113 protein-coding genes, 4 tRNA genes, 1 CRISPR repeat array and 1 riboswitch (2 of these 119 cut by a window edge) are annotated in these 115343 nt (G+C 55.0%); of the genes, 38 read left to right on the top strand and 79 right to left on the bottom strand.

The genetic code is table 11. The features are described from left to right. A protein-coding gene (phnE, locus tag ACUVOF_RS15965; RefSeq protein ID WP_447045279.1) for a phosphonate ABC transporter, permease protein PhnE crosses the window boundary here: on the top strand, positions 1–722 show its 3' portion. Its footprint begins 76 nt before the window's first position; 722 of the gene's 798 nt are visible here — the last part of the coding sequence; its start codon lies off the left edge, out of view; its stop codon occupies positions 720–722. A gap of 142 nt (positions 723–864) precedes the next feature. Here phnE and ACUVOF_RS15960 read toward each other — a convergent pair whose 3' ends face one another. The 3 genes from ACUVOF_RS15960 to fdhD all read right to left on the bottom strand — a co-directional run bounded on the left by ACUVOF_RS15960 (position 865) and on the right by fdhD (position 3766). Further along, complete coding sequence (locus tag ACUVOF_RS15960) at positions 865–1869, bottom strand: porin (RefSeq protein WP_447045278.1); 1005 nt, start codon at positions 1867–1869, stop codon at positions 865–867. A 238-nt stretch (positions 1870–2107) separates the two neighbouring features. Beyond that, positions 2108–2773 carry an SDR family oxidoreductase gene (locus ACUVOF_RS15955; RefSeq protein WP_447045277.1) on the bottom strand — a complete coding sequence of 222 codons (666 nt, stop codon included), beginning with the start codon at positions 2771–2773 and terminating at the stop codon, positions 2108–2110. Positions 2774–2899: 126 nt separating this feature from the next. Next, the gene (fdhD, locus tag ACUVOF_RS15950) at positions 2900–3766 is read right to left on the bottom strand and encodes a formate dehydrogenase accessory sulfurtransferase FdhD (RefSeq protein WP_447045276.1); all 867 of its coding nucleotides are present in this window, start codon (positions 3764–3766) and stop codon (positions 2900–2902) included. A gap of 280 nt (positions 3767–4046) precedes the next feature. Here fdhD and ACUVOF_RS15945 point away from each other — a divergent pair, with 280 nt between their 5' ends. From ACUVOF_RS15945 to ACUVOF_RS15915, 7 genes are all read left to right on the top strand, one after another. After that, entirely contained in the window at positions 4047–5210 is a 1164-nt protein-coding gene (locus ACUVOF_RS15945; protein ID WP_447045275.1) for a glycosyltransferase family 4 protein, read from the top strand. After that, complete coding sequence (locus tag ACUVOF_RS15940) at positions 5173–5712, top strand: phosphatase PAP2 family protein (protein WP_447045274.1); 540 nt, start codon at positions 5173–5175, stop codon at positions 5710–5712. The genes ACUVOF_RS15945 and ACUVOF_RS15940 overlap by 38 nt, the downstream gene beginning before the upstream one ends. A 112-nt stretch (positions 5713–5824) precedes the next feature. After that, positions 5825–7276 carry a sodium/glutamate symporter gene (locus tag ACUVOF_RS15935; protein WP_447045437.1) on the top strand — a complete coding sequence of 484 codons (1452 nt, stop codon included), beginning with the start codon at positions 5825–5827 and terminating at the stop codon, positions 7274–7276. A gap of 967 nt (positions 7277–8243) precedes the next feature. Then, on the top strand, positions 8244–8375 hold the full coding sequence (locus ACUVOF_RS15930) for an entericidin A/B family lipoprotein (protein ID WP_113269809.1): 132 nt from the start codon (positions 8244–8246) through the stop codon (positions 8373–8375). A gap of 4 nt (positions 8376–8379) precedes the next feature. After that, positions 8380–8919, top strand: a complete 540-nt coding sequence (locus ACUVOF_RS15925) for a YqiA/YcfP family alpha/beta fold hydrolase (RefSeq protein ID WP_447045273.1) — start codon at positions 8380–8382, stop codon at positions 8917–8919. 76 nt (positions 8920–8995) lie between these two features. Then, on the top strand, positions 8996–9169 hold the full coding sequence (locus ACUVOF_RS15920; RefSeq protein ID WP_447045272.1) for a DUF6435 family protein: 174 nt from the start codon (positions 8996–8998) through the stop codon (positions 9167–9169). A gap of 73 nt (positions 9170–9242) precedes the next feature. Next, positions 9243–10031: a ChaN family lipoprotein gene (locus tag ACUVOF_RS15915; RefSeq protein WP_447045271.1), complete on the top strand. Its 789-nt coding sequence runs from the start codon at positions 9243–9245 to the stop codon at positions 10029–10031. Between the two features lie 3 nt (positions 10032–10034). Here ACUVOF_RS15915 and ntrC read toward each other — a convergent pair whose 3' ends face one another. The 4 genes from ntrC to glnA all read right to left on the bottom strand — a co-directional run bounded on the left by ntrC (position 10035) and on the right by glnA (position 14870). Next, complete coding sequence (ntrC, locus tag ACUVOF_RS15910; protein ID WP_447045270.1) at positions 10035–11462, bottom strand: nitrogen regulation protein NR(I); 1428 nt, start codon at positions 11460–11462, stop codon at positions 10035–10037. Then, complete coding sequence (glnL, locus tag ACUVOF_RS15905; RefSeq protein WP_447045269.1) at positions 11459–12517, bottom strand: nitrogen regulation protein NR(II); 1059 nt, start codon at positions 12515–12517, stop codon at positions 11459–11461. The genes ntrC and glnL overlap by 4 nt, the downstream gene beginning before the upstream one ends. A 220-nt stretch (positions 12518–12737) precedes the next feature. Further along, entirely contained in the window at positions 12738–13286 is a 549-nt protein-coding gene (locus ACUVOF_RS15900) for a DUF4124 domain-containing protein (protein ID WP_447045268.1), read from the bottom strand. Between the two features lie 177 nt (positions 13287–13463). Beyond that, a complete protein-coding gene (glnA, locus tag ACUVOF_RS15895; protein ID WP_113269815.1) occupies positions 13464–14870 on the bottom strand; it encodes a glutamate--ammonia ligase in 1407 nt (468 codons plus the stop codon). Positions 14871–15406: 536 nt separating this feature from the next. Between glnA and ACUVOF_RS15890 the strand changes: the two genes are divergently transcribed. Further along, positions 15407–16030, top strand: a complete 624-nt coding sequence (locus ACUVOF_RS15890) for a hypothetical protein (RefSeq protein ID WP_447045267.1) — start codon at positions 15407–15409, stop codon at positions 16028–16030. 76 nt (positions 16031–16106) lie between these two features. Here the strand turns inward: ACUVOF_RS15890 and ACUVOF_RS15885 are convergent, their stop codons facing one another. After that, positions 16107–17147 (bottom strand): acyltransferase family protein, encoded by a 1041-nt coding sequence (locus tag ACUVOF_RS15885; protein ID WP_447045266.1) that lies wholly within the window; start codon positions 17145–17147, stop codon positions 16107–16109. Positions 17148–17300: 153 nt separating this feature from the next. Between ACUVOF_RS15885 and ACUVOF_RS15880 the strand changes: the two genes are divergently transcribed. Both ACUVOF_RS15880 and ACUVOF_RS15875 read left to right on the top strand, forming a co-directional pair. Next, complete coding sequence (locus ACUVOF_RS15880) at positions 17301–18305, top strand: alpha/beta hydrolase (RefSeq protein WP_447045265.1); 1005 nt, start codon at positions 17301–17303, stop codon at positions 18303–18305. A gap of 71 nt (positions 18306–18376) precedes the next feature. Beyond that, positions 18377–18682, top strand: a complete 306-nt coding sequence (locus tag ACUVOF_RS15875; protein ID WP_447045264.1) for a hypothetical protein — start codon at positions 18377–18379, stop codon at positions 18680–18682. Positions 18683–18824: 142 nt separating this feature from the next. Continuing rightward, a CRISPR array of direct repeats spans positions 18825–24221; the repeat unit is 29 nt; unit sequence CGGTTCATCCCCGCTCGTGCGGGGATCGG. Positions 24222–24331: 110 nt separating this feature from the next. On the opposite strand, the gene cas2e is transcribed toward ACUVOF_RS15875, so the two are convergent. The 8 genes from cas2e to cas3 form a co-directional block, all read right to left on the bottom strand. After that, entirely contained in the window at positions 24332–24625 is a 294-nt protein-coding gene (gene cas2e, locus ACUVOF_RS15870; RefSeq protein WP_447045263.1) for a type I-E CRISPR-associated endoribonuclease Cas2e, read from the bottom strand. Then, entirely contained in the window at positions 24626–25546 is a 921-nt protein-coding gene (gene cas1e / locus ACUVOF_RS15865) for a type I-E CRISPR-associated endonuclease Cas1e (protein ID WP_447045262.1), read from the bottom strand. It abuts the gene before it with no gap. A gap of 9 nt (positions 25547–25555) precedes the next feature. Further along, positions 25556–26245 (bottom strand): type I-E CRISPR-associated protein Cas6/Cse3/CasE, encoded by a 690-nt coding sequence (gene cas6e / locus ACUVOF_RS15860; protein WP_447045261.1) that lies wholly within the window; start codon positions 26243–26245, stop codon positions 25556–25558. Then, positions 26245–26997: a type I-E CRISPR-associated protein Cas5/CasD gene (gene cas5e / locus ACUVOF_RS15855; protein WP_447045260.1), complete on the bottom strand. Its 753-nt coding sequence runs from the start codon at positions 26995–26997 to the stop codon at positions 26245–26247. Before cas5e ends, cas6e begins: the two co-directional genes overlap by 1 nt. Before the next feature lie 9 nt (positions 26998–27006). Beyond that, positions 27007–28098, bottom strand: a complete 1092-nt coding sequence (gene cas7e, locus ACUVOF_RS15850; protein ID WP_447045259.1) for a type I-E CRISPR-associated protein Cas7/Cse4/CasC — start codon at positions 28096–28098, stop codon at positions 27007–27009. A 60-nt stretch (positions 28099–28158) separates the two neighbouring features. Further along, entirely contained in the window at positions 28159–28824 is a 666-nt protein-coding gene (casB, locus tag ACUVOF_RS15845) for a type I-E CRISPR-associated protein Cse2/CasB (RefSeq protein WP_447045258.1), read from the bottom strand. Then, complete coding sequence (gene casA / locus ACUVOF_RS15840) at positions 28824–30524, bottom strand: type I-E CRISPR-associated protein Cse1/CasA (RefSeq protein ID WP_447045257.1); 1701 nt, start codon at positions 30522–30524, stop codon at positions 28824–28826. Before casA ends, casB begins: the two co-directional genes overlap by 1 nt. 83 nt (positions 30525–30607) lie before the next feature. Then, positions 30608–33274 (bottom strand): CRISPR-associated helicase Cas3', encoded by a 2667-nt coding sequence (cas3, locus tag ACUVOF_RS15835; protein WP_447045256.1) that lies wholly within the window; start codon positions 33272–33274, stop codon positions 30608–30610. Positions 33275–33433: 159 nt separating this feature from the next. Here cas3 and ACUVOF_RS15830 point away from each other — a divergent pair, with 159 nt between their 5' ends. From ACUVOF_RS15830 to ACUVOF_RS15810, 5 genes are all read left to right on the top strand, one after another. Then, complete coding sequence (locus tag ACUVOF_RS15830; protein WP_447045255.1) at positions 33434–34105, top strand: hypothetical protein; 672 nt, start codon at positions 33434–33436, stop codon at positions 34103–34105. Between the two features lie 155 nt (positions 34106–34260). After that, positions 34261–34410, top strand: coding sequence for a hypothetical protein (locus ACUVOF_RS15825; RefSeq protein ID WP_447045254.1), 150 nt, complete (start codon positions 34261–34263; stop codon positions 34408–34410). After that, on the top strand, positions 34407–35132 hold the full coding sequence (locus ACUVOF_RS15820) for a metal ABC transporter ATP-binding protein (RefSeq protein ID WP_447045253.1): 726 nt from the start codon (positions 34407–34409) through the stop codon (positions 35130–35132). Before ACUVOF_RS15825 ends, ACUVOF_RS15820 begins: the two co-directional genes overlap by 4 nt. After that, entirely contained in the window at positions 35125–36015 is an 891-nt protein-coding gene (locus ACUVOF_RS15815; RefSeq protein ID WP_447045252.1) for a metal ABC transporter permease, read from the top strand. The genes ACUVOF_RS15820 and ACUVOF_RS15815 overlap by 8 nt, the downstream gene beginning before the upstream one ends. Before the next feature lie 34 nt (positions 36016–36049). Next, positions 36050–37180, top strand: a complete 1131-nt coding sequence (locus ACUVOF_RS15810; RefSeq protein ID WP_447045251.1) for a metal ABC transporter solute-binding protein, Zn/Mn family — start codon at positions 36050–36052, stop codon at positions 37178–37180. Between the two features lie 22 nt (positions 37181–37202). Here the strand turns inward: ACUVOF_RS15810 and ACUVOF_RS15805 are convergent, their stop codons facing one another. Further along, complete coding sequence (locus ACUVOF_RS15805) at positions 37203–38075, bottom strand: LysR family transcriptional regulator (RefSeq protein WP_447045250.1); 873 nt, start codon at positions 38073–38075, stop codon at positions 37203–37205. Positions 38076–38225: 150 nt separating this feature from the next. Between ACUVOF_RS15805 and ampC the strand changes: the two genes are divergently transcribed. Both ampC and ACUVOF_RS15795 read left to right on the top strand, forming a co-directional pair. Further along, entirely contained in the window at positions 38226–39398 is a 1173-nt protein-coding gene (gene ampC / locus ACUVOF_RS15800; RefSeq protein ID WP_447045249.1) for a class C beta-lactamase, read from the top strand. A gap of 154 nt (positions 39399–39552) precedes the next feature. Next, entirely contained in the window at positions 39553–40218 is a 666-nt protein-coding gene (locus ACUVOF_RS15795; protein ID WP_447045248.1) for a cupin domain-containing protein, read from the top strand. On the opposite strand, the gene ACUVOF_RS15790 is transcribed toward ACUVOF_RS15795, so the two are convergent. Together ACUVOF_RS15790 and gloA are read right to left on the bottom strand one after the other, a co-directional pair. Beyond that, positions 40215–40583 (bottom strand): DUF6164 family protein, encoded by a 369-nt coding sequence (locus ACUVOF_RS15790; protein WP_447045247.1) that lies wholly within the window; start codon positions 40581–40583, stop codon positions 40215–40217. The genes ACUVOF_RS15795 and ACUVOF_RS15790 overlap by 4 nt on opposite strands. Before the next feature lie 9 nt (positions 40584–40592). Continuing rightward, complete coding sequence (gene gloA / locus ACUVOF_RS15785) at positions 40593–41129, bottom strand: lactoylglutathione lyase (RefSeq protein WP_447045246.1); 537 nt, start codon at positions 41127–41129, stop codon at positions 40593–40595. Between the two features lie 127 nt (positions 41130–41256). Continuing rightward, positions 41257–41355: riboswitch (TPP riboswitch) on the top strand. A gap of 23 nt (positions 41356–41378) precedes the next feature. Here gloA and thiM point away from each other — a divergent pair. The 5 genes from thiM to ACUVOF_RS15760 all read left to right on the top strand — a co-directional run bounded on the left by thiM (position 41379) and on the right by ACUVOF_RS15760 (position 45015). Continuing rightward, the gene (gene thiM / locus ACUVOF_RS15780; protein ID WP_447045245.1) at positions 41379–42188 is read left to right on the top strand and encodes a hydroxyethylthiazole kinase; all 810 of its coding nucleotides are present in this window, start codon (positions 41379–41381) and stop codon (positions 42186–42188) included. Next, positions 42178–42801 carry a thiamine phosphate synthase gene (gene thiE / locus ACUVOF_RS15775; RefSeq protein WP_447045244.1) on the top strand — a complete coding sequence of 208 codons (624 nt, stop codon included), beginning with the start codon at positions 42178–42180 and terminating at the stop codon, positions 42799–42801. The genes thiM and thiE overlap by 11 nt, the downstream gene beginning before the upstream one ends. After that, positions 42798–43718: a LysR substrate-binding domain-containing protein gene (locus ACUVOF_RS15770; protein WP_447045243.1), complete on the top strand. Its 921-nt coding sequence runs from the start codon at positions 42798–42800 to the stop codon at positions 43716–43718. The genes thiE and ACUVOF_RS15770 overlap by 4 nt, the downstream gene beginning before the upstream one ends. Positions 43719–43796: 78 nt before the next feature. Then, positions 43797–44222, top strand: coding sequence for a DoxX family protein (locus tag ACUVOF_RS15765; RefSeq protein WP_447045242.1), 426 nt, complete (start codon positions 43797–43799; stop codon positions 44220–44222). Between the two features lie 55 nt (positions 44223–44277). Further along, complete coding sequence (locus tag ACUVOF_RS15760) at positions 44278–45015, top strand: DODA-type extradiol aromatic ring-opening family dioxygenase (protein WP_447045241.1); 738 nt, start codon at positions 44278–44280, stop codon at positions 45013–45015. Here ACUVOF_RS15760 and trhP read toward each other — a convergent pair. From trhP to ACUVOF_RS15515, 49 genes are all read right to left on the bottom strand, one after another. After that, entirely contained in the window at positions 45008–46399 is a 1392-nt protein-coding gene (gene trhP / locus ACUVOF_RS15755; RefSeq protein WP_447045240.1) for a prephenate-dependent tRNA uridine(34) hydroxylase TrhP, read from the bottom strand. The two genes, ACUVOF_RS15760 and trhP, sit on opposite strands and share 8 nt — an antisense overlap. Before the next feature lie 138 nt (positions 46400–46537). Continuing rightward, complete coding sequence (locus ACUVOF_RS15750) at positions 46538–47413, bottom strand: DMT family transporter (protein ID WP_447045239.1); 876 nt, start codon at positions 47411–47413, stop codon at positions 46538–46540. A gap of 89 nt (positions 47414–47502) precedes the next feature. Beyond that, entirely contained in the window at positions 47503–48834 is a 1332-nt protein-coding gene (locus tag ACUVOF_RS15745) for a D-alanyl-D-alanine carboxypeptidase family protein (RefSeq protein ID WP_447045238.1), read from the bottom strand. A 319-nt stretch (positions 48835–49153) separates the two neighbouring features. Further along, positions 49154–49540, bottom strand: coding sequence for a 50S ribosomal protein L17 (gene rplQ / locus ACUVOF_RS15740; RefSeq protein ID WP_008959150.1), 387 nt, complete (start codon positions 49538–49540; stop codon positions 49154–49156). Positions 49541–49579: 39 nt separating this feature from the next. Further along, positions 49580–50575 carry a DNA-directed RNA polymerase subunit alpha gene (locus ACUVOF_RS15735; RefSeq protein ID WP_113269833.1) on the bottom strand — a complete coding sequence of 332 codons (996 nt, stop codon included), beginning with the start codon at positions 50573–50575 and terminating at the stop codon, positions 49580–49582. A gap of 98 nt (positions 50576–50673) precedes the next feature. Next, a complete protein-coding gene (rpsD, locus tag ACUVOF_RS15730) occupies positions 50674–51294 on the bottom strand; it encodes a 30S ribosomal protein S4 (protein WP_113269834.1) in 621 nt (206 codons plus the stop codon). A 12-nt stretch (positions 51295–51306) separates the two neighbouring features. Beyond that, positions 51307–51693 (bottom strand): 30S ribosomal protein S11, encoded by a 387-nt coding sequence (gene rpsK / locus ACUVOF_RS15725; protein ID WP_007111985.1) that lies wholly within the window; start codon positions 51691–51693, stop codon positions 51307–51309. Positions 51694–51732: 39 nt separating this feature from the next. Then, the gene (gene rpsM / locus ACUVOF_RS15720; RefSeq protein WP_022520863.1) at positions 51733–52089 is read right to left on the bottom strand and encodes a 30S ribosomal protein S13; all 357 of its coding nucleotides are present in this window, start codon (positions 52087–52089) and stop codon (positions 51733–51735) included. A gap of 124 nt (positions 52090–52213) precedes the next feature. Beyond that, complete coding sequence (gene rpmJ, locus ACUVOF_RS15715; RefSeq protein ID WP_008959154.1) at positions 52214–52327, bottom strand: 50S ribosomal protein L36; 114 nt, start codon at positions 52325–52327, stop codon at positions 52214–52216. Between the two features lie 63 nt (positions 52328–52390). Continuing rightward, on the bottom strand, positions 52391–53722 hold the full coding sequence (gene secY / locus ACUVOF_RS15710) for a preprotein translocase subunit SecY (RefSeq protein ID WP_101147110.1): 1332 nt from the start codon (positions 53720–53722) through the stop codon (positions 52391–52393). Beyond that, positions 53723–54157: a 50S ribosomal protein L15 gene (rplO, locus tag ACUVOF_RS15705; RefSeq protein WP_447045237.1), complete on the bottom strand. Its 435-nt coding sequence runs from the start codon at positions 54155–54157 to the stop codon at positions 53723–53725. A gap of 3 nt (positions 54158–54160) precedes the next feature. Further along, positions 54161–54343 carry a 50S ribosomal protein L30 gene (gene rpmD, locus ACUVOF_RS15700; RefSeq protein WP_022520864.1) on the bottom strand — a complete coding sequence of 61 codons (183 nt, stop codon included), beginning with the start codon at positions 54341–54343 and terminating at the stop codon, positions 54161–54163. A gap of 6 nt (positions 54344–54349) precedes the next feature. Next, the gene (gene rpsE, locus ACUVOF_RS15695) at positions 54350–54850 is read right to left on the bottom strand and encodes a 30S ribosomal protein S5 (protein WP_007111990.1); all 501 of its coding nucleotides are present in this window, start codon (positions 54848–54850) and stop codon (positions 54350–54352) included. Positions 54851–54861: 11 nt separating this feature from the next. Further along, positions 54862–55212 carry a 50S ribosomal protein L18 gene (rplR, locus tag ACUVOF_RS15690; protein WP_008959159.1) on the bottom strand — a complete coding sequence of 117 codons (351 nt, stop codon included), beginning with the start codon at positions 55210–55212 and terminating at the stop codon, positions 54862–54864. A gap of 9 nt (positions 55213–55221) precedes the next feature. Then, on the bottom strand, positions 55222–55752 hold the full coding sequence (rplF, locus tag ACUVOF_RS15685) for a 50S ribosomal protein L6 (protein WP_113269835.1): 531 nt from the start codon (positions 55750–55752) through the stop codon (positions 55222–55224). Between the two features lie 9 nt (positions 55753–55761). Continuing rightward, positions 55762–56154, bottom strand: coding sequence for a 30S ribosomal protein S8 (gene rpsH, locus ACUVOF_RS15680; protein ID WP_113269836.1), 393 nt, complete (start codon positions 56152–56154; stop codon positions 55762–55764). Positions 56155–56186: 32 nt separating this feature from the next. Continuing rightward, complete coding sequence (gene rpsN, locus ACUVOF_RS15675; RefSeq protein WP_113269837.1) at positions 56187–56492, bottom strand: 30S ribosomal protein S14; 306 nt, start codon at positions 56490–56492, stop codon at positions 56187–56189. Positions 56493–56502: 10 nt separating this feature from the next. Further along, the gene (gene rplE, locus ACUVOF_RS15670) at positions 56503–57042 is read right to left on the bottom strand and encodes a 50S ribosomal protein L5 (protein WP_007111995.1); all 540 of its coding nucleotides are present in this window, start codon (positions 57040–57042) and stop codon (positions 56503–56505) included. An 18-nt stretch (positions 57043–57060) separates the two neighbouring features. Continuing rightward, entirely contained in the window at positions 57061–57375 is a 315-nt protein-coding gene (rplX, locus tag ACUVOF_RS15665) for a 50S ribosomal protein L24 (RefSeq protein ID WP_007111996.1), read from the bottom strand. 14 nt (positions 57376–57389) lie between these two features. Next, a complete protein-coding gene (rplN, locus tag ACUVOF_RS15660; RefSeq protein ID WP_008959163.1) occupies positions 57390–57761 on the bottom strand; it encodes a 50S ribosomal protein L14 in 372 nt (123 codons plus the stop codon). A 50-nt stretch (positions 57762–57811) separates the two neighbouring features. Beyond that, the gene (gene rpsQ / locus ACUVOF_RS15655) at positions 57812–58072 is read right to left on the bottom strand and encodes a 30S ribosomal protein S17 (RefSeq protein WP_096276515.1); all 261 of its coding nucleotides are present in this window, start codon (positions 58070–58072) and stop codon (positions 57812–57814) included. A 1-nt stretch (position 58073) separates the two neighbouring features. Continuing rightward, positions 58074–58265 (bottom strand): 50S ribosomal protein L29, encoded by a 192-nt coding sequence (gene rpmC, locus ACUVOF_RS15650; RefSeq protein WP_007111999.1) that lies wholly within the window; start codon positions 58263–58265, stop codon positions 58074–58076. Continuing rightward, positions 58265–58678 (bottom strand): 50S ribosomal protein L16, encoded by a 414-nt coding sequence (gene rplP / locus ACUVOF_RS15645; RefSeq protein ID WP_007112000.1) that lies wholly within the window; start codon positions 58676–58678, stop codon positions 58265–58267. The genes rpmC and rplP overlap by 1 nt, the downstream gene beginning before the upstream one ends. Positions 58679–58693: 15 nt before the next feature. Beyond that, complete coding sequence (rpsC, locus tag ACUVOF_RS15640; protein ID WP_088702074.1) at positions 58694–59398, bottom strand: 30S ribosomal protein S3; 705 nt, start codon at positions 59396–59398, stop codon at positions 58694–58696. A 10-nt stretch (positions 59399–59408) separates the two neighbouring features. Further along, on the bottom strand, positions 59409–59741 hold the full coding sequence (gene rplV / locus ACUVOF_RS15635; protein WP_007112002.1) for a 50S ribosomal protein L22: 333 nt from the start codon (positions 59739–59741) through the stop codon (positions 59409–59411). 18 nt (positions 59742–59759) lie between these two features. After that, complete coding sequence (gene rpsS, locus ACUVOF_RS15630; RefSeq protein ID WP_009098993.1) at positions 59760–60035, bottom strand: 30S ribosomal protein S19; 276 nt, start codon at positions 60033–60035, stop codon at positions 59760–59762. A 33-nt stretch (positions 60036–60068) separates the two neighbouring features. After that, complete coding sequence (gene rplB / locus ACUVOF_RS15625; protein WP_447045235.1) at positions 60069–60899, bottom strand: 50S ribosomal protein L2; 831 nt, start codon at positions 60897–60899, stop codon at positions 60069–60071. Positions 60900–60916: 17 nt separating this feature from the next. Then, the gene (gene rplW, locus ACUVOF_RS15620) at positions 60917–61213 is read right to left on the bottom strand and encodes a 50S ribosomal protein L23 (RefSeq protein ID WP_008959167.1); all 297 of its coding nucleotides are present in this window, start codon (positions 61211–61213) and stop codon (positions 60917–60919) included. Next, positions 61210–61815, bottom strand: a complete 606-nt coding sequence (gene rplD / locus ACUVOF_RS15615) for a 50S ribosomal protein L4 (protein ID WP_008959168.1) — start codon at positions 61813–61815, stop codon at positions 61210–61212. Before rplD ends, rplW begins: the two co-directional genes overlap by 4 nt. 15 nt (positions 61816–61830) lie before the next feature. After that, complete coding sequence (gene rplC / locus ACUVOF_RS15610; RefSeq protein ID WP_009288142.1) at positions 61831–62469, bottom strand: 50S ribosomal protein L3; 639 nt, start codon at positions 62467–62469, stop codon at positions 61831–61833. 150 nt (positions 62470–62619) lie between these two features. Further along, on the bottom strand, positions 62620–62931 hold the full coding sequence (gene rpsJ, locus ACUVOF_RS15605; RefSeq protein ID WP_007112007.1) for a 30S ribosomal protein S10: 312 nt from the start codon (positions 62929–62931) through the stop codon (positions 62620–62622). Positions 62932–63090: 159 nt separating this feature from the next. Further along, entirely contained in the window at positions 63091–64284 is a 1194-nt protein-coding gene (gene tuf / locus ACUVOF_RS15600; RefSeq protein WP_101147113.1) for an elongation factor Tu, read from the bottom strand. 29 nt (positions 64285–64313) lie between these two features. Beyond that, complete coding sequence (gene fusA, locus ACUVOF_RS15595) at positions 64314–66437, bottom strand: elongation factor G (protein ID WP_447045234.1); 2124 nt, start codon at positions 66435–66437, stop codon at positions 64314–64316. A gap of 214 nt (positions 66438–66651) precedes the next feature. After that, positions 66652–67122 (bottom strand): 30S ribosomal protein S7, encoded by a 471-nt coding sequence (rpsG, locus tag ACUVOF_RS15590; protein WP_009288145.1) that lies wholly within the window; start codon positions 67120–67122, stop codon positions 66652–66654. Positions 67123–67284: 162 nt separating this feature from the next. Then, a complete protein-coding gene (gene rpsL, locus ACUVOF_RS15585; RefSeq protein WP_008959173.1) occupies positions 67285–67659 on the bottom strand; it encodes a 30S ribosomal protein S12 in 375 nt (124 codons plus the stop codon). 209 nt (positions 67660–67868) lie between these two features. Further along, positions 67869–72083, bottom strand: coding sequence for a DNA-directed RNA polymerase subunit beta' (gene rpoC, locus ACUVOF_RS15580; protein ID WP_447045233.1), 4215 nt, complete (start codon positions 72081–72083; stop codon positions 67869–67871). 10 nt (positions 72084–72093) lie between these two features. After that, entirely contained in the window at positions 72094–76170 is a 4077-nt protein-coding gene (gene rpoB / locus ACUVOF_RS15575) for a DNA-directed RNA polymerase subunit beta (RefSeq protein ID WP_447045232.1), read from the bottom strand. A gap of 329 nt (positions 76171–76499) precedes the next feature. Further along, the gene (rplL, locus tag ACUVOF_RS15570) at positions 76500–76868 is read right to left on the bottom strand and encodes a 50S ribosomal protein L7/L12 (RefSeq protein ID WP_447045231.1); all 369 of its coding nucleotides are present in this window, start codon (positions 76866–76868) and stop codon (positions 76500–76502) included. Between the two features lie 112 nt (positions 76869–76980). After that, positions 76981–77487, bottom strand: a complete 507-nt coding sequence (gene rplJ / locus ACUVOF_RS15565) for a 50S ribosomal protein L10 (protein ID WP_113269841.1) — start codon at positions 77485–77487, stop codon at positions 76981–76983. A 310-nt stretch (positions 77488–77797) separates the two neighbouring features. After that, on the bottom strand, positions 77798–78490 hold the full coding sequence (rplA, locus tag ACUVOF_RS15560) for a 50S ribosomal protein L1 (protein WP_447045230.1): 693 nt from the start codon (positions 78488–78490) through the stop codon (positions 77798–77800). 2 nt (positions 78491–78492) lie between these two features. Beyond that, positions 78493–78924 (bottom strand): 50S ribosomal protein L11, encoded by a 432-nt coding sequence (rplK, locus tag ACUVOF_RS15555; RefSeq protein ID WP_007112017.1) that lies wholly within the window; start codon positions 78922–78924, stop codon positions 78493–78495. 132 nt (positions 78925–79056) lie between these two features. Next, entirely contained in the window at positions 79057–79590 is a 534-nt protein-coding gene (gene nusG, locus ACUVOF_RS15550; RefSeq protein WP_113269843.1) for a transcription termination/antitermination protein NusG, read from the bottom strand. Positions 79591–79598: 8 nt separating this feature from the next. Then, positions 79599–79982, bottom strand: coding sequence for a preprotein translocase subunit SecE (secE, locus tag ACUVOF_RS15545; protein ID WP_447045229.1), 384 nt, complete (start codon positions 79980–79982; stop codon positions 79599–79601). Between the two features lie 74 nt (positions 79983–80056). After that, positions 80057–80132 (bottom strand) — tRNA-Trp (locus ACUVOF_RS15540). 227 nt (positions 80133–80359) lie between these two features. Continuing rightward, positions 80360–80434, bottom strand: a tRNA-Thr gene (locus ACUVOF_RS15535). Positions 80435–80447: 13 nt separating this feature from the next. After that, a tRNA-Gly gene (locus ACUVOF_RS15530) sits at positions 80448–80521 on the bottom strand. Positions 80522–80660: 139 nt separating this feature from the next. Further along, a tRNA-Tyr gene (locus ACUVOF_RS15525) sits at positions 80661–80744 on the bottom strand. Between the two features lie 119 nt (positions 80745–80863). Next, entirely contained in the window at positions 80864–81703 is an 840-nt protein-coding gene (locus tag ACUVOF_RS15520) for a type III pantothenate kinase (protein ID WP_447045228.1), read from the bottom strand. Next, positions 81700–82695, bottom strand: coding sequence for a biotin--[acetyl-CoA-carboxylase] ligase (locus ACUVOF_RS15515; protein WP_447045227.1), 996 nt, complete (start codon positions 82693–82695; stop codon positions 81700–81702). The genes ACUVOF_RS15520 and ACUVOF_RS15515 overlap by 4 nt, the downstream gene beginning before the upstream one ends. A gap of 235 nt (positions 82696–82930) precedes the next feature. Here ACUVOF_RS15515 and typA point away from each other — a divergent pair, with 235 nt between their 5' ends. From typA to ACUVOF_RS15485, 6 genes are all read left to right on the top strand, one after another. Further along, positions 82931–84781 carry a translational GTPase TypA gene (gene typA / locus ACUVOF_RS15510; RefSeq protein ID WP_447045226.1) on the top strand — a complete coding sequence of 617 codons (1851 nt, stop codon included), beginning with the start codon at positions 82931–82933 and terminating at the stop codon, positions 84779–84781. Between the two features lie 278 nt (positions 84782–85059). Next, entirely contained in the window at positions 85060–86505 is a 1446-nt protein-coding gene (locus ACUVOF_RS15505; RefSeq protein ID WP_447045225.1) for a sodium-dependent transporter, read from the top strand. A 49-nt stretch (positions 86506–86554) separates the two neighbouring features. Then, positions 86555–87325 carry an ABC transporter ATP-binding protein gene (locus tag ACUVOF_RS15500; RefSeq protein ID WP_447045224.1) on the top strand — a complete coding sequence of 257 codons (771 nt, stop codon included), beginning with the start codon at positions 86555–86557 and terminating at the stop codon, positions 87323–87325. A gap of 72 nt (positions 87326–87397) precedes the next feature. Beyond that, on the top strand, positions 87398–88102 hold the full coding sequence (locus ACUVOF_RS15495; RefSeq protein ID WP_447045223.1) for an ABC transporter ATP-binding protein: 705 nt from the start codon (positions 87398–87400) through the stop codon (positions 88100–88102). Between the two features lie 17 nt (positions 88103–88119). Beyond that, positions 88120–89124 (top strand): branched-chain amino acid ABC transporter permease, encoded by a 1005-nt coding sequence (locus ACUVOF_RS15490; protein ID WP_447045222.1) that lies wholly within the window; start codon positions 88120–88122, stop codon positions 89122–89124. Next, positions 89124–90449 carry a branched-chain amino acid ABC transporter permease gene (locus tag ACUVOF_RS15485; protein ID WP_447045221.1) on the top strand — a complete coding sequence of 442 codons (1326 nt, stop codon included), beginning with the start codon at positions 89124–89126 and terminating at the stop codon, positions 90447–90449. Before ACUVOF_RS15490 ends, ACUVOF_RS15485 begins: the two co-directional genes overlap by 1 nt. An 81-nt stretch (positions 90450–90530) precedes the next feature. On the opposite strand, the gene ACUVOF_RS15480 is transcribed toward ACUVOF_RS15485, so the two are convergent. The 3 genes from ACUVOF_RS15480 to ACUVOF_RS15470 form a co-directional block, all read right to left on the bottom strand. Next, positions 90531–91739, bottom strand: a complete 1209-nt coding sequence (locus ACUVOF_RS15480) for an ABC transporter substrate-binding protein (protein ID WP_447045220.1) — start codon at positions 91737–91739, stop codon at positions 90531–90533. A 143-nt stretch (positions 91740–91882) separates the two neighbouring features. Then, entirely contained in the window at positions 91883–93424 is a 1542-nt protein-coding gene (locus ACUVOF_RS15475) for a phospholipase D-like domain-containing protein (RefSeq protein ID WP_447045219.1), read from the bottom strand. Beyond that, on the bottom strand, positions 93417–93671 hold the full coding sequence (locus tag ACUVOF_RS15470) for a hypothetical protein (protein ID WP_447045218.1): 255 nt from the start codon (positions 93669–93671) through the stop codon (positions 93417–93419). The genes ACUVOF_RS15475 and ACUVOF_RS15470 overlap by 8 nt, the downstream gene beginning before the upstream one ends. 65 nt (positions 93672–93736) lie before the next feature. Between ACUVOF_RS15470 and ACUVOF_RS15465 the strand changes: the two genes are divergently transcribed. Both ACUVOF_RS15465 and rapA read left to right on the top strand, forming a co-directional pair. After that, entirely contained in the window at positions 93737–94540 is an 804-nt protein-coding gene (locus ACUVOF_RS15465; protein ID WP_447045217.1) for a redoxin family protein, read from the top strand. Positions 94541–94653: 113 nt separating this feature from the next. Further along, entirely contained in the window at positions 94654–97599 is a 2946-nt protein-coding gene (gene rapA / locus ACUVOF_RS15460) for an RNA polymerase-associated protein RapA (RefSeq protein ID WP_447045216.1), read from the top strand. On the opposite strand, the gene ACUVOF_RS15455 is transcribed toward rapA, so the two are convergent. Further along, positions 97596–98504, bottom strand: a complete 909-nt coding sequence (locus ACUVOF_RS15455) for a TIGR01777 family oxidoreductase (protein WP_447045215.1) — start codon at positions 98502–98504, stop codon at positions 97596–97598. The genes rapA and ACUVOF_RS15455 overlap by 4 nt on opposite strands. Positions 98505–98664: 160 nt before the next feature. Here ACUVOF_RS15455 and ACUVOF_RS15450 point away from each other — a divergent pair, with 160 nt between their 5' ends. The 3 genes from ACUVOF_RS15450 (at position 98665) to phrB (ending at position 102376) form a co-directional block, all read left to right on the top strand. Further along, complete coding sequence (locus ACUVOF_RS15450) at positions 98665–99717, top strand: NAD(P)/FAD-dependent oxidoreductase (protein ID WP_447045214.1); 1053 nt, start codon at positions 98665–98667, stop codon at positions 99715–99717. Positions 99718–99955: 238 nt separating this feature from the next. After that, positions 99956–100876, top strand: coding sequence for a MerR family transcriptional regulator (locus ACUVOF_RS15445; RefSeq protein WP_447045213.1), 921 nt, complete (start codon positions 99956–99958; stop codon positions 100874–100876). An 87-nt stretch (positions 100877–100963) separates the two neighbouring features. Next, positions 100964–102376 carry a deoxyribodipyrimidine photo-lyase gene (gene phrB, locus ACUVOF_RS15440; RefSeq protein WP_447045212.1) on the top strand — a complete coding sequence of 471 codons (1413 nt, stop codon included), beginning with the start codon at positions 100964–100966 and terminating at the stop codon, positions 102374–102376. A gap of 122 nt (positions 102377–102498) precedes the next feature. Here phrB and ACUVOF_RS15435 read toward each other — a convergent pair whose 3' ends face one another. Beyond that, entirely contained in the window at positions 102499–104340 is a 1842-nt protein-coding gene (locus ACUVOF_RS15435) for a putative bifunctional diguanylate cyclase/phosphodiesterase (RefSeq protein WP_447045211.1), read from the bottom strand. 283 nt (positions 104341–104623) lie between these two features. On the opposite strand from ACUVOF_RS15435, the gene fabA reads away from it, so the two are divergent. Then, positions 104624–105139, top strand: coding sequence for a 3-hydroxyacyl-[acyl-carrier-protein] dehydratase FabA (fabA, locus tag ACUVOF_RS15430; RefSeq protein WP_113269863.1), 516 nt, complete (start codon positions 104624–104626; stop codon positions 105137–105139). A gap of 13 nt (positions 105140–105152) precedes the next feature. Then, complete coding sequence (gene fabB / locus ACUVOF_RS15425; protein ID WP_447045210.1) at positions 105153–106370, top strand: beta-ketoacyl-ACP synthase I; 1218 nt, start codon at positions 105153–105155, stop codon at positions 106368–106370. Between the two features lie 100 nt (positions 106371–106470). Here fabB and ACUVOF_RS15420 read toward each other — a convergent pair whose 3' ends face one another. From ACUVOF_RS15420 to ACUVOF_RS15405, 4 genes are all read right to left on the bottom strand, one after another. Beyond that, positions 106471–107205 (bottom strand): lysophospholipid acyltransferase family protein, encoded by a 735-nt coding sequence (locus tag ACUVOF_RS15420; protein ID WP_447045209.1) that lies wholly within the window; start codon positions 107203–107205, stop codon positions 106471–106473. Continuing rightward, positions 107202–108092, bottom strand: a complete 891-nt coding sequence (locus ACUVOF_RS15415; protein ID WP_447045208.1) for a sugar nucleotide-binding protein — start codon at positions 108090–108092, stop codon at positions 107202–107204. The genes ACUVOF_RS15420 and ACUVOF_RS15415 overlap by 4 nt, the downstream gene beginning before the upstream one ends. 52 nt (positions 108093–108144) lie before the next feature. After that, complete coding sequence (gene ssb, locus ACUVOF_RS15410) at positions 108145–108762, bottom strand: single-stranded DNA-binding protein (RefSeq protein ID WP_447045207.1); 618 nt, start codon at positions 108760–108762, stop codon at positions 108145–108147. An 86-nt stretch (positions 108763–108848) separates the two neighbouring features. Then, the gene (locus ACUVOF_RS15405; protein ID WP_447045206.1) at positions 108849–110228 is read right to left on the bottom strand and encodes an MFS transporter; all 1380 of its coding nucleotides are present in this window, start codon (positions 110226–110228) and stop codon (positions 108849–108851) included. A gap of 203 nt (positions 110229–110431) precedes the next feature. Here ACUVOF_RS15405 and uvrA point away from each other — a divergent pair, with 203 nt between their 5' ends. Further along, on the top strand, positions 110432–113278 hold the full coding sequence (gene uvrA / locus ACUVOF_RS15400; RefSeq protein WP_447045205.1) for an excinuclease ABC subunit UvrA: 2847 nt from the start codon (positions 110432–110434) through the stop codon (positions 113276–113278). 198 nt (positions 113279–113476) lie between these two features. Continuing rightward, a complete protein-coding gene (locus ACUVOF_RS15395) occupies positions 113477–114220 on the top strand; it encodes a Crp/Fnr family transcriptional regulator (RefSeq protein WP_447045204.1) in 744 nt (247 codons plus the stop codon). 93 nt (positions 114221–114313) lie between these two features. Here the strand turns inward: ACUVOF_RS15395 and ACUVOF_RS15390 are convergent, their stop codons facing one another. Then, positions 114314–115105: a ribonucleoside-diphosphate reductase gene (locus ACUVOF_RS15390; protein WP_447045203.1), complete on the bottom strand. Its 792-nt coding sequence runs from the start codon at positions 115103–115105 to the stop codon at positions 114314–114316. A gap of 60 nt (positions 115106–115165) precedes the next feature. Next, positions 115166–115343, bottom strand: partial view of an adenosylcobalamin-dependent ribonucleoside-diphosphate reductase gene (locus ACUVOF_RS15385; RefSeq protein ID WP_447045202.1) — the end only. 1934 nt of this gene lie beyond the right edge of the window; only the last 178 of its 2112 coding nucleotides appear in the window; its start codon lies off the right edge, out of view; it ends in the stop codon at positions 115166–115168.

The raw sequence follows: 115343 nt of genomic DNA, 5'->3' as shown, positions 1-115343 counted from the left end.
TTTTTTTAGCGCTGTTTATTCAAGGCATCATGGCCACCAACTTAACCCTGGAACGCTTGCTCCGTGGCGGCGTCAATTTAGTGCACTTTATAGGGCGCGCGTTTCCACCCGACCTAGCCGATCTCGATGTGCTGGCGAGGTCGATGTTTGAAACCCTCAACATTGCCATTGTCGGTGTCACCTTTGGTATTATTTTAAGCCTGCCGTTTGCACTACTGGCCGCTCGCAACACCTCACCCACCCCGTGGATTCGCTCCACCACGCGCTTGGTGATTGCCACCATGCGCACCATCCCAGACCTTATTTGGGCGCTTATCTTCGTAGTAGCGGTTGGCTTAGGGCCGATTGCGGGAGTACTTGCGATTGTGATGGACACCATCGGCTTTGCGGCCCGTTTCTTTTCGGAACGCATTGAAGAGGTTCACCCAGGCCCTTCCGAAGCACTCAGCGCCACAGGCGCAGGTAGGCTGTCGGTGATCGGTGGTGCCATTTTGCCGGAAACGTTGGCATCAATGACGGCAACAAGCCTCTATAGCGTTGAGAAAGCGCTGCGCTCGGCGGTGACGCTTGGCCTAGTGGGGGCTGGGGGCATCGGGGTTGAACTAGCCGCTGCCATGCGCCTGTTTAACTATGACCGCGCGTTCACCATTATTCTGGTGATTCTGATTGTGGTCATTGGCTTTGAGCAGCTCTCCTCGCAAATTCGAAAGCGTGTAATTTAATATAATCAGGCTGATTATTTAAACGCTAAAAACCGGTGTGGAATTACCCACACCGGTAAAGATCGAAACATGCGAGCTAACTAAAAGCTAAAGAACTAATTCAAAAATTAATGCAACACTACCGCTAACATCACTCTATTAATTAGAAGTGATAGCGAGCGCCTAATGCGTAGTACATATCTTCTTCGAAGTCATTAACCGCATCCAGGTTACGATCGTTCAATTCGAGGAACATATCGAAATTGCTAGACAACTTGTACATTGAGCCTAATGCCCAAGCGTTACGCTTATCGCTCGCGCCATCTACGTCGATGTTGTAATAATCGGCAAAGAACTTCCAGGAATCGATAGTGTAAGTAGCACCAACACCGATTTTATCGAAACCACCACCGTGAACATCGTCATCCCCGCGGGTTTCATAACCTACGCGCGCAGAGAAAGCATCCGTAATAGCAAACTCGCCCGTAGTGCCATAACGCACTTCACCGTTACCGCCACCGCGTACCGTATCTTCTACATAACCAAGCGCTAAACGAGCAGGGCCTGTTTCGTAGACAACACCACCTTGGGTGGCAATAACGGATCCTTCGGAAGTCTGCTCGGCTTCAGTCAAACCACGCTCAGAGAAGTGCTTAGCAGAAATAACCGCCTGAAAGCCACTCATTTTAGGCGTTTTATAGCCAATAGAGTCGCCGCGTGCCTGGGTACCACCACCCGCAAACTCGTAGCCGCGTTCAACGTAAACATCGAACGGCGTCATCACGTAGTTATCATAGAAGCTGTTGTAATTACCGGCCATGAAAGTACCGTACTGCTGGCTTTCCAGACCTAGGTAGCTGTTGCGCACTTCATCGAAACCAGAGTCCTGGTTACGCTCGTCGCCGGTAAAACGCCACTCTACACGGGCGAAGGCACGCAGGTCAGAGGAAATCTGGTGGCCAGCAGTAATCCGTAAACGCGAGCCGAAATTACGGAACTCTTCGCCGTTATCAACACCGTTGTCAATACCACCGCCTTCAAACCCCATAGCGATGCGGCCATAGATTTCGAGATCGGTACCGTCTTGGTCATAAACGGTAGCTGCTTGTGCTGCAGTGGCTCCTAACAAACCGCTAACGGCCAGGGCCAGTGTCGTTTTTTTAAACATGTTCGTTCCCATTGAAGTAGTAAATACTTGCGCTTTGCGAAGGCACAATGAAGGACGAATAACGCCTCAACGCAGGGAACCTTAAATCAGTTATATTTCATTAATCTTAAAGTTTTAATTTTTTATAAATTATTTTTTTAAATAATATTTTAAATAAAACCGCCACCAAACCTTCATATTTACATGTTATTTAAGCTAACAGTTGATGAAGGCTAATTTCATAATGTTATATATGTCATCACCACGGAAGTGCTTCGCCATTGCTATGCCAAAATCCACCACTGTTATCCAACGTCAGTGCTTCAATACGCGCAGCAATACCTAAAGCCGCTTCTTGTGGACTAATCAAACCGCCAAAATTAACCATGCGTGTTTGCACATAGCCAGGGTGGAGCTGAGCCACCGCTATACCTTTGGGCTTTAAATCCATTGCCAGCGATTTACCAAACGCGTTAAGCGCCGCTTTAGAAGCACGGTAACCATAACGCCCACCTGAGTCGTTATCGGCGATAGAGCCCATTCGGCTGGTAATATTGGCGATTTTGCTGCCTTTTTCGAGATTGGGTAGCAAAGCTTGAGCGACCCGCAACGGTGCATAAGCGTTGATTTCCATCTGCTCGCGAATACTGTCGAAATCAATATCACCCAGCGACTCATCACGAAGCAGTCCGGCATTGTTAATTAATAGAGCGATTGCTTGCCCATTGAGCGCTTTGACTAGCCGGTCGATATCATCAGGCTGAGTAACATCAATGCCCTCAATCACCTGATGAGCCACACGCGCTAGTTCTTCAGATGTCTGCCGACAAACGCCGACTACCTGCCAGCCGGCATCAAAGTAGTGCGCTGCCAGCGCCAAACCGACGCCGCGGTTGGCTCCAGTAATAATAACTGTCGATTTCATGTTGGTTGTCCTATTGCCATTACTTGTGCCCCTTGCCATGCTTAAATGATAACCGTGCGGCGATGACATGAGCGTGAAGTGAAACGTCCTTTCAGACTATGCGGGACGTGACTATGTGGGAAGTGGCTAAGCGGGACGTTTGTTGTCTGCACCATTAGCCAACGCATAAGAGGTACCCAGGATGCGCTCCGCGCCTGAGTAAATATTAAAGCGTCCCTCACGCAGGAAGCCCACCAACGTTATGCCGAACTCTCTCGCTAGACGCACCGCGTAACTACTAGGGGCGGAGATAGCACAGACAACCGACACCCGCGCCATGATGCATTTCTGAATGAGTTCAAAACTGGCGCGCCCACTTAACAGGATAATGCGGTCGTCAAGGGGTAGTTGGCCATTCAATAATGCCCATCCATTTAACTTATCCACCGCATTGTGGCGCCCAACATCCTCTCTTAATGCCAGTAGCTGTCCACTGGCATCAAACAATGCAGCGGCATGTAACCCGCCGGTTTGCTCGAACAGCTTTTGATGCTTGTATAATTCTGCTGGTAAAGACAATAACAATTGGCGATGTAGTGGCGTCGAAAATGTCAGGGGTTTCAGCCCCTGCATTATCTCCAAGTTCAGCTTTTTTTTGCCGCACACGCCACAAGCACTGTTAGAGAGCGATGACCGCTCCAGTTGCTCGGCCTTGGTGGCACTAAAGCGTTTTAGCACTACTTGTACAACATTGGGCTGCCCGACGAGATGGTCGATAACCTCAAAATCATCTTTTGTTCGCGCCAGCCCCTCACTCAGCATCAGCCCAGCCGTCAGTTCCCGGTCGTGGCCTGGCGTTCGCATCGTGATAACTGGCTCGGCCCCCGCCAAACGGATTTCTAACGCCTCTTCGATGGCCAACGCGTCTTCTCTTACAGTGATACCTTGGGTATCCAAGGTGAGGATATCCAAATGCATATCACCGTACTCATGCATGTTCATTGCTACATCCATTGTAAACCCCTTGCCTTAGCCTCTTCCTGAGTCGCTCCCCTTTTTCAACCGATCACCGCTCTGCTCTCTTTGAGGCTAGTTCAGCTTTTACGCTCTGCCAATAAGAGGCGTGCGTAAGCGTTCACATGCCGTCACCTACCGCTGAGCAAACCGCCACTCATGCCTGAATGCCGATGGGGTCTACTCACTAGGATGTCATCGCTTATTCATTTGCTTGACTCTGCATTGTCATTCTCTGCACCCACACTCCCTTTAAACGTGATAAAGGGATGAATCGCTCATGCGACTGTGCATCGTTAGTGAAACATGGTCTCCGGATATCAATGGCGTCGCCCATACGCTGAGCCGGTTAAGCTATGAACTCAACCGGCAAGGAGTGCCGGTTGACGTTATTCGACCACGCCCCCAAATCGACGCTAGCGCCACTGGGGTTAACCGCGAGCTGCAGGTTCAGCGCTTAGCCTTGCCCGGTTACTCCGATGTACAAGTGGGATTGGTGACACCTGCCACCCTGCGCCGCTTTTGGCAGAAACATCGTCCTGCCGTTATCTACCTAGCGACACAAGGCCCACTTGGGTGGGCGGCTCGCCAAGCGGCCCGGCAGCTCAATATCCCCTTGGTGGCTGGCTGGCATACCAACTTTGACCATTATTGCGAAGATTATGGCGTTACGTGGCTAGCTTCAACGGCTCGACGTTACCTGCGCTACTTCCATAACGGCTGCGCACTGACGTTGGTACCTACCCATCTGCAAGCTAAATCGCTTAAGCAACAAGGCATCCGAGGTGTCCATGTCCTGTCACGTGGGCTGGATGGCGAACGCTTCTCTCCTGCCTATCGCGATACTCAACTGCGCCAGCGATGGGGGGTTAATGAGCATCAGCCGGTCGCCCTGTACGTTGGTCGATTAGCAGCGGAAAAAAACCTCACGTTGCTGCACGAGAGCTTCCAAGCGATGCGCGAGGTGCGTCCCGATATCGCTCAGGTGATCGTAGGTGATGGCCCCGGGCGGGCACAGTTAGAGAAGGCGCTGCCCGACGCGCATTTCACCGGTTTCGTGGGGCAAGAGGCGCTTGCTCGCCACTATGCCAGCGCGGACCTATTCATTTTCCCCTCGCTTTCAGAGACCTGGGGGAATGTGGTCGCAGAAGCTATGGCCAGCGGCTTGGCCGTGGTGGCTTACGACCACGCGGCTAGCGCCGAGCTCATTAACAGTGGACACAACGGGATCACTGTACCCGCTGGCAATAGTGCTGCTTTTCAACAGGCAGCGGTAGACCTGTGCCAACATCCGGCTGACTACGCTCGCTTGGGTCGAGTAGCACGTTTACGTGCACTGGAGCAGAGCTGGATGGGTATTGCCGAGCAGTTTTTGCATTACTTACACCAAGCCCTGGAGTCTCATCATGCGCCCGCGTCCGCTTGTCGTATTCGACCGTCTTGACCTGCTGGAGTGGCAGTTCTGCCAACGTATATCACGGCTAACGCTCTATCGCCCCTGGCGTATCACCTTGCAGGCCGCTAGCCGTTTAGGCGATTGGCCTGTTTGGGTGTTGCTTATTCTTGCCCAGCCTTGGCTCCAGCCGAATGGTGCTTGGCGATTGATGCAGTACAGTGTCATCGCGTTGTTTGCTGTGGCCGTTTATCGGCTTGTGAAAACGCGTTTATGCCGTGAGCGGCCCTTTATCACCTATAAATCGGGCATCCAGTGCTGCGAACCAGCACGCGATCGTTACAGCTTCCCCAGCGGCCATACCATGCACGCAGTAATGTTCAGTGTGTTAGTGGCCACCCACACTCCCTGGTTACTCCCTATAATTCTGCCGTTAACCCTGCTGATTGCGATCTCCCGAGTCGGCCTGGGGTTGCACTATGTCAGTGATGTACTGGCAGGTGCGGCGATGGGCTATGTCTTTGCCCTGCTCAGCCTTTATTGGATGGGGTAAACACCGTCTTCGCGAAATGAGTCACCAAGCGCTATGGTTAATCCAACCTTGTCTCTTTTAAACGCTCCCGCTTAGCATTATTAGCGGTGCATCGGCATCAAGGAGCGGCATGATGACCATGACGGTTGGTGAATTGTTTATAGCGCTAGTCACCATTGCGTTAGTTCTTTTAGCCAGCAATGCGCTGCGGCTATGGCTTCCTTGGTTAAGGCGACTCTTCCTACCTAGCTCGGTCATTGGTGGCTTATTGCTTTTGCTGATGGGCCCCGATGTGATAGGTCGTGTCCTGCCTACCTTTTTTGCAGAGAGCCCAGGACTGTTTCCTGCCTATGTGCAGGAGAGCTGGGCGGCGCTGCCGGGACTTCTGATTAATGTGGTTTTCGCGGCACTGTTTATTGGCAAAGTGATCCCTGGCTTACGCACTATTTGGTTACGCGCAGGGCCGCAAGTAGTGGTCGGACAAACCATGGCATGGGGCCAGTATGTTGTCGGTTTGAGCTTGGCGCTGCTGGTGTTGGTGCCGGTTTTTAATATGAACCCGATGGTGGGGGCGTTAATCGAAATTGGTTTTGAGGGTGGCCATGGCACAGCGGCTGGCATGGCGGGGACCTTTGAAGATTTAGGTTTTGAAGAAGGCGCTGACCTTGCCTTGGGACTAGCAACGGTGGGTATTGTCGCAGGCGTCTTGATCGGTACCGTGCTGATCAATATTGCCGCTCGTCGTGGGATTATAAAACTCAGCGATGGGAGCAATCATCCTGACGCTCCAGATGACGTAATGCGCGCAGATGAGCGCCCTTCCATTGAAGAGTTTAGCGAGTTCAAAAAGGACTTGGTTCAAGAAGCGGGTACGACTGACCCTCTCAGTTTACATATTGGTTTAGTGGGTATTGCCATTGTCATTGGCTGGCTGATTCTTTCGGGCTTACAGTGGATTGAACAAGCCACCTGGGCACGTGATGGCGGTTTAGAAATTCTTGCTCATGTACCGCTGTTCCCTATCGCCATGATCGGTGGGGTAATTGTTCAATTGGTGGTGATGCGATTTGGGTTAGAGCACCATGTGTCTAGCCGAACCATGTCACGCATTGCCGGTACAGCGCTTGATTTTACTATTGTGGCAGCACTCGCCACCCTGTCGCTTACCACCTTGGGCGAATACTTTCTTCCCTTTCTGCTACTCTCTGTTGCGGGTATTGCCTGGGGCCTGTTCGTGCTGATTGTTATTGCGCCGCGAGTGATTCCTGAAAACTGGTTTGAACGCGGGGTAGGCGATTTTGGCCAATCAATGGGCGTCACGGTTACCGGTTTACTGTTAATGCGCATGGCAGACCCTAAAAATGAATCGGGTGCGTTTGAAAGCTTTGGCTATAAACAGCTGATGTTTGAACCGATTGTCGGTGGTGGGCTTTTTACGGCCGCCGCCTTACCACTGATTGCCGAATTTGGCGCCCTGGCCGTGCTTATTTTTTCCGCCTTATTGACGGTAGGCTGGCTCGCATTTGGCTTGTTGTATTTCGGACGCATGGTGCCTGATCGTGGCAAAGGCCGCTGGAAGAGTTAGTTAGAACCCCCTAACTCTAACGAATTAGCGCCCGCTTATGCGGGCGCTAATGCTTCTTTTTCGATACATTTATATTTTAAACCAGTCACCTACATGTCGGGCGGCAGGTCATCACGTTCCTCAAGGCGTGCCATAGATGATGCCTTAAACATCATATACACCCCCACACCCGAAAACCCTAAGAACAAAACAAACATGCATAACATCAATGCCATCGCCATAATTTTGTCCCTGATCGTGTGCGGCCGTTACGTTGACGTTTTCTAACCGCTGCATTTTGGATTAATTATAGGGATAGTAGTCCAAAACACCGCTTTTATCTGTACGTGAACCATCAGCACAACAGCAAAGCAAACAGAGAATTTTAAAAGCAGTTTCAAAACAGGCAGTTAAAAAAGTTCACGCACGCAAAAAAACCACCTCATTTTTACGAGATGGTCGTTTTGCATCGGTCCACTCCCTTAGGTTGATGAACAGCGCCTCCTTGCGCTGCAACCAGTGAGTGGGCGGAGTGTCCATTTACGTCCTGTTTAACTTTTGGCTTTTTGGCTTCCTGCCTTCCCTTTTACCTATCAGCCCACTCACTCAGTTTCTTCTGACACATGCCTCTATAGTGACTTAAACAACTGGCTAACTAATCCATTAAGTTTCTATGTTGCTAAACAGAACTTGCAGATGCTGAGCCAAGTCGTGCCAGTAAAAACAAAAAAACTTAAATAACAAAGGGTTAAAACAAAAATTGTTACTTCAAAGAGTACAGTTTGGAGGTGCCTTTTATGTATAAAACTGGCACATGCGACATAAGCACGCGATATAAGGGCATATTTCTCTGACCATGGCCTACAAAACCGTAGCGTTATGTCTCGACAGCGATTATTTTTATTTTCTGGCCGCTACTTTTCGCGCCAATCCAAGATATCGTAAATATTGTGATCAGCCGTTCTACCCAAAATCTGAGGAGAGCATTATGAAACGCGCTATTGCCCTTGGCATACTCTTAATCACCACGCTTTTGGTGGTCAGCGGTTGTAATACCATTCGTGGGGCTGGTGAAGACATCGAACAGGGTGGAGAAGCTATCCAACGCTCAGCGAGCTAACACCATGATGATTGTTTATCTATCTCATGGCCTAGAGAGCGGGCCAGGTGCACTTAAAACCCAGGCCATGAAAGGTATTGCCGAAAAGCTGGATGACTGTGAGCCGGTCGTCATGGACTATCGTGGCATGGCACAACCCCAGCAGCGGCTTCAGCATTTACTAAGTGTATTAGCTGAACGCAATGATGACCCCGCCTGTTGTGTGTTGGCAGGCTCGAGCTTGGGAGGCTGGTTGAGCGCGGCAATAAGCGCTCAGCAGCCGGTACTGGGCTGTTTTTTGCTGGCCCCTGCGCTCGGTTTAGCTGACTACCCGGAAACATCACCTATCATCCAGGCACAACACACGCATATTATTCACGGTTGGCGGGATGATGTAGTTGCCCCTGAACCGGTGATCGAACGCGCTCGTCTTCAGCGTCTATCGCTGCGAATGGTCGACGATGACCACCGCCTGCACGCGAGCCTAGAGACGATTCTTTGTGATTTTGAGCGCTTTTTACGCCAATGCGCCGCGCCTAATCACTACGATTACAAAGGCAGCTAAAACAAACATTCGACATGAGCACTATAAACCTATACAAATACTGTACAAACGAACCTTGATAGCGAGGAGATTGCTCATGTTAGGCATGTTTAAGCGCGACCCCAAAAAAAAGCTTCAGCAAGAGTATGAGCGCAAACTTCAAGCCGCGATGGAAGCTTCACGCAACGGTGATATGCGCGCCAATGCCACTCTTACTGAAGAAGCAGAAGCACTGCTGGCTGAGATTAAACGCCTTGAATCAGCGCAGTAGCTTTCTGCAAAGGGCATGGCGCATTAGCGCATTAATGGTTTGCTTAGCGATGGGCCTACAACCCGGTGTGACAATGGCAGCCTGCCCAACCCCGGGTCAGTGGTGGCAGGAAGGGCAGCCGCTAACGACACGCCAGGCGCTATCCACCGCGGCCCAGCAGCAAGTTGTGTTGCTAGGCGAACAGCACGATGAAGTATCCCATCACCGCTGGCAACTGCACACACTGGCGGGCTTGCATGCGCTTAATGATGAATTGGTGATTGGCTTGGAAATGTTACCGCGTAGCGCTCAGCCCGCCCTTGATACCTGGGTCGCCGGTGAATCAGATGCCGCGACGCTATTATCCCAAACCCGATGGGATGAGGTATGGGGCTTCGATGCGGCGCTCTATATGCCCATTTTGGAATTTGCCCGCATGGCGCAAATTCCGCTAATCGCGCTCAATATAGAACCCTCCCTGCGCCATCGACTCCTCAATGATGGCTGGGAGAACGTGTCTACTGAGGAACGCTATGCCATCCCACCGCCGCAACCTGCCAGCGCCCCCTATCGCGCACGGCTGACGGAGGTCTTTAATCAGCATGCCATGGATGACACGCCTGCAGCACTTGAGCGTTTTATTCAGGCACAGCTGACCTGGGATATCGCCATGGCCCAGCGTTTGGCCGAGGCCGCAGAGAGCGGCGCCCTGGTCGTCGGCTTAATGGGGTTGGGCCATGTTACGTATAACGAAGGCGTCGCCTATCAACTAAACGCCTTGGGCATTAACGACACGCTAAGCCTGCTGCCCTGGCAAACGAACCAATGCGAGCTTCCCGAAGCCACCTATGCCGACGCGGTCTATATCCTCGCCAATGAGTAGTCTTTATTCGTCAGCCAACGCTGGCAGCAGGGTTTTTAGTTTTCGGGTGAGCGTATTGCGTCCCCAGCCTAGCAGTTCAGCGGCTTCGCCCTTGCGCCCGCCGGTATGTTTAAGCGCTGTCTCAATCAAAATCCGCTCGAAATCAGGGACCGCCTCCTCCAGCAGATGCGTATGGCCTTCGGCCAAGGCATGATCCGCCCAGTCACGAAACGCCGTACGCCAGTTTCCATGGGTGCTGCTTTCTGAGGCGCTCGGTGAACGCAGTTCCGGTGGCAGGTCCTCAACGAGAATTTCTCGCCCCGACGCCATTACCGTGAGCCAGCGGCAGATGTTTTCCAACTGCCGAACGTTGCCGGGCCATGGTAAACGCGTTAGGTGGGCCTCCGCTTCGCTGGTTAACACCTTAATATCGGTGGCGAGCTCTTTCGCCGCTTCGGCTAAAAAATGTCGCGTTAAGCGGGGAATGTCTTCGCGCCGCTCAGCAAGCTTGGGCAAATGAATACGAATCACATTCAGGCGATGGAATAAATCCTCCCGAAACCGGCCGTCTTCTACCAACACCTCTAGGTTTTGGTGTGTGGCAGCGATGATACGCACGTCTACTTTGACCGGCGTATGCCCGCCGACGCGATAAAATTCACCGTCAGCCAGCACTCGCAGCAGACGAGTTTGAGTCTCCGACGGCATGTCACCTATTTCATCTAAAAACAGCGTGCCGCCATTGGCTTGTTCAAACCTTCCTTGACGCTGCTGCGCCGCCCCGGTGAAGGCGCCCTTCTCATGGCCAAACAGCTCCGATTCGATCAAATCGCGAGGGATTGCCGCCATGTTCAAGGCAATAAACGGCTTACCCGCACGCGGGCTATGTTGATGAAGCGCCTGGGCAACGCGCTCCTTCCCCGTGCCCGACTCCCCATTAATCAATACGGTGATATGCGAGTGGGAAAGACGTCCAATCGCACGAAACACCTCCTGCATTGCAGGCGCTTCACCAATAATCTCGGCGTTCAAACCTTCGGGTACGGTGACCGGTCGTTGGCGTTCACGGGCATGTGCTACGGCACGACGCACCAGTGCCAGCGCTTCGTCAACATCGAACGGCTTGGGCAGGTATTCAAACGCCCCGCCCTGATAAGAAGCGACGGCGCTATCTAGATCAGAGTGCGCGGTCATTACAATCACCGGCAGGTCGGGGTGTGCTTCCCGCACTCGCGCCATTAAATCCAGACCGTCGATACCGGGCATGCGTATATCGGTCACCAGCACGTCCGGCGGGCTTTCCAATAAGCGTGTCAGTGCCACGTCGGCGCGCTCAATACACTCAACGTCAAGATCGGGTTGCGCCAATGCGCGTTCCAGCACCCAGCGGATAGCGCGGTCATCATCGACAATGACCACCCGCGCAACATCATTACGTGCAGCCTCAGTCATGACGCTTCTCCGGTGAAGTTAATAATCATTGGAATCAGTAAACGAAATTCGGTGTGTCCCGCTCGTGAGTCGCATTCAATCAACCCTTGATGTTGGTGCAAAATCGACTGGGCGATAGAAAGCCCAAGGCCACTGCCTTCTGCTCGCCCTGACACCATGGGATAAAACAACGTTTCCTGCAGCGCATCTGGAATGCCTGGGCCGTTATCAATGACCGCCACTTCGCTGACTAAACGATGCCGTTCAGCGCCGAGGGTAAATTGACGACGAGCGCGGGTACGCAGTATTAGGGTAGGCGTCGGCGTTTGCCCATCGCTCATGGCCTGCACGGCGTTGCGCGCGACATTAAGCACCGCTTGAATCATTTGCGATTCATCGCCGGAAAGGTCGGGCAAACTCGGATCATAATCACGACTGATTTCAACGCTGGGATGCTCGGCAATCAGCAGTGCCCGTACCCGCTCAAGCACTTTGTGAATATTGACCGGCTCGTGTTTGAGTATTCGATTAGGGCCGAGCATGGAGTCGACCAGATCGCGCAGACGATCCACCTCTTCTACAATAATATGGGTATATTCGCGCAGCGTCGGGTTGTCTAAATCCCGCTCTAACAGTTGCGCAGCACCGCGAATGCCGCCAAGAGGGTTTTTGACTTCATGGGCAAGCCCGCGGGCCAACACTTTTATTGTCTCTTGGCGGGTAGTGAGCGCTTCTTCTCGGGAGATTTGCATTAGCCGGTCCCGCGGCTCAACTTCTAACAGCAGTTCATCGTCAGATAATGGCGTCACCGTATAGTCGACGGTGAGTGGTTCACTATTAAGGGGCGTAATACGTGCTTCGCGCTGAGTATAAGGGTGAAAAGCATCCCGTGCTTTGGCTAACACATCATCAATACTTTCATCGCCGCCGAGTAGCGTATCCAAACTGATCCCTTGAACTCGGCTAAGGCTGACCGCCAATAGAGCTTCAGCGGCAGGGTTCATCCAGCGCACACGCAGATCGCCGTCTAACAGCAATACCGCCGTGGTGAGATGTTCAAGCAAACGCTGATGCATGGTGGTGTCCTGAAAAATTGTGTCTTCCATCGCGGTGACAGACCTACAGGTGGATGATCAATGTGGGAACTGCAAAAAGCGCGCCAATTATTCTTTTATGCCTAGCTGCACGGCTTGCGGGCAAAGCGGCGGGGATAGATGAATCGTTTTAGCGCAATCGTGACGTTAAATGCGCCCACGGTTGCACTATTTTAGTGCACTAAGACTTTTAATGGTCCTTTTAAGGAACCGTAATCAACACCGCGGGGGTGCGATGCTGTAACCGCTGGCTGCTATCCAGTAACTCTGCTTGAAGTTCGTGCTGACCCGCAGGTAGCCCCGTTAACCAGAAAACATCACTGTGCAGCGCGGTTTGGCTAATTTCTCCATTCACTAACAGCCGCACTTGATGATCCTCACGTAGCGGTGGCGCAATCGCCACTTCCACCGCGGTGCTCCGCTCCGTCAGGTGTGCGCCTTGCTGGGGCAGCGCAATAGAAAAGTGGTCATAGGGCATAAAGGGCTGCCCTGGTTTGCCACGTGGGCGCGTAGCAGCAGGCGTGGTTTCACGGGCAGAGGACATCGCTGACTTTAATGCTGGCGGTAGGCTAGGCAGTGGCATCAGTTCTAATGCCTCGCCGCCACGGCCAGGGTTATCGGTAAACGTAACGTTGCCATGCTCATCGGTGACCCGGTAAACCGTTTGCCCGAACACCGTGCCACCCATTCCCCCCACGCCTAAAAAAGTGATCAGCACACCGCTCACCACGACTGCATTGACCTTGCTCATAGCCTCCCCTTGCAACACTTCTCAGCCCCCAGTAACAAAAAAACCCCGCCGTAGCGGGGTCGCCGTAGCGGGGTTTTATTAGCCATCATTGTTACCTCCACTTAGCTGATAGTAACAGCCAGTGGCGAGTAACGCTGATTAGCAGCTGTACTTAACAGCTGTACTTAGCAGCTGTACTTAGCAGCTATAGTACATATCAAACTCGATGGGGTGCGTGGTCATACGAATACGCTCCACTTCTTCCATCTTGAGGTCGATGTAGGCATCGATCATTTCGTCGGTGAACACGCCACCCTCGGTCAGGAATGCACGGTCAGCGTCGAGTGCTTCCAGGGCTTGATCCAAGCTATGCGCTACTGTCGGTACAGACTTGCCTTCTTCTGGCGGCAGGTCGTACAGGTTTTTATCCATGGCATCGCCAGGATGGATCTTGTTCTTAATACCGTCGATACCGGCCATCAACATGGCTGAAAACGCCAGGTAGGGGTTAGCGGTCGGGTCAGGGAAACGAGTTTCAACGCGTTTGCCTTTCGGGCTAGCGGTATACGGAATACGGATAGAAGCAGAGCGGTTACGCGCGCTGTAAGCCAACATAACGGGCGCTTCAAAACCTGGAACCAGGCGCTTGTACGAGTTGGTAGAGGCGTTAGTAAAGGCGTTCAGGGCACGAGCGTGCTTGATGATACCGCCAATGTAGAAAAGCGCCATTTCAGACAAGCCCGCGTACTCGTCACCGGCGAACTGGTTTTGACCATCTTTCCAGAACGACTGGTGAACGTGCATACCCGAACCGTTGTCACCCACCAGCGGCTTCGGCATGAAAGTGGCTGTTTTGCCGTACGCATGCGCCACGTTGTGGATCACATACTTCATTTCCTGAACTTCGTCAGCTTTCTTCACCAACGTGTTGAATTTAACGCCGATTTCGTTCTGACCCGCGTTGGCAACTTCGTGGTGGTGAACCTCAACCGTCTGGCCAATGGCTTCCAGCGTGTTACACATCGCACCACGGATATCGTGGAAGCTATCAACCGGGGGAACCGGGAAGTAACCGCCTTTAACGCGCGGACGGTGGCCTAAGTTGCCGCCTTCTACTTGATTACTGGTCGCCCAAGCACCTTCGTCAGACGTAATTTTATACATGGAACCCTGAATGTCAGACTTCCAATGCACTTCGTCAAAGATAAAGAATTCAGGTTCAGGACCGAAGAAGGCGGTGTCGCCCAAGCCAGTCGACTGCAGGTAAGCTTCTGCACGCTTAGCAATAGAGCGCGGGTCACGATCGTAGCCCTGCATAGTAGCCGGCTCGATGATGTCGCAGCGAAGTACGAGCGTGGCATCTTCGGTGAAGGGGTCAAGGTAACCAGTACCGTCTTCCGGGCTCAGAATCATGTCTGATTCGTTAATACCCTTCCAGCCTTCAATAGAAGAGCCATCAAACATTTGGCCATTCTCAAAAAACTCTTCGTTCACATCACGGGCAGGCACAGTCACGTGCTGCTCTTTACCGCGCGTGTCGGTGAAACGCAGATCTACCCATTTAACATCATGTTCTTCAATTAGCGCGAGAGTCTTGGCTGACATAGTGTCCTCCGGTATGAGCGTGGCTTAAAGCTAACGACAGTAAGCTACCGATAAAAGTGTTGTTCGACAAAATACGTGCTAAACCGCACGTTTGTCATTCTTGTTCACTCAACGTTTGCCTGCATTGAAAAACAAAACCGTTCAGCGAGCATTTCAGACCGGCTATCGTTTTAGCACGCCGCAAGGCTTATGCCTACGACCCGCTAGCCGCTACAAAATACAATGCAGAGAGCATGCCAAATGTGCACCAATATGGCATAGGAAAACCGTAAGCAACTGTTTTTTAAACATTTAAAAATAGGTTCTGATGCATCTTGATGACGCATAGAGCCCAAAGAGCTGCTAACAAACCTCTTTAACAACCTTTAATGCACCAAAATAGAACAAAAATAACCGCCAATGCCCCAAAAATGCGCATTAAAAATACTGAGCACCCTTTTTTGGCTCGCAAGCTTTTTTACTTGCTACTCAAATGAAGCAGATACTACAATAAATTACAATTTGAGAGATTTGCTCACAATCGGAGTCGGCAAATAATGAGGTCGGTCTGCTTTATTGTTGATGCAATGGTAACGGGTGCGCAGTTACCACGCCATTTACAATCCATACGTGAATCCGGTGTCGCCGACCACTTGTTGCCCATTTTGGTGACGGGCACTCAAGCGAATGCGCGTCTAACCTCTATCGGGCAGCGTTATCACACTCACTGCCTGATCACCCCTGCGCAACCACTGGGGGCTCGCCTCAATAAAGCCGCATTTACAAGCCAAGCGGCGTGGCTAATCATTGCATTGCAAAGAAAACCGCTGCCTGCCAGTCTATGGGACGCACTCTACCCGCAATTAAATACCTACACCCTTGATGCGTTAATCGTTAGCCTTACCCAGCCATCGCTATCAGAGCGGTTATTGAGGCGTTTATTGGCAAGCGCACTGATAATGCCACCCTATATTGCCGTGAGGCGTGCGTGGTTTGAACGTTTAGGTGGGTTCGACCCTGAGCTGGATGAAGACAGTGCAATAGAGGACTTTTTGCAACGCTTACATGCCTGCCCCACCCGCTTTAAAACTTACAGTGGCCACTTGCTTAGCCAGGCGGACGAGCCAGACACCTCCTTGTTGCCAAAAGCCCCTGAACCCGCTTTCACACCATGGTCGTAATGCTCGCTTTATCCTGATGAATCTTATTACTCTCTTTATTTGCCTTCTTCTACTAGTCGCTCAATGACTATCTTATCTAGCTATTTGAATAACTTACCTTCAACTGCTTGCCGAATAGCATGGAACCAAACGTAGTGATATTGGCTAGCTTATTAAGGGCAACGGATCCCACACCGCCTACCACGATAAGCACCAGCGCATACACCCCAATAGGCAGCGACAAGGGCTCAACAACCAGATCGGTAAGCACAAAGAACATAGGGTGTGCCAAGTAAATACCAAACGAATAAACGTTAATGTGGCGAACCCACAAAGGCGCAGGCCGCCCGGCCAGATAACGCATGGCACAGAGCGTAAACAGCACAAAGAAAGGGATTACCCATACCTCTTTGGATGAGAATTCCAGCCAACCCGCAAAGGTAGCTGCAATAATCAGCGCCACGAAAAGTGCCAGCCACGCCGGGCGCGCCATCTGCTGCATCCAGGTCGGCTGCTCCACTAGCACGCTCTCAGAGGCTAGCGGGTAGTGTTGCACCAGCACCAACGCCAGGAAAAATACATAGAGCCACCCTAGCGGCGCGATCCACAACAGATAGCCTGGCCAGTCAACGTTAAACCAGTAAGCAAGCCCCCAATACGCCATGCTAATGACACAGGCGGCCCACAGCCACGGCACAGGATTCAAGCGCCATAGCTGCCAGCGCGTAAATAACCAATAAGCGACGTAAAACTGCATGGCAATGATCAAGAAATAACCATGCCACCCCGCGTATACGTAATATTCAATTGCATTGGCCAAGAATCCTACCGGCTCGTCGGATTTCTGTCGTCTTAACCATTCAGCAGTCGAATAAATAAAGCCATATACAAAGTAAGGCACCATCACATACTTCACGCGCTGGGCAAGAAACCCTGCCGGCACGGACTTAGCGTAACGGATAGCGAACACAAAAACCGAGATAAACAGGAAGATCGGCGTACCTAGCACCAGCGGTAGGCGCATTAAATCGGTAGCTACATTATCGAGACGTTGATTGACGTGATCTAATAAGTGAAACAGAAAAACGGCTATACAGCCGTACGCACGTAACCAATAGATCTCCTCAACTTTCCGCATCAGCCCTCCCGCCGCCAGCGAGCCTTACGTTGCTATTATTAGGGTTTATTATGAACATCTAAACCGCTTAACTGTCCTGAATGGCTATGATGAATAAGTCTTGTCGCCATGCTGTCCGATCTCATTGGAGCGTTTTAATTCCCCGGAGGAAACGTGTTTATCCATAAGCCATCCCTCTCCTCATACCGGTTAAACGCCCTATTCACTACATTGATTGGGTGGCTAACCTTCAGTGGCCATAGTTTAGCCAGCGAGGTTGAGCACCATCATTTTTATTCGTCTACGCTAGGCTACGACTACCCTTATAGCGTTTATTTACCCGACAATTATGACGCCCAAGCGACAGCCGCCTATCCGATCGTTTATATGCTGCACGGTTCTTTTGGCACTGACCGCGACTGGGTAGCCCGTGGCAACTTGCAGCAGGTGGCAGACAGGCTTATTCGCGCCGGGCATATCCCACCGGCCGTGTTCATTATGCCCGGTAGCCGTAGCTGGTGGGTGGATGGCCACAACGAACCCGCCCGTAGCGCGTTTTTTAACGACCTAATGCCGCATGTGGAAGCGACCTACCGCGTGGGTCAAGAACGCCAAATGCGAGGAATAGCAGGGCTTTCCGCCGGTGGCTACGGCGCGATCAATTTTGCCCTGGAACGGCCGGAGCTGTTTGCTGCGGTAGCCGCGTTAAGCCCCGCCAGCTACGTTCCCCTGCCACCACGCAACTCCTCTGCCTGGCGCCACCCGGCGTTTCGCAATGACCAGGGGCAATTTGATCAAACGTTGTGGGAAACGCTTAACTACACCGCCTATCTCGAAGAGTACCGCTTGAAGGTAACCCCCCGCGGTATCGAAGATGAGGGCGATCTTTCCCCCGTACCGCTGTATATCAGCGCAGGGCGCAGCGATGTCTACGACGCAGAGCTTCACGCCCGCTTACTGCGCCAAGCCATGGAGCGCATTCAGCCCAACGACGTGCGGCTCGACCTTTACCCCGGCGGCCACACCTGGCAAGTTTGGCGCGCCAGCCTGCCGGCAGCGCTCAATTTTCTCTTCCAGTACGTGGGGCAGACAGATAGCGTAGCGGTAGAAGACGAGCAAGCCAGGGCAGCCCCCCCTGCGGAAGAAAGCACCGAGAGCATTGAGGAAGTAAGCGGTTGAAGGCACTACACTGTTGAACGCACTACACTAAAGTAACACCAGCAACACCTAACACGACAAGGAAGACAACGATGCATCAACATGTTGAATGGGATGAACCCGGTAGCGCCAGCGTTATTGACTACTTTAAAAAACACCCTGATCACAACGGCCAACCCGACCCCGGCGACATTATTTCCGCCCGCTACCAAGGCGCCATGGTACGGGTCAAAGTTGAAGCGTACCGGGAAGACGACGCTGTCAGCATTGGCGAAGTCGCCGCGATCATCGACTCCCATGGCAAGCGTCACCAAAGCCATAACAAACTGGAAGTTGGCCATATCGTCAGGGTACCCGACGATAAACGGGCGATGGAAACACCGCCCAAAGAAAATTAAAACCTAGCGTTTTAGCCAATTAAGCTGACACAGCCACCCAACGCGGTGGCTGTTCTGTGAGCTGCCTGGGCGGCAGTTAACATGTTAAGCCCCGCGAACGCGGGGAGCTGTGGTCGCAGAGGTCCATGAACATAACCCGGCACGGTTCATCCCCGCCTGTGCGGGGATCGGATCGAAAACCTCACCAGCCTGCAGTCAACGTACGGTTCATCCCCGCGCGTGCGGGGATCGGTCGGTGCTCTTGCGGGCGGCGAGTTCGGCTAGCGGTTCATCCCCGCGCGTGCGGGGATCGGCTATCGGGCCAGAACTCTAGCGACGATGGTGCCGGTTCATCCCCGCTCGTGCGGGGATCGGCGAGTGCCAGCGTTTGCATGGTCACTTCTTGGCGGTTCATCCCCGCTCGTGCGGGGATCGGAGTCCACTACAAGCCGAGCAAGCGCTTGATGACGGTTCATCCCCGCTCGTGCGGGGATCGGGCGCAGCTGCTGGGCTACCCGCAGGAAAACGTCGGTTCATCCCCGCTCGTGCGGGGATCGGCTCAAAACATAATGCTAGTTTGATTATACAACCGGTTCATCCCCGCTCGTGCGGGGATCGGGCTAGGTAGTCACCCCGCCCATAAGATGCCGCCGGTTCATCCCCGCTCGTGCGGGGATCGGCTCTCAAAATTGGCGGAGATAGTGGGCTAGGTCGGTTCATCCCCGCTCGTGCGGGGATCGGTCCCATTTGCGTTGATAGGCGCGTAGACCCGCCGGTTCATCCCCGCTCGTGCGGGGATCGGGACAACTGCAGTACAGATTACCCTTGAAAACGCGGTTCATCCCCGCTCGTGCGGGGATCGGAGTCCACAAGAAGCGGCAGAAATAGCACTGCGCGGTTCATCCCCGCTCGTGCGGGGATCGGGACTACCTCGATGTCGCTCACATTAGCGGCTGCGGTTCATCCCCGCTCGTGCGGGGATCGGGAATTTCCCAAACTGGTCGATGAATCCCTGTTCGGTTCATCCCCGCTCGTGCGGGGATCGGTGCATCGCCTCCCAGCGTAGCCACGCCATTGGCGGTTCATCCCCGCTCGTGCGGGGATCGGCTCCAGGCGGCGAACGATGCTTTCTTGCTCAACGGTTCATCCCCGCTCGTGCGGGGATCGGCATTCAAAACGAGGTGGATACAAGCCATCCGACGGTTCATCCCCGCTCGTGCGGGGATCGGGGAAAGCCAATTTGATGGACGCTCTGTGCTTTCGGTTCATCCCCGCTCGTGCGGGGATCGGAACTTTCCGCAGCTGAGTCTGTATTCGGCGATCGGTTCATCCCCGCTCGTGCGGGGATCGGTGCATCACTTCCCAGGGTAGCCACGCCATTGGCGGTTCATCCCCGCTCGTGCGGGGATCGGGCATGGCGTAGCGCTGAGTCTATGAGCCTACGCCGGTTCATCCCCGCTCGTGCGGGGATCGGGCCGCCGTTCATGCCGAGACCAGGGAACTCTGCGGTTCATCCCCGCTCGTGCGGGGATCGGCTTTCACCGTCGAGGCGAGAGAGCGCCTTGACCGGTTCATCCCCGCTCGTGCGGGGATCGGGTCTTCAAAGTAGCCTAAAAAGTGCTCTTTGCCGGTTCATCCCCGCTCGTGCGGGGATCGGTTCGCGGGTCAGTGTTTCACGCTGGCGATACGCGGTTCATCCCCGCTCGTGCGGGGATCGGAGCCTCCTCAGCCGTGCCGGCCTTCCCCGTCACGGTTCATCCCCGCTCGTGCGGGGATCGGCCTGGACGCGTATTCTCAGGACGGTGCATGTCCGGTTCATCCCCGCTCGTGCGGGGATCGGTGTACTGCGCCCGCTAGGTCGTCGGCCCACTCCGGTTCATCCCCGCTCGTGCGGGGATCGGTGCGGACATGCCTTGCACGGTGTCGCGCATAGCGGTTCATCCCCGCTCGTGCGGGGATCGGTTTGGGACACTTGCATGGCACTCTGCTGATATCGGTTCATCCCCGCTCGTGCGGGGATCGGTGTGGCGGCCATCGTAAACGCGCTCCAGGCAACGGTTCATCCCCGCTCGTGCGGGGATCGGAGCTAGCCATGGCTTAACTGCTTGAGTGCATTCGGTTCATCCCCGCTCGTGCGGGGATCGGACTACAACAGCGAGGTATCGGGCAGCCAGATTCGGTTCATCCCCGCTCGTGCGGGGATCGGGGAGCGGCTGGTTCTGCATGAGTCTCGGCTACCGGTTCATCCCCGCTCGTGCGGGGATCGGGTGGTGGCCTCATGCATTGTTCTCCTCGTCCACGGTTCATCCCCGCTCGTGCGGGGATCGGTCCTGGGAGATGGTGAAGTCCGGCACATCTGCCGGTTCATCCCCGCTCGTGCGGGGATCGGGATTGCTCGGGCTGGCTTTGCTGCTAATGTCGCGGTTCATCCCCGCTCGTGCGGGGATCGGATAACCGCCTCATACATCCAGCGCCGCGTAAGCGGTTCATCCCCGCTCGTGCGGGGATCGGGTCTAGATGGCGAATCGTAATGTATGCTGAGACGGTTCATCCCCGCTCGTGCGGGGATCGGCTGGAATATCCAGCGCACAATAGCGGCCTCGGCGGTTCATCCCCGCTCGTGCGGGGATCGGATGGTCATACGTTAACTGGCAACGTAACGAATCGGTTCATCCCCGCTCGTGCGGGGATCGGATTATCATCTTTCTCTTGTGTTGCTTCTTCAACGGTTCATCCCCGCTCGTGCGGGGATCGGATGTATCTCGTGATCTGGTGATAACTACCAATCGGTTCATCCCCGCTCGTGCGGGGATCGGTGTCAGTAGATACTATAGCAGCCATAACATATCGGTTCATCCCCGCTCGTGCGGGGATCGGCGCTGCATGGTGGTTCGCCTGCCGTCCAAAGACGGTTCATCCCCGCTCGTGCGGGGATCGGTACAAGTTTCCCAACCAGATAGACCACAGGCGCGGTTCATCCCCGCTCGTGCGGGGATCGGATTTGCACTTGAGCCATAACCAGTTGCCTTAGCGGTTCATCCCCGCTCGTGCGGGGATCGGAGAATGGACAACAATCAACGCCTAAAATTCGCCGGTTCATCCCCGCTCGTGCGGGGATCGGTTCGTTCCCCTCAACAACTAGCAAAGCAACATCGGTTCATCCCCGCTCGTGCGGGGATCGGGGCGAATGAGTGCCCAAGCTATCGAATAGGGGCGGTTCATCCCCGCTCGTGCGGGGATCGGATCACCGAGGGCACCGGCTTTCTTTTTAGGGGCGGTTCATCCCCGCTCGTGCGGGGATCGGTCACGACCCGCCCATACCGCTGATAGCGGCAACGGTTCATCCCCGCTCGTGCGGGGATCGGGCAATGAAGTAGGAGTGGCGCCAGAAGAACAACGGTTCATCCCCGCTCGTGCGGGGATCGGGGCTGAACATCCATCGGCCCCTGGGGATTGAGCGGTTCATCCCCGCTCGTGCGGGGATCGGGAAGCCCGCATGGAGCATGAAATGCAGTCCGGCGGTTCATCCCCGCTCGTGCGGGGATCGGGATATCGACCATATTGAACGCATGCAGGCTGACGGTTCATCCCCGCTCGTGCGGGGATCGGCAGAGCAGCAGGAGGAGATTTCTCGTCGCGGACGGTTCATCCCCGCTCGTGCGGGGATCGGTATGGCAATGCCAGCAGCCAACACGATGAGAACGGTTCATCCCCGCTCGTGCGGGGATCGGCAAACCCAGATTGTTGAGCTACTTGCACAAGGCGGTTCATCCCCGCTCGTGCGGGGATCGGTCCTGCGCGACGCAAGACACGTTGAGCAATTCCGGTTCATCCCCGCTCGTGCGGGGATCGGTACCTCGAAGGCCGAGTAGGCCCGCTGCATCGCGGTTCATCCCCGCTCGTGCGGGGATCGGGGGAAGTTGGCTGGATCCGTGTATTCCTTCGACGGTTCATCCCCGCTCGTGCGGGGATCGGATCCAGCCAAGCGAGCGGCGAACACCACCTGACGGTTCATCCCCGCTCGTGCGGGGATCGGGGCTCTGCGGTGTATTGCCATCGCTGCTTACTCGGTTCATCCCCGCTCGTGCGGGGATCGGGACGAGGCCCGCGAGCACCTGCGCATTGATGACGGTTCATCCCCGCTCGTGCGGGGATCGGGTCCTTTTATGTGCCGCGGCTTTCTTCTTGCCGGTTCATCCCCGCTCGTGCGGGGATCGGCGAGTCTCCCCATCCGCACCAATTTGATTTACCGGTTCATCCCCGCTCGTGCGGGGATCGGAGGGTTTAGGGTTTAGGGTTGCTCACCGTTGCCGGTTCATCCCCGCTCGTGCGGGGATCGGGCCAACGCGCTTGACCAGTGTGAGGTCGCCATCGGTTCATCCCCGCTCGTGCGGGGATCGGCTGCTGGCAGGCGGCAGAGGCAAAGACGTAACCGGTTCATCCCCGCTCGTGCGGGGATCGGTCCTTTACTTTACCTACCCTATCGGGCACGAGCGGTTCATCCCCGCTCGTGCGGGGATCGGATGCCCATGCCTATCGGCAAGCTGGTTCACCACGGTTCATCCCCGCTCGTGCGGGGATCGGAGGGCGGCAAGTACAGACGTAGTAACAACAGGCGGTTCATCCCCGCTCGTGCGGGGATCGGTCTGTATCTTAACTGGGATGACTGGTTCTACGCGGTTCATCCCCGCTCGTGCGGGGATCGGCGTCTTCTCCTTGTGACATGTCCCACAGAGCCCGGTTCATCCCCGCTCGTGCGGGGATCGGCCATTACGCTCGCACTCAGCGCATAGGGGATGCGGTTCATCCCCGCTCGTGCGGGGATCGGATGACGGCGGACTTAGAGCGCTAGGAAAGTGGCGGTTCATCCCCGCTCGTGCGGGGATCGGAATATTCAGTTTCGATGCTCTTCTGAATATCGCGGTTCATCCCCGCTCGTGCGGGGATCGGTCAAGAGTGGTCGCCAATTTCTCTGTAACCAGCGGTTCATCCCCGCTCGTGCGGGGATCGGGCTCACATGCGGCACAGGCCATTAGCTCTCACCGGTTCATCCCCGCTCGTGCGGGGATCGGCGCTAAGTGTTCTCTTGTTCATGGCGGGATACCGGTTCATCCCCGCTCGTGCGGGGATCGGCGTTTGTAACCCATGCGTCTGGATGTTTACATCGGTTCATCCCCGCTCGTGCGGGGATCGGGTCGGTAGCTATCCGCCCTGATCTCACCCCAGCGGTTCATCCCCGCTCGTGCGGGGATCGGCGGAAAGGCGTTTAAATAGCCTCTGCATCTTGCGGTTCATCCCCGCTCGTGCGGGGATCGGCTTCCTGAATTCAGTGACAACGCGTTCTGCGTCGGTTCATCCCCGCTCGTGCGGGGATCGGTAACCGCGCTTGAATGCCACATCAAAGCCAATCGGTTCATCCCCGCTCGTGCGGGGATCGGCTGGGCGAATGGATAGCAAAGAACGTACCCAGCGGTTCATCCCCGCTCGTGCGGGGATCGGCAGGCCGCCGGACTTTAGCATCTCAACGCCGTCGGTTCATCCCCGCTCGTGCGGGGATCGGACTTGTTGTATACAGTTGATCTACAAGAAGAAAATAGCAGATAAAAAATTCACCAGCTATTTTGCTTACTTTTTAATCACATTAAATTATTAAAGATCCCGTTAAATCAGTTATTTAACTTGTGGCGGCAAAAAGCGCACCAAACGTAACCCGTCGTGGTCGACCGGTTCCCGGCGGTTTTCACCATAGGTTTGGAATTCAAAGCCGGATTCATGGTTGCTGGCCCAGGCCATAGCCACGTTGCCGTCTTCTGCTAGCGCCTCGACCTGCTCCCAGATCATTTCGCGAATGCGCCTACTTACATCGCCAACGTAAACACCGGCTCTAATTTCCAAGAGCCACACTGCTAGCCTGCCACGTAGGCGCGGTGGCACGGCTTCTGTAATTACCACGAGCATTGCCATTTATCCACTCCTGTGCCCGGCATCGCCAACCGAAGGTGGCTCTGGTATCGCAGGTGGCACCGCATCGGGTGCTGGCGGTGGGGGCTGTATATCGGCAGCGGCAAGCACATCTTCGATCATGGGAATTAAGCGCTGGAGAATGCGGGATTGTTTGAACGCATCGCGGCAAGCGATACGAACTTCTCTTTCTGGCATGGGGGGATTACGCGCCGCAACTCTAAAAGCCGCGGGCACCACGGTTTCAAACTTCACGATGTCGGCAATATCGTACACAAAGCTCAACGGCTTGCCAGTGTGCAGATAGCCAATTGCTGGGGCGTAGCCAGCCGCCAAAATAGCCGCTTCGGTTATGCCATAGAGACAAGCCGTGGCAGCAGACAAGCACTGATTTGCAACGTCAGAAGCCTCCCACTGTTTGGGATCGTAACGTCGCCCGTTCCATTTAACGCCATATTGTTTGGCTAACAGTTGATAGGTTTTACGGACTCTGGCGCCTTCCATACCGCGTAGTTGCTCAATGCTGCGACGGGACGGCGGCTCCTCGCCAAAACGCAGCTCAAACATCTTTCGCACTACTTTAAGGCGCAGCTTTTCATCCAGCGCCAGCTGCGCCTGATAGAGCAGTTTGTCTGACCGCGCGCCGCCCGGCTGGCCAGCGCTGTAAAGCCTTACTCCGGCATCCCCTACCCAAATCAGTAGCGTGCCTACCGTAGCGGCAAGCTTAATAGCGGCATGAGAAACTCGGGTGCCCGGTTCAAGCAACAGACACGCCACCGAACCCACCGGAATATGCATGCGCTCGCCATTAACTTCATCAATAACGACGAAAGCACCGTCGCGTACATCTATCTGCCCCATCCCGATAAAGATCATCGACATACGGTCTTTTTCGGGGATGGGCTTTAGTGGAATAAAGCCCATGTTGGTCTCCTAAGGTCGGCGCAGCAGTAGCAAGCCACCGCCAAATGCCTTGGCCCGCCCAATGCCGTGGGCCATGGTTTCGATCAGCTTTCCTGGATGGGTAACTTCAAGCAGGCCTTCGTAATCCACCGTAGAGAACTGAACCGGCTTGCCGCTCCCTTTATTCAGCACATGCTGGCGGTAGGCACCCAGCTCTGGCGTCACCGGCAAGCTAAAGCCCCATGTTTCAGCACGGTTTTCAAGCCATTCACGGGCCTTGCCATTCATTGCATCAACACAGGCTTGGCTGGTGCGCTGCCCCGGCGGGAATGGCTTTTTGGCCGCCATCAACACATCGGCACGCTGGCCACGTTGCCCTGGCACGGGAATCGCCATGGTGGGGTTAGCGCGGAGGCGAAATGCCAGTCTCTCACCCACTTTGAGCTCTGGTGCGTAGGGTTTGCTCTCTACGGTCAACAAGCCAGGCACTGATGCGGGTTCACGGTCTGAAAGAAGATAAAATAGCGGCAACCCTTTTGGGCCTCTCCCTTCTTCGATTTCTTCCAGCTCTTGTCGGAAAATAAAGGGCCTTGGCCCTTCGTAGCCGGGGAATAGCTGCCATAACAGTTGATGGGCCGTATAGGCTTCTGCGTTCATTACATCAAACAGCTTTTCGCGAGAAAGCCCGTTTAGGTCAACGCGTACGCGTGAGAGATACATTAGCGCGCCTCCTCTGCTGCTATGGCCCGACGAAACTCTAACCGGGGGCCAAACTGCCAGCGGCGTCGATTTAGCGGCAAATCCCACACATCGTTGTACTCTGCCGTTTGATCATTGCCATCTAACCTACTGGCGTCCCCCTCCCAGGCATATAAGGCTTCATCAGGAAAGCGAAGTACCGTTTTGTCTTCTCGACCGTGGAACGCCAGTGCAGGGAATGCTATATCAAGCGCTTCTTTAAGCGTGCTGCACTGTCGCCGCTGGGGTGCAAGCGGCGCAGCGGGCGGGCAAGATTTACGCCCTAGATAAAGTGGGTAATAGGGCGTTTTTAGCGCTTGCTCAAGCTCAGCAAGCGTTAGAGTCGCCGCTGGCGTTAGCCAGACGGCCACTGTCCATAGGCCATCGCAGCGATAGGCGCGGCTGGAAAGGATCGTTTTTAGCGCATCGCGTGGCCCGCTTAGCTCTTCTTTGCGGGTGTGATAGCTCACTTTTGACTGTGCGGCAGGCATCTGCACTGTGTGGTAGTCACGCATCAGCATACCGGGGGTGGACTGTTTGACGCCCATGGCAATGCTTTCACGCAATTGCGTTTGGCCTGCATCGTCATCCCGGCGAATGCCTAGGGCAGCCCCAAGCAACCCCAAAACAGCCCCTTTGCCAGGATAAGTAGCGGTAGGACGCGTTTCACCAACGGCGGCTTCCCCCCAACTGGCAAGCGGGGCATAGAGCCGAAAAATAAGATAGTCAGTCATGCGGCCTCCTTACTGATCGATTTTTAAGAAAGCGATCAGTTCTGTAAGACTGCCTTTTTGAACATTGCCTTTTAGCTGCGGTTCTTCATAGCCGGTCTCGGCACTGGTGACAAAGCGACTGTCAGCGCCTGCGTCATAGGCGCTATCAAACGCGTTAGCTTGCTCTTCAATACGCTTAATAGCATCGAGTGCTTGATCTTGCCCCGCGACCGGGCGCAGATAAGCGGTGGAGAGTGAGCGCGGCTGCTGGCTGCCTTTTTCAGCCAGCACGTAGCTCGCATGGGCGCGGGAACCAAAGCTGTTTTGCTTGCCTTTGGGTGACGTTTTAGCCGCAGCTTCCACCAATGCAGCAATTGCCTGGTCGGCTAGTTCACTGTTGCCTTGCAAATTCTCAACCAGTTGCTGGCGGTCAATGCAGATATACAGGTAGAACAACCCAGCCCCAAAACCAGACTCACCAATATGCGCCGCGCCGCGGTCTTTATCACCCGTGTTTAAGTCATCGACAGCGGTAAAGTAATCGTCTTCTACTTCGGCAGCATGCACAGTAATCGCGTGGGCGACTTGGCAGGCGGCATCGACGTTATATTCAGGCACGGCGGCCAACATGCGTCCAAACAGTGCCACATCGGCGGCGGCAGGCTTGTGGCGCAAGAGCTTTAAATCATCATCGTTTGGCTCACGCTTTTCCGCCGCCAGTGTCTCCACTAACTCGCTGATGGCTTGGCGTTCTTCCAGGCCCACATGGACGAGCTGCTCTATCTCAAACTCTTTGGGTTCGCCTTTTTCTACTTTACGCAACTTGCCAAACACGCCAGCAATTTTTTCTGCGCAAGCCCCCGCCATCTTTTGATCAACGCCTTTTTCGACCAACTGATCGTAAGCCTCTTTGCCCAGTCGCTTGGTGCGGGTGCCCACATGCCCAGCCAATGCTTCTTCAAAGAGCGCAGAGGTACGCCATGTGCGCTTAAGGCTTTGTGATGAAACACGTAGACGCTTAGCACCACCCATCAAGGCAGTTTTAGGGCGGCCTAAATCATCTCGGTTAAGGTTGGCGGGCGGATAAGAGGTCAGTAGGTGCAGTTGAATAAAGTGGCTCATGAATAACTCCGTTCGTGATATCTATATGAAGCTAGAAAGGATGATCGTCAGTCGTAAAAATCAGTCACTGCCATGGCTATAGCGAGACGTTGCCGCGAAATAGTCATTTGCCAGTACAAACCCAAGCCGCTGGGTAGCCTTGGCAGATAAACGTCCGCGATGCTCGCGCCACCAGAGTGAGATAACACTCCCCAGCATTACGACACTGATATCCCGCTTATCCGCAAGCGCCAGCGCGCGGCGTAAGCGCTGAATAAATTCTTCCGGCGTACGGCAGGAAAGAAGTTGCTGAAAACGCAGCTCACTCATCAGTGGTTTTTTGGTTTGCTCTTTTTGCTGGCCAAGGCGAGAGGCTAACGACGCGCTCTTCTTTTCTTCGCGCAACTCCGCGGCTATTAGCGCGATGCATGACCACACTTGTAGCTTTTCATCGCGGTAATCCGTTTGTTTTGTCGTTTCCGGCAGCATCGCCCAGAGCTCGCGAAAACCTTGGGTTAACATCGCTGCTTCGGCACTATCACAGCGGCGCAGTACCGCCCGTACACCACGGGGCAGCGGTGGCTGAGGGGTCAGTGCTTTTAAAGCCTGTGGGGTTAGCGTCAACCGCTGCCACCAACGGCGCAGAGCGGCGGCTTCATCCCGTTTTAAAGCGACGAGCGACTTCTTTTCTGCCTCGGTCAATAAATCTTCTTTCTCGGGTGTTTCCGGCGTTAACACGTCACTCATCAGGCGTCTCCTGTCGTGGATGCAGCAGAGGCCGCGATACGCTTGGCCTGCGCGGAGGGGTCAAAATCACCCTGTTGGATAAAGTCACTCACCACTTTGCTACCTTTACTCTTGCCACCAAGAAAGCTTTGCAGTTGCCTATGAGCAGCGGTGGCACGTTCAAGATCCATGCTTTCCTGGGCGCCGCTTAGTGCCAAGTCTTCGAATACACGCATGGCTTCACGCTTAAGGGCAAAGTACCAACGCTCAGCAATATCAGAAGGAATATGCGGTGGCGGCGAGTCTTGTTGCAGCACCTGCTGAAGGGCTAGCAGCACTTTAAAAAACTCAGGCTGGGTTGCATCGTAAAATTGGTTATCAATGGAGCTCATATCGCCCTTGGCATCCGATGGCCGCGAGAACCAGGCGTTTTTGACTTGGGTGCGCACCATCCAGGCAATATTGCGTGAAAGTTCGGTCAGCTGTTGTACCCATGCGCGGAGTCTTTGCTGCTGACCTTGTGGAATTTCCACCAGAGGCATCTCGATGCTGTACCAACCGCGCGGTTTCATGTTGTCCATGTCGTAGCCAAACACCCATAGACGCGCCTCTCTCAGCAGCGCCTGGATGTCTTCGCCACACGCTCGCTCTTGTGTCACTAGCTTTTGTTTGTGGATGTAGCTTTTCAGCACTGCTGCCGCAATTGCACCACTGCTTTCTTCATCATTCAGTACAAAGCCTGACCAGTGCCGGTAGCCAAGCCCACCCGGCTGACCTTTACTGGAAAGCGGTAACTCATTAGGCTTTTTGGGATCACGTCGATAGGGTGTTAGCGGGTGTAGCCATGGGCCATCGTAGTTTGCCCCCTGCTTTTTAGCGCGTAATTCGCGCACTACCCGCTGGGTTGTTCGTCCGCAAATATCACACGGGCACTCATCGGCTTCTTCAAATAGCAGCCGGAACCGACGCGGCATTGACCAGTAAGCGTGCAGGGTGTGGGTGTCTTCAGGCAGCACTTCGGTGCCTTTTTTATCGCTTACCCGTGTATTAGCCATCCAGAAAAATAGCGAAGGCTCATCTGGATGCGGCGTCGACCACTGCTGCCCTTTCTGAGTGGTTTCTTTCGTTGTAATGACGTTTAGCCATAGCCGCTCCCACAGGCTGGCACTTGATGATTCCGGCATCACCAGCGTTGTCAGTGGGCCACCGCCACGCAGACCCACGCGGATACCGGCACCGCCCGCAGGTGCGTTAATCTGCATGGTGTACAGTGCTATGGCCGCGCAGGCGTCACACATCACCTCCACACGGCCGCGCTTTACGAAAAAATCGGTATTGTTTTTGATGCCGTTAGCGCCGGGGGCATCAATTAATAAACCGCTGACCGTGGCGTTTTTTACATCCTCCAGCGAGTCAATATCCTGCATAAAACGAGGGCCGTCGCCGTCTAACTCAAAGGCACTATGGAACGGCGCAAACGCTTTATCCAAGGCGGCAACACTGGGTGGCCCCATTAACAAGTCAAGCCAATCGTCGTGAGTTTTCGGCGGTACTGCGGTTTGTAGCAGGCCTATCAGGAACTGGTAGGCCGCCCCTTGAAAGTCCGCACGCGGCACGGCGAGGTTGATTACATCAGAATCAGCCACTCCCGAGGGTGGGCGGCACTTTACCTCTCCGTTTTTCAGCAGGAACGGTAGCCAGGAGTCTTCAAGTAAATTCAAGCATTCACCTCCTGCTCAACATTTGAGCAATTTGTTTAATTAGCTTTTAAGAAACCCTGAACTTCAGTAATGCCTCATGGCGTTTATTCCTTACTGCCTAACCGTAAGCCCCACTGGGTATCGTAGTCACAACCAGGCTCATCGCTGGGCAGCCACGGTTGGGTATACTTCAGTGCTTTATAGCGCTCTTGAAGGGTAAGCCACTGGCTTTCATAGCGGCTTGGCAACGATGCCAACTTAGCGGCCTGGCTTTGGCGTAGCTTCACCTGGCTAAGCATATCGGCATGGCGGCTCTCGCCCGCCCATAGCGCCAGCTTGTTGTCATCGGCGAGTGAAAGCAGCATGACATTGACCGTGGGTTCGTCCATCAGCCTTGTGCCTATCTCTTGCTCTTCCTGCCACTGATCACTTTTGGTGTACCCCTCTTCCAGATTGAGTGCGTTGAAATTTGCCATTGAGCCAGCCGTTCTCTGCATTCCTTTTTGCTCGTAGCGCGCTGCCTGCAGAGCATCAGGAATATCGTCAGATACGGGGCCGTAAACGCCTTCAATAAGACCTCTAGCCTCTTCGGGCATGCGGATTGCTTCCAAACGACGCAGTACCCGCTGGGTTAACCAGCTTAACGATGTGTCGCGGTAAACCGCCTGGGTGCCTGGCAGCATACGCTTGAGCCAATGCTCATCGGGATCATCCGCCCAGGGCGGCGCTAGTACCAGCAGACGCGGCAGGCAGCGTGCCCCACGCTGGTGGCGCTGTAAGCGTCCTGCACGCTGGATAAGCAGATCAATGGGTGCGATATCGCTGATCATCACATCCACATCGCAGTCGAGAGACTCCTGAAATACCTGGGTACTGATCAACACCTGCCCTTTGCGTATTTCAGGCGTTGAGCCTTTGCCTAAACGCTCAATAACCTGGGACTCAATGCGTTGCCTATCCACCATGGCAAAGCGGCTGTGGAACAGCAGACAGCGTTCAGGATCAGGGTGGCGGGCAGCGATGGCTTCGAATGCACGAATAGCGTCATCAACAGTATTGCGCACCCAAGCGACACACTCACTGGCCTCCACTGCTTCCAGCACCGCCTCTATCGCCTGCTCTTCTTCGTTAAGCCAAGCGACTTCAACGCTTCTGGATACCTCTTCGCGCGATCCTAGCGGCAACTCCAACGGCTGCCCTTCGCTCACATGGGTCAGTAACGGAAAGTCATCTTTTTGTGGTTTCGTTGCTGGCTGCCCAAGCCCTGATTGCCAAGCAGCCATTAAGGCACTGCGCATGGCACGGGGGAGCGTGGCCGTTAGCAGAATCGCGCTACCGCCCTGGCGAGCATGGTAGGCCAGCAGTTGGCTGAGCAGTGTTTGCATGTAGTTGTCGTAGGCGTGCACCTCATCAATCACTAACACCTTTCGCGCCAGCCCGTACAAGCGCAGCGACTGGTGGCGAAACGGCAAAATGGCCATTAAGGCTTGGTCAATGGTGCCTACACCCACTTCCGCCAGCAGCGCTTTTTTACGTGAATCCGCTAGCCATTGGTTACAGCGGCTCGTAGCCGAGAGTTCGCTAGCGGTGTAATCCAGATCACTAGGCTGAGGCGCGGCAACGGCGGCGATAAAATCGTCGTTTAAATCCCGCGCACCGTGGGCAAGGACAAAAGAGGGGGAGGAGTCAGCGGTATAAAATCGCCGATGCAAATTTCCCAGGCGTGAATACATGGCGTTAGAAGTCGCCATGGTAGGCAGCGCAAAATAGAGGCCATCGCCGTGGCCTGCCGCTAATAGGCGCTGAGTCAAAATACAGGCGGCCTCGGTTTTTCCTGACCCGGTGACGTCTTCCAAGATAAACAGCTGCGGCCCATCCGTGAGCTCTACTGTCTCGGCGGCATGCTGCAAGGGAGTTGGCGTGATGGAGCGTTTGCCAAACCAGTCGGCCATGCCTGCGTAAGGCAACGGTTCGGAAACCTTGTTAAACCCTGTTTCTTCCAATGCTTTCTCAGCATTGTGTAACGCAATTTGCCAATAGTCGGCGAGAGGAATCTCCTCGTGAAGATAGGGAAAGTGATCCTGGTTCGAGCCCAGCCAGTCACTTAAAGTAGCCCAACCTGCGATTGTCCAGCTTAGCGTCTGTAGGGCATACACCCACTGTTCAGAAGACAACTGCTCGATTGGCCACCCTGGTTGAACGACACTGGCCCAATCGGCAATAAATTGGCGCGTCGCTTCAATATCGTCGGCGTGCTCGTCACAGCAGAAAAACATCTCTACATCGATATTTCCTGCGCTTACTGGCTGGCCGTGATGACCAAAGAAAGGTGCAGTTAAGACAGGAAGAGCTGTGCGCAGCGATTTACGATCAGCGCGAGTCAAATCAGTCAGCCACTGCAACGTGCCATCTTCAAACCAGTCTAGCCATTTTGCCTCCCAAACCACGTCTCCCAAGCGATCATGGCGCTCAGTATAGGCATATTGCGCAGAGGGAGGGACTAATGCCAAGTTTGAGGTTGGTTGAAAAAGTCCCTGAAAGGCTCGGGCGAACTTACCGATATCGTGTAAACCCAACCAAAAAACTAATAGCTGACGTAGTGCTTCAGGCTCAAGACTTAGTTGCGCTGCTAGGCGTTGTATCAACGGTCTATCCGGCGAAAGCAGCAACCAGCCCGCCGCCGCAACATCTAGGTTGTGATACGGCAATAGATGACACTCTACACTCTGCCCCTTAGCTTGCGCTTTGCCCCAGTAGTGATAGTAAATCACCGCTTCCCCCCACCGTTTTACCAATACCTCATCTAATCATTCTTTATGATTAAGCGCCATTGACCTTAGTCATACTTCGCCACCCTGAATCCACCCTCGTTTGATTTGATTTGCGTGCTACGCTTATCGCTAATGTTCCCTTTATATAGGCACTTCACCATGCATGCTTTTCGTCTTTTTGCCGCGTTGGTTACCACCGTGGTAATCGTTCTGCCCGCCTCTTTTCAAGCCCACGCACAAACGGGCGGGCAATGGAATGAATACGATGAGGTCTTTGAGGACGGCGCGCGCCATGCAAATGTTTGGCAGTGGGGCTGGACGGGCATTTACGGCACTAGCCTGGCGGTGAACGCTTACCAATCGAGTGAGGCGAGTGACGACGATGACCGCTTTGATGCCCGGGTGGGTGTGGTGAAATCCGCCCTGGCGCTGGGCGGCATGTTCACGGATCGCCAGCCGCACCCGGCTGCCTTGGCCGAATATGAGCGCTTGAAAGCCAGCGGCGATTTAAGTGGCGTGCAAGCACTGGGGTTACAGCTTGCGCAAGCTGAGCGTGAGCGGCGTGGCTGGGGCGCTCGTGTGGGTTCATTGGTGGTCAATGGCGTGGCGGGCGCGGTGATTGCTGCCGATGGCCGTGAAAGCGACGGCGCTATCAACTTTGCGACTGGCATGCTGGTTAACGAGCTGCAGATTTGGACGCAGCCGAATCAGGCATCGTCAGCGATCAACCGTTTTCAACCTGCTAATCTTTCGCTGGGGCCAATGACTATTCCCGGTGAATATGCGCTAAACGTGGGGCCACAGCAGCTTGGCGCTACTTGGCGTTACTGATTCACTCCCCTCTTTTTCCTCTAAAGCGCTGACAGCGGCCTGCGTCTAGCGCTTTATTATTGCCAGCTCGGTGTTAACGCGTAAAATATCCAGCAATTTTTTGGCTTTGCCAAGTGTTATGTTATAACCTATTTGATATTAGATGAGGCCACTTAATGAGTGAGCATACACATCGCCATAACAAGGAAGGTCCCTGTCACTTTTCCTTGATGTCGCTGTCGGCAGTTAAACGGTTACTGTTTGTTGCTGTGCCGCTGTTAGTGCTTTGGGGGTTGGTGATTTGGGCAGGCGGGTGGCTAGGATGAGTCAACGCTCTTTATCACGATGTCAGTTACATAATCTGCACCTGGCTCAAGCGCGCCGCACGGTGCTTGAACACCTTGAGGGCGACTTTCAACCGGGTGCGATTACTGCGCTGATTGGTGCTAACGGGGCCGGTAAAAGCACCTTGATTCAAGCGATTATGGGCGAGCTTCGTCCTATTAACGGCGAGGTGGTCTGCACGGTGCCCAAAGAGCGCCGAGCGTGGTTACCCCAGCAGTTAGCGTTAGACCTGACCTTCCCGATGAGTGTGGAAGAGCTGGTAATGACCGGCAGTTGGCCCAGCCACGGGGCGCTAACCGGCTACTGTGCGGGGCATTACCGCAAGGGGCGCGAGATCATGGCACGCCTGGGTATTTCGCACTTGGCCCACCGCCCGTTAGGTGAACTTTCCGGTGGTCAGCGTCAACGCGCACTGATTGGCCGTACGCTGATGCAGGAAGCCGAGCTGCTACTGCTTGATGAGCCGTTTGCCAACGTGGATAGCGAGACTGTGGATATTTTAGTTCGTATCTTGCGCCAGATGGCGGACGACGGTGCGACGATTATTGTCGTGCTGCACGATATGGATCACCTGAAACGCCTAGCCGATGAAGTATTGATGCTTAACGGTGGCCACGGACGCTGGGTCGCACCCAGCGAGCTCTTGCAACAACCTGCCCCTGCCCAAGTGGTGCCGTTTAATGTGGGAGGTCGTCATGCTTGATTTGCTTAACACGTGGCTGATCAGCCCGTTCGATTACGGCTTTATGCGCCGCGCGGTGGTAGGTGGTTTGGCACTTTCGTTGGCCGCGCCGCCGCTAGGGGTCTTTTTGGTGCTACGCGGTATGAGCCTGATTGGCGACGCCATGGCCCACGCGATTCTACCTGGCGTTGCACTGGGTTTCCTGCTGGCAGGCTTCTCGCTACCCATCATGAGCATTGGCGGGGTGCTGTTTGGGTTAATGGTGGCGCTGCTTGCGGGGGCGGTGTCGAAAATGGGCGGTCAACGCGAAGATGCCGCCATGGCGAGTTTTTTTATTATCTCGCTGGCCGCAGGCGTGATGCTGATTTCGTTAGGTGGCAGCAGTGTTGATCTTACCCACGTGCTGTTTGGTTCGATACTGGCGATCAACTCCACCGCGCTACTGCTGATCGCTGGCATCAGTACGCTGATTGTAGGGACGCTGGCCATAGTGTTTCGCGCCCTGGTGGTGGAGTGCTTGGACCCGCTGTTTTTACGCGGCCAGAGCCGTCGTAGCGGCTGGGTACACAGCGTTTTTTTGGGGCTGTTAGTGCTGAATTTAACCGCCGGCTTTCAAACCCTAGGTACGCTGATGGCGGTGGGGTTAATGATGCTGCCCGCCACCTCGGCACGCTTTTGGAGTAAACGCTTGGAGGGGTTGATCGGCATCGCGATTGTGCTGGCCATGGTCGCGAGCACTGGCGGCCTGCTGCTCTCTTTCCATCTGGATATCCCTTCAGGCCCCAGCATCATTTTGCTGGCCGGGTTTGGGTATCTCTTTTCGGCCCTGTTTGGCCGCTACCACAGCTTGGCCGCCAATCTGCGGCGTAAAACAACGCCGTTGGCCGCAGAGCAAAGGTCTTAACCGTCGTCTTTCTATTTACCGTAAGGAGTGTTGTATGCCGCTTGCCTATTTATCATCTCGGTCGTCGCGCTGGTTAGTGGGTGTTTCCGCGATGTTGGCGCTACCTGCCGCTATTGCTAATGAGCGTGTTCAGGTTGTTACCAGCTTCTCTATCCTGGCGGATATGGTAGAAAACGTAGGCGGCGAGCATGTCGATGTGACCCCTTTGGTGGCTGCCGATGGCGATGCGCATGTTTACTCCCCGAGCCCCGGTGATGCACGCTCACTGGCAAACGCTGATTTAGTGGTGTTCAACGGCCTGCTGTTTGAAGGTTGGATGGAGCGCTTGATTAGTGCCAGCGACTACTCAGGTGCCTTGGTTACCGCAACTGATGGCATCAAACCGCTCTCTTTCGCCGAACATGACGAGCACGACCACGAAGAACATGCTCACGAAGAGCACGAACATGATGTTCATGGCCACGAAGAACATGCCGGACATGACCATGGCGATGAAGATCCCCATGCCTGGCAGGATATGCAGCAAGCCAAGGTGTATGTGACCAACATTCTTGATGGGTTAGTCGCCGCGGATGCCGACAACGCTGATGCCTATCGCGCCAATGCGGAGCAGTACTTACAGGAGATGGCAGAGGTCGACGCTGAAATTCGAGCGCTGATCGAAGAGATTCCGGCTTCAACAAGCGTGATTACCGGTCACGACTCCTTTGGCTACTTCTCAAGCGCTTACGGCGTGAACTTCCTCTCCCCGGTAGGGCTTTCGACGGAAGCCGACCCCAGTGGCGCCAGCATGGCGGCGCTAGTGGATGTGATTGAGCAGGAAAATGTCGAAGCGCTGTTCCATGAGAACATGACCAACCAGTCGATCATCAACCAGCTAGCCGAAGAGACCGGCCTGCCAATTGCCGGTACGCTCTACGCGGATGCACTAGCAAGCGAAGGCGAGGCCAGTACCTATCTAGGCATGATGCGCCACAATGCGCAGGTGTTGCATGATGCGCTAGCCCAGCCGGGCCATAACGATCACGATCATTCTCACGACCACGACCACGACCACGACCACGACCACGACCACGACCACGACCACGACCACGACCACGACCACGACCACGACCACGACCACGACCACGACCACGACCACGACGATCATGATCATAGCCACTAGCCGTTAACGTCAATAGCGCTGCTCAGGTATTGATGGCCGTGAGCAGCCACTCCCGGAAAGACGCCATGGCGTGGGTTTCGGGACGTGTCTGCAGGCGAGTCAGCCAGTAACCTCCCAGACTCACAGCGGTGTCGAAAGGCTGTACCAGCGCACCGCTGCTCAGTTGCCTTGAGAACATCAGCGGTGGCGCCAGCGCGACGCCTGCACCCTGCATGGCCGCTTCCACCATGGCGATGGAAGAGTCAAACACAATGCTTTTCGTCATCGGAAAGCTGCGTGGTAACCCCGCCGCCAATAGCCACTCGGTCCACTCATCGGCGCGATAAGAGCGCAGCCAAGTTTCACCCAGCACGTCGGCCGGGGTGTTGAGTCGCTCAGCGATAGTGGGTGTGCACATCACTGAGAGCGCCGCCGGTAACAGCGGCTGCGCTGCGGCAGCGTGCCAGGCACCCGTTCCAAAGCGGATAGCAAAGTCGAGCCCTTCAGCAGCAATATCCGCGCGGTTGTTATGGGTGGAAATACGCAAGTCGACAAACGGGTACTGCTGCTGAAAATCGCCTAACCTCGGTAGTAGCCAGCCAACGGCAAAGGTCCCTACTACGCCGACATTTAGTATTTCTCGGTAGCTACTCTCGCCCACTCGGCCCAGCGTGTGCGATATCTGGTCAAAAGAACTCTTCAATACCGGCAGCAGCAGCTCTCCCTCTTGGGTAAGCATTAACCCTCGCGGCAAGCGGGTGAATAGCGATACCTTCAGTTGGGTTTCGAGCAGCTTAACCTGATGGCTAACTGCTGCCTGGGTTACATGAAGCTCTTCTGCCGCTCGGGTAAAGCTCAAATGCCTGGCCGACGCCTCAAAAGCTCGCAGGGCCTTCAACGGCAGATAGGGACGCACCACCTTACCCCCAAATTTTTCTAATGGCTTATGCAAAATATCGCTGTTTGTGAATTGCCGCCGCGCGCCGTAAGTTAGCCACTGTCACGCTTTTCGGGCTGGGGATACCCACCAGCTTTCTCACGACACTCACCACAACAGGAACTTGGTATGCGTAAGATGTTAGCAGCAAACTCCGGCTTTATCATGGCGGGTTCGCTTTTACTCAACGGCTATTCATGGGCATCCGGCACGCCTGAAAGCACCGATATTGAGGCGCTGGTGAACGATACTATCGCGCCTTTGATGGCCGAGTATCGTATTCCAGGCATGGCGATTGCACTGAGTATCAACGGCCAGCAGCACTACTTTAATTATGGCCTCGCCAATCAAGAAGCGGAGATTCCGGTCACTGATGAGACACTGTTCGAATTAGGTTCGATCAGCAAGGTTTTCACAGCAGCACTCGCTGGCTACGCCCAGGCTAGCGGCGCGCTATCGCTTTCCGACCCGGCCAGTCGCTACCTACCGGAACTTGAAGGCAGCGCCTTCAATAAAATCACGCTGCTGGAACTGGGCACTTACACCGCGGGCGAGCTTCCGCTGCAGTTCCCAGAAGCGGTGCTAAGCGAAGAGGCAATGATTGACTATTACCGCCAATGGCAACCTGAATCCGCCCCTGGCAGCCACCGGCTCTATTCCAATCCGAGTTTGGGCCTGCTCGGTTATCTCGCCGCACAAAGCCTTGAACAGCCCTTCGAGATGGCGATGGAGGAGGCGCTGTTCACCCCGCTAGGGCTTGAGCATAGCTACTTTCAGGTGCCCGAAGCGCAGCAGGCGCACTATGCCTACGGTTACTCAAAAGAGGACGAGCCCATTCGGGTAAACCCCGGCATGCTGGATGCCCAAGCCTACGGTTTGAAATCGACAGCTGCTGACGTGCTCTCTTTTGTGGAAGCCCACCTGAACGATACGGCACTGGACGAACCCCTACGCCAAGCCTTGACCGCTACGCGCACAGGCTACTTTAACATTGGCAAGATGACCCAGGGCCTGGGCTGGGAAAGCTACGTCTACCCGGTGGCGCTTGAGCAGCTACTGGAAGGCAATTCGCTTGAGATGATTTTAGAACCCAATCCTGCCAACCGCTTAACGCCCCCATTGGCCCCTAGGCAAGAGGCGCTTTATAACAAAACCGGCTCAACCAATGGCTTTGGCGGCTATGTGGCCTTTGTGCCCAGCGAGCAGATCGGTATTGTGATGCTGGCTAACCGTAACTATCCCAATGGTGCCCGCATAGAGGCAGCACACCACCTTCTTACCGCGCTGACGGAAGCCCCCTGAGACTCTCTCGTTTAGTGCAGCCTGGTGCCGCCATTGGCGGCATTTTTTATTTCTGGAATGCTACCAATACAACCGAAAGTTGCATTTCTTGCTGTCAATAAGGAGACTATTACTCCTCCCCGATACTTACCTTCACTGCGAAGAGCCCGTTCCCATGCGTCTAAACGCCGATTTTAGCCACTTTGCCTGTGTTACCCCCGAAGAGTATCAGTGGGTCGATTCCCCCAGTGTGGGGGTTGAGCGCATGATGTTTGACCGAATTGGTGATGAAGTTGCCCGCGCGACCAGCCTTGTCCGCTATGCGCCCAATACGCAGTTTGATCGACATACCCATGGCGGCGGCGAGGAGATTCTGGTGCTGGAAGGTGTGTTCGCCGATGAACATGGGCGCTACGCGGCGGGCAGCTACTTACGAAACCCCATTGGTACCGGCCATACGCCCCAGATTGGCGAGGAAGGCGCGCTGATTTTTGTCAAACTGCATCAGTTTGACCCCAACGACACGCTACAGCTGGCGGTGCCTGCCCATCGGCTTCCCTGGCAGCCTGATCGGCGCCCGCGCATTGCCTACAAGATGTTGCACACCTACAAGCAAGAGCGCACTAGCCTGGAACGCTGGTCGGCGGGTACCTCTATTTCCTATCCCACATTGCTGGGCGGCCTGGAGTTTTTGGTTCTGGAAGGCACGCTTAGCGATAATGAGCAAAGCTACACTGCAGGCACCTGGTGCCGCTACCCGAGCGGCTCAGCACCGGCATTAACGGCCGGTGATCAGGGCGTCATGATGTACCTCAAACGCGGCCATCTGCCAGCGGCTTAGGTTCGCGACAGGCCCAGAAATGGCAGAAGTGTGAGGGCCGCAATAAGTCCTACGGCCAACAGCACCATTAACACCTGCAGCGGGTGGGCAGCTAAACGGCGCCACAAGGTTTCTGCCTCGCCCCGTTCAATCGCTGCTTGATGCTCACGCTGAGCGCGCTCTAGGCGCTCCGCTTGGTAGGCGTCTAACACCGCGATGGCAGCGTCGTGCTGGTGTGGGTTGCGCAGCCAGATAGCATCGACCCCCAAGCGGAAAAAGCCCGCCTGGGTTTCATAGGTATCAAAGCCATGAGCGGCTAACAGGTCACGCACTTCCATGGCTTCTTCGTCGGTTACATGGCGCAGCCGGAACAGTAGTTTAGCCATTGATAGGCCTCATGAATCGCTCTTCCCCACCATCAAGTCCGCTTGAATCACTTCGATCCAGTAGCCATCCGGGTCTTTAACGAAGATAACATCTTTCATCTTGCCCTGGTCGGCGCGCTTGACGAAAGTAACATCGTGCTCGTCGAACCACGCCTGGGCCGCCGTTAAATCCGGCACGTTAAAACAGATATGCCCAAAGCCTTGCGGTTCGGCATTGCCATCGTGATAGGCGAAATCGTCCTGGCTTTCGGTTCCCCAGTTGTGGGTCAACTCTAACAGTCCTTTCTGGCTGAAGGTCCAGGCGGTACGCGCTTGTGCATCATCTGGCACGTTATCGCTTGGCTCTAGGTTGGCTAAAAAATAGAGCGAGAACTGCATCTCTTCAAAATCCAGCCGCCGCATTACCTGCATACCAAACACTTTTGAGTAGAACGCCAATGCTTGCTCGGGATCTTTTACCCGCAGCATGGTGTGGTTTAAACGAAACCCTTGGGTTTGCGGGGGCGTATCGACGACACCAGGATGCTGCTCACCTTGAAAACTCATCACGCTCTCCTGTCGCTGAAGTGGATCGTTAACGGCTTATACCGCTTAACATGGGGGCTGAGACGCCATATTTCCACCCACTTCCCTCGCCCTGGTCTTTACAGGGCCAACGCAGCCAAGGATAGTAATCGTTCGGCAGGGGCGCTCGCCGTTATTGGCGAGCTGAGAAGAACCCTTTGAACCTGAACCGGATAACACCGGCGTAGGGAGTCGTGGTACCGCTTACCACCTCCCCGCCGGGAGGATGCTATGACCCTACCTCCGCTTGGCGATTATCTTGCGACGCTACGTACAGCGACACCGTTAGTCCATTGCATGACCAATTATGTCGCCATGAACAGTACGGCCAATTTGCTGTTAGCCACCGGTGCGTCACCCGCCATGGTGCATGCGCCAGAGGAAGTGGCTGAGTTCACCGCTATTTCTACCGGACTCTCGATTAACATCGGCACGATTTCTTCCCACTGGGCCGATGCCATGCTGACCGCCACGGCAACCGCTGAACAGCACGCTATCCCCTGGGTGTTAGATCCCGTTGCCGTTGGCGCTACCCGCTATCGTCAAATGCTCTGCGCGAAGCTGCTTGCCTCTAAACCAAGTGTCATTCGTGGCAATGCGTCTGAAATTCTTGCCCTTCACGGCTTAGCGGGCCAGGGGCGTGGTGTGGATTCAACAGCCCCCACCGAGCAAGCTATCAACGCAGCGATAGCGCTGGCAAAGCATCACGGCTGTATTGTGGCGATGACGGGCGAAAACGACTGGGTAACGGACGGTACACAGCATTACCGTATTAACGGTGGCCACCCATTAATGCCGCGTGTCACCACGTTGGGCTGTGGGCTCAGCGCGTTAGTTACAGCGTTTGTAGCGGCCAATCGTGACAGCCCATTAGGGGCAACCATTGCCGCGCTGGGCTGCTTTGCAGTTGCTGGCGAGCGCGCGGGTGACGTAGCCCAGGGGCCAGGCAGCTTTCAGGTCGCACTGTTGGATGCGCTTTATCAGCTTACCACTGACGATCTCACTACCCATGCGCAGTGGGAGGCAATTCATGGCGTTTGATCTCTCGCTTTATTTAGTGACCGATGCAGCACTTTGCGATGATGTTGGCGTGGAAAAAACGGTTGAAGCGGCAGTAAGAGGCGGTGTCACCATCGTCCAACTACGTGATAAGCATGCCAGTGATGAGCACATGATTGCTCAAGCCAAGCGGCTAAAAACGCTGCTGGCAGGCACCGGTGTGCCACTGATTATTAACGACCGTTTGCAGGTAGCGCTGGAAAGCCAAGCAGACGGCCTGCACGTCGGCCAGAGCGACGCTGCCGTGCATGAAGCCCGCATCGCGATGGGCAAGGATGCCATTATCGGCCTGTCGATAAACACCCTCGCCCAGTTACAAGCCGCCCCGGTAGAGCTACTGGATTATGTGGGGCTTGGCCCGGTCTTCGCCACCGTTAGCAAACAAGACCACGCTCAACCCATTGGCTTTGATGGACTCGCGCAATTAGCCAACGCCTGCCCGCTGCCTAGTGTGGCTATCGGTGGCTTGAAAGCCGAGCACGCCGAGCGCGTCAGAACGGCTGGCGCGCAGGGCTTAGCGGTAATTTCGGCTATTTGTGGTCAACCTAGCCCTTATCAGGCAGCGCGCGCTTTTCAGGCTGCCTCGGCAACATGAACCAGTTAGAGCACATCGTTGCCTTTGTGCGAGTAGCCGAGCTGGGTAGCTATACCCGGGCTGCTGAAGCGCTGGATATTTCTCGCACGCGGGTATCGCGCCAAGTCATGGCGTTGGAAGAATCACTCGGCGCAAGACTGATACAACGTACCACTCGACGGCTACATCTCCCCGAGGCAGGAGAGCGCTACTTAATGCGCGCCCAAGGGATACTGCAAGCGCTTGATGAAGCCGCCGTCGAGGTGGGCCAAGGTACCAGTGATGTGCGCGGACGGCTGCGTGTCAATGGGCCGATGAGTTTTGGCACCCGCTACCTAGCGCCACTCGTCGCCCAGTTTATGCACACCCATCCGGCACTAGAAGTGCGCCTGGATTTAAACGACCGCCGTGTCGACCTGCTGGAAGAGGGTTACGACGTAGCGATTCGTATCGGCAGCTTGCCCGACTCCAGCCTAGTGGCACGACGCCTTGCCCGCTGCCGTTTGCTGTTTTGTGCCTCACCAGCGTATCTTGCCAGCCACGGTGAACCCAGCAGTGTTAAAGCACTTTCTGAGCACCGCTGTTTGCGTTACCGCAGCGGCCAACAGAGCGCTGACTGGCAGATCGCCACGCAGTCATTGACGGTCAACGGCCCGCTGGAAAGCAATAACGGCGATGTATTGACCCACGCCGCAGAAGCTGGCTTGGGTATCGCACAGCAACCCAGCTTTCTGGTGACAGATAGTATCGCCAGCGGGCGCTTAGTACCGATTTTAACCGATGAGCCAGTGGTGCGGCTCGATGTCCATGCCCTCTACCCAGCCCGGCGCTACTTGCCCACCAAGGTGGAGCGCTTCATCGCCCTTCTCACCGAGGCGTGGGGCGATCCACCGGTTTGGGAGCAACACATTGGATTATCGCCTATTACGCAACAGTGATGTGCAAAATACGCTGATTATCTCGATCTGATCCAGCTGTAAAGTAGCGTCATCAACCACCCGATGGAAGCTACTACGATGACAACGCATACTCACTCCATTCCCTCTCTACAGCCCTCTTTACAGCCCCATGCCATCTCGCTACTGCGTGTTGCACTGGGTGTGATGGCCCTTGCCCACGGTTTGCTTAAGGTGTTTGTGTTTACCCTGCCGGGCACCGTCGGCTATTTTGAATCACTGGGTTTACCAGGGTTTCTGGCTTACTTGGCCATTGCCGCCGAAGTGGGCGGTGGAGCCGCCCTGATTCTGGGTGTTTATACCCGCTGGGTGAGCCTGGCACTGGTGCCAGTACTGCTTGGTGCTGCTTGGGTGCATCTTGGCAACGGCTGGATGTTCTCAAATGCCGGAGGCGGTTGGGAGTTCCCGGTGTTCTGGATGCTGGCCCTTATTGTTCAAGCGGGCCTGGGAAGTGGCCGCTGGGTGTTAAACCGCCGCTTCGCCTAACCTTATCGCCAGCGCTTTATTCACTAGAGCGCTGTCACTGTTGTGGAGAATCACCATGTTACCTAGTCTATTTATTTCCCATGGTTCGCCTATGCTGGCACTCAATAAAACCCCGGCTCATGCCTTTCTACGCGAACTGGGCAGCCAGCTTTCACCCAAAGCGGTGGTGGTGGTCTCGGCGCACTGGGAGAGCCTCACACTCAAGGTCAGTGCCAGCACTAAGCCAGAAACGATCCATGATTTTGGCGGCTTCCCACGGGCGCTGTTTGAATGTCAGTATCCCGCCCCTGGGAACCCAGAACTGGCTGAACGCCTAGCCGTGCTACTGGGCGCCGAACGTGTAGAGCGCGGCCTTGATCACGGCGCTTGGGTCCCTCTTTCCTTGATGTTTCCTGATGCCGATGTACCGGTCGTTTCTCTGTCACTTCCCGTCCGCTGGAGCAATGCGGAGCTTGTAGCGCTGGGTGATCAAATAGCAGCGCTAAGGGAAGAGGGTATCTTGATTATCGGCTCGGGCAGCCTGACCCATAATCTGTATGAAATCATGCCCCAGGAAAGCCCTATGCCCGCCTGGGTAGATGAATTTGCCACTTGGGTGAGTGACCGCCTTATCGCCAATGACCGTGAAGCGCTGCTTAACTGGGAGAACGCAGCACAAGCGCGGAAAAACCATCCGACACCAGAACACTTCCAGCCGTTGCTGGTGGCCATGGGAGCAGGAGACGGCGCAAAACAGCTGCATCACAGCGTAGAGCACGGCGTGCTTGCGATGGACGTTTATGCGTTTAGCTGAGCGCTACCCCTAACGATTCAGGTTGTGCTGCGTTGGAAGGCCCGAGATCACGCATTAACAGCGCAAACTCAAGCTGTTCAGGGGTAATGCTGGCACCGGGCACGGGGATTTGCACACGGTGCCCAGAGCCCGGTGCCGCTGATAGGGCTTCGCCCCGCTGGTTCTCGATATGTGTGAGCACAAAACGGCGATTACCCCCGGGCAGCATCAGCTCCATGCTATCCCCTACCTCGAAGCGGTTTTTAACCTCTATTTCCAAGGTTCCACGCGCCGAGTCGTACCCCAACACTTCACCGACGAACTGTTGATGCACACCAATAGAATGCCCCTGCTCGTAATTTTGGAATTCACCATGAACATGGCGTTGGTAGAAGCCTTCGGTGTATCCCCTATTGGCCAAGTTCTCAAGCTCATCCATTAGCTCCCGATTAAAAGGACGCCCCGCAACGGCATCATCAATGGCTTGCCGGTAAACTTGCGCGGTACGCGCGACGTAATAATGGGATTTCGTGCGCCCCTCGATCTTTAGCGATGCTACCCCCATTTGCGTCAATCGAGCCACGTGCTGCACCGCTCGCAGGTCTTTGGAGTTCATGATATAGGTACCGTGTTCGTCTTCATACACGGGCATCAGCTTGCCAGGGCGGGAAACATCTTCAATCAGTGCCGAGAGCTCATTTTGATCGGCGGCAACAGCCGGGCCGCTGTCCTGAGCAGGTATTAAGTCACCTTTATCGTCGTGGCTTGCGGCCACTGTGTTGTATTTCCAGCGACAAGCATTGGTGCAGGTGCCCTGATTGGGATCACGATGATTGAAATACCCCGACAGCAGACAGCGCCCCGAATAGGCGATACACAGCGCACCGTGGACAAACGTTTCAATCTCCAGATCCGGGCACTCGGCGCGTATTTCGCCGATCTCTTCCAATGATAGCTCCCGGGATAAAATAATGCGGCTAATGCCCTGGCGCTGCCAGAACCTGGCAGCGGCCCAGTTAACGACGTTTGACTGTACCGACAGATGAATCACTTGATCCGGCCAGCGATCACGCACCATCATTATCAAACCGGCGTCCGACATGATCAGCGCATCGGGGCCAGCTTCAATCACCGGTTCCATATCTTGTAGGTACGTTTTTAGCTTGCTGTTATGCGGGGCAAGGTTGGATGCAACGTAAAACTGCTTGCCTCGCGTGTGGGCGTAGTCAATACCCCGATGCAGGTTATCAATTTTAAAATCGTTGTTGCGCACCCGGAGTGAATAGCGCGGCTGCCCTGCATACACCGCATCGGCGCCATAGGCAAACGCGTAACGCATGTTCTTGAAGGTACCCGCAGGGGAAAGCAGTTCGGGAGCTTGCTTGAGTCGTTCGGGGGCTTGCATCAACAGTCACCGTTATCAGGACGATGGTACGCAGCGTGCTGCGACGAAAAGGCTGGATTATAACCAGCCCAAGCTCGCTGTCCGGGCCAGCTGACCAATTCGATGACGTAGATCAAAAAGTAATTGTTCGGTGGCGTTTTAAGCCGTCGGACGGCGCTTGAGGGTCGTGCTTCGATCGTGGTATGCCACCGCTAACCCGCTGCCCATTATCAAGGCGCTGCCTACCCAGACCCAGAGATCCGGCATTTCGCCCCAGAACCACCAGCCCAGCAGTACCGCCCAGAGCATGGCGGTGTAATCAAACGGCGCAGCGATGGCCGCGGGCGCAAACCGAAAAGCCAAGGTAATAAAGGCGGTGGCCGCGACCCCAAGCACCCCAGATGCGAAAAACCCCACCCAATGCCAAGGCTGAGGGGCCTGCCACACCCAAGGCAACGTTACGGCCGTCACGATAAGCGGCACACAGGTCATGTAAAACAGCATTGCCCATAGATGCTCACGAGCGCCATAACGACGGGCGGTAATCATCATGAGTGCATAAAACAGTGCGGCCCCCACTAATACTAATGCGCCAACTTGAAACGCATCGCCATTAGGACGGACGACAATCAGCACGCCAACAAACCCGACTAACGAAGCGATCAGCACGGGTGGATCAATACGCTCACCTAATAATGGTACCGATAGCAGGGTCACAAACAGCGGTGCTACAAAGGCAATGGCCGTGGCTTCTGCCAGCGGTAAAAGCGTTAACCCTAATACGAAACAGACCATGGTAGCGGTATAGATTAAGCCGCGCAGAAGATGCACACCCGGCCGCTTGGTACGCAGTTTACGCAAACCGCCGGCAAAATGGGCAAGCAGCGCAATCAATGGCAATGAGACTAAAGCGCGGAAGAAAATAATCTGCAGCGGCGAATGCACTTCGCCTAACCATTTGGAAACGGCGTCGCCTAGGGCGAGAAAAAGCACGCCCAAACACATGCAGAGTATGCCTTTCAGCGAGGTAGTCACCGCAATCTCCCTGTTAACTGGTCAATGAAAGTGCCAAAAAAGAAAACCCCGCCAATTAGCCATTGGCGGGGTGATGACAGCCCATACCCCTACAAGCTGGCGTTGACGACCATGCAATCCATACCTTGGGAGTTCAATTGGCGGCAAGCTTGGCGGGCGCGTTGCTCGTCAAATGCCATTAAGCGAGCTCGGTAAACCGGATTCTGGCCCTCGACAGTATCAATAGCTACGCGACCACCTAAATTTTGCGCGAGACGTTGAGCTGCCTGCTGCGCCAATTGCTGCGCCTGGGCCTCTTGGCTGAAGGCGCCGACCTGGACCCCCCAGCCACCACCTACTTCCTTGGCGGCTGCTAGCTGACGCTCACGCTCAATAAAGGCTTGCAGAGGATCTGGCTGCGGCAACGCATTCTCGGGTGCGGGGCGCTGAACGCTAGCGATATCGGCCAACTGCTCATCAAGATCAACGACGGGTGCTGACGCGTTTGAAACAGAAGAAGGTGAAAGCGTGGTGGTCTCCACTACTGCCAGTAGCGGTTGCCGCGGCTCAGGCGTGGTTGGAGCAATAGGCTGAGCCGGGGGGGCAAAGGCCATAAATTCGCGTGAAAAGCTGGTATCCGCCATCCAACTGCGCTGATCACGCAGCGACGCACGCAGAAAACTGCGGTCTAACAAGTTGGCCATATGAGTATCACGCGACTGGGATGAAAAACCACCCATGACCACCCCGACCAAACGTCGATTGCCACGCATAGCGGTCGTCGCTACGTTAAAGCCGGATGCGCGAATAAAACCGGTTTTCAACCCATCGGCACCGGGATAGTCACGCACTAAGCGATTATGGCTGGTGTGCCGTGTACCGCGATAGGTGAATTCTTGCAGGCCGAAGTAGTGGTAGTACTGCGGAAAATCCTGCATCACGCGCACCGAGAGGGTCAGCATATCCCGCGCAGTGGTGATCTGGCCCGCATCCGGCAAGCCTGACGCATTGCGAAAGGTCGTCGCGTGCATGCCTAACTCGCGTGCCTTGGTGGTCATCATTTGCGCAAAACGCGCTTCCGTCCCCCCTAATGCTTCGGCGACGACGGCGGCAACATCATTAGCCGAGCGAACGGCGAGTGCGCGTATCGCCGTATCGACGGGAATAGAACTACCCGCTGCAAGCCATAGTTTTACAGCGGGCTTGGCAGCTGCGTAAGGGGAAACAGGTAGCGGTTGATCAAGGCGCAACGCACCCGCTTCAAGCGCCTCAAAGGTTAAATACAGCGTCATCATTTTAGTCAGCGATGCGGGATAGCGCTGATCGTCGATATTCTCGGCGTAGAGTACTTCGCCATTATCCAGGTCTACCACAATACCAGCATAACGTGGGTTGTCGGCGTGGGCACTGGTGATCATCGATAACATGAGTAGCAATAGCATACTCAGTGACCATACCGCTGACGCTCCACTAGCGCCTTGTTTTGCCCTCGCACACATACATGCCCCTTAACCTGGTTATCAACGCGCTGTGACTAGCCTACCGCCAAACTACCTTGCCACACTCGATGTGCAACGCAAGGCTTTCCCCGCTCAGAGTAGAAATGCTTGTTTCAATAAAACAAAAATTGAGTATATGCGAATAATAAACAGAGTATATACGCAGTTAAGCATAGAAAAGAGAAGATAAATGAGTGATATAAAAAAACCGACCACGAAGGGTCGGTTTTCATTTGCTGGTAAAGAAACTTAGCGCAGAGAATTACTCTTCTGCAGCGGCTTCTTCAACAACCGGACGATCAACTAGCTCAACGAACGCCATAGGGGCGTTGTCGCCGGTGCGGAAACCGCACTTAAGAATACGGACGTAACCGCCCGGACGCTCGGCATAACGCGGACCTAGTTCGTTGAACAATTTGCCGACGGCTTCTTTAGAGCGCGTACGAGCAAATGCCAAACGACGGTTTGCAACGCTATCCTGCTTAGACAAGGTGATCAGCGGCTCGATAACACGACGCAGTTCCTTGGCTTTCGGCAGGGTTGTCTTAATGACTTCATGCTCGACCAGCGAGACAGACATGTTCTTGAACATGGCCTGACGATGCGAGCTGGTACGATTCAGATGACGACCACTCTTACGATGACGCATGGTTGTAATTCCTTACCAAACTGGGACTCAAGTCGACGCTCACGCGGAGGCCTTGTCGTCCTTCAGGCTTGCCGGTGGCCAATTTTCCAACCGCATGCCGAGGGACAAGCCGCGCGCCGCCAATACATCTTTGATTTCATTCAAAGACTTTTTACCGAGATTCGGTGTCTTCAACAGCTCAACTTCTGTGCGCTGGATAAGATCACCGATGTAATAAATATTCTCGGCTTTTAGGCAGTTCGCGCTGCGAACGGTCAACTCAAGATCGTCTACGGGGCGCAATAGAATAGGATCGACATGATCCTCTTCCTCTTCGACTTCCTGTTCTTTATCAGCTTCCAGGTCGACGAAGGCGGCCAGCTGCTCTTGCAGGATGGTCGCACTGCGACGGATAGCCTCTTCCGGATCCAGGGTACCGTCGGTTTCCAGATCGATAATTAGCTTATCGAGGTCGGTGCGCTGCTCAACACGAGCGGCTTCAACCGAATAGGAAACACGGCGGACAGGGCTGAAGGTGGCATCCAGCTGCAGGCGGCCAATAGCCCGTGACTCTTCATCAGAGCCGCGTGCGTCAGCCGGTTCGTAGCCACGACCCAGCGCTACCTTAAGCTGAATTTTCAGCTCGGCACCTTCATTGACATGAGCAATGATGTGGTCCGGGTTGACGATTTCGACGCTATGATCAAGCGCAATGTCGCCAGCGGTGACGACGGCTGGGCCCTGCTTGTTCAGCGTGAGCACCGCCTCATCGCGGCTGTGCATCTTGATCGCAACATCTTTCAAGTTCAGGAGGATTTCAATGACATCTTCCTGCACCCCTTCAAGCGCACTGTATTCATGCTCAACGCCGGCAATTTCAGCCTCTACCACGGCACAGCCGGGCATAGACGAAAGCAGAATGCGACGCAGTGCATTCCCCAGGGTGTGACCAAAACCACGCTCGAACGGTTCGAGTACGATCTTGGCGTGATGTGCGCTGATTTCTTCGACCTTGATGTCGCGAGGACGGAGAAACTCTGTCACTGAACGCTGCATATGAACACCTTTCAGGCTGCCAAACGGATACTTGGTACTCGGTACGACCTGGCGCGGGCGTTATACCCACACCAGATTGACAAGAAACAGAACACTGCTTACTTGGAGTACAGCTCGACGATCAGGTTTTCGTTGATGTCGGCAGTCAGGTCACCGCGTTCAGGCAGAGCCTTGAAAGTGCCTTCCATCTTCTTGGCGTCGATTTCGATCCAAGCGATATCGCCACGGTTGGCCGCAATGGACAACGCGCTTTGAATACGTGCTTGGTTTTTCGCCTTTTCGCGAATGGCAACAACGTCACCCGGCTTCACTTGGTAGGAAGCTACGTTAACGGTGCGGCCGTTCACGGAAATCGCCTTGTGGCTGACCAGCTGACGCGCTTCAGAGCGAGTCGAGCCAAAGCCCATGCGGTAGACGACATTATCCAGTCGGGATTCGAGCAACTGCAACAATACCTCACCGGTCGCACCTTTCAGGCGAGCGGCTTCTTTGTAGTAGTTACGGAACTGTTTTTCGAGTACGCCATACATACGACGTACTTTTTGCTTCTCGCGAAGCTGCAAGCCGTAGTCTGAAAGACGTTGACGACGCTGGCCGTGTACACCCGGGATTTGCTCGGATTTACACTTTTTCTCGAAGGGAGTCACACCGCTCTTCAAAAAGAGGTCTGTGCCTTCACGACGAGACAGTTTGCACTTCGGTCCAATATAACGAGCCATGAATCTGTCTCCTTAAACGCGGCGTTTCTTCGGCGGACGGCAGCCATTATGGGGAATGGGCGTCGCGTCTACGATGCTTTGCACGCGGAAGCCGGCGGCGTTCAGTGCGCGCACGGCGGATTCACGACCGGGACCTGGACCTTTAACCAGTACGTCTACGTTTTTCACACCATACTCGGCTGCAGCAGTTGCTGCACGTTCGCTTGCCACTTGAGCAGCGAACGGGGTGCTCTTGCGAGAACCACGAAAACCCGAACCACCGGCAGTTGCCCAGGAAAGAGCATTGCCCTGGCGGTCTGTGATCGTCACGATCGTGTTGTTAAAAGAGGCATGGATATGCGCAATTGCGTCCACTACCTGCTTTTTAACCTTTTTACGGTTACTACGCGGGTTAGCCATGTTGATGTCTATTCCTGTCTTTACGCCAGAACGTGCGTGTTATTTGCGGATCGGCTTACGCGGGCCCTTACGGGTGCGCGCGTTAGTCTTAGTCCGCTGACCACGCAGCGGAAGACTACGACGATGACGCAGACCACGGTAGCAGCCTAAGTCCATGAGACGCTTAATGTTAAGCGTAACATCACGACGAAGGTCGCCCTCTACGGTGTACTTACCAACTTCAGAACGCAGGGTGTCGACTTCTTCAGAAGACAGGTCCTGGATCTTGGCAGTAGGCGCGATACCGGCTGCAGCACAAATGTGCTCAGCACGGGTACGGCCAATCCCGAAGATATAGGTCAGCGAGATCGCCGCATGCTTGTTGTCCGGGATATTGACGCCTGCAATACGGGCCATCAGCTTACTCCGAAATTTGAGCGGCTTGCTCGTTTATTCATCTACAAAAGGCGCAACAGCATACCCCTTTGAGTGCCCTAAGGCAAGGGGTATGCTGGCACCCGCTTAATACAACCCAGGGGGATTAACCCTGACGCTGTTTGTGCCGTGGCTCGCTGCAAATGACGCGGACAGCGCCATTGCGACGAATGATCTTGCAGTTACGGCACATTTTCTTTACGGAAGCTCGAACTTTCATCGATCTTTCTCCAAAAACCGGCTCGCGGCGCGCCCTCTCTAACTTAACAGGGGGGACGGCGCCTCAGCGCATGATACCGCCGCTACCGTAGCCTTTCAGGTTGGACTTCTTCATCACTGAGTCATACTGATGCGACATGAGATGCGACTGCACCTGGGCCATGAAGTCCATGATGACCACGACTACGATTAACAACGAGGTACCGCCGAAGAAAAACGGCACGTTCCACGCCACAATCAAGAACTGGGGCATCAAGGAAACCGCAGTGATATACAAGGCACCGAACAGGGTCAAGCGTGTCATGACCTTGTCGATATAGCGAGCGGTCTGCTCGCCGGGGCGAATGCCCGGCAGGAAAGCGCCTGACTTTTTAAGATTGTCAGCCACATCCTTGGGGTTGAAGACCAGCGCTGTGTAAAAGAAGCAGAAGAATACCACTGCCGCCGCGAAAAGCAAGATGTAAAGCGGTTGACCTGGGCCTAATGCCTGAGATGCACGCTGCAACCACTCCATACCTTCACCGGCACCTACCCACTGACCAATAGAGGCCGGGAAGAGTAGAATACTGGAGGCAAAAATCGCCGGAATAACACCGGCCATGTTGACCTTCAAAGGCAGGTAGCTACTTTGCCCTGCATACATCTTATTGCCCACTTGACGCCGTGGGTAGTTCACCTTGAGGCGACGTTGGCCACGCTCAATGAAAACAACGAAGGCGACAGTCGCAATACCTAACGCTGACAACGCTAACAGTGGCAGAACATTCCAGGCCCCTTCATTACGGGCAAGCTCGAAGGCTTGGCCCACGGCACTGGGTAGTCCAGCGACAATACCGGCAAAGATTAGCAACGAAATACCGTTGCCAATGCCCTTCTCGGTAATCTGCTCACCTAGCCACATCATAAACACCGCGCCTGATACGAACGTAATCACTGCGGTGAAGTAGAAGCTGAAGTCAGCACTGTACGCGATGCCTTGGCTAGCCAGGCCGACGGACATACCGGTTGCCTGGACAAATGCCAGTATCACCGTGCCGTAGCGGGTGTACTGGCTAATCTTGCGGCGGCCAGCCTCACCCTCTTTCTTGAGCTGTTCAAGATGAGGGGAGACCGCAGTCATGAGCTGCATGATAATCGACGCCGAAATATAGGGCATGATACCCAGGGCGAGAACGCTCATGCGCTCCAGAGCGCCACCCGAGAACATGTTAAACATGCCTAGGATGGTACCCTGTTGCTCCCTAAACAAGGCAGCAAGCTGGTCAGGATTGATACCGGGAACGGGAATGTGGGCACCAATACGGTACACCACGATGGCGAGGAGCACGAAGCGCAAGCGCGCCCACAGTTCACTCAGACCGCTGCCCATCGCCGGCATTTTTCCTGACTTGGCCATTTAGTCCTCTACCTTGCCGCCAGCGGCTTCGATCGCTTCACGGGCACCTTTGGTGACCTTGATTCCGCGAACGGTAACTGCTGTTTTTAGTTCGCCAGAAAGGATGATCTTCGCGTGCAGCGTAGAATCCTTCAGCACATTGGCTTCTTTCAAAGATGCCATGGTGACTTCGCCACCGGCAACTTTAGCAAGTTCGGCCAGGCGTACTTCTTCAGAGACCAGCGACTTTGCAGACGTAAAGCCGAATTTCGGCAAACGACGCTGCAAAGGCATCTGACCGCCTTCGAAACCGGGCTTAACACTGCCGCCACTACGTGCTTTCTGACCTTTGTGACCACGGCCACCGGTCTTACCAAGACCGGAACCGATGCCACGACCAACGCGCTTTTCAGCGTGCTTGGAGCCCGGAGCCGGGCTTAAGGTATTAAGTTTCATGGATTACTCTCCCTCAACGCGCACAAGGTAATTAACCTTGTGGATCATGCCGCGTACGGCAGGGGTGTCTTCCAGTTCAACCGTATGACCGATGCGACGCAGGCCCAAGCCTTTCATAGTAGCCTTGTGCTTGGGCATAATGCCGATGGTGCTGCGGATCTGGGTAACCTTGATCGTTGCTGCCATGGTGCCTTACCCCGTGATCGCTTCGACAGACAGACCGCGCTTAGCGGCCACGTCTTCCGGTGCTTGCATGGAGGAGAGACCTTTCACAGTCGCCCGTACCACGTTAACCGGGTTGGTGGAACCGTAGCACTTGGCCAGTACGTCGTGGACACCGGCGAGCTCTAGTACAGAGCGCATGGCGCCACCGGCGATGATACCGGTACCTTCGGAAGCCGGCTGCATGTACACCTTGGAAGCACCGTGACGGGCTTTTACCGGGTATTGCAGCGTGTGGCCAGCGAGGTTCACCTTGACCATGTTGCGACGAGCTTGATCCATCGCTTTCTGGATTGCGACCGGCACTTCACGCGCCTTGCCACGTCCGAAACCGACACGACCTTTACCATCACCAACGACGGTCAGTGCGGTGAAGCCGAAAATACGACCACCCTTGACCACCTTGGCGACGCGGTTGACCTGCACTAACTTCTCTTGCAGATCACCGCTTTGCTGTTCGTTCTTCGCCATCGTAAAACCCTTTAGAATTCCAGGCCGCCTTCACGTGCGGCGTCGGCCAGCGCCTTGACGCGGCCGTGATACTTAAAGCCAGCACGGTCGAAGGCCACCTGGGTGATGCCTGCTTCTTTAGCGCGTTCGGCAATCAGTGCACCTACTTTAGAGGCGGCATCTGAGTTACCGGTCGCACCCTCACGCAGTGCTTTGTCCAGCGTAGAAGCACTGGCTAGCACTTTGCCACCATCCGGCGAGATAATCTGCGCATAGATGTGACGCGGGGTACGGTTGACGCACAGGCGATACACGCCCAGCTCGCGGATCTTGGCGCGAGCGCGGCGGGCACGACGGAGACGAGATTCTTTCTTCGCGTTCATAACCCTGCCTTACTTCTTCTTGGCTTCTTTGCGACGCACCTGCTCGTCGGCGTACCGTACACCCTTGCCTTTATACGGCTCGGGCGGACGGAAAGCGCGGATTTCCGCGGCGCACTGACCGAGCTGCTGCTTGTCCGCGCTTTTCAGCACGATCACGGTGTTTTTCGGCGTTTCCGCTGTAACACCTTTCGGCAGTTCGTAGTCGACCGGGTGCGAGAAGCCCAGTGAAAGATTGAGCGTCTGGCCCTTAGCTTGGGCACGATAACCGACGCCAACAATTTCGAGAGTTCGTGTGAAACCCTCGGATACGCCCGTTACCAGGTTCTGAACTAAGGCGCGGGTAGTACCGGCCATTGCCCAGCTCTTGGCTGACTCACTCGGGGCGAAGGTCAGCTGGCCATCTTCCTGATTCACCACTACATCAGAGTGGATCGTCATAGATAGCGTGCCCTGGCCGCCTTTGGCGGTCAGCTGGTCGGCATTGATTTTGATATCAACACCGGCAGGCACTTTAACCGGATATTTCGCTATGCGGGACATTCCAGCCTCCTAGAATACGGTGCAGATGACTTCGCCACCAACACCCGCTTGGCGCGCGGCACGATCGGTCATGACACCATTGGATGTGGTGACAATTGCGATGCCCAGACCATCGGCAACCTTAGGCAGGTTGTCCTTGCCTTTGTATTGACGCAAAGACGGCTTGGAAACCCGCTGAATGTGCTCAATAACCGGCTTACCCTCAAAGTACTTGAGAGTCACAGTCAACTCAGGCTTAACACCCTCCGCCACTGTAAAGTCGGTAATGTAGCCTTCTTCCTTTAGCACTCGGGCCACTTGCACTTTCAGCTTGGAGGACGGCATGGTTGCCGTCTCCTTGGTGGCCATCTGCGCATTGCGGATACGGGTAAACATATCCGCCAGAGTGTCTTGCATGCTCATTTAATGTGCGCTCCTGATGATTCTACGTGGCGTTACCAACTGGACTTTTTGAGTCCAGGAACGTCGCCACGCATGGCGGCTTCACGCAGCTTGTTACGGCCTAGACCGAACTTGTTGTAAAAACCGTGCGGACGACCGGTGATACGGCAGCGGTTACGCTGACGCACCGGGCTTGAGTCGCGCGGCAGTTGCTGCAGCTTCAGCGTCGCCTCGAAGCGGTCTTCCTCAGACGTGTTCACGTCTGAGATGATCTTCTTGAGTTCAGCGCGCTTGGCCGCATACTTCGCGACCAGCTGAGTACGCTTAAGCTCACGCTCTACCATACTTTTCTTAGCCATGATCTCGCCCCTATTTCTTGAACGGGAAGTTCAGTGCGGTTAGTAGCGCACGACCTTCCTCGTCGGTTTTGGCGGTCGTAGTGATAGTGACGTCCAACCCCCGGATGCGATCGATTTTATCATACTCGATCTCCGGGAAGATGATCTGCTCACGCACACCCATGGAGTAGTTGCCACGACCGTCGAAAGACTTCGGGTTGAGACCACGGAAGTCACGCACGCGGGGAATCGCGATGTAAACCAAACGGTCCAAGAAGTCCCACATGCGCTCAGCGCGCAGCGTTACCTTGATGCCGATTGGCCAACCTTCGCGCACCTTGAAGCCCGCGATGGACTTACGTGCTTTGGTCACCAACGGTTTTTGACCAGAGAGTTTCTCTAAGTCGCCGATGGCATTGTCAATCAACTTTTTATCGTTGACTGCTTCGCCGATACCCATGTTCAGAGTCACTTTCGTGATCCGGGGTACCTGCATAACGTTGGCATAGCTGAACTCTTCTTTGAGTTGAGCTGCTACCTCGTTTTGATAACGTTCTTTCAAGTTCGCCATTGTGCTACCCGACTCGCGTTAGGCGTCGATCTGCGTCTGCGTCGACTTGTAGATACGTACCTTGGTACCGTCTTCCTTCACTTGGAAGCCGACGCGATCCGCCTTACCGGTCTCCGAATTGAAGATGGCTACGTTGGACGCGTGAATCGGAGCCTCACGCTCGACGATACCGCCCTGATTACCCGCCATGGGATTTGGCTTGGTGTGACGTTTAATCATGTTCACACCGGACACCAAAAAGCGGTTTTCTAATACCCGCTTAACGGTGCCACGTTTGCCTTTATCCTTCCCGGCGATGACGATGACTTCATCGTCACGTTTGATCTTTTGCATATCCGCCTCGCTCCTTACAGCACTTCAGGCGCTAAGGAAATGATCTTCATGAACTTTTCATTACGAAGTTCACGAGTCACCGGCCCAAAAATACGGGTACCGATGGGCTGTTCGTTGGTGTTATTCAACAAAACTGCCGCATTTCCATCGAAACGGATGAGCGAACCGTCGGGACGACGGACGCCACTACGGGTCCGGACCACGACCGCTTTTAGCACCTGGCCTTTTTTGACCTTGCCACGCGGAATCGCTTCCTTAACCGTGACCTTGATGATATCACCAACACGAGCGTAGCGACGGTGTGAACCGCCTAACACCTTGATGCACTGCACCCGGCGCGCTCCGCTGTTGTCGGCGACATCCAGCATTGTCTGAGTCTGAATCATCGGTTTTCTCCAAACCTAATCTGACTGCACTGATTGACAAGCCTCAGGGATTAACCCTTGGCGTGTTCAACCACCTCGACCAGCGTCCAGGCTTTCTTCTTGGAAAGCGGACGGCACTCCTGAATGGAAACCGTATCGCCTGCCTTAGCCTGATTCGCCTCATCATGGGCGTGCAGCTTGGTGGAGCGCTTAACGTATTTTCCGTAGATCGGGTGACGCTCGCGCCGCTCGATCATGACGACGATGGACTTGTCCATCTTATCGCTCACCACTTTACCGGTAAGCGTACGCGTTGTTTTCTCTTCGGCCATCTCAATCACCTGCCTTCTCGTTGAGCAAAGTCTTAACGCGGGCGATATCCCGACGGACCTGCTTGAGCAGATGAGTCTGGCTCAGTTGGCCAGTGGCCTTCTGCATGCGCAGGTTAAACTGCTCGCGGAGGAGTTCGAGGAGTTGCTCCTGGAGCTCTCCTGCGGACTTTTCACGAATTTCCTGGGCTTTCATCACATCACCGTCCGTTTCGCAAAGGTGGTGGATAAGGGCATTTTCTGTGCGGCAAGCTCAAACGCTTCACGAGCAAGCTCTTCCGACACGCCTTCAATTTCATACAGGACCCGACCCGGTTGGATCTGGGCAACCCAGTACTCAACAGAACCTTTACCTTTACCCATACGAACTTCGAGTGGCTTCTTAGAGATCGGCTTATCAGGGAAGACGCGGATCCAGATTTTACCGCCACGTTTTACGTGACGTGTGATCGCACGACGGCCTGCCTCGATCTGACGCGCAGTGATGCGGCCGCGACCGGTAGCTTTAAGGCCGTATTCCCCGAAGCTGATCTTGCTTCCGCGATGCGCCAGGCCACGGTTGCGGCCTTTCATCATCTTGCGGAATTTCATACGCTTGGGCTGTAACATCGACTCGCTCTCCCCTTACCTGGAACCTTTCTTCTTGGGCGCGTTGCCGGCAGGCTGCTGTTGCTTAGCCTTGGCACGTACTTCCTCGATACCGCCGAGGATTTCACCCTTGAAGATCCACACTTTGACGCCGATAACGCCATAGGTGGTGTGAGCTTCGTAAGTGGCGTAGTCGATATCCGCACGCAACGTGTGCAGCGGAACGCGACCTTCGCGGTACCATTCGGTACGTGCGATTTCAGCGCCACCAAGACGACCTGACAGCTGAATCTTGATGCCACCAGCGCCAAGACGCATTGCGTTCTGTACCGCGCGCTTCATCGCACGACGGAACATGACGCGACGCTCAAGCTGACCCGCTACGTTAGCAGCGACTAGCTTGGCATCCAGCTCCGGCTTGCGAACTTCTTCGATGTTCACATGCACGGGGACACCCATCATCTGGGTGAGATCGCGACGCAAACGGTCGACATCTTCACCTTTCTTACCAATCACGATACCCGGACGGGCAGTGTGAATGGTGATGCGGGCGTTGTTCGCCGGACGCTCGATGTGGATGCGGCTAACAGAGGCGCTTTTAAGACGCTCTTCCAGGAAGCTACGCACTTCGAGATCGTTATTGAGCTTATCGGCGTAAGCGCCGCGCTCAGCATACCAGACAGAAGCATGGTCTTTGACGATGCCCAGTCGAATGCCTGTTGGATTGACTTTCTGACCCATCGGTCGACTCCTACTTCTCGGCTACCTTGACGGTGATGTGGCACGTGCGCTTCAAGATACGATCCGCACGCCCCTTGGCACGCGGCTTGATACGCTTGAGCGTCATGCCCTCATCGACGCAGATGGTCGAGACACGCAGCTCGTCAATATCCATGCCGTTATTTTCTTCCGCATTCGCAATCGCGGATTGCAGCACCTTCTTAACCAGCTTGGCAGCCTTCTTCGGTGAGAAGGTCAGCAGGTCGAGTGCCTCGGCGACAGGTTTACCGCGCACCTGGTCAGCCACCAAACGGGCCTTCTGGGCGGATAAACGAGCGCCAAGCAGCTTAGCTGTGACTTCCATCTCTCAATCCTCTCTGGCTTACCGTTTGGCTTTTTTATCCGCCGCATGCCCACGGTAAGTGCGGGTAGCAGCGAATTCGCCCAATTTGTGGCCAACCATTTCCTCGGAAACATGCACCGGGACGTGTTGGCGACCGTTATGGACCGCGATAGTGAGGCCTACCATATTGGGCAGGATCATAGAACGACGCGACCAAGTCTTGATCGGTTTGCGATCGTTCTTCTCCACTGCAGCCTCTACCTTCTTCAAAAGATGAAGGTCAATGAAGGGACCTTTCTTTAGTGAACGTGGCACAGCCGTTACCTCTTAATGTCTTGGCAATTTCGATTAACGCGTCTTGTTACGACGACGAATAATCAGCTTGTCGGTGCGCTTGTTCTTACGCGTCTTGTGACCCTTAGTCGGCACACCCCATGGGGATACCGGGTGACGACCACCACTGGTGCGGCCTTCGCCACCACCGTGCGGGTGATCGACTGGGTTCATCGCGACACCGCGAACAGTCGGACGCACGCCTCTCCAGCGCTTCGCACCGGCCTTGCCAAGTTGACGCAGGCTGTGCTCAGAGTTGCTCACTTCACCCAGGGTCGCGCGGCACTCGGCCAACACCTTACGCATTTCGCCAGAGCGAAGACGCAGGGTGGCATAGTTACCTTCACGAGCAACCAACTGGGCGCTTGTACCGGCACTGCGAGCAATCTGCGCACCTTTACCCGGCTTAAGTTCGATGCAGTGCACCGTAGAACCCAGCGGGACGTTACGCAGCGGCAAGGCATTGCCTTTTTTGATTGACGCGTTAACACCAGATTCCAGCACGTCACCCGCGCTGACACCTTTCGGTGCAATGATGTAACGACGCTCACCATCGGCATACTTCAGCAGTGCAATGTGCGCGCTGCGGTTGGGATCGTGCTCAAGGCGCTCAACGGTGGCTAGAATGCCATCCTTGGTGCGTTTGAAATCGATCAACCGATAGTGGTGACGATGACCACCGCCCACGTGGCGGGTGGTGATACGACCGTAGTTGTTACGGCCGCCGGACTTGGACTGTTTTTCTAAAAGCGGTGCATAGGCACGGCCTTTAAACAGTTCCTCGCCAACGATCTTGACGACGTGGCGACGACCGGCGGAAGTGGGTTTGGTCTTGACGATTGCCATTATCCGTACTCCTGCCCTTATTCGGCGCCAGAGAAGTCTTCGAGCGTTTCACCCGCAGCCAGGGTCACATACGCTTTGCGGTAACCCTTACGCAGGCCAACGCCGTTCGCAGTACGCTTTGTTTTACCCTTCATGTTCAGTACCTGAACACTGCCGACCTTTTTGCCGAAGAGTGCTTCAACGGCCTTTTTGATCTCGGGCTTGGTAGCATCAGATGCCACCTTGAAAACGTACTGGTTGCGCTCGGCTGCCATTGCGGCCTTTTCGGTCACGTGCGGCCCAAGCAGAACCTTAAATACGCGTTCCTGGTTCATGCCAGCTTCTCCTCGAATTTACGCAGGGCGGAGACGGTAATCAGCACCTTATCAAAGGCTACCAGGCTTACCGGGTCAGCTGCCGCGACATCCACCACGTCAACGTGGGGAAGGTTGCGTGCGGCCAAATAGAGCTTCTCGTCGATTTCTTCAGTGACGATCAACACTTTTTCAAGGTTGAGCTCTTTCAGCTTGGCAGCTACCTGCTTGGTCTTAGGCGCATCGACGACGAATTCTTCAATCGCGACTAAACGCTCTTGACGTACCAGCTCTGACAAGATGGAGCGCATCGCTGCACGGTACATCTTGCGGTTAACCTTCTGGGTGTAGTCTTGCGGACGCGCCGCGAAGGTTACGCCACCACTACGCCATAGCGGAGAGCGGATGGTACCGGCACGTGCACGACCGGTGCCTTTCTGACGCCACGGCTTTTTACCACCGCCACGAACGTCGGAACGACTCTTTTGTGCGCGGGTTCCCTGACGACCAGCCGCCAAATAGGCAGTGACAACCTGGTGAACGAGCGCTTCGTTGAATTCTTTGCCAAAAGTGGCGTCGGCTACTTCAACGGTACCCGCGCCTGCAGCAAGATTCAGATTCATTGGTAATTATCCCCTTCAGCCTGCTTTCACGGCGCTGCGAACGATAACGTCACTACCGGGAGCACCCGGTACGGCGCCTTTAATCAGCAGCAGGTTACGCTCGGCGTCGACACGGACGATTTCAAGGCTCTGCACGGTGCAACGGGCGTTACCCATTTGACCGGCCATCTTTTTGCCTTTGAAAACGCGACCCGGCGTCTGACACATGCCGATAGAACCCGGCGCGCGATGCGACAGAGAGTTACCGTGAGTCATGTCTTGGGTACGGAAATTCCAGCGCTTAACTGCACCCTGGAAGCCTTTACCCTTAGAGGTGCCAGTCACGTCAACCATTTGACCAGCTTCGAAGAGGGATACGGTGAGTTCGCCGCCCACTTCAGGAATTTCTTCGCCTTCTGCAAGACGGAACTCCATCAGTGCACGACCAGCTTCAACACCCGCCTTGGCAAACTGTCCAGCTTGCGCTTTGGTGAGATGCTTCGCTTTACGAGAACCAGATGTGACCTGAATCGCTGCGTAACCGTCAGATTCGACGGACTTAACGCGCGTAACACGATTAGGATCAACTTCAATAACGGTTACGGGCACAGACGCGCCGTCTTCGGTAAAGACACGGGTCATCCCGGCCTTTTTACCGACTAAACCGATAGTCATACTCAGTCTCCTATAGTGTACGGGGCTATCACCCGCTATGGCTGCCCTTTCCAGAGCATTCCACTAGCACATTGTATGGCGCCTCACGGCGCGGCGGCTGCTGCTCATGCTAAACAATGATGAGCGCTGGGCCGCAAGTGACTAGTGTTATTAGTTGAGCTTGATTTGCACGTCAACGCCTGCGGCGAGATCAAGTTTCATCAGTGCATCAACAGTTTTTTCAGTCGGCTCAACGATGTCGAGCACACGCTTGTGCGTACGGATCTCATACTGGTCACGCGCATCTTTGTTGACGTGCGGCGAGATCAGAATGGTGTAACGCTCGCGGTTGGTCGGCAGCGGGATCGGCCCACGAACCTGAGCACCAGTACGCTTAGCGGTTTCAACAATCTCCGCTGTAGACTGGTCGATCAGGCGATGGTCGAACGCTTTCAACCGAATGCGAATCTTTTGGTTCTGCATTTGCCCTAAACTCCAATGGATGTCGACGGCGCGAGCCGTCTACCCACGCATTCAAAGGATGCGCATTATAGGCACGCCAAAAGCCCATGTCAAACATTTGCTGTTGGTGCGCAGAAAAGGGGGCTCAACAGAGCCCCCTTCATCATTCAAGCATGATGCTTACTTGACGATCTTGGCCACAACGCCAGCACCGACAGTACGGCCGCCTTCACGAATAGCGAAGCGCAAGCCTTCGTCCATTGCGATCGGAGCGATCAAGGTAACAACCATTTGAACGTTGTCACCCGGCATGACCATTTCAACGCCTTCCGGCAGTTCACAAGTACCGGTTACATCGGTGGTACGGAAGTAGAACTGAGGACGGTAGCCCTTGAAGAAAGGCGTGTGACGACCACCTTCTTCTTTGGACAGTACGTAAACTTCTGCTTCGAAGGTAGTGTGCGGGTTGATGGTGCCCGGCTTGGCCAATACTTGACCACGCTCGACGTCATCACGCTTAGTACCACGCAGCAGGGCGCCAACGTTCTCACCAGCACGACCTTCGTCGAGCAGTTTACGGAACATTTCAACACCGGTAACGATCGTTTTGGTGGTATCGCGGATACCCACGATTTCCACTTCTTCGCCCGCTTTGACGATGCCGCGCTCTACACGACCGGTAACAACAGTACCGCGACCAGAGATAGAGAACACGTCTTCGATCGGCATCAGGAACGGCTGATCGATAGCGCGCTCCGGCTCAGGGATGTACTCATCCAGAGCTTTGATCAGATTAGCAACGGCGGTGGTGCCCATGCCGTTCTCATCTTCGCCGTTCAACGCCATCAGCGCAGAACCAGTGATGATCGGCGTGTCGTCACCCGGGAAGTCGTACTGGTCGAGGAGTTCGCGAACTTCCATCTCTACCAGCTCAAGCAGCTCTTCGTCATCGACCATGTCCGCTTTGTTCAGGAACACAACGATGAACGGTACGCCAACCTGACGAGACAGCAGGATGTGCTCACGCGTTTGCGGCATCGGGCCGTCTGCGGCAGAACATACCAGGATCGCGCCGTCCATCTGCGCAGCACCGGTGATCATGTTCTTGACGTAGTCAGCGTGTCCTGGGCAGTCAACGTGAGCGTAGTGACGCTCTTCAGACTGATATTCCACGTGAGAAGTAGCGATCGTGATACCGCGCTCGCGCTCTTCAGGAGCGTTATCGATGGTATCAAACTCACGCCAGTCGCCGCCGAAAACCTCAGCAGACACGCGGGTCAGGGCCGCCGTCAGAGTCGTTTTACCGTGGTCGACGTGACCAATGGTGCCGACGTTGACGTGCGGTTTGGAACGTTCAAATTTTTCCTTAGCCACTGCTATAACCTCTTTACGTTAGCTAACGGTTAACCGTTTTGATTGATGACGGCTTCAACGACGCTGGAGGGCGCCTCGTCGTACTTCGAGAACTCCATAGAGTAGCTCGCACGGCCCTGGGTTTGTGAGCGCAGATCGGTTGCATAACCGAACATCTCGCCCAGTGGCACCGTCGCACGAATGACTTTACCAGAAGAGGAGTCATCCATACCCTGCACCAGGCCGCGACGACGGCTCAGGTCACCCATGACGTCACCCATAAATTCTTCGGGGGTCACGATTTCGACCTTCATCACCGGCTCCAGCAGCACGGCCTTGGCCTTCCTGGCACCTTCTTTTACTGCCATAGAAGAAGCAATCTTAAACGCAGTCTCGTTGGAGTCCACGTCGTGGAAGGAGCCATCAAACAGCGTTACTTTAACGTCGATCATCGGGTAACCCGCGATGACACCGTTTTTGAGCTGCTCAAAAGCACCCTTCTCAACCGCAGGTACGTATTCCTTGGGAACCGTGCCACCCACGATTTCTGAGTTGAACTTGAAGAACAATTCGTCTTCGCCTTCACCCTTCTCTTCTGCGGTCAACGGCTCGATACGTAGCCAAACGTGACCGTACTGACCACGACCACCGGACTGACGTACGAACTTGCCTTCCTGCTCAATGCTGCCGCGAATCGTTTCGCGGTAGGCCACCTGCGGCTTACCGATGTTGGCTTCAACCTTGAACTCGCGACGCATACGGTCAACGAGGATATCCAAGTGAAGCTCACCCATACCAGAAATGATAGTCTGGCCGGTTTCTTCGTCGGTTTTAACCTGGAAAGAGGGATCTTCTTGAGCAAGCTTGCCCAGGGCGACACCCATTTTCTCTTGGTCAGCCTTAGACTTAGGCTCTACAGCAACCGAGATAACCGGATCCGGGAATTCCATGCGCTCGAGAACGATTTTGTTATCGATATCGCACAGGGTATCACCGGTAGTGACGTCCTTCAGACCGATACAAGCCGCGATATCGCCGGCCAGAACTTCTTTGATCTCTTCACGGGAGTTGGCGTGCATCTGAACGATACGGCCAACGCGCTCTTTCTTCTGCTTAACGGAGTTATACACGCCGTCACCAGATTTCAGAACGCCCGAGTAGACACGGATAAAGGTCAGCGTACCAACGAAGGGGTCGGTAGCGATTTTAAACGCCAGCGCCGCAAACGGTGCACTGTCATCAGCCTCACGGGTATCGACGGTGCCGTCTTTGTCGTCAAGCTCACCTTCGATCGCCTTAACTTCAGTCGGCGAAGGCATGTATTCGATAACGCCATCCAGCACTGCCTGAACGCCCTTGTTCTTAAAGGCCGAACCACAGGTCACCAGAACGATATCGTTAGCCAGGGTGCGCGCACGCAAGCCAGCCTTGATCTCTTCAATCGACAGCTCACCGCCTTCGAGATACTTCTCCATCAGCTCGTCAGAGCCTTCGGCAGCCGCCTCGACCATCTCTTCGCGGTATTTTTCTGCTGTTTCTTGCAGATCAGCAGGAATATCCACGAGGTCATAATTCATACCCAGGCTTTCCTCATCCCACAGGATAGCCTTCATCTGAATCAGGTCGATAACGCCTTTAAAGTCCTCTTCCGTACCCCAGTTAATCTGGATCGGCACGGCGTTGGCACCTAAACGCTCCTTCAACTGGTTGACAACCATGAAGAAGTCAGCACCGGTACGGTCCATCTTGTTGACGAAAACCATACGTGGCACTTCGTACTTGTTGGCCTGACGCCATACTGTTTCGGTCTGTGGCTGAACGCCAGAAGAACCGCACAGAACAACGACCGCGCCATCAAGCACGCGCAAAGAACGCTCAACTTCGATTGTGAAGTCAACGTGCCCTGGCGTGTCGATAATATTGATGCGGTGTTCAGGGAACTGCTTGCTCATGCCCTGCCAGAAACAGGTCGTAGCAGCTGAGGTGATAGTAATACCACGCTCCTGCTCCTGCTCCATCCAGTCCATTGTCGCAGCACCGTCATGCACCTCACCCACTTTATGGGAGAGGCCGGTGTAGAACAGTACACGCTCGGTTGTCGTGGTTTTACCCGCGTCAACGTGAGCGACGATACCGATATTGCGGTATCGATTTAGTGGAGTCTTGCGTGCCACGGTGAAACTCCCGTTTGTTGGCGATGCTCGTTAATTTAGCGGCGTATGGAAGCGAGGCTTATGCGACCGCCGCTACCGTTTCAGGATAGCGGCTGGGTATTGCAACTCTTGCATTGCAACGACGCGACTCAGCAAACACTTCACCATGCTGAACAACGCGCATATAAAAACTCTAAAGCCATACTTAAAAGCGCCGTACTTAAAAACGCTGATCTTAAAAACGGTAGTGCGAGAAGGCCTTGTTGGCTTCTGCCATGCGATGCACGTCTTCGCGCTTCTTAACGGCTGAACCTTTACCTTCAGCGGCATCCAGCATTTCACCCGCAAGACGCTGCACCATGGTTTTCTCACCGCGACGACGCGCCGCGTCCACCAGCCAGCGCATTGCCAGCGCTTGACGGCGAGACGGACGTACTTCAACCGGCACCTGATAGGTCGCACCACCAACACGGCGCGACTTCACTTCGACCATTGGCTGGATGGCTTCCAGCGCTTTGTCGAAGATCTCCAGCGGATCTTCTTTACTACGCTCGGCAACCTTGTCCAACGCACCGTAGACGATACGCTCAGCTATGGACTTCTTGCCGCTGACCATCAGGTGGTTCATGAACTTCGCCAGACGCTCACTTCCGAACTTAGGATCCGGCAGGATTTCGCGTTTAGCTACTACTCTTCTTCTAGGCATGATAAGCCCTCAATTAAGGATCTTTCAGGTAAACCCGAGACTCTTGCGACTTACATTAAGCTAAGCGCCGCTCGACCTTACTCTTATCAGACCGTCAAATTCGTGATAATCGCTACTCAGCAGCCAATTGATCGGCGTTGCTGTCAAGCCACCCAAAGCTTATTAAGACTTAGGACGCTTAGTACCGTATTTAGAACGACCCTGACGACGATTTTGAACGCCAGAGGTGTCAAGGGCGCCACGTACGGTGTGATAACGCACACCTGGCAAATCCTTTACACGACCGCCACGAATCAAAACGACAGAGTGTTCTTGAAGGTTGTGACCTTCACCACCGATGTAAGAAGACACTTCAAAGCCGTTGGTCAGGCGCACACGGCAAACCTTACGCAGGGCCGAGTTAGGCTTCTTCGGGGTGGTGGTGTAAACGCGCGTACAAACGCCACGTTTTTGCGGACAGGCCTGCAGCGCTGGCACGTCACTTTTAGTGACGGGGCGCTTGCGCGGCTTGCGCACTAGCTGATTAATCGTTGCCATGGTGTTTAGCTGACTCCAATGGTTGCCTTAGCCTTTTAACAAATACAAGCAGCGGATGCGGGCGCACCCACCCCACTGTTAAAGGCTGCGCATTCTAAAGGCTGACCCTAGGTCACGTCAAGCCTTGCCGGCGGTTTTACCGGCAAGGAAGCGCTTTTCGGATCAGCTATTCGTTTTACGTTCACTTTCTTACTTACTTATGCACCTGTTTACAGCTCGTCGTCAGAATCGAGAGCGGTCAACTGGGCGCCTAGCTCCTGCTCTACCTCAGTTGCTGAAGGATTGAACAGTTGCTCAACGTCTTCGCGCTTGCGACGACGCTCTGCGTGGTGAGTCAAGCCCGTACCTGCCGGGATCAAACGCCCCACTACCACGTTTTCTTTCAGGCCGCGCAGATAATCGCGCTTGCCTGTCACCGCCGCTTCGGTCAGTACGCGGGTTGTCTCCTGGAAGGAGGCCGCAGAGATGAACGACTCGGTGGCCAAGCTGGCCTTCGTGATACCCAGCAACATACGTTGATACTTGGCTGGGAATTTCTTCTCTTTTTCAAGTCGCTCGTTCTGTTCCAACACGCGAACCAGTTCTGCCTGGTCGCCCGTGATGAAATCAGAGTCGCCCGAATCGGTAATCTCCACCTTGCGCAGCATCTGACGCACAATCACTTCGATATGCTTGTCGTTAATGCCTACGCCTTGCAGACGATAAACGTCCTGTACTTCGGCAGTGATGTACTTGGCGAGTTCCTCAACACCCAGCAAGCGCAGGATGTCGTGCGGGTTGCTCGGGCCATCGGAAATCACTTCGCCCTTCTCGACAGTTTCACCTTCGAAGACCGCGATTTGGCGCCATTTCGGAATCAGCGCCTCAAACGGATCGCCAGACTCCGGCGTAATGGTCAGGCGACGCTTACCTTTGGTCTCTTTACCAAAGCTGATCACACCGCTGATTTCGGCCAGGATCGAGGACTCTTTCGGTTTACGCGCTTCGAACAAGTCCGCAACACGTGGCAAACCACCGGTGATATCTTTGTTCGCCGATGCCTCAACGGGGATACGGGCAACCACTTCGCCCACCCCAATAGTGGCACCATCATCGACAGAAATAATCGAGTTGCCCGGCAACAGGTACTGTACCGGCGTGTTAGAACCGGACACAGATACGTATTCGCCTGCTGCGTCTTGCAGCATGACCATCGGACGCTTGTCGCGACCCGCCATTGGCCGTGCTGCCGACTCAATCACCTCGATAGAAGACAAGCCGGTCATTTCATCGACGCTGCGGTGCATGGTGACACCTTCGTCAAGATCGATGAACTGGGCCTTACCTTCTACTTCAGCCACGATCGGATGAGTGTGCGGATCCCATTTGGCAACTGTCGTACCGGCATCAACCACATCGCCATCACGTACCGAGAGTTCGGCACCGTAGGGCAGTTTGTAGTACTCACGCTCACGACCATGATCATCGGCAACAGCCAAGGCGCTAGAACGCGAGACCACTACCAGTTTGCCGTCGGCGCGCTCAACGTGCTTGATGTTGTGCAGACGAACCTTACCACCGTGCTTCACTTGAACACTGTCCACGGCCGATGAACGCGATGCTGCGCCACCGATGTGGAAGGTACGCATGGTCAGCTGGGTGCCCGGCTCACCGATGGACTGGGCAGCGATAACGCCGACGGCTTCACCGATGTTGACCTGATGGCCACGGGCCAAGTCACGGCCGTAACAGGAGGCACACACGCCGTGCGGCGTTTCACAGGTGATCGTAGAGCGTACGATGATCTCGTCGACACCCATGGTGTCGAGCGCTGCGCACCATTTCTCGTCGAGCAAGGTACCTTTAGCAATTAGTACTTCACCGCTGCCAGGATGAACCACATCCTGAGCGACTACACGGCCCAGCACGCGCTGCGACAGCGGTACGATGATGTCGCCGCCTTCGATAATCGGGTGCAGCGTCAAACCGTTTTCGGTCCCACAGTCGACTTCGGTGATCACCAAGTCTTGCGCTACGTCGACCAAGCGACGCGTCAGGTAACCGGAGTTGGCTGTTTTCAGGGCCGTATCCGCCAGACCTTTACGTGCACCGTGGGTCGAGATGAAGTACTGCAGTACGTTCAGACCTTCACGGAAGTTGGCGACGATCGGTGTTTCGATGATCGAGCCATCCGGCTTGGCCATCAGGCCACGCATACCGGCAAGCTGACGAATCTGTGCAGCACTACCACGGGCACCGGAGTCGGCCATAATGAAAACGCTGTTGAACGAATCTTGTTCAACCTCGTTGCCATCACGATCAACAACCGTCTCTTTTGAGATACCGACCATCATCGCCTTGGCGACTTTGTCGTTGGCCTTTGACCAGATATCGATAACCTTGTTGTACTTCTCACCCGCTGTTACCAGGCCAGAAGAGAACTGGTCTTCAATCTCTTTAACTTCGGCTTCCGCCGCATCGACGATCTCGGTTTTGGCTTCGGGGATAACGAAGTCGTTAACACCGATAGAGGCACCTGACCAAGTCGCCAAGCGGAAACCGGTGTACATCAGCTGGTCAGCGAAGATGACGGTCGGCTTGAGGCCGGCACGACGATAAACTTCGTTGATCAGGCTGGAGATCGCCTTTTTCTTCATCGGCTGATCGATCAACTCAAACGGCACGCCTTCCGGCAATATGCGGAACAGCAAGGCACGACCAACGGTGGTGTCATAAATGCGGCGATGCTCAGAACGCTCTCCGCTCTCTTCATCGACATCCACTTCATCCAGACGCACTTTGACACGAGCGTGTAGCGATACTGACTGAGTACCAAACGCGCGCTCTACCTCGTTGAGGTCAGAGAACACCATGCCTTCGCCCTTGGCGTTGATCTTTTCGCGGGTCATGTAATAAAGACCCAGAACAACGTCCTGCGACGGTACGATGATCGGCTCGCCATTAGCGGGCGACAGCACGTTGTTGGTGGCCATCATCAGCGCACGCGCTTCAAGCTGAGCTTCCAGGGTCAGCGGTACGTGGACCGCCATCTGGTCACCGTCGAAGTCGGCGTTGTAAGCGGCACACACCAACGGGTGCAGCTGGATCGCTTTACCTTCGATCAGCAGCGGTTCAAACGCCTGGATACCCAGACGGTGAAGCGTCGGTGCACGGTTAAGCAGTACCGGGTGTTCGCGGATAACATCGGCGAGGATGTCCCACACTTCCGGTAGCTCGCGCTCGACCATCTTCTTGGCGGCTTTGATCGTTGAGGCGTAGCCCAGCGACTGCAGCTTGGAGTAGATGAACGGCTTGAACAGTTCAAGCGCCATTTTCTTCGGCAAACCACACTGGTGCAGGCGTAGCGTCGGACCTACGGTGATCACCGAACGGCCTGAGTAGTCGACACGCTTACCCAACAGGTTTTGACGGAAGCGGCCCTGCTTACCCTTGATCATGTCGGCGAGCGATTTCAGCGGACGCTTGTTAGAGCCCGTGATCGCGCGGCCACGACGACCATTATCCAGCAGTGCATCAACCGCCTCCTGCAGCATGCGCTTCTCGTTGCGCACGATGATGTCCGGCGCATTAAGGTCCAGCAGACGCTTCAGGCGGTTATTACGGTTGATCACACGACGGTATAGGTCGTTAAGATCGGAGGTCGCGAAACGGCCGCCGTCCAGCGGTACCAGCGGACGCAGGTCCGGCGGCAACACGGGCAGCACTTCCATGACCATCCACGCCGGCGCGTTACCGGAGTGATAGAACGCTTCAAGCAGTTTCAGACGCTTGGAAAGCTTCTTGATCTTGGTTTCAGAGTTCGTCTGCGGAATCTCTTCACGCAGATGATTAATCTCTTCTTCCAGATCGATGTCTTTGAGCAGTTCCTGAACCGCTTCGGCACCCATACGGGCATCGAAGTCGTCGCCGAATTCTTCCAGCGCTTCGAAGTACTGCTCATCGTTGAGCAGTTGGCCACGCTCCAGCGTGGTCATGCCTGGGTCGATGACGACAAAGCTTTCGAAATAGAGCACGCGCTCGATATCACGCAGGGTCATATCGAGGAACATGCCAATCCGCGACGGCAGTGACTTCAGAAACCAGATGTGAGCGACCGGTGAGGCCAGCTCAATGTGCCCCATGCGCTCACGACGCACGGCGGCTTTGGTCACTTCTACGCCACACTTTTCGCAGATAATACCGCGGTGCTTCATGCGCTTATACTTGCCGCACAAACACTCGTAGTCTTTCACCGGGCCAAAAATCTTGGCGCAGAACAGGCCGTCCCGCTCCGGTTTAAAGGTACGGTAGTTGATGGTCTCAGGCTTCTTCACCTCGCCAAACGACCAGGAGCGAATCATGTCCGGCGACGCCAGGGTAATCTTGATCGCGTCAAACTCTTCGGACTGAGACTGCGATTTGAGTACTTTCACCAAATCTTTCATGTGACGGCTCCTAGCTCTCTAACTCGATATCGATGCCCAGCGAGCGGATTTCCTTCACGAGTACGTTGAAGGATTCCGGCATGCCTGCCTGCATGGTGTGGTCGCCATCCACGATGTTTTTATACATCTTGGTGCGGCCTTCGACGTCGTCCGATTTGACGGTGAGCATCTCTTGTAGCGTGTACGCGGCGCCGTATGCTTCCAACGCCCACACTTCCATCTCACCGAAGCGCTGACCACCGAATTGCGCCTTACCACCCAAGGGCTGCTGGGTAACCAGCGAGTAAGAACCGGTAGAACGCGCGTGCATCTTGTCGTCTACCAAGTGGTTAAGCTTCAGCATGTACATGTAGCCGACGGTAACCGGACGGTCAAAAGCGTCACCGGTACGGCCATCGAACAGGGCCATCTGGCCCGATTCAGGAATGTCCGCCAGCTTCAGCAGATGTTTGATTTCGTGCTCTTTGGCACCGTCAAACACCGGCGTAGCCATCGGCACACCCCCTTTGAGGTTCTTCGCCAGGGCAATGACCTCATCGTCAGTCAGGGAATCGAGGTCTTCAACGCGCGTACCTTGCGTGTTGTAGATCTGCCCCAGGAAGTCACGAATCTCAGCAACCTGCTGTCCGCGTGCATCGCGCAGCATGGCTTCGATCTTGACCCCTAAACCACGGGCGGCCATGCCCAGGTGGGTTTCCAAAATCTGACCGACGTTCATACGTGACGGTACACCCAGCGGGTTCAGCACCACGTCGACCGGCTCGCCCTTCTCGTCGAACGGCATGTCTTCGATCGGCATGATCGCTGAGATAACACCCTTGTTACCGTGACGACCGGCCATTTTGTCGCCTGGCTGGATGCGACGCTTGACCGCCATGTAAACCTTGACGATTTTCAGCACGCCCGGCGCGAGATCGTCGCCCTGGGTCAGCTTGCGCTTCTTATCTTCAAAGCGCTCGTCCATCTCTTTACGGCGGTTTTCCAGCTGCTCGTCGGCCTGGGCCAACAGCTCGTTGTAGGATTCATCCTGCATGCGCAGTTTGAACCACTGCTGACGCGGCAGCTCGTCAAGGTATGCTTCGTCTAGCACGTCGCCTTTCTTAAGGTTCGGGCCACCGTTAACGGCTTGGCCGTCAAGGGTGCGCTTGAGACGCTCAAACGTGGCGTCTTCAGCGATACGATAGGTCTCTTGCAGATCCTTACGTACTTCATCGAGCTGAGTACGCTCAATGGAAAGTGCACGGGAATCTTTATCGACGCCGTCGCGGGTAAACACCTGAACGTCGATGACCGTTCCCTTCATGCCGGTGGGGGCACGCAGAGAAGTATCTTTAACGTCCGACGCTTTCTCACCGAAGATGGCACGGAGCAGCTTCTCTTCTGGCGTCAGCTGGGTTTCACCCTTCGGCGTTACCTTACCGACCAGAATGTCGCCGGGGCCAACTTCAGCACCGATGTAAACAACGCCAGCCTCATCCAGTTTGGATAGCGCCGACTCACCCACATTGGGAATATCGGAGGTAATCTCTTCCGAGCCCAACTTGGTGTCGCGAGACACACAGGTCAGTTCCTGAATGTGAATCGTGGTGAAACGGTCTTCTTGAACGACTCGCTCTGAAAGCAGGATCGAGTCTTCGAAGTTGTAGCCGTTCCAGGGCATGAACGCGATGCGCATGTTCTGGCCCAAAGCCAGATCACCCATGTCGACAGATGGGCCGTCGGCGAGGATATCGCCACGTGCCACGTTATCGCCAGGCCGCACGATGGGGCGCTGGTTCATACAGGTGTTCTGGTTCGAGCGGGTGTACTTGGTCAGGTTGTAGATATCAACCCCGGCTTCACCGCCGATAATTTCATCTTCATTGACCCGTACCACGACACGACGCGCATCGACGGAATCAATCACGCCGCCGCGATTGGCCACCGCACAGACACCGGAGTCACGGGCAACAAAGCGCTCCATGCCGGTACCTACCAGCGGCTTATCTGCGCGCAGGGTCGGTACCGCCTGACGCTGCATGTTAGAACCCATCAAGGCGCGGTTGGCGTCATCGTGCTCCAGGAACGGAATCAATGCCGCGGCAACCGAGACAACCTGACGAGGTGATACGTCCATCAGCGTCACTTGCTCAGGACGCATAAAGGTCGTTTCACCGCGGTGACGTACCTGAACCAGGTCATCGCTTAGCTTATTGGACTCATCCACCGCTGCCGATGCCTGAGCGATAACGAAATCACCCTCTTCGATCGCTGAGAGGTGAACGATGTCGTCGGTCAACTGACGGTCAACCACTTTACGGTACGGCGTTTCTAGGAAGCCGTAGCTGTTAGTGTGGCTGTAAGTCGCCAGCGAGTTGATCAGACCGATGTTTGGGCCTTCCGGCGTTTCGATCGGGCAGAGACGCCCGTAGTGCGTGGCGTGAACGTCACGTACTTCGAAGCCAGCACGCTCACGGGTCAAACCACCGGGGCCGAGTGCAGACACACGACGCTTGTGAGTCACTTCCGAAAGCGGGTTGTTCTGGTCCATGAATTGAGAAAGCTGACTGGAACCGAAGAACTCTTTCACCGCGGCCGCCACCGGCTTGGCGTTGATCAAGTCTTGCGGCATCAGGCCTTCGCTTTCCGCCATGGAAAGACGCTCTTTCACCGCGCGCTCAACACGCACCAAGCCAACGCGGAACTGGTTCTCGGCCATTTCGCCGACGCAGCGAATACGGCGGTTACCCAGGTGATCGATATCATCAACGTCACCAAAGCCGTTACGAATATTGATCAGCTCGCGCAGCACATCCAGGATGTCCTTGCGATCCAGTACGCCGGAGCCCGTGTCTGACTCGCGACGCAGGCGACGGTTGAACTTCATGCGACCAACGCCCGACAGATCGTAACGGTCTTCAGAGAAGAACAGATTGTTAAACAGCGTCTCGGCGGATTCTTTAGTAGGCGGCTCACCAGGACGCATCATGCGGTAAATTTCGACCAGCGCCTCAAGTGCTGAATTCGTCGCATCCAGCTTCAGGGTGTCGGAAATAAATGAACCGCAGTCAAGATCATTGGTGTAGAGCGTTTCGACCAGGGTAATACCGCCCTGAGCCATGCGCTCCAGCACTTCTGGAGTGATCTCGGTGTTACATGGACAGATCAACTCGCCTGTTTTAGCGTCGACTTGATCTTTGGCCAGGGTTTTGCCGAACAAGTACTCCATCGGCACATCCAGACGCTCAAGGCCGGCTTTTTCAAGCTGACGAATGTGCTTCTGGGTAATTCGGCGACCCTCTTCAACGATCACATTACCTTCGCCATCTTTAATGTCGAAAGTCGCCGTTTCGCCGCGCAGGCGCGACGGTACCAGCTCCACAGAGAAACCGGATTTCTCAATGTGGAAGACGCTGGTTTCAAAGAACTCGGCCAGGATCTCTTCGGTGCTCATTCCTAGCGCACGCATCAGTACCGAGGCCGGCAGTTTGCGGCGACGGTCAATACGTACAAAGACATTGTCTTTGGGATCGAATTCGAAGTCTAACCATGAGCCACGGTAAGGAATCACGCGAGCTGAGTAGAGCAGCTTGCCTGAAGAGTGGCTCTTACCTTTATCGTGATCAAAGAACACACCGGGTGAGCGGTGGAGCTGGGAAACGATAACCCGCTCAGTACCATTGATGACAAAGGTACCGTTCTCGGTCATCAGGGGGATTTCCCCCATGTAGACTTCCTGCTCTTTAATATCTTTGATTGCTTTGTTTGAGGAATCGCGATCATAGATGATCAAGCGAACCTTGACGCGCAGCGGGGCGGAGTAAGTCACGCCGCGTAGCTGGCACTCCTTAACATCGAACGCCGGCGTGCCGAAGCGGTAGCTGACATACTCAAGCGCTGCATTGCCGGAGAAGCTCTCAATCGGAAACACGGACTTAAAAGCCGCGTGTAAACCGACTTCGTGACGCTCGTCGGGCGAACGATCTTGCTGGAGGAAGTCGTAATAGGAATCAAGCTGGATCGCCAGCAAGTAAGGCACATCCATCACTTGGGGCAGTTTGCCGAAATCCTTGCGGATGCGTTTTTTCTCAGTATATGAGTAAGCCATCTGTATTCCCCAGCTTGTTCACCATGGGTGACCGATGCGTGGTCATCTGCCCTTCGAGCTTCGTCAGACACAGACAGCAAGCTCCTAAATCGGTAGCTCGCCGTCGAAAATCTAGTTCGATAACTCAGTCGTCGATAACACTGTAGTCGATAACACTATCTTTAATACGCTATCTTCAATAACGCTTTTACGTTCCTGTCGTGGCTGCTCTCATACTGAGCAGAACTGCTGCTGTTCAACATCAGCTACAACAGAAAAAGGCCGGCAGCGGGATATCCCGCCGCCAGCCGTGGAAGCTTACGCAGCGCGTAAAGCCGTCCGCACAAGAATTACTTGAGTTCGACGGTTGCGCCCGCTTCTTCCAACTTAGCTTTAGCTGCTTCAGCGTCGTCTTTAGACAGACCTTCTTTGATGGTCGCCGGAGCGCCGTCAACAGCACCTTTAGCTTCTTTCAAGCCAAGGCCGGTGATCTCGCGAACTGCCTTGATCACGTTAACTTTTTTGTCGCCAGCAGCGGTCAGAACTACGTCGAACTCAGTCTGCTCTTCAGCCACTTCGCCGCCAGCAGCCGGACCAGCTGCAACTGCAGCCGCTGCAGAAACGCCGAATTTCTCTTCCATTGCTTCGATCAGCTCGACAACTTCCATTACGGTCATGTCGGCTACAGCATTGATGATATCGTCTTTAGACAGTGCCATTGTTTCATTCCTAACTTTGCGGGAGCCTCGGTCGGCCGAGGACTCAGGATTCATTGCTCGGCTCAGGCAGCGGACGGGGCAAACCCTTCACGCCACCTGCAAGAAGCGCTGTTTAAGCAGCTTCGGCTTCTTGCTTCTGGTCGCGCAGGGCGGCCAGAGTACGAACCAGCTTGCCAGCGGAGGCTTCTTTCATTACCGACATCAACTTGGCAATTGCCTCGTCGTGTGTCGGTAGGGTTGCCAGACGGTCGATGTCAGCAGCCGGAATCAGCTCACCTTCGTAGGCCAACGCTTTCACTTCGAAGTTCTTGTCCGCTTTTGCAAACTCTTTGAACAGACGAGCGGCAGCGCCCGGATGATCAGTAGAGAAAGCCAACAACGTCGGACCAACGAAGCTATCGTTCAGACACTCCCACTGAGTGCCCTCGAGAGCGCGGCGAGCCAGCGTGTTACGAACTACACGCAGCTCTACACCATTCTCGCGCGCCTGCTTACGCAGATCGGTCATTTTGCCAACCGTAACGCCGCGAGAATCAGCAACTACGACGGAGAGTGCGCCCTTGGCCGCTTCACTGACCTCGGCAACAATCGCTTTCTTGCCTTCAAGTGCTAGTGGCACAGTGATCACTCCTTCGTGCCGGAACCCAAGAAGGTTCCGGTGGTTACCATCTCTTCCCGTCTTGTACTGCTTGTCAATAACAGCAGCGCTAAACGGGAAGCCTTGGGGATGGTGCTCACCAGAAAGCCTTTAAGCTTAACCAACTGGCGGCCACACCATCTGCGCAGGCGCTTTCAGGGCAATTAAGCCGCTTTTAAAACGCTAAGCGGCACCTGCGGTCTTTGACGATGCCCCGGCCAGTGTTAATAACCAAACGGGGGACCGCAAAGTTCTTGCTCGGTTCCTACAAAAAAACCAACGATAGCCTGCTTTACGCGAAAGCAGAATGATCGATTGTTAAACCCGGGCCCATGGTAGTGGACAAGGTCATTTTTTTGAAGTAAATGCCTTTAGAAGAGCTCGGCTTGAGACGCTTCAAGTCAGCAACCAGCGCTTCCAGGTTGCCGTTAATCGCTGCGACGTCAAAATCCACTTTACCCAGGGTAGTGTGAATAATGCCGTTTTTGTCGGTACGGAAACGTACCTGACCCGCTTTGGCATTTTTAACCGCTGTCGCCACATCGGGCGTCACGGTGCCTACTTTCGGGTTAGGCATCAGGCCACGCGGACCTAGAATCTGGCCCAGCTGACCCACAACGCGCATGGCATCTGGCGAAGCGATAACGACGTCAAAATCCATCACGCCTTTTTTCACTTGCTCAGCCAAGTCGTCCATACCGACGATGTCCGCACCCGCTTCTTTAGCGGCATCGGCATTGGCACCCTGGGTGAAGACTGCAACGCGTACGTCTTTACCAGTACCGTTAGGCATGACGGTAGCGCCACGCACAACCTGGTCAGATTTACGCGGGTCAACGCCAAGGTTGATAGCGACATCAACAGACTCTTTGAACTTAACCGTAGACAGCTCGGAGAGCAGCGCTACCGCTTCTTCAATTGAGTAGGCCTTGCGGGTGTCTACCTTTTCGCGAATCAGCTTCGCACGCTTAGACAATTTAGCCATGATCAGAGACCCTCCACGTTTAGGCCCATGCTGCGAGCGCTGCCCGCAATGGTGCGCACAGCGGCATCGAGATTCGCAGCCGTTAAATCTGGCTCTTTGGTCTTGGCGATCTCTTCAAGCTGTTCACGCGTCACGGTACCCACCTTCTTCTTGTTCGGCTCACCAGAGCCGGACTTGATACCCGCGGCTTTTTTCAGCAGCACGGCAGCAGGCGGCGTCTTGGTAACAAACGTGAAGCTACGGTCAGAATAGACTGTGATCACGACAGGCGTCGGCAAGCCCGGCTCAATTTCTTGAGTCGCAGCATTGAACGCCTTACAGAATTCCATGATGTTCACGCCGTGCTGACCCAGTGCTGGGCCTACCGGCGGACTTGGATTGGCTTTACCTGCAGCAACCTGCAGCTTGATATAAGCCTGTACTTTCTTGGCCATCTTTAACACTCCAGTTGGGTAATAGCGCCCGAAGGCTCCCCGGTACCAGTGAAACAGCTAAACCAGCCATTTCACACGAATTAACACTACCGCTTACTTACTATTCACCACTTACTACTAACTATTCACTGGTTACTCTTTCTCTACCTGTGAGAACTCAAGTTCAACAGGCGTTGAGCGCCCAAATATCAGCACGCTGACGTGCAGGCGACTCTTCTCATAATTAACTTCTTCGACAACGCCGTTGAAATCGGCAAACGGCCCATCGACGACACGCACTGACTGACCCGGCTCGAACATTGTCTTAGGCCGCGGCTTATCGGTGCCGTCTTTAACACGCATCAAGATAGCGTCCGCCTCACGAGAGGTAATCGGCGCTGGCTTTTCTTTGGTGCCGCCAATAAAGCCCATCACACGGGGCGTCTCATTGACGAGATGCCATGTTTCGTCGGCCATCTCCATCTCGACCAACACATAGCCGGGATAGAACTTACGCTCACTCTTGCGGCGCTTGCCGTCACGCATTTCGACAACTTCTTCTGTCGGCACTAGAATCTCGCCAAAACGATCTTCCATACCATACATCTTTACGCGCTCAATCAATGAGCGCATAACGTGCTTTTCAAACCCAGAATAAGCGTGAACGACGTACCAACGTTTGGACATGAAAACTCCTAACCAATGACGCCGGACATCGCCCAGCCAAGAAGAGTGTCGATCAACCACAGCATAAGCCCCACCACCAGAACCGCCACTAGCACAATAGCCGTGGTTTGAATGGTTTCGGCACGGGTCGGCCATACAACGCGTTGAATCTCTTTCTTGGCGCTTCTGGCAAGCTCCACTAAATCACGACCTTTTGTAGTGGTCAGCGCAATCAAACCCGCAATCACACACAACAACACCACGCCTAGAACGCGGTAGAGCAGGCCAATATCGGCGAAATAGGTATTACCAATGACAGCAACGACAAGCAGCGCTACGACCGCCGCCCACTTGAGCCCGTCATGGCGTTTCTGTTGCACCTCGGCGCCATGCTTTACAGAACCAGGCTTCATAAAAACGAGACTCCTCAGGGTGCGGCGAACGGTAAAAGAATTTTGGAAAAAAGACATACCAACCTGGGGAAGGTTGGCAGGCCAGGAGGGAATCGAACCCCCAACCTGCGGTTTTGGAGACCGCTGCTCTGCCAATTGAGCTACTGGCCTGTATCATCGTACTGATTTTCTGCCTAGACCATCAGTCACATAGACTATCTACACCTATCGATAAGCGCCTTTTCAATCGCCTATACAACAGCGGGCGCCATGGTAGCGGAGAAATCCACTCCTGACAACCCCTCTTTACGCCCAAGCCTTGCAAAACGTCACTTGCGCACAAAGACAAAAAAAGCGAGCTGCGCTCGCTTAATCTGCAACTCTCTTCTTGCAAAATATGGAGCTCATGGACGGAATTGAACCGTCGACCTCACCCTTACCAAGGGTGTGCTCTACCCCTGAGCTACATGAGCTAAACGCATCAACTGGAGCGGGCGGCGGGAATCGAACCCGCACCATCAGCTTGGAAGGCTGAGGTTCTACCATTGAACTACGCCCGCAGAACCTGTCTTGGAATGACAATCCGCTACGCGCTGATTTATAGCCTTACCTCTAAACTAAAGAAGTTATAAATCGTAGACCATGCCCGTTACCGGCTTTTCATCCAGCGACGTCGATCGCATCGACGTTGCTTAATTCTGGTGGAGAGGGAAGGATTCGAACCTTCGAAGCTTTCGCGGCAGATTTACAGTCTGCTCCCTTTGGCCACTCGGGAACCTCTCCAGCTGTGGCGGCACATTATGCCAGCCTCCAAAGCGGTGTCAAGCTAGATATTTACTTAATTTATCGTCGCTTGCGGTGTTTAAGCACCGGCTGCCTGCCTTGGAGCGCGCTGCATTTTGTCAAAGCAACATTGAGAATGCAAGTCCGGCGCGAATCTTTTCTAGCGCCACAGGCTCAGGCACCCGCGGCGCGCCCGACATTTTACCTGCCCGCTCGGCGAAGGTCATTGGAAAACACGCCTCTAATCCGCCATATACCATATCCGGCCACACCGCATGAGGCACCTGTACGCCCCGCGATACCACGCGCGCATCGCCGCCTGTCAGCAGCATTGGCAATGCCACACCCTCCTGGTCGCACACTTCGCTGTAAATGCGGTTAATAGCACTCACAGCCGCCATGTAAATACCGTGGTTCACTGCGTCAACGGTCCGCCGCCCCGGTTCCAGCAAGGCATCCGCTTCACTGTCCGGGTCGATAGCCACGTTGCGGGTACCAAGCTTTAAGCTCTCCTTCATAAGGCGGAGGCCAGGGATAATAAAGCCGCCGAGATGAGTGCCACCAGGCAGTACAAAGTCGATAGTAATCGCACTTCCACAATCCACTGCGCAGCAGCCACCCGCTAACTGATAGCCTGCCAGCGCCCCCATCCAGCGATCAACACCTAAGCGCCCAGGCTCCTCATAGCCATTAATAACACCCAGCGCCTCATGGGTAGAGTGCGCCACGTACACATGGCGCACCCGGCTACGCAGTAAAGCGACAGTTTCTTCCAGCACGGCGGCCCTGGCTACACTTGAAATGCGCACCGCTTCGACCACGTCAAGATCGGGAATATCGGCCCCAGGCCGCCACTCCTCACGGGTCCAGACCGCCCCACGTGAGCGTATCTCGCTACTCTCGGAATCCTTAAGCCGCCATTTTGACAGCGTGTTGCCGATATCCAGATCCAGAATCATAAACGCCTGCGTACACTAATCTCACCGCCGGCTAGGCGTCGCGAGTGACCATTTTCAGCAACCCATAAGTTGCCACTCTCATCCACTTCCCCGGCGACAGCGTCGCCGGTCTGTTGCCCCTGAATCACCCGGATGGGTAGCCCAGCATAAGCATGACGCTGATTCCACGCATCCTGCCAGGCGCTAAAGCCGACTCGCTCAAAGTCAGCCAGCATGGCCAATAGGCCCGCCACCACCTCTGATGCCAATTGATTCCGCGAAATATCCGGCAGCCGCTCGAAAAGCGCCGCAACAGGCTGGTCGATCGCTGCCCGCTGAGCGGCGGGCAGCCATAAATTCATTCCCATCCCGATGACCACCTCACAGGGGCCTGCCGCGTCCCCGGTGACCTCTATAAGAATGCCGGCCAGCTTGCCGAGCTCGTCGCTCGCTGCATCACCTTGCTCGGAGAGTAAGATGTCGTTGGGCCATTTCAGCTTGGGCGCCACGCCGTGCTGCTCGAGCACCTGAGCGACGACGACCCCCACGGCCAGACTCAACCCCTCCAGCACGGCGATACCTGACTCAAAGCGCCAGCCTAACGAGAGCATTAAACTCTGCCCCCAGGGTGTCGACCAGACACGACCGCGCCGCCCACGCCCCGCCGTTTGCAGTTCAACCAGGCACACCTCACCATGCCCTGCACCCTGTTCAAAGCGTTGACGCAAGTACTCGTTACTGGAGGGTAACTGGTCTTCGACAAATAGTCGCGCCAAGTGATGACGCGCCTGGGCAGGCAGGCGTTCGACGATCTTGGCGCCTTCCAATGGTTCTAGCGGCTGAGCCAACCGGTAGCCACGCCCTTTGACGGCCACCAGTTCAACCCCAAGTGCCTCAAGCTTTTTTAACTGCTTCCACACCGCAGCACGAGAAATACCCAGCGTTTCACCCAACTGCTCGCCTGAGTGAACCTCGCCATCGCTTAACAAACGCATCAGATTGCCGATGGTCATGCTCCTGCCCCAATGGGAAAAGCGCTATTCTAGCGGATGGAGGATCAGGGCGAAAACTTTCCTGAGGGCGACCAAGGTCGATAAACACGCCAGTAATATCAGCGAAGCCTTCGTCATGGTAGAATACCCCTTGGACGCAAGCCCTGAGCCAAGATGGTCGGCAAATTGCCAGCCCTTGCGACCCGCATTTTCCGACCCGTGGACGAACGGGTGTTCACAAGAGTTCTCTCTCAGCATGCAAAACCAGCAAAACTCCAGCGCGGTTAATAACCTGCGCAACGTCGCGATCATTGCCCACGTTGACCATGGTAAAACCACTCTGGTCGACAAACTCCTGAGCCAGTCCGGCACCCTTGACCGTAAAGCAGAAGGTCAAGAGCGCATCATGGACTCAAATGATCAGGAAAAAGAACGTGGCATTACCATTTTGGCCAAGAATACGGCCATCCAATGGCAAGACAGCCATGGTAACGGCTACCACATCAACATTGTGGATACGCCTGGACACGCCGATTTCGGCGGTGAAGTTGAGCGCGTCATGTCGATGGTTGATTCGGTGCTACTGCTCGTAGACGCCGTTGATGGCCCGATGCCGCAAACTCGCTTCGTGACACAGAAAGCATTCGCCCAAGGCCTCAAACCGATTGTGGTAGTCAATAAAATTGACCGTCCCGGTGCGCGCCCTGACTGGGTTATCGACCAGATTTTTGATTTGTTTGATAATCTCGGCGCGTCTGACGAACAGCTCGATTTCCCGATCATCTATTGCTCTGCCTTGAACGGCATTGCCGGCATGGATCCTGAAGAGCTGGCGGACAACATGGACCCCATGTTCCAAGCCATCGTCGATATCGTCGAGCCGCCCAAGGTGGAACTCGACGGCCCTTTCCAGATGCAGATTTCGGCACTGGATTACAACAGCTACGTGGGCGTTATTGGTCTGGGTCGCATCAAGCGCGGCTCGGTAAAACCGAACCAGCAGATCTCGGTGATCGGCGTTGACGGCAATGTGCGTAAAGGCAAAATCGGTCAGGTCATGACCCATATGGGCCTGGAGCGCGTTCAGACCAACGAAGCGACCGCTGGCGATATTGTCTGCATCACTGGCATCGACGATCTGGCGATTTCCGATACGCTATGTGATCCGGCCAATGTTGCAGCGCTCCCCCCGCTGTCCGTTGACGAACCCACCGTATCGATGACCTTCCAGGTCAACGACTCACCGTTCGCCGGTAAAGATGGCAAGTTCGTAACCAGCCGTAATATCAAGGATCGTCTTGATCAAGAGCTGATTCACAACGTGGCGCTGCGCGTTGAACAGGGCGAAACCCCTGAAAAATTCAAGGTGTCGGGCCGTGGCGAGCTGCACCTGTCGGTGTTGATCGAAACCATGCGCCGTGAAGGCTTTGAGCTGGCCGTCGGTCGCCCGGAAGTCATCATCAAGGAGATTGACGGTGAGAAGCAGGAGCCTTACGAAGAAGTCATCATCGACTGTGAAGAGCAGCACCAGGGCTCGATCATGGAAGAGCTGGGCTACCGCAAAGGTGAAATGACCAACATGCTGCCGGACGGTAAAGGACGGGTTCGCCTGGACTTCATCATCCCTGCCCGCGGCTTGATCGGTTTCCGCGGTCAGTTTTTGACCCTGACCTCGGGCACCGGCATTCTCACCAGCCGTTTTGATCACTACGGCCCGCTGAAGCCAGAAGCCTCTATCGAGCGTCGTAACGGCGTGCTGGTTTCGATGGTTGACGGTAAAGCCCTTGCCTATGCGCTGTATGCGCTGCAAGAGCGCGGCAAGCTGATCATCGATCACGCCACGGAAGTTTACGAAGGCATGCTGATCGGCATCAACAACCGCGCTAACGACATGGTGGTTAACCCCACTAAAGGCAAGAAGCTCGACAACATGCGCTCCACCGGTAACGATGAAAACATCGTATTGACCCCGCCGGTTAAGTTCTCTCTGGAGCAGGCGATTGAGTTTCTTGACTCCGACGAGCTCGTCGAAGTCACGCCGGCGCATATCCGCCTGCGCAAAAAGCTGCTGAAAGAGACCGAGCGCAAGCGTTACAGCAAGAAGTAACACGCTCGAAGCAGTTAACATCAAAAAAACCCGCGCAAGCGGGTTTTTTTATGCGTTTTTTATACTTAGACACCGCGGTTTTCAGCGCCTCAACTCGCTCCACTCAGTTGCCAAGACAGTCCCCTAAACGCAGCCTAAACGCTATTACGCTGGAAAGGTGACGCGTTCTATCGCAAAGTAACGCTAGTTCAGCGCGTCCCAGGCACGCTGTCGTCGCCATATTCATACAGGTGTTTGGATATTTCTCTATCCTGACCCCAAACACGGACACTTTTCCCATGAGCGGTCATAACGTCTGGACGCATAAAGGAACCTTTCTTCTAGCAGCGGTTGGCTCAGCCGTCGGCTTAGGCAATCTGTGGCGATTTCCCTATCTCACCGGTGAGAATGGCGGCGGTGCGTTTATTTTAGTGTACGCACTCACCATCTTTGCGGTCGGCATTCCCATTCTGATTGCTGAGATTCTGCTCGGTCGCAACAGCCGACAAAGCCCGATTATGGGCATGCGGCACCTCACTAAAACCCATGGCACCTCCCGCGCTTGGGAAACCATTGGCTGGCTGGGCGCCGCCTCGGCATTTTTGATTTTAAGCTTCTACTCGGTGATTGCCGGCTGGGCGATCCACTATACCTGGCTAATGCTTACCGGCTCGCTAGTGGGGGCCGATGCCCAAACTATTAGTGATGGCTTCGATGCCTTACTGGCTGCCCCTGGCTTGATGACGCTCTATCACACACTTTTCATTGCAGCATCAGCGCTGATCGTGGGTATGGGTATCCATAAAGGTATCGAGTCTGGACTACGGATTATGATGCCTGCACTGTTTATCATCCTGCTGGTAGTACTGGCTTACGGCGCAATTAATGGTGATATGGGTGCCGCCGCCAATTTCCTGTTTACCTTTAATATCGCCGACCTTAGCCTTGAGGGTTGGCTAGAGGCCATGGGGCAGTCGTTCTTTACCCTGAGCTTAGGCATGGGAGCCATTATGGCTTACGGCGCCTATATGCCCAGCAACGTGTCGCTGACCCGCACCGCCTTTGCGGTCGCCATCGTCGATACCGCCGTGGCGATGGTGGCTGGCCTGGCTATTTTTGCCCTGGTGTTTGGGGCGGGCCTAGAAACAGGTCAAGGCCCTGGGCTGATGTTTGTCACCCTGCCACTGGCATTTGCCGAAATGCCGTTTGGCGCTCTAGTCGGCGGGGTATTCTTTATTCTGGTGCTTGGCGCCGCCATCAGCTCCTCTATTTCGCTGATCGAACCCGTCGCTGCTTTCCTCGTAGAACGCTTTGATATGACGCGTCCTCAGGCCGTTATTATTATGGTGATTGCCGCCTGGGCAATGGGCCTATTGACGGTCGTCAGCTTTAACGTATGGGCCGAGGGGACGATATTCCATAGCCTATTTGGTCGTAGCGCCTTCGATTTTATTGAGCTACTCACTAATATCTTTATGCCGGTTGGCGGCTTATTAATTGCGCTATTTGCTGGCTGGGCGCTGACACAAAGCGAAGTAATGAAAGAGCTGGGTGCCAGTGTTTCTTGGTTTAAGTGCTGGCGTTTTCTAGTACGCTTTGTGGCCCCTGCCGCCGTCGCCTTTGTCTTTTTACGCACCATTCCTCAGGTGGATGGTTATCTCATCCCCACCCTTGGCGCGCTGCTAATTGTTGGCGCTTTTGCTGCCAGCCAGCGGTGGCTCAAAAAACCACGACAAACAACTTAATAACAGTGCGCAGGCGGCTGATTAGCCGCCTGTATCGCGTGGAGACACCATGACCCCCCTTATTGATGTACAACGCGTTAACAAAGCATTCGGCGGCTTACAGGTGATTAACGACTGCTCTATTCAAGTAGAAAAAGGCTCCATCACCGGCATGATAGGCCCCAATGGTGCGGGCAAATCGACCCTATTTAATTTAATTGCTGGTGCCTTGGCCCCCGATAGCGGTCGCATTCTGCTCAATGGCGAAGACATTACCGAGCTTAGCGCCGACCAGCGCTTTCATCGCGGATTGCTGCGCACCTTTCAGATTGCTCACGAGTTCAGTCAGATGAGCGCGCTGGAAAACCTCATGATGGTACCGCCCAAGCAAGCCGGTGAAGACCTTTTCAGCGCTTGGTTAAAGCCTGGCAAGGTACGGCGGGAGGAAGCTGAGGTGCGCCGCCGCGCATTGGAAGTGATTGACTTTGTTGGCTTGCACCATGTGCGAAACGAGCTGGCGGGTAATTTGTCCGGGGGGCAAAAGAAGTTGCTGGAACTTGGCCGCACTATGATGACCAACGCCAAGGTGGTGCTTCTTGATGAGATCGCTGCGGGCGTGAACCGAACCCTGTTGGGCGATTTGATCGGCAATATTGAGCGGCTCAACCGTGAAATGGGCTACACATTCCTGGTCATTGAGCACGATATGGAGATGATTGCCCGTCTTTGCGATCCGGTTATCGTGCTGGCTCAGGGCAGCGTGATGGTGGAGGGGCATATCAACGACATCCAGAATAATCCCGAGGTTATCGAGGCCTACTTTGGTACCGATGTCGCTTAAGTGGGCATTTTCGCTACTCACCAACTAATACAATGACGTCGCTGCGAAGCGACCTTGCTGGAATACTTTCATATGCCATTAATCGACGCACGCGACGTGCACGGCGGCTATGGCGGCATGAATATCCTTAACGGGGTAAACATGACGCTGGAAGCCGATGAGGTCGGTGTTATCGTCGGCCCTAACGGGGCGGGCAAATCCACCATGCTGAAAGCGGTCTTTGGCCTGCTGAATGTTAATCAGGGCGAGATACTGCTTAACGGCCAGCCAATCCAAAACCTGCCGCCTAACCAGCTGGTGCAGCGCGGCATGGGCTTCGTGCCCCAGGAGAAGAACGTTTTCCCCAGCCTTTCGGTGCAGGAAAACCTGGAGATGGGCGCCTTTTTAAAGCCGCAAAACGTCAAGCGCATGCTCGCTCAGATCTATGAGTTTTTCCCACCGCTGTATGAAAAGCGCCGCCAGCCTGCCGGTGAGCTTTCCGGTGGACAGCGTCAAATGGTCGCCATGGGACGCGCCTTGATGGCCGAACCTAGCCTACTGTTGCTGGACGAACCCACCGCGGGGCTGTCGCCGCTGTATATGAATGAGATTTTCGACCGCGTCAAACAGATCAACGCCGCAGGCGTGGGTATTTTGATGGTGGAACAGAACGCCAAACAGGCACTCGCGATTGCCGATAAGGGCTTTGTGCTGGCTGCTGGCCAAAACCGCTTTACCGACACTGGGGCGGCACTGCTCGCCGACCCCGATGTCGCTAAAAGCTTTTTGGGCGGCTAGCCCCCAGGGAGAAACGTGTGAACGAACTGGTTTTTTTCATCAATAATGTGGTGATTTCGGGCAGCGTAAGCGGCTCTATTTATGCCATTGGGGCCATTGGGGTAACGCTGATTTTCAGCATTATGCGCTTTGCCCACTTCGCCCACGCCGACATGATGACTTTCGGCGCCTTTATGGTGCTACTGCTGACCACGCTATTCCCGGCGGCTGGCGCCAGCCTAGGCATACCCACCGCGGTGTTAATGCTACCGCTGGCGATGCTGCTCACCGCCGCCCTGGCCGTGGGAATCGATAAAACCTTCTATAAACCGCTGCGTGCCCATGGGGTCAAGCCGATTGTGCTGGTGATTGGCTCGCTGGGGGTCACGTTGATTCTGCAGGGGCTGATTCGCTTGTTTTCCGGCACCGGCGGGCAGAGTTTATATGTCGACGACCGTAAAGAGATCTTCCGTATTGCGCTACCCTTCGAGGGTGTCCGGGCACCAATTGTGGTTACCGAGCCACAGATTTACCTGTTCGTGATTACCATCGTTGCGGTCGTCGCACTGCACCTTTTCCTTAACCGTTCGCGGTTAGGCAAGGCAATGCGCGCAATGTCGGATAATCCAGAGCTTGCTCAAGCATCGGGTATTAATACCAATACCATTGTGGCGGTGACCTGGATTATTGCCGGAGCGCTTGCGGCTATTGCCGGCACGTTGCTCTCCCTGGATGTCACCTTTAAGCCCGACTTAAGCTTCTTCCTGCTGCTGCCCATTTTTGCCGCTGCCATTGTCGGTGGTGTCGGCCACCCTTACGGCGCCATCGCCGGGGGGTTTGTGGTCGGCTTTGCCGAAACGCTGGCGGTGTTTAACTGGAACGTGCTGCTGCGCCCCTTCCGCGATAGCCTGCCAGCCTGGCTGGAGCTACCGTCAAATCTGGCCTTCGTAGGTACCGAGTATAAAATTGTCGTACCGTTTTTCATTCTGGTAGCCATTCTGGTGTGGCGTCCCACCGGACTCTTTAAGGGCAAGGTGATCTAATGAGCAACTCAGAAAAAACGCGCAACCCTGCCTACACTCCCCAAGACGCCACGCCTGCCCGTCACTTTCCGCTGCGCGAGCTGATCCTGTTTGGTGTGCTGCTCGTGGCTATTTTGGCGGTTTACGCCATCATGGGTGCCGCCTATAGCACCCGTATGCTGGTAGAGGCTGCCTGCTACGCCATCCTGGCGCTAGGATTAACCATTCAATGGGGCTACGCGGGGCAGTTCAACGCCGGGGTAATGGGCTTTGTTGCCCTGGGCGGCTTCTGTGCCATGTTCTTTAGCGTCCCGGTCAACGATGCTTTTTGGGGCACCGCGCTGCCCGGTGAATTTGGCCGCGTGCTGCTGTATGGCGCTGCTGCCATCCTGCTGATCATTGGCGCCAGCAAACTTGACCGTTTAGGCGTGCCGAAGCTTCTGCGTACGTGTATTACGGTGGTACTGGGCGTCATACTTTACCTCGTGGTGATTAGCCAGTTGCGTGAAGTGACGGAAGCGATTGAAAGCCAGGCGGGTTTTGTCGGTGGACTAGGCTTACCGCCCTGGACCGGTTGGATAGTAGGGGGCGCGCTGGCAGGGGGCGTCGGCTATTTTATCGGTCATATATGCCTGGGCTTGCGCAGCGATTACCTGGCCATTGCCACTCTGGGCATCGCCGAAATCATTAAGGCGTTCTTAAAGAACTCTGACTGGCTTACCCGCGGCACTGCTACCGTGTCTCCGCTCCCGTGGCCAACGCCGGGGCCTGCTGAACTGGGCTTCACGCTTTCCCGAGCCATCTATCTTTCGTTTACCGCGGTCATCATTGCGGTGATCTTCTTTCTGCTCAATCGCGCCTACAACGCGCCGTGGGGCCGTATGATTCGGGCGATTCGCGACAATGAAGTCTCGGCTGCGGCGATGGGTAAGGATATCAATAAACGGCGTCTGGAAATCTTCGTGCTGGGCTGCATTCTGATGGGCTTAGGCGGCGGTATATTGGGCACCTTCAACAGCCTCTTCGACCCTCAAGGCTATTTGCCGCTGAACCATACGTTCCTGGTGCTGGTAATGGTGATACTTGGCGGGCCGGGCAATAACCTGGGCACCATTTTTGGCGCTGTGGCGGTCTATATCATCTGGATTATGTCTGAGCCCCTGGCGCTGTTCTTAATGCAGCTAGCGGTGGCCTTTGGCGAAGGCGCGTTCGGCTGGGATGCACCGGGCAATATGGATAGCCGCGCCCTGCAGGCACGGGTACTGGTGATTGGCCTGTTGATCACCATGGTATTGCGCTTCGCGCCCAAAGGGCTGCTGCCCGAGAAGATCAAAAGCCACAGCTGAACGACACAAGCTATCCCAGTGAAAATGCCCGGCTGGTCATCAGCCGGGCATTTTTTATGGTTCTAGATAAGCGTTGAACACTTAAAGATCGACCTGACCTTTACTGGTAAAGGTGCCATCTTCGACGACCATTTCTACCACCACGCCAGGTACGTCGCCGTTATCATCAAACTCATGCGAGCCTGACGCGCCTTCGTAGTTAATCTCGGTGCCAGCGGCAATCAGCTCAACCGCTTTTTCCCACTCGCCGGGCAAAATAACCTCGCCAGGGGCGCTGGAAACGCTGCGTAGCGCTTCAGAGAGCCCTTCACGGTCAGCGTTGCCGTTTTGTTCAATCGCCAACGCGATCAGGAAAGCGGCGTCGTAGGCTTGGGCGGCAAATACCGCACTCGGGTCTAAATCAGCAGCTTCGGCGGCTTCGATAAAAATATCGGTGCCGGGCAGGTCAGGGCTGCCAGGGCGCGTGGCGATCATGCCATCCAGCACGTCAGCGCCAATCGCCTCGACAAGGCTATCGCCGACCATGCCGTCAGCCCCCACGTATTGGTTAAACATGCCGCTTTCATAGGCTTGGCGCAGTACTGTTTGACCTGAGGTATCGGCGTAGGCCAATACGACGAGGGTATCCACACCACTCACTGAGAGCGAGCCTAACTCAGAGCGATAATCTGCGCGGTTATCTTCGTGGGCCAGGTTCTCAGTAATCTCACCACCGCCCGCTTCAAACGCAGCGCTGAAGGCATCTGAAAGCCCTTGACCATAATCGTTGTTCACGTAGGTGACCGCGACCGCATCAATGCCTTTTTCGAGCAGCAGCTTGGCAAGCATTTCACCTTGGAAAGCATCTGACGGTACGGTGCGGAAGACAAGATCATTGTCGTCCAGCTCAGATACCGCCGGTGCCGTAGAGGCAGGGGATACCATCAATACGCCACCGGGAATGGCGGCGTTGTTAGCCGCGGCAATGGTGGCACCGGTACACAGCGCACCCACAATCGCCGTCACATTTTCAGAGTTCACCATACGGTCAGCGGCGTTAGAGGCGGCTGATGCATCAGAACAGGTGGTATCGCCCGTCGGCATCACCAATGTTTGGCCATCTAGGATGCCGCCCTGCTCATTGATTTGCTCAACAGCTAGTTGCGCCCCTTCAAAAATCGGGGGTGTTAAACTTTCAATACCCCCGGTAAAGCCGCCCAAGAAGCCAACTTTGACCTCTGCCTGCGCTACTCCGGTCAATGCCAGGGTTGAGGCCGCCACAGCGGTGGCTAATGCGCGCTTATTGATCATGTTATTTGTCGCTCCCAGTGTCATAAGAAATTGTGCATTTTTTTAGTTTGCCCCAGCGATCAATCGCTAAGGTTGCTATTAATCTGGAACTGGAACGGCAAAAACACAAGCACCCGTTTCTAACGCTAGTTTGCAAAAATGCACTATAACCAGCGCTCAAGCTTAAGCGTATGGCTTAACCAGGCGTTGAAATGGCGCCAAAAACTTCCCGGCTCAGTGGTTAAAATTTCCACGTTGCCATCGCGCTCCAGGTGCCAGTTCAACTCACCCTCTGGGGTAAGTTCGATGCGGTAACTCAGCGCAGGCTCTTGCCCTATGGCCACCAGATCGTTAAACGCCTGCATAAGCGACTCGCTGCGGGCCAGCACGCCAATTTCGGTATTCCAGTAGATCGACCGTGGGTCAGCGTTAAACGAACCCACAAACACCTGATCATCAAAGCTTAACGCCTTGATATGTAGCGCTGAAGCAGAGGCGCCGGGCACACGCATATCTTCATTCGGGCCCGCTTCCTGTTCAGGGCGCAGCTCATAGAGGGTAATACCGTGGGCGAGTAGCGTTTTACGCCAGGGTGCGTAGGCGCCGTGTACTACGGCAGCGTCTGTCGACTCCAGCGAATTGGTAATAATCTCGACAGCAATACCCTGGTCGGCAAGATCGGTTAGGTTTTGCACGCCTTGCTCGGTGGGCACAAAGTAAGCAGAAATAACCACAAGGCGCTGGTTAAGCTCGGTGGCATCGATTAACTCACCTAACAGGGTATCTCGCCATTCAGGCGTACCAGACGCCAGCTTGCCGGGGGCATCCCACATCGCCACCCCTTCCCCCCAATGAAGGGTTTCCCAGGGCGGCGCGCTGCGCGGGTGGCTGCGCAGTTGGGTAAAGTATTCCGAGTCGGCATTAACATCCAGCCAATCTTCCAACGCCGTTTCGAGCGATTGCCAAGCGTTATCGGCGACTTGATGATAGCGTTCAATCGGCTGCGCCAAGCCGTGGTTCCAATACAGATCAAAACTGCGCGAAAGCTCGGGCACTACCTCGCCAATGGTCGCAAAGTCCAAATCAGCAAAGTTGCGGGAGTCGTTGGCATCAAAATATTCATCGCCCAGATTACGCCCACCCACAATGGCGACGCTGTTATCGGCTACCCACAGCTTGTTATGCATGCGCCGGTGCTGCTGAGCAGGGTTGACCACAGAGGCCAAGACGCGCGTGAACATATGCCTACGCCCCACCGGGAGCGGATTATAAACCCGCACGTGAATACCTGGGTGGCTAGCCAGTGCGGCTAAGCGATCACCTTGACCAATAGCGCCGATATCATCGACCAGCAGGCGCACCCGGACGCCTTCCTCGGCGGCTTCCAGCAACTGTGAAAGGATTAGCTGCGTGGTTTGGCCTTCGCCCAGTAAGTAGGTTTGGATATTCAACTCACGCTGGGCTTGGTGAATCAATCCCACCCGAGCAGCAAATGCTTCCCGCCCATTGGCTAGCAGCGCAAAACCATCGGGTTGTGTCTGTTCCGCTAACGCCTGATAGGCCTGCTCACCCAACCAGGTCGTGCGTGCATCGTCCAAGGCGAGCGTAGTGTGGTGTTCACGCGTCACCGCGTGGGTGCATCCCGCCAGTAGGCTGCACAGTGCCACTAAGCTCATCCATTGAAGCCAGCCATTGGCATTAGTCATCGTCTTGGTCTTTGTTATGGTCATTGGCTTCAAGGCGTTCGGCCCAGCGCTTGCGGGCTAGATTACGGCGGTAGAGGCGCATTAGCGCAATTGATAATGCCGTGGCCAGCATGCCCGCTAGCACAACCCCCTGCCAGGGTCGGGCTGCGTTTCCCATCACTGTTTCCAGGGTAATTATCGTAATTAAGCCAATCGCCTGGGAGCCGATCGCTAGCGCGCGCAGCTTATCAAAAGCGGGTGGGGGCATAACGTCTCCGTAATTTGCAGCTCGCATGGTATGGTCTGCCAGTGTACCTGCTTCACGAGAAAACCATGAACGCCATTGCTCTCGGCCCGCTACTGATTTCATTACCGCGTCTCTATGCCATTGGCTGCGCACTGCTGCTGCTACTTTGTGCTCGGTTACTGTTGGGACTCCCTCGGCGTGACCAGCAACGCTGGTTTACTGGACTTATTATTGTCTGGTTAGTCGGTGCTCGGGTGGGCCATATTTTGCTCAACCTGGATAGCTATAGCGACGCCCCGCTTGAAGCGCTAAAGGTCTGGCAGCCCGGCTACCACGGCCTGTGGGGAATGGTGGCCGGGTTGGTATGGACGGCCTGGGCACTACGCGCACGCCTGTTGGCCATGGGCGGCGCGATAGCCATGTTAGTGGCTGCTTCCAGCCTGTGGCTGGTGCTGATCACCCTGGCGCCTCTGGGCGATGACTTTGCGGTTGACTCCCTACCGGAGGTAACGCTGGAAGATGTAGAGGGTAATCAGGTGCATTTGCCATCGCTTGCCGAAAACGGTGATCTGATTATCGTCAATCTGTGGGCGACCTGGTGCCCGCCCTGCCTGCGTGAAATGCCGCTGCTTGAGGAAACCGCCCAGCGCGAGGGCATCAGCGTAGTGGTCGTCAATCAGGGTGAGGACCTACTGCCTATCGTGCGCTATTTGGATGAGCAGCAGCTTGAATTTCGCTATGCGCTGCGCGACCCCAGTCAGCAACTGATGGCCTTGTTTAAAGCCCCAGGATTGCCCACCACCGTGCTGTTTGATGACCAGGGAAACACCCTGGATGTACATGTTGGCGAGCTTACCCGTGCTCATCTGGACCGCTGGTTACAAGATTGATGCCGATACACCTTAATCCCCCCGCCGCTTTGCGTTAGAATCCCCCGCCCTGATGCCGCCGGCGCTCCCCTCCGGCGGCAGTCGACCCGTTTTGCAGACTCCTCCGAGGCATCATGAGCGATTTTTCTCCCGGCCAACGCTGGATTAGCGACGGCGAAGCTGAACTTGGCCTCGGCACCGTGCTTAACTGCGATGCCCGTAGCGTTACCATCTTGTTCAGTGCCAGCCAAGAAACCCGTACCTACAATACCCGCCAAGCCCCGCTGACCCGCGTCATGTTTGGTAGCGGCGACCGCGTGCTCTCCGCCGACGGCTGGCAAATGGTCGTCGATGACAGCAAAGAGTCCCGTGGCCTGATTACCTATATAGGCGAAGACAGCGAAGGCAACCTGCGCGAACTGCCTGAGGCCAAGCTCGCCGATACCATGCAGTTTGACCAGGCGCGTGACCGCCTATTGACCGGCCAGGTCGACCGCAACGACTGGTTTGATTTGCGCTTTCGCACCCTACACCACTATCAGCGTATCGAGCAGCACAGCGCGCTGGGCTTTTCCGGGCCGCGTATCGACCTGATTCCCCATCAGCTCTACATTGCCAATGAAGTCGCCAACCGCCATGCGCCCCGCGTACTGCTGGCAGACGAAGTGGGCCTGGGTAAAACCATTGAAGCTGGACTGATTCTGCACCGCCTGCTGCTCAATGGCCGCGTTGAGCGCGCGCTGATTCTGGTGCCCGACAGCCTTACCCACCAGTGGCTGGTCGAGCTGCTGCGCCGCTTCTCACTTAACGTTTCACTCCTGGATGAAACCCAGAGCCAAGCCCATGGCAGCGCCAACCCCTTTGAAAGCGCCCAGCTTGTGCTGGCGAGCCAAGGCTGGCTATTTGCCAACCCCCAGCGCCAGGAGCAGGCACTGGCCAGCCAGTTTGACCTGCTGATTGTTGACGAAGCGCACCACCTCGACTGGAGCGAAGAGGGTAGCGGCCTCGGCTACCGGTGCGTCGAGCAGCTTTCGGCTGTCATTCCCGGCCTGCTGTTGCTCACCGCGACCCCCGAGCAGATGGGTATCAAAAGTCACTTTGCCCGCCTTCGGCTGCTGGATAGCGAGCGCTACCATGACCTGGAGCGCTTCAAAACCGAAGAGAGCCACTACACCGAGGTGGCCCGCGCCATCGATGCACTGGATGCCCTTCCCGGCGACCCTGCGGCTCGCGCAGACGTATCCAATGTGGCCGATGACCGCGACAGTCAGGCATTACTGGCCACGCTGTGCAATAAAGAGGCGAGCCGCGACCAACAGGACACTGCCCGCGCTCAGCTGAGCGAAGCGTTGCTCGACCGCCACGGCACAGGCCGGGTGATGTTTCGCAACAGCCGCCGTCACGTGGGGGGCTTTCCGGAACGGCGCTTGCATTTAGTGCCGTTGGCGCTGCCTTCGGCCTACCGTCGCGTCGTGCGCCGCTTAGAGCGCGACGAAGACTACCTCGATGAGCTATTGATCGAGACCGGTATGGATCATCCCGACGTGCTGATCTACCCCGACGCGGCCTACCGCGAGCTCAGCAATGACCCGCTCAACGGCGAAGATTGGTGGCACATCGACCCGCGGATTAACTGGTTGCTGGAAAAGCTCAGCGACGACAGCGAGAGTGGTTTCGCCAACGAGAAAGTCCTGGTCATTGCCCACCACCGGGAAACCGCCGAAGGGCTTGCCGAAGGGCTGCGGGTGCTGGGCGGTTACCACGCCCCGGTGTTCCATGAAGACCTCTCGTTGATAGAGCGTGACCGCGCGGCGGCGGCGTTTGCCGATGAAGACGAGGGTGTACAGGTACTGGTGTGCTCGGAAATCGGCTCTGAGGGACGCAACTTCCAGTTCTGCCGTCACTTGGTGATGTTCGATATGCCCCAGCATCCAGATCAACTCGAACAGCGCATCGGTCGCCTGGATCGTATCGGCCAGCGCCACGCCATTGAGCTGCATGTTCCTACCTTTGAAGGCAGCCCCGGCGATCGCCTGCTGCGCTGGTACCACGAAGGCATGGACGCATTCAGTGCGCCTCACGGGGTGGGCAATGACTTGTTTGATGCCTTTGGCGACGCCCTGGCTGACGCGCTACTGGATGATGAGGCACTTGAAGAGATCATCGCCGAAACCCGCACGATGTTTAGCGCCAAACTCGCAGAACACGACGCGGGCCGCAACCGGCTGCTGGAGCTCAACGCCTGCCGCCCCGCGCACGCGCAACAAGTCATCGACGCTGTTCGTGAACTCGACGAAGACGCCGCCCTGCCGCGCTATATTGAGCGAGCGCTGGATATTTTCGGCGTGGATAGCCAGGAGATCGGCAAGGGACTAATGCACCTACAGCCCAGCCAACATATGCTGGATGGTTTGCCGGGGCTGGTCAAAGGCGAAGAGGGCTTTACCGCCACGTATAGCCGCGCCCAGGCGCTTGCCCGGGACGATGTGCAGCGTCTCTCATGGGAACACCCGCTGCTGCGAGAAATGATGGGCCGTGTGTTGGATGGCACCATGGGTAACTCAGCGCTGGCTCTGCTTCGCCACGATGCCATTCCTGGCGGTCGACTGATGGCCGAGCTAGTGTTTCGTACCCACTGCCCGGCGCCCAAAAAGCTGCACCTGCATCGCTTCTTGCCACCCACCGCTGTGCGCTTGCTACTGGATGAATCCGGCGCCAACCTGACCAGCAAAATCTCGTTCACCGGTTTGGGCAAAAATCTGCAGAAGGTTAACAAGTCGCTGGCACGGGATTTAATCAAGAGCCGTCACGACCAGCTGCGTGAACTGCTAACTCAGGGTGAAGGCGAAGCCGAGCGCCAGCTGCCCAGCATCGTCGAGAACGCCGAGGCGCGTATGCGCGCCCAACTGGACGCCGAGATTGCCCGCTTAACCGCGCTGGCCGAGCATAACCCAGCGGTGCGCAGCGCAGAAATCGACGCACTTAAAAGCGAACGTCAGGCGCTCAGCGAAGCGATTGAGAATACCCGCCTACGGCTTGATTCAGTGCGGGTGATTATCACCGTTGATGCCGACCGTTAATCGCGAAGGATAGCGTCAAGCGCCTTATCAAGGGTGGGATACTGAAAAGTAAAGCCAGCAGCCTCAAGGCGCGCAGGACGCATATCCGCCCCGGTCAGTAGTAATCGTGACATCTCCCCAAGACCCGCTTTTAGTACAAAAGCGGGTACTGGAAAAATAGCTGGGCGATTGAGCTGCTTGGCCAGAGTTTTGGTAAACGTGGCATTCGTAACCGGGTGCGGTGCGCTGCCATTAAAAGCACCGTTCAAGGTCTCTTGATTGACGAGGAACAGAATCGCCGCGACTAAGTCGTCGCGGTGAATCCATGGCATAAATTGTTCACCGGAACCAAAACGGCCGCCTAATCCCAACTTAAACGGCGGTAGCATCTTCTGTAAGCTGCCACCACCTGCATCCAACACCAAACCAGTACGCACAATCGCTAAACGCACCCCCATGTCTTCAATCGGCTGAGCTGCCGCCTCCCACTGCTTGCAAAGACGATGGGCAAATTCATCGTTTGGTTTTGTCTCCTCGGTCACCACGCACTTGCCCTGATCGCCGTAGTAGCCCATCGCCGAACCCGACACCATGACCTTCGGCAACGGCTGTCCGTTGGCCTGCAATTGTTCACACAACGCCACTAACTGCTCTGTAGTCGCCACGCGGGAATTAATCAGCTTGGCTTTCTGCTCATCGCTCCAACGCTTGCCAGCAATGGACTCCCCGGCCAGATTAATCAATGCATCCGGCGGCGATTCGATAAATGCCTGGGCGCTATCGCGAATGTCGCAGCCGCTGGGCAGTCGATCGCGTACTTGATGAGGGCGACGGGAAACCACCTGAACGTCATGGCCTTTTTCAATCAGTTGCTCGCATAGTCTTTGGCCGACAAAGCCACTACCACCAGTTACTAATACACGCATGGAATTACTCCTGTTGGTGCTACTGTTAGGTGTCAGCTTAGCGAGACAAGTCTATCGACAATAATATTGTACATTAGCTATACAATACTGATACAGTAGCTTTTCGCTTAAGTTTCTTGACAGCTTTTTATTGATCATTTTTTAAACACCCTGAGGGATCATGGCTACTCTACCGCTAACGGCTACGCACAGGGTTGCCATCATCGGGGCAGGCATTTCAGGACTCGCCTGCGCAAAAGTACTCGCCAACAGCGGTGCCAACGCCACACTCTTTGATAAAGCCCGCGGCCCCGGCGGACGTATGGCGAGTAAACGCAGACCCAGCGCCACCCTGGATTTAGGCGCCCAGGCATTCAGCGTTCGCGACGCCCATTTTCAGCGTGCCGTGGATGAATGGCTCGCTGCTGGCTGCATAGCGCTCTGGCCAACGCTTACTTATCAGGCTAGCTCAAGTGGCTGGCAGGAGCATAACGATCACCAAAAGCGCTATACCGGCACGCCGAGAATGAGCGCCTTAACTCGCTATATGGCTGATGTATTAACGGCCCAGTTCAATGCCAAGTTGCATGTCGGCACTCCCATCTCAACGCTTAACTTCACCCCCAGTGGCTGGAAATTGATAGACGCTGATCAGACCACGTACGGCCCTTTTGACCAGGTAGTTATCAGCACGCCACCGCCCCAAGCTCATGCATTGCTAGCCGCATGGGACACCGAGTTGGCCACGGCGTGCCAAGCACGAGAACAGCGGGCCTGCTGGGCGGGGTGGGCTATTTTTGACGGACCGCTTCCCGCCATACCGGGGGTTGATTCGGGCTGGCAAATGGCACGTGTAACACATCAGGCGCTAAGAGTGGTGTCACGCAACCAAACCAAACCGGGGCGCACCACTCAACCTGAAAGTCTCAGCTTGCTGGCTCAACTGGACTGGAGCGAGGCGCATTTAGAACAGCCTGCCGATGAAGTGGCCAAACAACTTGTCGACGCGCTAAAGAGTATTTTTTCAGCCTCAACCGCCCTGCCCGAACTGATTGAAATGGGGGCACACCGTTGGCGCCACGCTCAGCCGGCTAACCCTTGTGAGCATACATACTTATACAGTACGAACGGTTTGGCCTTATGTGGAGACAGCTTTCGCAGCGGTCGCGTTGAGGATGCATGGCTTTCAGGCCAGCGATTAGGAGAAGCCCTAGTAGGCCGGTCGGTTCAATAAACAAAGCACTTAAATGATTAAGAAGGATTTTGGTAAAGGTTGTACCGAGTAGCGACAAGTTGTACAAATGGGCATACAGTATCGTGCTAATGTTTAGTATTTCATCATCGGGCAATCGTTACATGGAACTTGAATCACCTTCGCCGCGGCGAACAATGACTGGCCCCTGCAGCGTTACGCTGCGGTTAACTCATATGCGGTTAACTAATTTACAGTTAACTAAGAGGTACTGGCGCCCATGAGTCTAAAGGCGACCCACCCACCCGATACGCCGCTCTATCCGATACGCGAAGTATCTCGCTTAACGGGCGTTAATTCGGTCACCCTTCGCGCTTGGGAACGACGCTATGGGTTAATTCGCCCCCAGCGAACGCCAAAAGGCCATCGTCTTTATGCTCAAGACGACATCACACGTATCGAACGCATTTTGCAGTGGCTCAATCGTGGTGTGCCGGTCAGTCAAGTCGCCGACTTGCTTGACCAGCCAGAAACAATTGATACCCCTACGCCTGATACCGGTGATTGGGCAAGCCAGCGCCTCCAATTGCAAGCCATCATCGAAGCGTTAGATCTGCCCAAGTTAGAGGCGTTTTATCAGCAGAGTTTGGCGCTCTACCCGCTGAGCATTGCGATCAACGAGCTGTGGCAGCCGGTCATTTTAACCCTCGAGGCTAAATGGGCTGTTCAGGCGGATCAGTTGGTACGCCGTACCTTGGAAGCGTTTCTACGCAGCCAAGTGGGCATTCGCTTGCATTATGCCAACCAGACGACCCGTGGCCCGCTGATTTTGCTCAATGCCATGCCCGATGATCCTGGCCCTTTATGGGTGTTGATGTCGGCGCTAATGGCCAGTGAACAAGGCTACCGGGTGCAGCTGCTTGACCGCTCCTTGCCGTTGGAGGATCTCCCTCAGGCGGTGGCTCGGCTACATTCATCGATGGTGCTACTCTCTAGCGGTCAGCGGGAAAGTGATAGCTATATTCATCAAGCTCTACCCAAAGCAGCCAAGGCACTTAACGTGCCTATTGGTGTGTGTGGCGAAGTTGCTCGTCTGCGCGAAGCCGATTTGCGCGATAGCCCGGTACACATGCTGGGCGATGATCTACCCCAGGCGATTGCCCGCTTGCGCCCTCTTTTACGCGAGTTTGGGGTACTGTAATCCACCCACTCTTATCCTGGCCGTTCGCCCTCCCCCGGCGACCGGCCATTTTTTTGCGTCGCAGAAGCCCTTATGACAGGAGACCCTATGAAACGTCAGTTGGTTTGGCTGCGCAGCGACTTACGCATTAACGATAACAGCGCTCTCGCCGCCGCCGCGGCCAAAGGTCCTGTAATAGCGGTTTTTTTACGCAGCCTCTCTCAGTGGCAAGAGCACGGTCATGGCGCCAATAAACTGGATTTCTGGGCACGGGGCGTCGCCACTGTTCAAGCCGCGCTCAACGGTTTGAATATTCCGTTGCTGCACCGAGACATTGAACGCTATGACCAAGCACCAGCGGCGCTGACTGAGATCGCACGCGACTATAATATAGAGCAACTGCACTTTAACTATGAGTATCCGCTCAATGAGCGACGCCGCGACCAAGCCGTGCAGGGTGCCTTTAAGCAGGCCGGTATAGCGGCTCATGGTTATCATGATGCGGTGGCGTTTGCACCAGGTAGCTTGTTAACCGGAAAAGGCGATTACTATGGCGTGTTTACACCCTTTTCCAGAGCGTGGCATAAGCAGATCACCGCCGATCAGCTAACGCTGCGTGATACACCAAAGGCACAAACAGCGCTGGCTATTAATAGCGACCCGTTGCCTGCACTGCCTGAACTTAACGACATACCGATTGATGGGCACCTGTGGCCTGCGGGTGAAGATGCCGCTGCGGACAATTTAGCGCGCTTTCTACGCTTTCGTGGTCGTCACTACAAAGACCAGCGCGATTTGCCTAAGGTGCGCGGCACCAGCGAACTATCACCTTACCTGGCATTAGGTATGATCTCCCATCGCCAATGCCTGCAAGCGGTGATGGCAGAGAATGGGGGGCATTTAGCGGATGGCGATCTCGGTCTGACGGCCTGGGTCAATGAATTGATCTGGCGCGAATTTTATCAGCACGTAGCGGTGGGTTTTCCCCAGGTATGCCGCTATCAGCCCTTTCAGGAACATACCAAGCAATTGCCGTGGCGCGACGATGAAGAAGGCTTTCAAGCCTGGTGCGAAGGGCGAACAGGCTACCCCATCGTCGACGCAGCTATGCGCCAATTAGTCACCACAGGCTGGATGCATAACCGGCTGCGTATGATCACGGCGATGTTTTTAAGCAAGCACCTGCTGATTGATTGGCGGCGCGGCGAAGCCTTTTTTATGCGTCACTTAGTCGATGGCGAATTCTGCGCCAATAACGGCGGTTGGCAATGGGCTGCCTCCACAGGTACCGATGCCGCGCCCTACTTTCGAATTTTTAATCCCACCACGCAATCCACTCGCTTTGATGCGGACGGTGAGTTTATTGCGTCCTGGCTGCCTGAGCTTGCCAAACTGCCCGCTAAAGCGCGCCATGCACCACCTCAAGACCTGCTCACCGATACCGATTATCCAGCGCCGATTGTCGATCACAAAGCGGCTCGCCAGCGCGCACTAGGGGCATTCAAATCGCTATCTAAATAGCTGGCGCTTCGTCCGGCATTGGTGAGGCCCTTATCGCAAGCTCAGCGCACGCAGCGCTGAGGTACTCGCGGGGGTTAGCCTTGTACCATAGCTATTCCCTAATTCAGCCGCTTTTACATAAGCTAAGAAGCAGCAGGGACTTCTAATGGTATTGGCACTAAACGTTTTTCCAACTCCGCGGCGGGTAACGGGCGGGCGAAGTAGAACCCTTGCACAGACGTACAGCCGGCCTTAACCAAAAACTGGCACTGCTCCTTGGTTTCAACCCCTTCTGCAATCACTCCGAGCCCCATACCTTCTGCCATCGCTAAGACCGCCTTTACAATGGAGGCATCTGCTTGATCATGCGGCAGTTCTTTAATAAACGCACGATCGAGTTTTATTTTATCGACCGGTAAGCGCTTCAGATAGCCAAGCGACGAGTAGCCAGTACCAAAATCGTCGATGGCGATTGCATAGCCTTGGTCACGTAGCGCCTGTAGGCGCGGCCTCATATCACCTGCACGCTCGTCCAGAAGTACCGACTCGGTCAGCTCCAGGCCAATTTGCGAAGGCTTCAATTGGTAGCGTCTGAGGCATGTCGCCAATTGGCTTTCTAGATCCCCTTGAAAAAGCTGCAGCGCCGAAATATTGACCCAAATGGTCAGCTTGGGCATGGCGCTATTACGCCAATGCGCCTGCTGGGCACAGGCTTTTTCGATTACCCAAGTGCCCAATTGGGACATTAAGCCGTGCCGCTCGGCCAACGAAATGAAATCACCCGGAGAAATCATTCCATCCCGAGGATGGCGCCAGCGCAGCAGCGCCTCCATGCCAACGACCTCACCGCTGCTAGGCTCATGCTGGGTTTGATAATGCAGCTCTAACTGATCACCGGAAATAAGCGCGGCACGCAGGTCGCTAACCAGTGCCAGCTGCGGATTATCCTGCTTATCCAGTGCTGGGCGAAAACGCTGGCTAAGATTACGTCCAAGCCGTTTGGCGCTGTAGAGCGCCGACTCTAACCGCTGAAATAGCACACCTGAGTCGTCACCATCTTCAGGTGCTCGACAGCTGCCTATCGTCAGCCCTAAGCGCAACGATTGTTCGTTAATTTCAAATGGTCGACTCATATGTTCGCGCAGCGAGGCGACCCACTGGTCATGATCGTCAAATGTCGTGGTGCGGATCACCATAAACTCATCGCCACCCAAGCGGCCTACCACGCCCCCAACGACATAGCTTGTCAAGCGTTGGGCAAAGCGTGCCAACAGGCGATCCCCTTGCTCAACCCCTAGACTATCGTTAACCGATTTCAACCCATCAATATCTACCAGCGCCATATCCAAACTCTCTCCAGCGCGTAAGTGGCGCAGTCGAGAAGCAAGCAGATCGTGAAGACGCCGACGATTGGGCAGACCGGTAAGGGGATCTTCATACCCAATCCGGCGCAAATCGCGCTCACGGGCTTTTTGCGCCGTAATATCGGTAAACAGGTGAATAAAATGGGTAATTTTGCCCCGTTTGTCGGTCACGGCGCGTACTTTTAACCACTCGGGATACTCATCGCCGTGCTTACGGCGACTCCACATTTCACCTTCCCAACGGCCGGTACTTTTCAGCGCACTCCAGAACGTTTGATAAAAGTTTTTATCATGCCGTGGCGCTGCCAGGGTCTCCAGTTTTAACCCCTGGACCTCTTGGCTTGCATAACCGGTAATTTCGGTAAAGGCCGGATTAACCACGATGACCCGATTTTGCGCGTCGGTAATCACCATGGCATCGCTGGCGAGCCCTAACGTATCCTGCGATAGCCGCAGACGTAGCCGCTGTTGACGAACCTGATTCCAGGCATCCCAAAGCCCCAGCGCGACTAGCGTGGCTGCCACCAAACGTAGCGCCGTATCGGGTATCCAAACGCAGGCCGGCAGCGCCGCCATTGCGACCCACACTAGCGGACGATTGAGAGAAACAGGAAGCCACATGGCGATTCGCTACATCCTATACAAAATTAACGTAGAAAAAAATTTGCGCTAGTTGCCATGCTGATCATGCCGTCTAATAAACTACCTAGATAATCTATATTACGGTACATGCAGCATTTATTGTGCATAATTGGCAGCAGGTTAACTAAGTCCCCTCGCTATAGTGTTATCGGCCAACTGCCTAAATACTGTAGTAACCGACGATAAATGGTCAGTTACGTGCATTCAGCGGTTTCGGGAAGTAGACTAGCCTCACAACCTTCTTGATATTCGGAACGATTCAGTGACCAAGCAACACTCCTTTAATCGCGAAGAACTGCTGGCCTGCTCGCGCGGCGAGCTATTCGGCCCCGGAAATGCCCAGCTCCCGGCTCCTAACATGCTGATGCTTGATCGCATTAAGCACATTCACGAAGAAGGCGGTGAGCATGGCAAAGGCGAACTGATCGCCGAGCTGGATATCACGCCTGACTTGTGGTTCTTTGACTGCCACTTCCCTGGCGACCCCGTCATGCCTGGCTGCCTAGGCCTGGATGCCATGTGGCAACTGGTAGGGTTTTACTTGGGCTGGCTAGGCCACCCAGGCCGTGGACGTGCGCTTGGCTGCGGCGAAGTTAAATTCAGCGGACAGATTCTGCCGGATGCACAAAAAGTGACCTATAGCATTAATATTAAGCGTATTATTACCCGACGTCTTATCTTGGGTATCGCCGACGGCACCGTAACCGTCGACGGACGCGACATTTATCAGGCTAATGATCTGCGTGTTGGCCTATTTACCTCCACTGCGAATTTCTAAACAGGAGGCTCCCATGCGACGAGTGGTAGTCACCGGTCTTGGCATTGTTTCTTGCCTTGGCAACGACCAACGACAGGTCCTGGACGCGCTCAAAACTGGGCGTAGCGGTATTCGTTTTAAGGAAGAGTATGCCGAGCGAGGCTTTCGTAGCCATGTAGCGGGCAGCGTCGACATAGATCTTGACGCACTCATCGACCGTAAACTGCGCCGCTTTATGGGCGACGCGGCGGCCTATGCTTACGTTTCTATGGCTCAGGCGATTGAAGATGCTGGGCTGAGCGAAGAACAGGTATCCAGCGAACGTACTGGCCTTATTGCCGGCTCAGGCGGCGCTTCAAGCGCTAATCAGGTAGAAGCAGCTGACGTACTACGTGAAAAAGGTCTTCGCCGGGTTGGCCCTTATCGCGTCACCCGGACAATGGGTAGCACTGTTTCAGCGTGCTTGGCAACGCCGTTTAAAATTAAAGGCATCAATTACTCTATCTCCTCTGCCTGTGCGACTTCAGCGCACTGTATTGGCAGCGCGATGGAGCAAATCCAGCTTAACAAGCAGGATGTTGTGTTTGCCGGTGGCGGCGAAGAGGAGCACTGGACCCTCTCCTGCTTGTTTGATGCCATGGGTGCGCTCTCTACCCACTATAACGACACCCCTGAACAGGCTTCGCGCCCTTACGACCAAGCCCGCGACGGCTTTGTAATCGCCGGCGGCGGCGGCATGCTAGTGTTGGAGGAACTTGAGCACGCCAAAGCGCGTGGTGCCAAAATCTACGGCGAATTGGTGGGTTACGGCGCGACCTCTGACGGCCATGATATGGTCGCCCCTTCGGGCGAAGGGGCGATGCGTTGCATGCGCCAAGCGATGGCAACGGTCGATGGTGCTATTGATTACATCAATACCCACGGCACGTCCACGCCAGTGGGCGATGTTGCCGAGCTGAAAGCAATACGCGAAGTATTCGGGAATACAACGCCTGCGATGAGTTCAACTAAATCACTCACTGGCCACTCATTAGGGGCCACGGGCGTTCAGGAAGCGATTTATTCATTGTTGATGATGCAGCACAACTTTGTTGCCGCTTCGGCAAATATCAACGATTTGGATGAGCAGGCTGATGGCTTTGATATTGTCACCGAACGCCGCGATGACGTGACGATAGAGCGGGCGTTGTCTAATAGCTTCGGCTTTGGCGGCACCAATGCATGCTTAGTCTTCCAGCGTTTTAACAACTGATGCTGATACGGCTACTGACATGATGACAAAACGGCGCCCAGCGGGCGCCGTTTTTGTGTAACAAGACGAATAGATCAAGGCCCAGAAAGAGAGCCTTTAACTAACGGGAGGTAGGCCTCGGCACGTCAGAAATTTCCTGCAGTTGCGTTTCGATCCACGCTTCGACTTCAGCAAGCACCTCATCAGGCATACGCCCCGTTGTCTCAATTGGCTTACCAATGCGAACACGCAATACGCCTGGCCGTTTAACCCAATGGCGCCCTGGCCAGCGTTCTCCAGCATTATGGGCCACGGGCAAGACGGGCACCCCAGCACGACACGCCACTACGCTACCGCTTTTGTTGTAGCGCTTACGCTGACCAGGATCTACCCTCGTCCCTTCAGGAAAAATCAGTACCGACAGGCCGGTTCCGAGACGCTCGACGCCCTGAGTGAGCACTTGCTTCATCGCCCTTGCCGGTTTGGAGCGATCCAGGCTTATCGGGCGTAACAGGCGTAATCCCCAGCCAAAGATAGGCAAGCGCAATAATTCGCGTTTTAGCACGGTACATACCGGCGGCTTCATCACCTGCAAAAATACGGTTTCCCACTCACACTGGTGATTGGCCTGAATCACGCAGGGGCCACTAGGCAGGTTTTCCTGCCCTTGTATGTCATAGCGCACACCGCAGGCGATACGAAACCACACCATCAAAAAGTAGTTATACAAATTGAGTAAGCGATAACGACCAGAAAGTGGAAGGAAGGGGGCGATAGGCAGAAACAGAATACCGATCATCAGCATGGCCAAGAAATAGCCGGTATAAAATACCAAGCTGCGAACCACATTTATCAAGCCGACGCTCCTGTATTGCTGACACGGTTATTTTCACGGGCCAAACACCACGCATCTAACATACGCCCAGCCTCTAAACGCCACGGCTTTTGATGAACACCAAAAACATCCAGCACACGTCGACAATTTAAGACACGGCGCAGCTTAGCATCATGGTGATGCTTTAGCGGCTGCACCTCTCCGAGAGTAATCTGCTCGCCCCGGCCTTCAAGGTGCGTCAACAATTGAGTGCGCACCATGGAGGTAAAGGTAAACGCACTGACCGGTTCGGTACCCGCAAGGTGATAGGCACCCCACGCATTCGCACCACTGGCTTGCTGCTGCAGCATGCCGATCAGTGCCATAGCAACAGCATCCGCTGACGTGGGGCAAAAGATCACATCTTCAGCCGCGCGCACAGCTTGGCCAACCACCAAATGATCAATGATTTCATTGAGCCAAGCGTGGCTGCCTTCCAACGCAAACAACGGGCCTAGGCGAACAAGCAAGTGGCGCTGAAATTCTGCGCGTATACGATCGCCGGTCTGGACCAAGCGGCGTAGGCTGTCATCGCGTGGTGCCGGCACCACGTGCTCATCAATCGGCACGTCCAGCCCGTCTTCGTAGAGCTGGTCAGAAACACACCATACCAATGCCACATCCATGGCAAGGCAGGCATCCAAACACGCTTCTACCGCATCGGCATGTTCCATCACTGCCGCTGGCGCCATACTCAACGGATGCGCCAACGGTGGAATGATCACGGCGTCGGGGGCTATCGCCTCCAAACGCGTAGCGGTAATGGTGGTGCCTTGTTCGATGACTAATTCCGTATCGGTGCGACGGCTTGCTTCCCGAGCCAGTGCCAAGCTTAAGCAATGTCCAGCATCCAATATTAGCAGCTTCAAGACAGTCCCTCCTTTTCACGCCCAGCCCCACATGGCGTGTTTAGTAAGCTACTCAGAACGGAATTTCATCATCGAAGTCATCGAAGTTGCCTGGATCAGGCGCACCGTAGCTGCTGTTCTGCTGATTGGGCGGTGGTGCTTGGTTGCCCTGCTGCGGCGAAGGCTGGGCGGGACGAGGCTGCTGTGAGCTTTGCCCGCCGTAGTTGCCACCCTGAGGTGCACCGCCTTGCTGAGGATAACCACCGCCTTGATTATTGGGGGCTGGCGCGTTTTGGGGCGCATTTTGAGGATAGCTGTTCTGGCTTGCGCCGCCGCCCTGAAAATCGCCACTGCGGCCGCCATCAAGCATCTGCATATCGTTAGCGACAATTTCTGTCGAGTAGCGATCTTGCCCGTTTTGATCTTGCCATTTACGGGTTTGTAAGCGCCCTTCAATATAAACTTTGGCGCCTTTTTTTAGGTACTGCTGGGCGATCTCAGCGGTTTTATTAAACATCACCACGCGGTGCCATTCAGTACGCTCTTGGCGCTGACCACTCTGTCGGTCCATCCAGGTATCGGTAGTGGCCAAGTTTAAGTTGGCCACGGCGGTACCGCTTGGAGTAAAACGCACCTCGGGGTCCTGCCCGAGATTGCCAATCAAGATGACCTTGTTAATGCCGCGAGCCATAAGGCGCTCCTTTAATAGGGTGTTATGTAGGGTTAGTTGCAAGCCGTAGCCAGTGTTGCGGCCAGGCCGAATTAAAACCGGTTAAGCTAAGATTTGGGCGGCGACATCAGCTTGGTCAGCGCAGCCTGGTCAAGCTGTTGACGGTTCACCTTTAAATAGACCAAACGCTCTTCCGGTACCACCATCACGTCTTCCACGCCGACCACATCAGCTAAACGTTCCATCAGCAAGTCAAGCGCATCTGCCTGGGTTTCATGCAGCGCCAACACCTCGCTAGAGAGCGGTGGCGGTGCAGGCATCCGCCACATAGCGATCCACCAGCACAACGCCAGTACGGCACAGCCAATAAAAACCGCATTAAGGCCTCCGTAGTGAGCCAATAAGCCGCCTAGCGTACCGCCTAGAAAAGCGCCAAAGAATTGGCTGGTGGAGTACACTCCCATCGCGGTACCTTTCGCGCCCGCCGGGGCTAGCTTACTGAGCATGGAAGGGAGCGTCGCTTCCAGCAAATTAAAGCCAGTGAAGAACACAAACAGCCATACAAACAGCCAATAGCCTGGCGACAGGGGCAACCCTAGTCCCGCTAAACTAATCACAATAGCGCCGATCGCCACTAGGCACATCAAACGCATGCGCTGTTGCTTCTCAGCGACAATAATCAGCGGCACCATGGCGACAAACGATAGCGCCATAATGCCCAGGTAAGCCAGCCCATGATACTCGATAGCCACACCCGCGTTTAGCAGACGAAAAGGCACCGCGACAAATATCGCCATTAGCACTAAATGCAGAGCAAAAATCGATAGATCCAGTCGCCATAAATCAGGCCGCGTTATCACACTCTTGAATTGCTGACGGTCCATCCCTACATCGCGGTGGCGCCTCCGCCTAGGCGCAGCAGGTACCCAGCGCCACAGCACCAGCAGCCCCACCAGCGTCAATAGTGCGGTAAACCAAAATACACCGGCCAGCCCCGCCCAGGCGGCTAGCCATGGGCCCAGCACCATGGCAATGGCAAACGACACGCCAATAGAGAGCCCAATGGTCGCCATGGCAGCGGTACGGATTTCCTCACGGGTTTGATCCGCCAGCAGCGCCATAATAGCGGCGGCCACGGCGCCCCCTCCCTGCAGAGCCCGCCCGGCGATCACCCCGAAAATGGTGTCCGAGAGCGCGGCGACGACACTGCCCAGAGCAAAAATCACCAGCCCCATCGCGATCACCCGCTTACGGCCAATGCGATCAGAAAGTAGGCCAAACGGGATTTGCAACGACGCCTGGGTCAAGCCGTAAATACCCAATGCAACGCCCACCAATAGAGGCGTCGCGCCCACTAACGTGTCGGCGTATAACGCCAACACAGGCAGCACCATAAATAGACCCAGCATGCGAGACGCATATAGCCCGGCCAAACCGCTGATCGCACGGCGTTCAGAGACCAGCAATAGTGCGGAAACCTTGCGCATAATGCCCTTGTGTGTGATGAAAAATAACTATGTGATGGATTAGCATGCAGCGAATAAACGTAACGGCTTGAGACAATCCTCTATTCTAGCGGTTTGGGCAGGCGCTGGAAACGTTGCGGGTTGTCGCATGTTGCAAAGCGGTTTTGCCGGGAGGGGCTCGGCGAACGTATAATCACGCTTTTGCCGCGCGATTCGAGGTGTTGATGGACAGCATTCTGGTCAGGGGTGCACGCACCCACAACCTCAAGCAGATCGATGTGGAACTGCCCCGTAACAAGCTGATTGTGATTACCGGCCTATCCGGCTCAGGTAAATCATCGTTAGCGTTTGACACCCTTTATGCTGAGGGGCAGCGTCGCTATGTGGAGTCACTTTCCACCTATGCACGCCAATTCCTGTCGATGATGGAGAAACCCGATGTAGATCACATCGAAGGGCTTTCGCCTGCGATCTCTATTGAGCAGAAGTCTACCTCCCACAACCCGCGTTCAACCGTGGGCACTATCACCGAAATTTACGACTATCTGCGCCTGCTTTTTGCCCGGGCGGGAACGCCACGTTGTCCAGAGCACGGTGAAGACCTTGAGGCCCAGACGATCTCACAAATGGTCGATCAAGTCATGAATCTTGCCGAAGGCACCAAACTCATGCTGCTGGCGCCGGTGGTCAAAGGGCGTAAAGGCGAGCATCTGCAACTATTAGCAGAGTTGCGGGCCCAAGGTTTTGTGCGCGCCTTGATTGATGGCCAAGTGCTGGAACTGGACGACATCGCGCCGTTGGATAAGCGCAAAAAGCACGATATTAGCGTGGTGGTTGACCGCTTCAAGGTACGTAACGACCTCGCCCAACGTCTGGCGGAGTCGTTTGAAACGGCGCTGAACCTCGCCGACGGCACCGCCATGATCCACTTTATGGATGGCGAGCGCGATGATATTGCCTTCTCATCACGTTTTGCCTGCCCTGTGTGTGGCTACTCACTGGCAGAGCTTGAGCCGCGCATGTTCTCGTTTAATAACCCCGCGGGCGCTTGTCCCACTTGCGATGGGCTGGGCGTGCAGCAGTACTTCGACCCCGAAAAGCTGATCAGCCACCCGGAGCTATCGCTGGCGGAAGGCGTGATTAAAGGCTGGGACCGGCGCAACATTTACTACTTTACCCAGCTCCAGGCGCTGGCCAAGCACTACCGCTTTGAGCTAGAGACACCTTGGCAAGAGCTCGCCCGCCACGAGCAGGACATCATTCTCAATGGTAGCGGCGACGAGGCCATACCGTTCTCCTATGTCGGCGACCGCGGCCGTAAAGTTACTCGCGAGCACGTTTTTGAGGGCGTGCTGCCCAATATGCAGCGCCGCTATCGGGAAACCGAGTCTAATATGGTGCGCGATGATCTGGTCAAATACATCGCGGTGCAGCCCTGCGCCACCTGTAACGGCTCACGACTGCGTAAAGAATCACGTCATGTGTATGTGGATGACCATAATATCGCCGACGTCGTGCGCTTTCCGATTGGTGAAGCATGGCGCTACTTTGCCGATCTAAGCCTACCGGGACGCAAAGGCGAGATTGCCGATAAAATCGTCCACGAGATCCACGCCCGGCTAGAGTTCTTAGTAAATGTCGGCCTGGATTACCTCAACCTGGAGCGCAGCGCAGACACCCTTTCCGGTGGTGAGGCCCAGCGCATCCGCTTGGCCAGCCAGATTGGTGCTGGCTTAGTCGGAGTAATGTATATCCTTGACGAGCCGTCAATTGGCCTGCACCAACGCGACAATGACCGGCTGCTGAAAACCCTTGAGCGGTTGCGCGACCTGGGTAATACCGTCATTGTGGTTGAGCACGACGAAGATGCTATCCGTGCCGCCGATCATGTACTGGATATCGGTCCTGGGGCAGGCGTACATGGCGGTGAAATCGTCGCTCAAGGTACGCCTCAAGACGTGATGGACAATCCCAACTCGCTGACCGGTCAGTACCTGATCGGCACGCGTGAAATTGCCGTGCCGCCCTATCGTATTCCTGGCAACCCGGAAAAGCAGTTGACTGTACGCGGCGCTACCGGCAACAACCTGCAAGACGTAACGCTTACATTGCCGCTGGGATTATTTATCGCCATTACCGGCGTCTCTGGTTCAGGCAAGTCGACGCTAATCAACGGCACGCTGATGCCGATTGCGGCTCGGGAGCTAAATCGTGCCACCACGTTGACCGCCGCCCCTTATGAGAAGATCGAAGGGCTTGATCAACTCGATAAAGTTATCGATATTGATCAAAGTCCGATTGGGCGTACGCCGCGCTCCAACCCGGCCACCTACACAGGCATTTTTACGCCGATTCGTGAGTTGTTTGCAGGCACCCAGGAAGCACGTTCTAGAGGTTACAAACCCGGCCGCTTCAGCTTTAACGTTAAAGGTGGACGCTGCGAGGCGTGCCAGGGCGAAGGCATGATCAAGGTAGAAATGCATTTTCTGCCGGATATTTACGTGCCCTGCGACGTTTGTAAAGGCAAGCGCTATAACCGCGAAACGTTGGATATTCACTACAAAGGCAAAACCATTCACGAAGTGCTGACCATGACGGTGGAAGACGCGCTAGAATTCTTCAGCCCGGTACCAGCCATTGCTCGTCGCCTGCAGACCCTGCTCGATGTGGGCCTCTCCTACATTCGTCTGGGGCAGAGTGCAACGACTCTTTCAGGCGGGGAAGCACAGCGGGTAAAACTCGCCCGTGAATTAGCCAAGCGTGATACAGGTAAGACACTGTATATATTGGATGAGCCGACCACCGGACTGCACTTTGAAGATATACGCCAACTGCTGACGGTGCTCCACCGCCTGCGGGATCATGGCAACACTATCGTCGTGATTGAACACAACCTGGATGTGATCAAAACTGCCGATTGGATTGTCGATCTAGGGCCTGAAGGGGGCTCCGGTGGCGGGCAGATTATTGCCGAAGGCACACCGGAACAGATTGCAAAACAGAATGTCTCGCATACCGGGCGTTTCTTAGCACTCCTGCTGGAACGTGGAAACCGCGCAACGAAGCGTTGACACTATATTGCTGTTATCTATGGTTTTTTGTTCTTTATGGGTGTTGGTTCTTTTGAGGAGGGGCGTCTGCCCTCCCTCAGACTAAATAGCCGCGCTAGAGAGTACATGTGGGCAACGCAATAGGTGGTCACATTGTTTATAGTGGCGAGCCAATAATCATTAGCAGGATTAAGTAATTCTCTCCTGAAGGGATAAGTCATGAGTCATGAAAAAAGCTGCATTATCAAACACTTCAGCCACTTTTGCTCATTAACCGAGGAGGAAAAGCAGCTCCTTACTACCCTTGAGGAGAGCCCAACTAATATTAAATCAGGCGCATTACTTTGGGAGATAGGCGATCCGGCCAATGAGTTCTGTACCCTCAAAAGCGGCTGGGCCTACTCCTATCGCCATCTAGAAAATGGCGATCGGCAAATTCTCGAGGTGTTTTTGCCGGGCGATATTATCGGGCTGCGTGAGTTCGCTTTCTCCGAACGCCTTGAGAACGTGCGCATGATTGATAACGGTGTGGTTTGCCACTTCCCACATAAACGTATGCTGAATCTCTTTCGCCGGTCACTCAAACTCACATCTATAATGTTTGCCATTGGCAGCCGACAGCAAGCGATGCTAACTGAGCGGTTAGTCACGCTGGCAAGGCGTACCGCACGCCAAAAGATGGCACATTTTCTCTATGAAATGTATCTGCGGCTGCGCCAAACTAACCCCGACATTAGTAACCAGTTCCGTCTGCCGCTTTCTCAGGAGCAGCTGGCTGATGTCCTTGGCCTCAGCCCGGTCCACGTTAGCCGTACCTTTACAGGGCTCAGCGAAGATGGACTAGTGTTCCGTGACCGCCACAATTTAACTATTCCTGATCTGCAAGCGCTATGTGACGAGGCAGGATTTGATGACTGCTATCTCAATGACAATATTCGTATGGTGCTAGCCGACTCAGCTTAAAAAAACCGCGTGCTATTGAGCACGCGGGATCGTTGAAGCAATGATGAAGCGCAAGAGAGTAGTTAACGCCCCTGCTAGCTGGCTAATGCCTTATTAGCCACATTTGGACCAACCACAGCCTGCGTAACAGGTCGGGCAGCCATCCATCATGATGAGTTCGCCGCGGCACTCGGGGCAGTTACCCACTATGGCTGGGCCGCTGCCCTCAGACTTTTTTACTGTCGTTGCTTTCCCGCCGATAGGTTCTACCGCGCCCGCGTCTACGGGTGCGTCAGCTACCTCTTCCTCCGCACCGGGCTGCCACGCATGGCCATGCGTCATACGGTGGGCGTAACGCTCGACCAGTTGCTCAACCGGCACTTGATTGCCATCCCGATCCAAAAAGCCACGGCGATAGAGAATCTGTTGAATCGACCAGGCAATGGCGGCGACTTCCGAATCGTGGAACATTGGCTTGTTCCAACGGTTCATGCCACAGCGAACCAAGCCTTTATCCCAAGCCACTTTGCGTAGGTCCGCCACCGCCTGGGTGACGTAACCGCCGCGTGCCGCTAGCGAGAGGCTGCGCATGGTCGCGGTGATCCACTGGTGCTCACTGGAGAGCTGGCCCGATGGAAAAAAGAACTCCACCGGCCGCTCTATCACGACACGTTTACCACCAATGACGCCTTCCACCGGCATAAACGACACCAACAGGTAGACTTTTTTGCGCCCTTCCGCGCCGACATACGAGATCTTTTCTGACACGGCTTCCAAGGTACCTTCCGGGCGGGAAGGTATACGTACCGTTAGCGGGTTTTCATCCTGCAGCTCGGGAGTGGGCACGGGCTGGTCTTGCTGCTTAATGCGATAACCGACAATTTTGGAGGTGATTTCAACAGCCATGAGTTATATCTCCGTTTAGCAAAGGTGTGCGTTAGTGAATAGATGGCGCTTCGCGCGGCATCACCATTTGCCGTAGGTGCCTTCTTTTAAGCCATCAAACAGGTTGGCAGCGTTATGCTCTTCCCCGTCGTAAATCACCTTCTCATTCCCGGTCAGCTCAAGGGTTTCGCCGTTTTCCAGCTCAAACACGTAGGTGGTGTTTTTAAGATCATCCTCGCGCACCAGCACGCCTTGGAAA

It is taken from the genome of Vreelandella sp. H-I2 (assembly GCF_052959335.1).
This window is presented reverse-complemented; position numbering and strand designations above follow the sequence as displayed.

What these genes read in the sequence shown, in the direction of transcription:
- ACUVOF_RS15825 (WP_447045254.1), top strand. Translation starts at nt 34,261, where the DNA reads ATGAGTGAGCATACACATCGCCATAACAAGGAAGGTCCCTGTCACTTT.
- thiM (WP_447045245.1), top strand. Translation starts at nt 41,379, where the DNA reads ATGACCCTACCTCCGCTTGGCGATTATCTTGCGACGCTACGTACAGCG.
- rplR (WP_008959159.1), bottom strand. Translation starts at nt 55,212, where the DNA reads ATGAACGCGAAGAAAGAATCTCGTCTCCGTCGTGCCCGCCGCGCTCGC.
- ACUVOF_RS15875 (WP_447045264.1), top strand. Translation starts at nt 18,377, where the DNA reads ATGCATCAACATGTTGAATGGGATGAACCCGGTAGCGCCAGCGTTATT.
- secE (WP_447045229.1), bottom strand. Translation starts at nt 79,982, where the DNA reads ATGAAGCCTGGTTCTGTAAAGCATGGCGCCGAGGTGCAACAGAAACGC.
- casB (WP_447045258.1), bottom strand. Translation starts at nt 28,824, where the DNA reads ATGAGTGACGTGTTAACGCCGGAAACACCCGAGAAAGAAGATTTATTG.
- ACUVOF_RS15445 (WP_447045213.1), top strand. Translation starts at nt 99,956, where the DNA reads ATGAGTCTAAAGGCGACCCACCCACCCGATACGCCGCTCTATCCGATA.
- uvrA (WP_447045205.1), top strand. Translation starts at nt 110,432, where the DNA reads ATGGACAGCATTCTGGTCAGGGGTGCACGCACCCACAACCTCAAGCAG.
- phrB (WP_447045212.1), top strand. Translation starts at nt 100,964, where the DNA reads ATGAAACGTCAGTTGGTTTGGCTGCGCAGCGACTTACGCATTAACGAT.
- ACUVOF_RS15930 (WP_113269809.1), top strand. Translation starts at nt 8,244, where the DNA reads ATGAAACGCGCTATTGCCCTTGGCATACTCTTAATCACCACGCTTTTG.
- nusG (WP_113269843.1), bottom strand. Translation starts at nt 79,590, where the DNA reads ATGTCCAAACGTTGGTACGTCGTTCACGCTTATTCTGGGTTTGAAAAG.
- ACUVOF_RS15515 (WP_447045227.1), bottom strand. Translation starts at nt 82,695, where the DNA reads ATGACCATCGGCAATCTGATGCGTTTGTTAAGCGATGGCGAGGTTCAC.
- ACUVOF_RS15520 (WP_447045228.1), bottom strand. Translation starts at nt 81,703, where the DNA reads ATGATTCTGGATCTGGATATCGGCAACACGCTGTCAAAATGGCGGCTT.
- rpsQ (WP_096276515.1), bottom strand. Translation starts at nt 58,072, where the DNA reads ATGGCCGAAGAGAAAACAACGCGTACGCTTACCGGTAAAGTGGTGAGC.
- cas6e (WP_447045261.1), bottom strand. Translation starts at nt 26,245, where the DNA reads ATGTATCTCTCACGCGTACGCGTTGACCTAAACGGGCTTTCTCGCGAA.
- ACUVOF_RS15485 (WP_447045221.1), top strand. Translation starts at nt 89,124, where the DNA reads ATGAGCAACTCAGAAAAAACGCGCAACCCTGCCTACACTCCCCAAGAC.
- cas1e (WP_447045262.1), bottom strand. Translation starts at nt 25,546, where the DNA reads ATGGGCTTTATTCCACTAAAGCCCATCCCCGAAAAAGACCGTATGTCG.
- ACUVOF_RS15795 (WP_447045248.1), top strand. Translation starts at nt 39,553, where the DNA reads ATGCGTCTAAACGCCGATTTTAGCCACTTTGCCTGTGTTACCCCCGAA.
- rplX (WP_007111996.1), bottom strand. Translation starts at nt 57,375, where the DNA reads ATGCAAAAGATCAAACGTGACGATGAAGTCATCGTCATCGCCGGGAAG.
- fabB (WP_447045210.1), top strand. Translation starts at nt 105,153, where the DNA reads ATGCGACGAGTGGTAGTCACCGGTCTTGGCATTGTTTCTTGCCTTGGC.
- rplQ (WP_008959150.1), bottom strand. Translation starts at nt 49,540, where the DNA reads ATGCGTCATCGTAAGAGTGGTCGTCATCTGAATCGTACCAGCTCGCAT.
- rplA (WP_447045230.1), bottom strand. Translation starts at nt 78,490, where the DNA reads ATGGCTAAATTGTCTAAGCGTGCGAAGCTGATTCGCGAAAAGGTAGAC.
- rapA (WP_447045216.1), top strand. Translation starts at nt 94,654, where the DNA reads ATGAGCGATTTTTCTCCCGGCCAACGCTGGATTAGCGACGGCGAAGCT.
- ACUVOF_RS15945 (WP_447045275.1), top strand. Translation starts at nt 4,047, where the DNA reads ATGCGACTGTGCATCGTTAGTGAAACATGGTCTCCGGATATCAATGGC.
- thiE (WP_447045244.1), top strand. Translation starts at nt 42,178, where the DNA reads ATGGCGTTTGATCTCTCGCTTTATTTAGTGACCGATGCAGCACTTTGC.
- ACUVOF_RS15820 (WP_447045253.1), top strand. Translation starts at nt 34,407, where the DNA reads ATGAGTCAACGCTCTTTATCACGATGTCAGTTACATAATCTGCACCTG.
- ACUVOF_RS15405 (WP_447045206.1), bottom strand. Translation starts at nt 110,228, where the DNA reads ATGCGCAAGGTTTCCGCACTATTGCTGGTCTCTGAACGCCGTGCGATC.
- rpmC (WP_007111999.1), bottom strand. Translation starts at nt 58,265, where the DNA reads ATGAAAGCCCAGGAAATTCGTGAAAAGTCCGCAGGAGAGCTCCAGGAG.
- ACUVOF_RS15925 (WP_447045273.1), top strand. Translation starts at nt 8,380, where the DNA reads ATGATGATTGTTTATCTATCTCATGGCCTAGAGAGCGGGCCAGGTGCA.
- ssb (WP_447045207.1), bottom strand. Translation starts at nt 108,762, where the DNA reads ATGGCTCGCGGCATTAACAAGGTCATCTTGATTGGCAATCTCGGGCAG.
- ACUVOF_RS15475 (WP_447045219.1), bottom strand. Translation starts at nt 93,424, where the DNA reads ATGACTAATGCCAATGGCTGGCTTCAATGGATGAGCTTAGTGGCACTG.
- ACUVOF_RS15890 (WP_447045267.1), top strand. Translation starts at nt 15,407, where the DNA reads ATGAGGTCGGTCTGCTTTATTGTTGATGCAATGGTAACGGGTGCGCAG.
- ACUVOF_RS15505 (WP_447045225.1), top strand. Translation starts at nt 85,060, where the DNA reads ATGAGCGGTCATAACGTCTGGACGCATAAAGGAACCTTTCTTCTAGCA.
- ntrC (WP_447045270.1), bottom strand. Translation starts at nt 11,462, where the DNA reads ATGACTGAGGCTGCACGTAATGATGTTGCGCGGGTGGTCATTGTCGAT.
- ACUVOF_RS15815 (WP_447045252.1), top strand. Translation starts at nt 35,125, where the DNA reads ATGCTTGATTTGCTTAACACGTGGCTGATCAGCCCGTTCGATTACGGC.
- gloA (WP_447045246.1), bottom strand. Translation starts at nt 41,129, where the DNA reads ATGAGTTTTCAAGGTGAGCAGCATCCTGGTGTCGTCGATACGCCCCCG.
- ACUVOF_RS15830 (WP_447045255.1), top strand. Translation starts at nt 33,434, where the DNA reads ATGCATGCTTTTCGTCTTTTTGCCGCGTTGGTTACCACCGTGGTAATC.
- rplL (WP_447045231.1), bottom strand. Translation starts at nt 76,868, where the DNA reads ATGGCACTGTCTAAAGACGATATCATCAATGCTGTAGCCGACATGACC.
- ACUVOF_RS15960 (WP_447045278.1), bottom strand. Translation starts at nt 1,869, where the DNA reads ATGTTTAAAAAAACGACACTGGCCCTGGCCGTTAGCGGTTTGTTAGGA.
- rplC (WP_009288142.1), bottom strand. Translation starts at nt 62,469, where the DNA reads ATGACTATCGGTTTAGTCGGTAAAAAGGCCGGGATGACCCGTGTCTTT.
- cas2e (WP_447045263.1), bottom strand. Translation starts at nt 24,625, where the DNA reads ATGGCAATGCTCGTGGTAATTACAGAAGCCGTGCCACCGCGCCTACGT.
- rpoB (WP_447045232.1), bottom strand. Translation starts at nt 76,170, where the DNA reads ATGGCTTACTCATATACTGAGAAAAAACGCATCCGCAAGGATTTCGGC.
- rplV (WP_007112002.1), bottom strand. Translation starts at nt 59,741, where the DNA reads ATGGAAGTCACAGCTAAGCTGCTTGGCGCTCGTTTATCCGCCCAGAAG.
- glnA (WP_113269815.1), bottom strand. Translation starts at nt 14,870, where the DNA reads ATGTCAGCCAAGACTCTCGCGCTAATTGAAGAACATGATGTTAAATGG.
- secY (WP_101147110.1), bottom strand. Translation starts at nt 53,722, where the DNA reads ATGGCCAAGTCAGGAAAAATGCCGGCGATGGGCAGCGGTCTGAGTGAA.
- ACUVOF_RS15470 (WP_447045218.1), bottom strand. Translation starts at nt 93,671, where the DNA reads ATGCCCCCACCCGCTTTTGATAAGCTGCGCGCGCTAGCGATCGGCTCC.
- rplW (WP_008959167.1), bottom strand. Translation starts at nt 61,213, where the DNA reads ATGAACCAGGAACGCGTATTTAAGGTTCTGCTTGGGCCGCACGTGACC.
- rplD (WP_008959168.1), bottom strand. Translation starts at nt 61,815, where the DNA reads ATGAATCTGAATCTTGCTGCAGGCGCGGGTACCGTTGAAGTAGCCGAC.
- rpsD (WP_113269834.1), bottom strand. Translation starts at nt 51,294, where the DNA reads ATGGCTCGTTATATTGGACCGAAGTGCAAACTGTCTCGTCGTGAAGGC.
- rpsJ (WP_007112007.1), bottom strand. Translation starts at nt 62,931, where the DNA reads ATGCAGAACCAAAAGATTCGCATTCGGTTGAAAGCGTTCGACCATCGC.
- ACUVOF_RS15435 (WP_447045211.1), bottom strand. Translation starts at nt 104,340, where the DNA reads ATGTGGCTTCCTGTTTCTCTCAATCGTCCGCTAGTGTGGGTCGCAATG.
- ACUVOF_RS15935 (WP_447045437.1), top strand. Translation starts at nt 5,825, where the DNA reads ATGACCATGACGGTTGGTGAATTGTTTATAGCGCTAGTCACCATTGCG.
- rpsG (WP_009288145.1), bottom strand. Translation starts at nt 67,122, where the DNA reads ATGCCTAGAAGAAGAGTAGTAGCTAAACGCGAAATCCTGCCGGATCCT.
- rplP (WP_007112000.1), bottom strand. Translation starts at nt 58,678, where the DNA reads ATGTTACAGCCCAAGCGTATGAAATTCCGCAAGATGATGAAAGGCCGC.
- rplN (WP_008959163.1), bottom strand. Translation starts at nt 57,761, where the DNA reads ATGATTCAGACTCAGACAATGCTGGATGTCGCCGACAACAGCGGAGCG.
- ampC (WP_447045249.1), top strand. Translation starts at nt 38,226, where the DNA reads ATGCGTAAGATGTTAGCAGCAAACTCCGGCTTTATCATGGCGGGTTCG.
- rplO (WP_447045237.1), bottom strand. Translation starts at nt 54,157, where the DNA reads ATGAAACTTAATACCTTAAGCCCGGCTCCGGGCTCCAAGCACGCTGAA.
- ACUVOF_RS15455 (WP_447045215.1), bottom strand. Translation starts at nt 98,504, where the DNA reads ATGCGTGTATTAGTAACTGGTGGTAGTGGCTTTGTCGGCCAAAGACTA.
- ACUVOF_RS15765 (WP_447045242.1), top strand. Translation starts at nt 43,797, where the DNA reads ATGACAACGCATACTCACTCCATTCCCTCTCTACAGCCCTCTTTACAG.
- ACUVOF_RS15390 (WP_447045203.1), bottom strand. Translation starts at nt 115,105, where the DNA reads ATGGCTGTTGAAATCACCTCCAAAATTGTCGGTTATCGCATTAAGCAG.
- ACUVOF_RS15450 (WP_447045214.1), top strand. Translation starts at nt 98,665, where the DNA reads ATGGCTACTCTACCGCTAACGGCTACGCACAGGGTTGCCATCATCGGG.
- rpsH (WP_113269836.1), bottom strand. Translation starts at nt 56,154, where the DNA reads ATGAGCATGCAAGACACTCTGGCGGATATGTTTACCCGTATCCGCAAT.
- ACUVOF_RS15465 (WP_447045217.1), top strand. Translation starts at nt 93,737, where the DNA reads ATGAACGCCATTGCTCTCGGCCCGCTACTGATTTCATTACCGCGTCTC.
- ACUVOF_RS15900 (WP_447045268.1), bottom strand. Translation starts at nt 13,286, where the DNA reads ATGAGCAAGGTCAATGCAGTCGTGGTGAGCGGTGTGCTGATCACTTTT.
- typA (WP_447045226.1), top strand. Translation starts at nt 82,931, where the DNA reads ATGCAAAACCAGCAAAACTCCAGCGCGGTTAATAACCTGCGCAACGTC.
- rpmJ (WP_008959154.1), bottom strand. Translation starts at nt 52,327, where the DNA reads ATGAAAGTTCGAGCTTCCGTAAAGAAAATGTGCCGTAACTGCAAGATC.
- rplK (WP_007112017.1), bottom strand. Translation starts at nt 78,924, where the DNA reads ATGGCCAAGAAAGTACAGGCTTATATCAAGCTGCAGGTTGCTGCAGGT.
- ACUVOF_RS15790 (WP_447045247.1), bottom strand. Translation starts at nt 40,583, where the DNA reads ATGGCTAAACTACTGTTCCGGCTGCGCCATGTAACCGACGAAGAAGCC.
- ACUVOF_RS15915 (WP_447045271.1), top strand. Translation starts at nt 9,243, where the DNA reads ATGGCAGCCTGCCCAACCCCGGGTCAGTGGTGGCAGGAAGGGCAGCCG.
- rpsM (WP_022520863.1), bottom strand. Translation starts at nt 52,089, where the DNA reads ATGGCCCGTATTGCAGGCGTCAATATCCCGGACAACAAGCATGCGGCG.
- ACUVOF_RS15770 (WP_447045243.1), top strand. Translation starts at nt 42,798, where the DNA reads ATGAACCAGTTAGAGCACATCGTTGCCTTTGTGCGAGTAGCCGAGCTG.
- glnL (WP_447045269.1), bottom strand. Translation starts at nt 12,517, where the DNA reads ATGCATCAGCGTTTGCTTGAACATCTCACCACGGCGGTATTGCTGTTA.
- ACUVOF_RS15500 (WP_447045224.1), top strand. Translation starts at nt 86,555, where the DNA reads ATGACCCCCCTTATTGATGTACAACGCGTTAACAAAGCATTCGGCGGC.
- rplB (WP_447045235.1), bottom strand. Translation starts at nt 60,899, where the DNA reads ATGGCAATCGTCAAGACCAAACCCACTTCCGCCGGTCGTCGCCACGTC.
- cas5e (WP_447045260.1), bottom strand. Translation starts at nt 26,997, where the DNA reads ATGACTGACTATCTTATTTTTCGGCTCTATGCCCCGCTTGCCAGTTGG.
- rpsL (WP_008959173.1), bottom strand. Translation starts at nt 67,659, where the DNA reads ATGGCAACGATTAATCAGCTAGTGCGCAAGCCGCGCAAGCGCCCCGTC.
- ACUVOF_RS15480 (WP_447045220.1), bottom strand. Translation starts at nt 91,739, where the DNA reads ATGATCAATAAGCGCGCATTAGCCACCGCTGTGGCGGCCTCAACCCTG.
- ACUVOF_RS15955 (WP_447045277.1), bottom strand. Translation starts at nt 2,773, where the DNA reads ATGAAATCGACAGTTATTATTACTGGAGCCAACCGCGGCGTCGGTTTG.
- rpsN (WP_113269837.1), bottom strand. Translation starts at nt 56,492, where the DNA reads ATGGCTAAGAAAAGTATGGTAGAGCGTGAGCTTAAGCGTACTCAGCTG.
- rpoC (WP_447045233.1), bottom strand. Translation starts at nt 72,083, where the DNA reads ATGAAAGATTTGGTGAAAGTACTCAAATCGCAGTCTCAGTCCGAAGAG.
- cas7e (WP_447045259.1), bottom strand. Translation starts at nt 28,098, where the DNA reads ATGAGCCACTTTATTCAACTGCACCTACTGACCTCTTATCCGCCCGCC.
- ACUVOF_RS15745 (WP_447045238.1), bottom strand. Translation starts at nt 48,834, where the DNA reads ATGCTATTGCTACTCATGTTATCGATGATCACCAGTGCCCACGCCGAC.
- fdhD (WP_447045276.1), bottom strand. Translation starts at nt 3,766, where the DNA reads ATGGATGTAGCAATGAACATGCATGAGTACGGTGATATGCATTTGGAT.
- rpsC (WP_088702074.1), bottom strand. Translation starts at nt 59,398, where the DNA reads ATGGGTCAGAAAGTCAATCCAACAGGCATTCGACTGGGCATCGTCAAA.
- ACUVOF_RS15940 (WP_447045274.1), top strand. Translation starts at nt 5,173, where the DNA reads ATGCGCCCGCGTCCGCTTGTCGTATTCGACCGTCTTGACCTGCTGGAG.
- rpsE (WP_007111990.1), bottom strand. Translation starts at nt 54,850, where the DNA reads ATGGCGAAGAACGAACAGCAAAGCGGTGATCTGCAAGAGAAGTTAGTG.
- rpmD (WP_022520864.1), bottom strand. Translation starts at nt 54,343, where the DNA reads ATGGCAGCAACGATCAAGGTTACCCAGATCCGCAGCACCATCGGCATT.
- rplF (WP_113269835.1), bottom strand. Translation starts at nt 55,752, where the DNA reads ATGTCCCGCATAGCGAAATATCCGGTTAAAGTGCCTGCCGGTGTTGAT.
- ACUVOF_RS15495 (WP_447045223.1), top strand. Translation starts at nt 87,398, where the DNA reads ATGCCATTAATCGACGCACGCGACGTGCACGGCGGCTATGGCGGCATG.
- ACUVOF_RS15395 (WP_447045204.1), top strand. Translation starts at nt 113,477, where the DNA reads ATGAGTCATGAAAAAAGCTGCATTATCAAACACTTCAGCCACTTTTGC.
- ACUVOF_RS15735 (WP_113269833.1), bottom strand. Translation starts at nt 50,575, where the DNA reads ATGCAGCGTTCAGTGACAGAGTTTCTCCGTCCTCGCGACATCAAGGTC.
- ACUVOF_RS15810 (WP_447045251.1), top strand. Translation starts at nt 36,050, where the DNA reads ATGCCGCTTGCCTATTTATCATCTCGGTCGTCGCGCTGGTTAGTGGGT.
- ACUVOF_RS15760 (WP_447045241.1), top strand. Translation starts at nt 44,278, where the DNA reads ATGTTACCTAGTCTATTTATTTCCCATGGTTCGCCTATGCTGGCACTC.
- ACUVOF_RS15920 (WP_447045272.1), top strand. Translation starts at nt 8,996, where the DNA reads ATGTTAGGCATGTTTAAGCGCGACCCCAAAAAAAAGCTTCAGCAAGAG.
- trhP (WP_447045240.1), bottom strand. Translation starts at nt 46,399, where the DNA reads ATGCAAGCCCCCGAACGACTCAAGCAAGCTCCCGAACTGCTTTCCCCT.
- rpsK (WP_007111985.1), bottom strand. Translation starts at nt 51,693, where the DNA reads ATGGCTAACCCGCGTAGTAACCGTAAAAAGGTTAAAAAGCAGGTAGTG.
- rplE (WP_007111995.1), bottom strand. Translation starts at nt 57,042, where the DNA reads ATGGCGAACTTGAAAGAACGTTATCAAAACGAGGTAGCAGCTCAACTC.
- ACUVOF_RS15885 (WP_447045266.1), bottom strand. Translation starts at nt 17,147, where the DNA reads ATGCGGAAAGTTGAGGAGATCTATTGGTTACGTGCGTACGGCTGTATA.